At 72.9% G+C, this 103,968-nt stretch carries 89 protein-coding genes (1 of these 89 running past the window's edge); 45 read left to right on the plus strand and 44 right to left on the minus strand.

Translation table 11 applies throughout. The features are described from left to right. The 6 genes from ABZX67_RS11500 to ABZX67_RS11525 form a co-directional block, all read left to right on the plus strand. Positions 1–338, plus strand: partial view of a CoA transferase subunit B gene (locus ABZX67_RS11500; protein ID WP_355357415.1) — the 3' portion only. It extends 298 nt beyond the left edge of the window; 338 of the gene's 636 nt are visible here — the last part of the coding sequence; the start codon falls outside the window, past its left edge; it ends in the stop codon at positions 336–338. Between the two features lie 57 nt (positions 339–395). After that, entirely contained in the window at positions 396–1,169 is a 774-nt protein-coding gene (gene pcaH, locus ABZX67_RS11505) for a protocatechuate 3,4-dioxygenase subunit beta (RefSeq protein WP_355357418.1), read from the plus strand. Beyond that, entirely contained in the window at positions 1,166–1,807 is a 642-nt protein-coding gene (pcaG, locus tag ABZX67_RS11510) for a protocatechuate 3,4-dioxygenase subunit alpha (protein ID WP_355357421.1), read from the plus strand. Before pcaH ends, pcaG begins: the two co-directional genes overlap by 4 nt. Further along, the gene (gene pcaB / locus ABZX67_RS11515) at positions 1,804–3,078 is read left to right on the plus strand and encodes a 3-carboxy-cis,cis-muconate cycloisomerase (RefSeq protein WP_355357424.1); all 1,275 of its coding nucleotides are present in this window, start codon (positions 1,804–1,806) and stop codon (positions 3,076–3,078) included. Before pcaG ends, pcaB begins: the two co-directional genes overlap by 4 nt. Further along, positions 3,075–3,851: an alpha/beta fold hydrolase gene (locus ABZX67_RS11520; protein ID WP_355357427.1), complete on the plus strand. Its 777-nt coding sequence runs from the start codon at positions 3,075–3,077 to the stop codon at positions 3,849–3,851. The genes pcaB and ABZX67_RS11520 overlap by 4 nt, the downstream gene beginning before the upstream one ends. A gap of 99 nt (positions 3,852–3,950) precedes the next feature. Beyond that, a complete protein-coding gene (locus tag ABZX67_RS11525) occupies positions 3,951–4,412 on the plus strand; it encodes an SRPBCC family protein (RefSeq protein WP_355357430.1) in 462 nt (153 codons plus the stop codon). A gap of 270 nt (positions 4,413–4,682) precedes the next feature. Here the strand turns inward: ABZX67_RS11525 and ABZX67_RS11530 are convergent, their stop codons facing one another. Further along, entirely contained in the window at positions 4,683–5,882 is a 1,200-nt protein-coding gene (locus ABZX67_RS11530; RefSeq protein WP_355357433.1) for an ABC transporter substrate-binding protein, read from the minus strand. A 155-nt stretch (positions 5,883–6,037) separates the two neighbouring features. Here ABZX67_RS11530 and ABZX67_RS11535 point away from each other — a divergent pair, with 155 nt between their 5' ends. From ABZX67_RS11535 to ABZX67_RS11565, 7 genes are all read left to right on the plus strand, one after another. Further along, positions 6,038–7,054: a LacI family DNA-binding transcriptional regulator gene (locus ABZX67_RS11535; protein ID WP_355357672.1), complete on the plus strand. Its 1,017-nt coding sequence runs from the start codon at positions 6,038–6,040 to the stop codon at positions 7,052–7,054. Positions 7,055–7,240: 186 nt separating this feature from the next. After that, a complete protein-coding gene (locus ABZX67_RS11540) occupies positions 7,241–8,527 on the plus strand; it encodes an extracellular solute-binding protein (protein WP_355357436.1) in 1,287 nt (428 codons plus the stop codon). An 11-nt stretch (positions 8,528–8,538) separates the two neighbouring features. Next, entirely contained in the window at positions 8,539–9,531 is a 993-nt protein-coding gene (locus ABZX67_RS11545; RefSeq protein ID WP_355357439.1) for a sugar ABC transporter permease, read from the plus strand. Beyond that, entirely contained in the window at positions 9,528–10,385 is an 858-nt protein-coding gene (locus ABZX67_RS11550) for a carbohydrate ABC transporter permease (protein WP_355357442.1), read from the plus strand. Before ABZX67_RS11545 ends, ABZX67_RS11550 begins: the two co-directional genes overlap by 4 nt. A 3-nt stretch (positions 10,386–10,388) precedes the next feature. Then, positions 10,389–10,970: a hypothetical protein gene (locus ABZX67_RS11555; protein WP_355357445.1), complete on the plus strand. Its 582-nt coding sequence runs from the start codon at positions 10,389–10,391 to the stop codon at positions 10,968–10,970. Positions 10,971–10,991: 21 nt separating this feature from the next. Further along, positions 10,992–13,724 (plus strand): Tat pathway signal sequence domain protein, encoded by a 2,733-nt coding sequence (locus ABZX67_RS11560; protein ID WP_355357448.1) that lies wholly within the window; start codon positions 10,992–10,994, stop codon positions 13,722–13,724. A gap of 84 nt (positions 13,725–13,808) precedes the next feature. After that, the gene (locus ABZX67_RS11565; protein ID WP_355357451.1) at positions 13,809–14,093 is read left to right on the plus strand and encodes a hypothetical protein; all 285 of its coding nucleotides are present in this window, start codon (positions 13,809–13,811) and stop codon (positions 14,091–14,093) included. Between the two features lie 61 nt (positions 14,094–14,154). Here ABZX67_RS11565 and ABZX67_RS11570 read toward each other — a convergent pair whose 3' ends face one another. From ABZX67_RS11570 to mmuM, 3 genes are all read right to left on the minus strand, one after another. Further along, a complete protein-coding gene (locus tag ABZX67_RS11570) occupies positions 14,155–15,045 on the minus strand; it encodes a LysR family transcriptional regulator (protein ID WP_355357454.1) in 891 nt (296 codons plus the stop codon). Between the two features lie 26 nt (positions 15,046–15,071). Continuing rightward, on the minus strand, positions 15,072–17,009 hold the full coding sequence (locus ABZX67_RS11575) for a DUF2264 domain-containing protein (protein ID WP_355357457.1): 1,938 nt from the start codon (positions 17,007–17,009) through the stop codon (positions 15,072–15,074). A gap of 105 nt (positions 17,010–17,114) precedes the next feature. Then, entirely contained in the window at positions 17,115–18,041 is a 927-nt protein-coding gene (gene mmuM, locus ABZX67_RS11580) for a homocysteine S-methyltransferase (RefSeq protein ID WP_355357460.1), read from the minus strand. Positions 18,042–18,224: 183 nt separating this feature from the next. On the opposite strand from mmuM, the gene ABZX67_RS11585 reads away from it, so the two are divergent. Together ABZX67_RS11585 and ABZX67_RS11590 are read left to right on the plus strand one after the other, a co-directional pair. Further along, positions 18,225–19,325 carry a glycoside hydrolase family 43 protein gene (locus tag ABZX67_RS11585; protein WP_355357464.1) on the plus strand — a complete coding sequence of 367 codons (1,101 nt, stop codon included), beginning with the start codon at positions 18,225–18,227 and terminating at the stop codon, positions 19,323–19,325. A 59-nt stretch (positions 19,326–19,384) separates the two neighbouring features. Beyond that, positions 19,385–20,395 carry a rhamnogalacturonan acetylesterase gene (locus ABZX67_RS11590; RefSeq protein ID WP_355357675.1) on the plus strand — a complete coding sequence of 337 codons (1,011 nt, stop codon included), beginning with the start codon at positions 19,385–19,387 and terminating at the stop codon, positions 20,393–20,395. Positions 20,396–20,411: 16 nt separating this feature from the next. On the opposite strand, the gene ABZX67_RS11595 is transcribed toward ABZX67_RS11590, so the two are convergent. Beyond that, a complete protein-coding gene (locus ABZX67_RS11595; RefSeq protein WP_355357466.1) occupies positions 20,412–20,930 on the minus strand; it encodes a hypothetical protein in 519 nt (172 codons plus the stop codon). Positions 20,931–21,180: 250 nt separating this feature from the next. Here ABZX67_RS11595 and ABZX67_RS11600 point away from each other — a divergent pair, with 250 nt between their 5' ends. Further along, positions 21,181–21,384: a cold-shock protein gene (locus tag ABZX67_RS11600; RefSeq protein WP_190203608.1), complete on the plus strand. Its 204-nt coding sequence runs from the start codon at positions 21,181–21,183 to the stop codon at positions 21,382–21,384. A 121-nt stretch (positions 21,385–21,505) separates the two neighbouring features. On the opposite strand, the gene ABZX67_RS11605 is transcribed toward ABZX67_RS11600, so the two are convergent. Together ABZX67_RS11605 and ABZX67_RS11610 are read right to left on the minus strand one after the other, a co-directional pair. Then, positions 21,506–24,283 carry an AAA family ATPase gene (locus ABZX67_RS11605; RefSeq protein WP_355357678.1) on the minus strand — a complete coding sequence of 926 codons (2,778 nt, stop codon included), beginning with the start codon at positions 24,281–24,283 and terminating at the stop codon, positions 21,506–21,508. 272 nt (positions 24,284–24,555) lie between these two features. Further along, positions 24,556–26,361 (minus strand): S8 family serine peptidase, encoded by a 1,806-nt coding sequence (locus ABZX67_RS11610; RefSeq protein WP_355357471.1) that lies wholly within the window; start codon positions 26,359–26,361, stop codon positions 24,556–24,558. 525 nt (positions 26,362–26,886) lie between these two features. On the opposite strand from ABZX67_RS11610, the gene ABZX67_RS11615 reads away from it, so the two are divergent. Then, positions 26,887–27,264: a hypothetical protein gene (locus ABZX67_RS11615; protein WP_355357474.1), complete on the plus strand. Its 378-nt coding sequence runs from the start codon at positions 26,887–26,889 to the stop codon at positions 27,262–27,264. Between the two features lie 19 nt (positions 27,265–27,283). Here the strand turns inward: ABZX67_RS11615 and ABZX67_RS11620 are convergent, their stop codons facing one another. The 3 genes from ABZX67_RS11620 to ABZX67_RS11630 all read right to left on the minus strand — a co-directional run bounded on the left by ABZX67_RS11620 (position 27,284) and on the right by ABZX67_RS11630 (position 31,659). Next, positions 27,284–30,709, minus strand: coding sequence for a DUF4132 domain-containing protein (locus ABZX67_RS11620; protein WP_355357477.1), 3,426 nt, complete (start codon positions 30,707–30,709; stop codon positions 27,284–27,286). A 96-nt stretch (positions 30,710–30,805) separates the two neighbouring features. Then, on the minus strand, positions 30,806–31,219 hold the full coding sequence (locus ABZX67_RS11625; RefSeq protein ID WP_355357480.1) for a hypothetical protein: 414 nt from the start codon (positions 31,217–31,219) through the stop codon (positions 30,806–30,808). Positions 31,220–31,224: 5 nt separating this feature from the next. Continuing rightward, a complete protein-coding gene (locus tag ABZX67_RS11630; protein ID WP_355357681.1) occupies positions 31,225–31,659 on the minus strand; it encodes an ATP-binding protein in 435 nt (144 codons plus the stop codon). 346 nt (positions 31,660–32,005) lie between these two features. Here ABZX67_RS11630 and ABZX67_RS11635 point away from each other — a divergent pair, with 346 nt between their 5' ends. The 3 genes from ABZX67_RS11635 to ABZX67_RS11645 are packed head-to-tail and all read left to right on the plus strand — an operon-like array spanning position 32,006 to position 33,980. Further along, complete coding sequence (locus ABZX67_RS11635) at positions 32,006–32,869, plus strand: helix-turn-helix transcriptional regulator (RefSeq protein WP_355357483.1); 864 nt, start codon at positions 32,006–32,008, stop codon at positions 32,867–32,869. Further along, a complete protein-coding gene (locus ABZX67_RS11640; protein WP_355357486.1) occupies positions 32,870–33,112 on the plus strand; it encodes a DUF397 domain-containing protein in 243 nt (80 codons plus the stop codon). A gap of 40 nt (positions 33,113–33,152) precedes the next feature. Beyond that, positions 33,153–33,980: an SAM-dependent methyltransferase gene (locus tag ABZX67_RS11645; RefSeq protein ID WP_355357489.1), complete on the plus strand. Its 828-nt coding sequence runs from the start codon at positions 33,153–33,155 to the stop codon at positions 33,978–33,980. A 27-nt stretch (positions 33,981–34,007) separates the two neighbouring features. Here ABZX67_RS11645 and ABZX67_RS11650 read toward each other — a convergent pair whose 3' ends face one another. The 6 genes from ABZX67_RS11650 to ABZX67_RS11675 form a co-directional block, all read right to left on the minus strand. Next, positions 34,008–35,927 (minus strand): M64 family metallopeptidase, encoded by a 1,920-nt coding sequence (locus ABZX67_RS11650; RefSeq protein WP_355357492.1) that lies wholly within the window; start codon positions 35,925–35,927, stop codon positions 34,008–34,010. Positions 35,928–35,987: 60 nt separating this feature from the next. Then, on the minus strand, positions 35,988–37,316 hold the full coding sequence (locus tag ABZX67_RS11655; protein ID WP_355357495.1) for a 6-phospho-beta-glucosidase: 1,329 nt from the start codon (positions 37,314–37,316) through the stop codon (positions 35,988–35,990). 88 nt (positions 37,317–37,404) lie between these two features. Next, positions 37,405–38,979 carry a fatty acid--CoA ligase gene (locus ABZX67_RS11660; protein WP_355357498.1) on the minus strand — a complete coding sequence of 525 codons (1,575 nt, stop codon included), beginning with the start codon at positions 38,977–38,979 and terminating at the stop codon, positions 37,405–37,407. Between the two features lie 42 nt (positions 38,980–39,021). Then, entirely contained in the window at positions 39,022–40,863 is a 1,842-nt protein-coding gene (locus tag ABZX67_RS11665; protein ID WP_355357501.1) for a beta-ketoacyl synthase N-terminal-like domain-containing protein, read from the minus strand. Between the two features lie 31 nt (positions 40,864–40,894). After that, positions 40,895–47,350, minus strand: a complete 6,456-nt coding sequence (locus ABZX67_RS11670) for an SDR family NAD(P)-dependent oxidoreductase (RefSeq protein ID WP_355357504.1) — start codon at positions 47,348–47,350, stop codon at positions 40,895–40,897. Further along, complete coding sequence (locus ABZX67_RS11675) at positions 47,347–47,754, minus strand: acyl carrier protein (RefSeq protein ID WP_355357507.1); 408 nt, start codon at positions 47,752–47,754, stop codon at positions 47,347–47,349. The genes ABZX67_RS11670 and ABZX67_RS11675 overlap by 4 nt, the downstream gene beginning before the upstream one ends. Positions 47,755–47,862: 108 nt before the next feature. Between ABZX67_RS11675 and paaI the strand changes: the two genes are divergently transcribed. Next, positions 47,863–48,378 carry a hydroxyphenylacetyl-CoA thioesterase PaaI gene (gene paaI, locus ABZX67_RS11680; protein WP_355357510.1) on the plus strand — a complete coding sequence of 172 codons (516 nt, stop codon included), beginning with the start codon at positions 47,863–47,865 and terminating at the stop codon, positions 48,376–48,378. 5 nt (positions 48,379–48,383) lie between these two features. Here the strand turns inward: paaI and ABZX67_RS11685 are convergent, their stop codons facing one another. The 6 genes from ABZX67_RS11685 to ABZX67_RS11710 all read right to left on the minus strand — a co-directional run bounded on the left by ABZX67_RS11685 (position 48,384) and on the right by ABZX67_RS11710 (position 55,511). Next, the gene (locus ABZX67_RS11685; RefSeq protein WP_355357513.1) at positions 48,384–49,082 is read right to left on the minus strand and encodes a TIGR03086 family metal-binding protein; all 699 of its coding nucleotides are present in this window, start codon (positions 49,080–49,082) and stop codon (positions 48,384–48,386) included. Positions 49,083–49,084: 2 nt separating this feature from the next. Then, positions 49,085–50,416, minus strand: coding sequence for a lysine 2,3-aminomutase (locus tag ABZX67_RS11690; protein ID WP_355357684.1), 1,332 nt, complete (start codon positions 50,414–50,416; stop codon positions 49,085–49,087). A 174-nt stretch (positions 50,417–50,590) separates the two neighbouring features. Then, positions 50,591–52,315 carry a class I adenylate-forming enzyme family protein gene (locus tag ABZX67_RS11695; protein ID WP_355357516.1) on the minus strand — a complete coding sequence of 575 codons (1,725 nt, stop codon included), beginning with the start codon at positions 52,313–52,315 and terminating at the stop codon, positions 50,591–50,593. A gap of 51 nt (positions 52,316–52,366) precedes the next feature. Next, positions 52,367–53,689 (minus strand): flavin monoamine oxidase family protein, encoded by a 1,323-nt coding sequence (locus ABZX67_RS11700; RefSeq protein ID WP_355357519.1) that lies wholly within the window; start codon positions 53,687–53,689, stop codon positions 52,367–52,369. Further along, entirely contained in the window at positions 53,686–53,907 is a 222-nt protein-coding gene (locus tag ABZX67_RS11705; protein ID WP_355357522.1) for an acyl carrier protein, read from the minus strand. The genes ABZX67_RS11700 and ABZX67_RS11705 overlap by 4 nt, the downstream gene beginning before the upstream one ends. Next, positions 53,904–55,511 (minus strand): amino acid adenylation domain-containing protein, encoded by a 1,608-nt coding sequence (locus ABZX67_RS11710; RefSeq protein WP_355357525.1) that lies wholly within the window; start codon positions 55,509–55,511, stop codon positions 53,904–53,906. The genes ABZX67_RS11705 and ABZX67_RS11710 overlap by 4 nt, the downstream gene beginning before the upstream one ends. A 256-nt stretch (positions 55,512–55,767) precedes the next feature. On the opposite strand from ABZX67_RS11710, the gene ABZX67_RS11715 reads away from it, so the two are divergent. Beyond that, a complete protein-coding gene (locus tag ABZX67_RS11715) occupies positions 55,768–56,190 on the plus strand; it encodes an acyl-CoA thioesterase (RefSeq protein WP_355357528.1) in 423 nt (140 codons plus the stop codon). Positions 56,191–56,349: 159 nt separating this feature from the next. Here ABZX67_RS11715 and ABZX67_RS11720 read toward each other — a convergent pair whose 3' ends face one another. From ABZX67_RS11720 to tgmA, 3 genes are all read right to left on the minus strand, one after another. Next, a complete protein-coding gene (locus tag ABZX67_RS11720) occupies positions 56,350–58,149 on the minus strand; it encodes an FAD-dependent oxidoreductase (RefSeq protein WP_355357531.1) in 1,800 nt (599 codons plus the stop codon). A gap of 147 nt (positions 58,150–58,296) precedes the next feature. Then, a complete protein-coding gene (gene tgmB, locus ABZX67_RS11725; protein WP_355357534.1) occupies positions 58,297–59,238 on the minus strand; it encodes an ATP-grasp ribosomal peptide maturase in 942 nt (313 codons plus the stop codon). 18 nt (positions 59,239–59,256) lie between these two features. Further along, complete coding sequence (tgmA, locus tag ABZX67_RS11730) at positions 59,257–59,454, minus strand: putative ATP-grasp-modified RiPP (protein ID WP_355357538.1); 198 nt, start codon at positions 59,452–59,454, stop codon at positions 59,257–59,259. A 240-nt stretch (positions 59,455–59,694) separates the two neighbouring features. Between tgmA and ABZX67_RS11735 the strand changes: the two genes are divergently transcribed. Next, positions 59,695–60,162: a YchJ family protein gene (locus tag ABZX67_RS11735; protein ID WP_355357541.1), complete on the plus strand. Its 468-nt coding sequence runs from the start codon at positions 59,695–59,697 to the stop codon at positions 60,160–60,162. A gap of 24 nt (positions 60,163–60,186) precedes the next feature. Here ABZX67_RS11735 and ABZX67_RS11740 read toward each other — a convergent pair whose 3' ends face one another. The 3 genes from ABZX67_RS11740 to ABZX67_RS11750 form a co-directional block, all read right to left on the minus strand. After that, positions 60,187–62,265 (minus strand): MDR family MFS transporter, encoded by a 2,079-nt coding sequence (locus tag ABZX67_RS11740; protein WP_355357544.1) that lies wholly within the window; start codon positions 62,263–62,265, stop codon positions 60,187–60,189. Between the two features lie 76 nt (positions 62,266–62,341). Further along, complete coding sequence (locus tag ABZX67_RS11745) at positions 62,342–62,602, minus strand: hypothetical protein (RefSeq protein ID WP_355357547.1); 261 nt, start codon at positions 62,600–62,602, stop codon at positions 62,342–62,344. Between the two features lie 173 nt (positions 62,603–62,775). After that, positions 62,776–63,978, minus strand: coding sequence for a helix-turn-helix domain-containing protein (locus tag ABZX67_RS11750; protein ID WP_355357550.1), 1,203 nt, complete (start codon positions 63,976–63,978; stop codon positions 62,776–62,778). A 536-nt stretch (positions 63,979–64,514) separates the two neighbouring features. Between ABZX67_RS11750 and ABZX67_RS11755 the strand changes: the two genes are divergently transcribed. The 16 genes from ABZX67_RS11755 to ABZX67_RS11830 all read left to right on the plus strand — a co-directional run bounded on the left by ABZX67_RS11755 (position 64,515) and on the right by ABZX67_RS11830 (position 79,850). Beyond that, a complete protein-coding gene (locus tag ABZX67_RS11755) occupies positions 64,515–65,168 on the plus strand; it encodes a hypothetical protein (RefSeq protein ID WP_355357552.1) in 654 nt (217 codons plus the stop codon). 100 nt (positions 65,169–65,268) lie between these two features. Next, positions 65,269–66,783: a DUF6801 domain-containing protein gene (locus tag ABZX67_RS11760; protein ID WP_355357555.1), complete on the plus strand. Its 1,515-nt coding sequence runs from the start codon at positions 65,269–65,271 to the stop codon at positions 66,781–66,783. Between the two features lie 184 nt (positions 66,784–66,967). Continuing rightward, a complete protein-coding gene (locus ABZX67_RS11765; RefSeq protein WP_355357687.1) occupies positions 66,968–67,948 on the plus strand; it encodes an ATP-binding cassette domain-containing protein in 981 nt (326 codons plus the stop codon). Continuing rightward, positions 67,945–68,778 (plus strand): ABC transporter permease, encoded by an 834-nt coding sequence (locus ABZX67_RS11770; RefSeq protein WP_355357558.1) that lies wholly within the window; start codon positions 67,945–67,947, stop codon positions 68,776–68,778. Before ABZX67_RS11765 ends, ABZX67_RS11770 begins: the two co-directional genes overlap by 4 nt. Before the next feature lie 2 nt (positions 68,779–68,780). Continuing rightward, positions 68,781–69,587 carry an ABC transporter permease gene (locus ABZX67_RS11775; protein ID WP_355357561.1) on the plus strand — a complete coding sequence of 269 codons (807 nt, stop codon included), beginning with the start codon at positions 68,781–68,783 and terminating at the stop codon, positions 69,585–69,587. Next, entirely contained in the window at positions 69,584–70,855 is a 1,272-nt protein-coding gene (locus ABZX67_RS11780) for an MCE family protein (RefSeq protein ID WP_355357564.1), read from the plus strand. Before ABZX67_RS11775 ends, ABZX67_RS11780 begins: the two co-directional genes overlap by 4 nt. Next, a complete protein-coding gene (locus tag ABZX67_RS11785) occupies positions 70,852–71,883 on the plus strand; it encodes an MCE family protein (protein ID WP_355357567.1) in 1,032 nt (343 codons plus the stop codon). Before ABZX67_RS11780 ends, ABZX67_RS11785 begins: the two co-directional genes overlap by 4 nt. Further along, positions 71,880–72,923, plus strand: coding sequence for an MCE family protein (locus ABZX67_RS11790; protein WP_355357570.1), 1,044 nt, complete (start codon positions 71,880–71,882; stop codon positions 72,921–72,923). Before ABZX67_RS11785 ends, ABZX67_RS11790 begins: the two co-directional genes overlap by 4 nt. Continuing rightward, positions 72,920–74,020, plus strand: a complete 1,101-nt coding sequence (locus ABZX67_RS11795; protein WP_355357573.1) for an MCE family protein — start codon at positions 72,920–72,922, stop codon at positions 74,018–74,020. The genes ABZX67_RS11790 and ABZX67_RS11795 overlap by 4 nt, the downstream gene beginning before the upstream one ends. Next, positions 74,017–75,168 carry an MCE family protein gene (locus ABZX67_RS11800; RefSeq protein WP_355357576.1) on the plus strand — a complete coding sequence of 384 codons (1,152 nt, stop codon included), beginning with the start codon at positions 74,017–74,019 and terminating at the stop codon, positions 75,166–75,168. Before ABZX67_RS11795 ends, ABZX67_RS11800 begins: the two co-directional genes overlap by 4 nt. Then, a complete protein-coding gene (locus tag ABZX67_RS11805) occupies positions 75,168–76,286 on the plus strand; it encodes an MlaD family protein (RefSeq protein WP_355357579.1) in 1,119 nt (372 codons plus the stop codon). Before ABZX67_RS11800 ends, ABZX67_RS11805 begins: the two co-directional genes overlap by 1 nt. Next, complete coding sequence (locus ABZX67_RS11810) at positions 76,283–76,783, plus strand: hypothetical protein (protein WP_355357582.1); 501 nt, start codon at positions 76,283–76,285, stop codon at positions 76,781–76,783. Before ABZX67_RS11805 ends, ABZX67_RS11810 begins: the two co-directional genes overlap by 4 nt. After that, a complete protein-coding gene (locus ABZX67_RS11815; protein WP_355357585.1) occupies positions 76,780–77,307 on the plus strand; it encodes a hypothetical protein in 528 nt (175 codons plus the stop codon). The genes ABZX67_RS11810 and ABZX67_RS11815 overlap by 4 nt, the downstream gene beginning before the upstream one ends. Positions 77,308–77,323: 16 nt before the next feature. Further along, entirely contained in the window at positions 77,324–77,884 is a 561-nt protein-coding gene (locus ABZX67_RS11820) for a nuclear transport factor 2 family protein (protein WP_355357588.1), read from the plus strand. A gap of 11 nt (positions 77,885–77,895) precedes the next feature. Then, positions 77,896–78,555: a hypothetical protein gene (locus tag ABZX67_RS11825; RefSeq protein WP_355357591.1), complete on the plus strand. Its 660-nt coding sequence runs from the start codon at positions 77,896–77,898 to the stop codon at positions 78,553–78,555. 101 nt (positions 78,556–78,656) lie between these two features. Then, entirely contained in the window at positions 78,657–79,850 is a 1,194-nt protein-coding gene (locus ABZX67_RS11830) for a lytic transglycosylase domain-containing protein (RefSeq protein ID WP_355357690.1), read from the plus strand. Here the strand turns inward: ABZX67_RS11830 and ABZX67_RS11835 are convergent. Further along, the gene (locus ABZX67_RS11835) at positions 79,784–80,854 is read right to left on the minus strand and encodes an ATP-dependent DNA ligase (protein ID WP_355357594.1); all 1,071 of its coding nucleotides are present in this window, start codon (positions 80,852–80,854) and stop codon (positions 79,784–79,786) included. The genes ABZX67_RS11830 and ABZX67_RS11835 overlap by 67 nt on opposite strands. Before the next feature lie 83 nt (positions 80,855–80,937). Here ABZX67_RS11835 and ligD point away from each other — a divergent pair, with 83 nt between their 5' ends. Continuing rightward, complete coding sequence (gene ligD, locus ABZX67_RS11840; RefSeq protein ID WP_355357597.1) at positions 80,938–81,951, plus strand: non-homologous end-joining DNA ligase; 1,014 nt, start codon at positions 80,938–80,940, stop codon at positions 81,949–81,951. 13 nt (positions 81,952–81,964) lie between these two features. Here ligD and ABZX67_RS11845 read toward each other — a convergent pair whose 3' ends face one another. From ABZX67_RS11845 to ABZX67_RS11855, 3 genes are all read right to left on the minus strand, one after another. Then, positions 81,965–82,096 (minus strand): hypothetical protein, encoded by a 132-nt coding sequence (locus tag ABZX67_RS11845; protein ID WP_355357600.1) that lies wholly within the window; start codon positions 82,094–82,096, stop codon positions 81,965–81,967. Positions 82,097–82,275: 179 nt separating this feature from the next. After that, positions 82,276–84,444, minus strand: a complete 2,169-nt coding sequence (locus ABZX67_RS11850; protein ID WP_355357693.1) for a family 16 glycoside hydrolase — start codon at positions 84,442–84,444, stop codon at positions 82,276–82,278. A gap of 59 nt (positions 84,445–84,503) precedes the next feature. Beyond that, the gene (locus ABZX67_RS11855) at positions 84,504–86,987 is read right to left on the minus strand and encodes a ThuA domain-containing protein (protein WP_355357603.1); all 2,484 of its coding nucleotides are present in this window, start codon (positions 86,985–86,987) and stop codon (positions 84,504–84,506) included. 194 nt (positions 86,988–87,181) lie between these two features. Between ABZX67_RS11855 and ABZX67_RS11860 the strand changes: the two genes are divergently transcribed. Beyond that, on the plus strand, positions 87,182–88,165 hold the full coding sequence (locus ABZX67_RS11860) for a multicopper oxidase domain-containing protein (RefSeq protein ID WP_355357606.1): 984 nt from the start codon (positions 87,182–87,184) through the stop codon (positions 88,163–88,165). 369 nt (positions 88,166–88,534) lie between these two features. Further along, the gene (locus ABZX67_RS11865) at positions 88,535–88,795 is read left to right on the plus strand and encodes a WhiB family transcriptional regulator (RefSeq protein ID WP_355357609.1); all 261 of its coding nucleotides are present in this window, start codon (positions 88,535–88,537) and stop codon (positions 88,793–88,795) included. A 3-nt stretch (positions 88,796–88,798) separates the two neighbouring features. Here ABZX67_RS11865 and ABZX67_RS11870 read toward each other — a convergent pair whose 3' ends face one another. The 7 genes from ABZX67_RS11870 to ABZX67_RS11900 form a co-directional block, all read right to left on the minus strand. Further along, positions 88,799–89,284, minus strand: coding sequence for a hypothetical protein (locus ABZX67_RS11870; protein WP_355357612.1), 486 nt, complete (start codon positions 89,282–89,284; stop codon positions 88,799–88,801). A 107-nt stretch (positions 89,285–89,391) separates the two neighbouring features. Further along, positions 89,392–90,099: a hypothetical protein gene (locus ABZX67_RS11875; protein ID WP_355357615.1), complete on the minus strand. Its 708-nt coding sequence runs from the start codon at positions 90,097–90,099 to the stop codon at positions 89,392–89,394. After that, positions 90,096–91,325 (minus strand): putative T7SS-secreted protein, encoded by a 1,230-nt coding sequence (locus ABZX67_RS11880; RefSeq protein ID WP_355357618.1) that lies wholly within the window; start codon positions 91,323–91,325, stop codon positions 90,096–90,098. The genes ABZX67_RS11875 and ABZX67_RS11880 overlap by 4 nt, the downstream gene beginning before the upstream one ends. Beyond that, on the minus strand, positions 91,318–91,620 hold the full coding sequence (locus ABZX67_RS11885) for a hypothetical protein (protein ID WP_355357621.1): 303 nt from the start codon (positions 91,618–91,620) through the stop codon (positions 91,318–91,320). The genes ABZX67_RS11880 and ABZX67_RS11885 overlap by 8 nt, the downstream gene beginning before the upstream one ends. Positions 91,621–91,812: 192 nt before the next feature. Then, the gene (locus ABZX67_RS11890) at positions 91,813–92,787 is read right to left on the minus strand and encodes an acyl-ACP desaturase (protein WP_355357624.1); all 975 of its coding nucleotides are present in this window, start codon (positions 92,785–92,787) and stop codon (positions 91,813–91,815) included. 137 nt (positions 92,788–92,924) lie between these two features. Continuing rightward, complete coding sequence (locus tag ABZX67_RS11895) at positions 92,925–94,559, minus strand: ABC-F family ATP-binding cassette domain-containing protein (RefSeq protein WP_355357627.1); 1,635 nt, start codon at positions 94,557–94,559, stop codon at positions 92,925–92,927. Between the two features lie 301 nt (positions 94,560–94,860). Then, positions 94,861–95,277, minus strand: coding sequence for an SsgA family sporulation/cell division regulator (locus ABZX67_RS11900; protein ID WP_355357630.1), 417 nt, complete (start codon positions 95,275–95,277; stop codon positions 94,861–94,863). A gap of 187 nt (positions 95,278–95,464) precedes the next feature. Here ABZX67_RS11900 and ABZX67_RS11905 point away from each other — a divergent pair, with 187 nt between their 5' ends. Next, entirely contained in the window at positions 95,465–96,586 is a 1,122-nt protein-coding gene (locus ABZX67_RS11905; RefSeq protein ID WP_355357633.1) for an oxidoreductase, read from the plus strand. Between the two features lie 14 nt (positions 96,587–96,600). Here the strand turns inward: ABZX67_RS11905 and ABZX67_RS11910 are convergent, their stop codons facing one another. Beyond that, entirely contained in the window at positions 96,601–96,900 is a 300-nt protein-coding gene (locus tag ABZX67_RS11910) for a YciI family protein (RefSeq protein WP_355357636.1), read from the minus strand. Between the two features lie 138 nt (positions 96,901–97,038). Here ABZX67_RS11910 and ABZX67_RS11915 point away from each other — a divergent pair, with 138 nt between their 5' ends. Beyond that, positions 97,039–97,728 (plus strand): endonuclease V, encoded by a 690-nt coding sequence (locus tag ABZX67_RS11915; RefSeq protein ID WP_355357639.1) that lies wholly within the window; start codon positions 97,039–97,041, stop codon positions 97,726–97,728. Positions 97,729–97,760: 32 nt separating this feature from the next. Here ABZX67_RS11915 and ABZX67_RS11920 read toward each other — a convergent pair whose 3' ends face one another. The 4 genes from ABZX67_RS11920 to ABZX67_RS11935 form a co-directional block, all read right to left on the minus strand. Further along, positions 97,761–99,188 (minus strand): GH1 family beta-glucosidase, encoded by a 1,428-nt coding sequence (locus tag ABZX67_RS11920; protein WP_355357642.1) that lies wholly within the window; start codon positions 99,186–99,188, stop codon positions 97,761–97,763. Continuing rightward, a complete protein-coding gene (locus tag ABZX67_RS11925) occupies positions 99,185–100,090 on the minus strand; it encodes a carbohydrate ABC transporter permease (protein WP_355357645.1) in 906 nt (301 codons plus the stop codon). The genes ABZX67_RS11920 and ABZX67_RS11925 overlap by 4 nt, the downstream gene beginning before the upstream one ends. After that, on the minus strand, positions 100,087–101,139 hold the full coding sequence (locus ABZX67_RS11930) for a sugar ABC transporter permease (RefSeq protein ID WP_355357648.1): 1,053 nt from the start codon (positions 101,137–101,139) through the stop codon (positions 100,087–100,089). The genes ABZX67_RS11925 and ABZX67_RS11930 overlap by 4 nt, the downstream gene beginning before the upstream one ends. A gap of 135 nt (positions 101,140–101,274) precedes the next feature. Beyond that, positions 101,275–102,600: an extracellular solute-binding protein gene (locus ABZX67_RS11935; protein WP_355357651.1), complete on the minus strand. Its 1,326-nt coding sequence runs from the start codon at positions 102,598–102,600 to the stop codon at positions 101,275–101,277. Positions 102,601–102,847: 247 nt separating this feature from the next. Between ABZX67_RS11935 and ABZX67_RS11940 the strand changes: the two genes are divergently transcribed. Then, complete coding sequence (locus ABZX67_RS11940) at positions 102,848–103,864, plus strand: LacI family DNA-binding transcriptional regulator (RefSeq protein WP_355357654.1); 1,017 nt, start codon at positions 102,848–102,850, stop codon at positions 103,862–103,864. Positions 103,865–103,968 lie beyond the last annotated feature (104 nt).

Raw genomic sequence — 103,968 nt, forward strand, 5'->3', positions numbered from 1 at the left:
CCGTCCTCGGCGCCATGCAGGTCTCCGCCCGCGGCGACCTCGCCAACTGGGCCGTCCCCGGCAAGCTCGTCACCGGCATCGGCGGCGCCATGGACCTCGTCCACGGCGCCCGGCGGGTGCTCGTCACCATGACCCACACCGCCAAGGACGGCAGCCCGAAGATCGTCGAGGAGTGCACCCTTCCGCTGACCGGACGGGCCTGCGTCCACCGGATCATCACCGACCTCGGCGTCCTCGACGTCACCGACGACGGCCTGGTGCTCGTGGAGACCGCCCCCGGGGTCACCGCCCGGGACATCGCCGACCGCACCGCCGCCCCGGTCCGTACGGCCCGCTGAGCCCACTGAGCCCACGAGTCAGCAGAACTTCGCAGAACTTCACAGGAGTTCACCGCCATGGCACTCACCCAGCAGGACATCGACGTCGAGATCGTCCGGCAGCGCACCGCGTACGAGCAGTCCGTCGCCGAGGGCGCCCCGCGCGCCGACCACCCGCCGCGCGACTACCCGCCCTACCGCTCCAGCGCGTTGCGCCACCCGCGCCGGCCGCTCGTCGCCATCGCCGCCCAGCGCGATCCGGAAGCCGTCGAACTGGCCGCACCCGCCTTCGGCGAGACCGACGTCACCGAGCTCGACAACGACCTCACCCGCCAGCACCACGGCGAGCCGATCGGCGAGCGCATCACCGTCACCGGGCGCGTACTCGACCGCGCCGGACGTCCCGTACGGGGACAGCTCGTCGAGCTCTGGCAGGCCAACGCCGCCGGCCGCTACGCCCACCAGCGCGACCAGCACCCGGCCCCTCTCGACCCCCACTTCACCGGCGTCGGGCGGACCCTCACCGACGACGAGGGCGGCTACCGCTTCACCACGATCAAGCCGGGTGCCTACCCCTGGCGCAACCACACCAACGCGTGGCGGCCCGCCCACATCCACTTCTCGCTCTTCGGCTCCGCGTTCACCCAGCGGCTCGTCACCCAGATGTACTTCCCGAACGACCCGCTCTTCCCGTACGACCCCATCCTCCAGTCCGTCACGGACGAACGCGCGCGGCAGCGGCTGGTCGCCACCTACGACCACACCCTGTCCACCCCCGAATGGTCCCTCGGCTACCGCTGGGACATCGTCCTGGACGGCCCCGCCGCCACCTGGATGGAGGAAGGCCGATGAGCGCCCTCGACCCCACCCCCTCGCACACGGTCGGCCCCTTCTACGGGTACGCCCTCCCGTTCCCGGGCGGCGGCGAGATAGCACCCTTCGGGCATCCGGACACGATCACCCTCCACGGGTACGTCCTCGACGGCGAGGGCGCCCCCGTCCCGGACGCGCTCGTCGAGATCTGGGGGCCCGGACCCGACGGCGAACTGCCGCGCAGAGGCGGCTCGATGCGCCGCGACCCCGTCACGGGCGGCTTCCTCGGCCGCAACGGCGTCGACTTCACCGGCTTCGGCCGCGTACCGACCGACGCCGACGGCCACTGGACGGTACGCACCCTGCGCCCCGGCCGGCGGGGCGCCAGCGCCCCCTACCTGAGCCTGTGCGTCTTCGCCCGCGGGCTCACCCACCACCTCTTCACCCGCGCCTACCTCCCCGAGCCCGCCGAAGCCCGCGCCGCCGACCCCCTGCTCGCCTCGCTGCCGCCCGCACGCGCCGCGACACTGGTCGCCCACCCGGAACCGAACCACCCGGAACCGAACCACCCCGAACCGAACCGGACGTACCGGTTCGACATCCGGTTGCAGGGCGACGGATCGCAGGGTGCCGGGTCGCGGGGTGGGGACGAGACCGTCTTCCTGGAGTTCACATGACGGCGTACGACCCCGAGGACGCGGGCCTGCTCGCCCCCGGCAGCGCGGGCACCCCGGCCGAGGCCGCCACCTCCGACGCGGCCTTCCTGCGGGCGATGCTCGACGCGGAGACCGCCCTGGCCCGCGCCCAGGCGCCCCCGGAGGCCGCCGACGCCATCGCCGCCGCCTGCGCCCGCCCCTTCGACGCCTCGGACGTACGGGACCTGGCCCTGCGCGCCCGTACCGGCGGCAACCCCGTCATCCCGCTCGTCGCGGACCTGACCGCCGCCGTACCGGAACACGCGCGGGCGTACGTCCACCGGGGCGCCACCAGCCAGGACATCCTCGACACCGCGGCGATGCTCGTCGCCTCCCGCACCCTCGCGCTGGTCCTGGCGGACCTGGAGCGCGCCGCCGCCTCCCTGGCCGCCCTCGCGACCGCGCACCGCGACACGCCGATGCCCGGCCGCACCCTCACCCAGCACGCCGTCCCCACCACCTTCGGCCTGAAGGCGGCGGGCTGGCGCGCCCTGGTCCTGGACGCCCGCGACCGGCTGGCCGCCGTACGCGACCGGCTGCCGGCCCAACTCGGCGGCGCGGCGGGCACCTTGGCGGCCTTCGAGGCGTACGGCTCCGATCCGCTCGCCCTCGTCGGCGCGTACGCCCGCGAAGTGGGCCTCGCCGAACCGGCGCTGCCCTGGCACACCCTCCGTACCCCCGTGGCCGACCTCGCCGGCGCCCTCGCCTTCACGGCCGGGGCGCTCGGGAAGGCCGCCGCGGACGTCCTCGTCCTCTCCCGTACGGAGACGGGCGAAGTGACCGAGGGCAGCGGCGGCGGGTCGTCCGCCATGCCCCACAAGACCAACCCCGTACGCTCCACGCTGATCGCCGCGGCCGCCCGCCGCGCCCCCGCCCTCGCCGCCGTCCTGTACGGCTCCGTCGCCGCCGAGGACGAGCGGCCCCCCGGCGCCTGGCACGCCGAGTGGGAGCCGCTGCGCGACCTGCTGCGCCTCGTCGGCGGCGCCGCGCACCACGCCGCGCACCTCGCAGAGGGGCTGCGCGTCCACCCGGAGCGGATGCGTGCCCACCTGGACCTCACCAGCGGCCTGATCGTCTCCGAGCGGTTGCGGACCCGCTTCCCGAAGGACGTGCTCACGCGCGCGGCCGAGGAGGTCCGTACGACGGGGAAGCCGCTCGACGACGTCCTCGGCGTGCCCCCCGAGCTCACCGACCCCACCCACTACACCGGCGCGGCCGGAGCACTCACCGACCGCGCCCTGGAACGCCGATGAAGCCGATGAACCGCCCCGACCTTCTCCACCACGTCATCGAGGGCGCCGACCGCGCCCCCGTCCTGTTCCTGGGGCCCTCGCTGGGCACCTCCACCGCCCTGTGGGACCGCGTCGCACCCGGACTCACCGCCTTCCGCCGCGTCCGCTGGGACCTCCCCGGACACGGGCACAGCCCCGCCGGCCTCCTGCGGCCCGGAGCCACCGTCGCCGACCTCGCCGCGCACGTCCTGCGCCTCGCCGACTCCCTCGGCCTGGAGCGGTTCCACTACGCGGGCGTCTCCCTCGGCGGCGCCGTCGGGCTCTGGCTCGCCGCGTACCATCCCGACCGGCTGGACCGGCTCGCCGTCGTCTGCTCCTCGGCCCGCTTCGGCGAGCCCGGCCCATGGCGGGAGCGCGCCGCGCTCGTACGCCGCGAGGGCACGGCGCCGGTCGCGGCGACGGCGGCCTCGCGCTGGTTCACGCCCGCCTTCACCGGCGACGCCCTGGCCCGGCACCTCGTCGACGACCTGCGCCGGGCCGACCCGTCCGCGTACGCCGCCTGCTGCGACGCCCTGGCCGCCTACGACCTGCGCGCCGCCCTGCCGGACATCGCCACCCCCACGCTGGTGCTCGCCGGCACCGAGGACCCGGCCACCCCGCCGGCCCACGCCCACGAGCTCGCCGCCACCCTCCCGGACGCCACCCTCACCGAGCTCCCCGGCGCCTCCCACCTGGCCCCCGCCGAGCGCCCGGACGAGGTCCTGGCCGCCCTGCTTCTCCACTTCGCGGGGTGAAGACGCATAGCCGAGCGCAAGCGGGTTACCCGGATGACGTGCCGAGCGCGGCGGGAGCCCGCCGCGCGTCGCCGACAGCACGGAAGCGAGGAGTCACTGATGAGCACGGTGAAGGAAGCCGTAGAGGTCGAGGTTCCTGTCCACACCGCCTACAACCAGTGGACCCTGTTCGAGTCGTACCCGGAGTTCATGGAGGGCGTCGAGCAGGTCCGGCAGGTCGACGACCGCCACAACCACTGGGTCACCAAGATCGGCGGGGTGAAGCGCGAGTTCGACACCGAGATCATCGACCAGCTCCCCGACGAGCGGATCGCGTGGCGCACCATCAGCGGCGACACCAAGCAGAAGGGCATGGTCAGCTTCCAGCGCCTCGACGACACCCACACGCGCGTGGAACTGGTCATGGACGTCGAGCCGAGCGGTATGGCGGACAAGGCCGCCGACATGACCGGCATGATCGACCGCCGCGTCAAGGGCGACATGAAGCGGTTCAAGGAGTACATCGAAAAGCAGGGCACCGAGGACGGCGGCTGGCGCGGCCGCATCCGCCCGGGCGACTGACCCCGGCGGCCCGCAGCGGGGCCGCCGGCCCCGGTGAGTCGCATGAGCCTCCTGACCCCCGGGCCTTCGGGCCTGGGGGTCAGGCCTGCGACGGGCGGCCGTCGGCTCGCCGACCTGAGCCCGACCGTGGGCCGGGTCGGCCTCGGTGCGATCTGGAACGCGACCGGCCGTTGCTGCCACGGTCGTGCGGGGCCCGGCCGCCCGACGAGGCCCAAGGGGCCCGGCCGCCAACTCCGGCCCCGCCCCCGGCAAGCGCCCGCGCCCCCCGCCTCACCCCCCGCCCAGCCGCACCAGTTCCCCGCCCGCCCGGAGGCCCGGGACGTCCCGCGGGTCGACCACCACCAGTTCGTACGGGTGCGTGCGGCCGCGTTGCCATTGGCCGCCGGACAGGGGGACCGTGGCGACGTTCGGGACGGGGCCCGACGTCCAGTCCAGGGGGCCCGCCATCGTGTCCAGGTGGGTCGCGCCGAGGGCCGCGGCCACGGAAGGTGGGTCCGTCGGGTCGGTGGCGGTCGTCAGGGCGTGGGACGCCACCTCGAAGAGGGCGTACGCGAGGCCCAGCGGCTGGAGCCAGCGGTTGCCGGTGGCGTGCTCGTACGCCTCGGCGAGCTCCGCGGCGGTCATGCCGTCCAGGGACGAGCGGTAGGGGTGGTCCGGGGTCCAGTAGACGAGCGTCCCCACGTCGGCCTGCGCGCACTCCCCGGCGGCCGTCGCGGCGGGCGGGTACGCCAGCCACCGGGAGCAGGTGATCAACCGGGGTCGCAGGCCGTACGCCGCGGCCTGCCGACGGAAGAGCGCGAGGTCCGCCCCCGTCGCCGCGCTCGTGACGACGTCCACGCCCGCCTCCCGGAACGCCGCCAGCGCCCCGCCCTGGCCGTCGAAGCCCACGGACGGCTCCCGGTACCCCGCCGGATCCACCAGCCGGTACCCGCGCGCGCGTGCCGCCGGGAGGAAGCCGTGGGCGGTGTGGCGCGACCACGCCCCCTGCGGACCGTCGTTCCACAGGCACCCCACCGCGCGGTCCGGCCCCGCGCCCGCCGCCTCCCACAGGTCCGCGAAGGTCTCCGCGATGTCGTCCAGGCCCCAGCAGAAGTGGTACGTCCACCGGAACGGCCGCTCCTCCGTCGCGCCGCGCCCGTAGAAGTACACCTGCCAGGGGAACGTGCTGGACAGGCACGGCACACCGGCCTCCTCACAGCTGTCGGCGACCGTCGGCAGCACCTCCGTCCCGGCCAGCGTCACCACCATCCGCGCCCCTTCGTCCCGCACCAGCTCCCGGACCGCCCGCCGCGCCCCCTCGGCGGTGGAGCGGCTGTCGCGGCTCACCAGGCGCACCCGCCCGCGCAGTTTCGGCGCCACGAGCTCCATGACGTACGCCAGCGGATCCCCGAGCCGCGCCAGTCGGCCGGTGCGCGCGACGACCACGCCCACGGTCGGGATCCGTCCTTCTTCCCCGCTGTTCTGTTCCATGCCCCGGACAACGCCACCGCGGAGGGTGGCGTAACGAGGCGTAACGATCCGTCTCTCTCCGGGCCCGTACGATGAATCGATTCATGACAGGGGGCCTCCGAGCTCCTACGATGAAGCTCCGAGGCAGAGGACAGGGGGTGCGCGGCGTGGCGCGCATGGTGGGCATCAAGGACGTGGCGCAGCACGCGGGCGTCTCCGTCGGGACCGTCTCCAACGTCATCAACCGCCCCGGCACCGTCGCCGAGGCGACCCGCGAGCGCGTCCAGGCGGCGATCGAGGAACTCGGGTACGTCCGCAGCGAGTCCGCCCGACACCTGCGCGCGGGCCGCAGCCGCATCCTCGCGCTGCTGGTCCTCGACATGGCGAACCCCTTCTTCGTGGACCTCGCCACCGGCGCCGAGCGCGCCGCCCGTGCGGCCGGGCTCGGCGTGATGCTCTGCAACAGCGCCCAGGACCCGGCGGAGGAGGCCGAATACCTCGCGCTCTTCGCCGAGCAGCGCGTGCGCGGCGTGCTGGTGACGCCGGCCGATCCGGCGGGGCACACCCTCGCGGCGTTCGCCCGGCACGGCATCCCGTACGTCCTGGTCGACCGCACGGCGGCCGCCGCCGACGCCTGTTCCGTCTCGGTCGACGACGTCGAGGGCGGTGCGCTGGCGGCGCGGCACCTGCTGGACGGCGGCCACCGTTCGCTCGTGTACGTCGGCGGGCCCGCGCACCTTCCGCAGGTGCGGGACCGGTGCACCGGGGCGCTGGGCGCGCTCGCCGACGCCGGGCTGCCCGCCGAGGCCCTCGTGCGCGTCGAGACCGACCGGCTGGACGTGGCCTCGGGGCGGGACGCGGGGGCCAGGCTGCTGGGCATGTCCCCGCGCCCCACGGCGGTCTTCTGCGCCAACGACCTCCTGGCGCTCGGTGTGCTCCAGACGCTCTTCGCCGCGGGGGTGTCCGTCCCCGGGGACATCGCGCTCGTCGGGTACGACGACATCGAGTTCGCGGCGGCCGCGGCCGTCCCGCTCACCTCCGTACGCCAGCCGGCCCAGCGGATGGGCCGGCTCGCCGCCGACCTGCTGATCGAGGAGGCCGGCGACGCGGCGGCCCGCCACGAGCACCGGCGCATCGTGCTCCAGCCCGAACTGGTGGTCCGCGCCTCCAGCATGGCGCCTCGCGGACGCTGAGCCCTGAGACCCCGAGGCCGCGAGACCCCGGGGGCCCGAGGTCCCGGCGGCCCGTCGCCCCCGAGCCCCGCCAAGCTATTCCGTCCAAACCGTTGACGCGCCCGGCGGTGCTCCTTACGTTGTCTCGGCAAGCGCTTTCCTAAAACGATTCAATGAGCGAGACCGAACCGCGCTGGAGGACGAACTGTGCGTACCCGTGGGAGTGTTGACCGGCGCAGTCTGCTGAAGTTCGCGGGCGGCTCCCTGGCCGCCCTCGGCCTGACCGCGGCGGGCTGCGGGACCGGAAGCGGCTCGGGCGGCGGCGGGACCGTCACGATCCGGTACGCGTGGTGGGGCTCGGACGACCGGGCCAAGCGCATCAACAAGTGCGTCGCTCTCTTCGAGAAGAAGTTCCCGAAGATCAAGGTCAAGACCGACTTCCAGCCGTACCTCGACTTCTGGAAGAAGTTCAACACCCAGGCCTCCGGGGGCAACCCGCCGGACGTGTTCCAGAACGCGATCGGCTTCCTGCGCAAGTACGACGAGAAGAACGTGCTCCTCGACCTGCGCGAGCAGGTCAAGGCCGGGAACCTGTCCATGGACGGCTTCCGCGCCGGTCTCGCCACCTTCGGCGAGGTCGACGGCAAGCTGCTCGGCGTCCCCGTGGGTTCCAACTCCATGGCCCTCGTCATCGACGAGCCCGTCTTCCGGAAGGCCGGCATCACCCCCCGCCCCGGCTGGACCTGGGACGAGTTCCACGCCGCCCTCGCGAAGATCCGCGACACCCAGGGCCGCGCCGGCGACAGCGGCCTGTACGGCGTCATGTACCTGTACGACCTCTACCTGCGCCAGCACGGCAAGGCGTTCTTCACCAAGGACGGCCTCGGCTTCAGCGCAGCGGACCTCACCGACTGGTGGGCCAAGGGCCAGGCGGGCGTGAAGGCGGGCCTCCACTCCGACCCCAAGAAGGTCGCCCAGATCAAGCCGAAGTCGGCCGTGGCCGCCCAACTCGCCGCCTCCGAGTTCACCTGGGACAACTTCACCATCCGCTACACCTCCGAGGGCAAGAGCGAGTACGCCCTCGCACCCATCCCCACCACCGACGGCAGGAAGACCGGCCAGTACCTCGGCTCCCTCATGCTCAGCGCCTCCAAGCGCACCAAGCACCCGAAGGAAGTCGCCCAGTTCATCCACTTCATGGTCCACGACCCCGAGGTCGCCCGGATCATGGGCTACGACCGCGGCGTCCCGGCCACCACCGCGCAGTACGAGGCGTTCCGGCCGACGGACCCGGTGAACCAGCGGATCGCCGCGTACGAGAAGCAGCTCGTCGACTCCGGCGTCCTGGAGACCATCACCCCCCACCCGGCTGGGGCCGACGTCGCCGAGGCGGCCTTCCTGCGCATCGCCGAGGACATGGCCCTCGGCAAGCGGTCCGTCGCCGAGGCGGTCGAGCAGTTCTTCACCGAGTCGAAGACGGCTCTCCGCTCCTGATGGGCACCGCCATGACGCACCCCGAGACCGCCGCCGCGGCCCCTGACCTCCCGTACGAGGGCTCCGCTCAACACCCCGAGCCCGCCCCCGCCACAGGACGCCATCGCGGTCGCGGTCGCCGCGAGAACCTCGCCGGCTACCTCTTCATGTCCCCCTGGATCGCCGGGTTCCTGCTGCTCACCGCCGGCCCGATGGTCGCCTCCCTCTACTTCGCCTTCACCGACTACAACCTCTTCGACACCCCCCGGTGGGTCGGCCTCAAGAACTTCACCGACATGTTCGCCGACCCCCGCTGGCGCCACTCCGTCGACGTGACGCTCTGGTACGTGGTCATCGGCACGCCGCTGAAGCTCGCCGCCGCTCTCGGCGTGGCGCTGCTGCTCCACCAGAAGCGGCGCGGCCAGGCCTTCTACCGGGCCGCCTTCTACGCGCCCTCCCTGATCGGCGCCAGCGTCTCCATCGCGATCGTCTGGAAGGCGATCTTCTCCGACGACGCCCTCGTCGACCGCGCCCAACGGGCCCTGTTCGGCGTGGACGTCGGCGGCTGGACCGGCGATCCCGACTGGATCCTCTACAGCCTGGTGGCGCTGACCGTCTGGCAGTTCGGCGCCCCCATGGTGATCTTCCTGGCCGGCCTGAAGCAGGTGCCGCGCGAGCTGTACGAGGCGGCCGAGATGGACGGCGCGGGCACCTGGCGGCGGTTCTGGCACATCACCCTCCCCATGATCTCGCCCGTCCTCTTCTTCAACGTCCTGCTGGAGACCATCCACTCCTTCCAGATCTTCGGCTCGGCGTACATCCTCGGCGGCCAGGGCGGCACCTGCGGACCGGCCGACGCCACGCTCGTCTACACCTGCTACCTCTACGTCCAGGGCTTCGAGAACAGCCGCATGGGCTTCGCCTCCGCCATGGCGTGGATGCTGCTCCTCGCCGTCGGCCTCGTCACGGCGGTGCTGTTCTGGTCCCAGCGGCGCTGGGTGCACTACGAGGAGGCCGCCCGATGAGCGCGCTGACCACCTTCCGCCGGCGCGGCGCCGGCTCGCTCGCCTGGCACCTCGGCTCCCTCGCCGTGCTGGCCGTGGTGCTCTACCCGGTGGTGTGGGTGATCGGCGGTTCCCTCAAGCCGAACGACGAGATCGTCGGCAGCCTTGAGCTGTTCCCCACCGACCCCATCACCGACAACTACCGCCGCCTCGCCGACGGCATCGCCGACATCCCCATCACCACCTTCTTCGGCAACTCCCTCTTCCTCGCCGTCGGTTCGGTGATCGGCGTGCTGTTCTCCTGCTCCCTGGCCGCCTACGCCTTCGCCCGCGTCCGGTTCGCCGGCCGGGGCCTCCTCTTCGCGCTGATGATCGGCACGCTGCTGCTGCCGTACCACGTGCTGCTCATCCCGCAGTACGTCATGTTCCAGAAGCTGGAACTGATCAACACCTACACGCCGCTGCTGCTCGGCAAGTACCTCGCCACCGACGCCTTCTTCGTCTTCCTGATGATGCAGTTCATGCGCGGGCTGCCGAAGGAGCTCGACGAGGCCGCCCGGCTCGACGGCTGCGGGCACCTGCGGATCTACTGGTCGATCGTCCTGCCGCTGTGCCGGCCCGCCCTGATCACCAGCGCGATCTTCACCTTCATCAACGCCTGGAACGACTTCATGGGCCCGCTGATCTACCTCAACGAACCCGACAAGTACACCGTCTCGCTCGCCCTGAAGATGTTCGTCGACCAGGACGGCATCGCCAACTACGGCAGCATGATCGCCATGTCGCTGGTCGCGCTCCTGCCCGTCCTGCTCTTCTTCCTCGCCTTCCAGCGGTACCTCATCGACGGCATGGCCACCTCCGGCCTGAAGGGCTGAGCCGTGCGCGCCGCCGTCGCCGCCCGCTTCGGGCTCTTCGCCGAGTGCCTGCTCACCGGCGTGTGGATCACCCTCGCGTCCCTGCCGCTGGTCACCCTCCCCGCCGCACTCGCCGCCGGCTCCGCGCACCTGCGGCGCCACCTCGCCCACGAGCGCTCCACCTGGCGGGAGTACGCCGCCGACGTCCGCGCCGCCACCCGGCGCGGCGGCCTCCTCGCGGGCCTCGCCGGCTGGGCGGCGCTCGCCCTGGTCGGGGCGGACCTCGCGGTCGTACGCGCCGGAGGCCTGCCGGGCGCCCCGCTCGTCGGCGCCGTCGGCGTACTGGCCCTGCTCGCCCTGGCCGTCACGGGCCTGCGGGCTGCCACCGCCTGGCGCCCGGGCGCCTCCTGGCGCGCCCTGCTCTCCCCGGCCGCCCGCCGCACCGCCCGCGACCCGGCGGGCTCCCTGACCCTGGTGTGCGGCTTCGCCGTGATCGCCGCCTCGGCATGGTTCGCCGCCCCGCTGGCCGCCCCGGCCCTCGGGATGCTCACGGCGGCGGCCCTCGCCGTCGAACAGCGGGACATGTCCGGCCGCCCCGGCCGCTGATCCCCGGAAGGAAAGACACACATGTCTCCGATACCTCGCAGAACCCTGCTCAAGGCCGCCGCGGCCACGGGCGCCGCCGCCCCGTGGGGCTGGGCGCCCGGGCACGGCACCGCGCAGGCCGCCGCGCCCGGGGCCGCCGGGGCGGGCGACGCGCCCGTGACCGTGCGGTGGCTGGAGTCCGGCGGGCTCGGCGCCGCGCCGGGGTCGACCTTCGGCGTGCCGTGGCCCAAGGGCGCCCACGCGGACGGCACCTCCTTCGCCCTCGCCGCCGCCGACGGTACGGAGGTCCCCGTACAGACCTGGCCCACCGCGTACTGGCCCGACGGCTCCCTGAAGTGGACCGCCCACGCGGTCGGCCCCGAAGCGGCGGGCGGCGAGCGGTTCACGCTCACCGCCGGCACCCCGGCCGCCGCCTCCCGCCGGGTCACCGTCACCGAGACCGACCGCGGGATCACCGTCGACACCGGCACCATCACGGCCGTCGTCCCCAAGGATGGCGAGAAGCTCGTCGCGTCCGTCACCCGCGCCGGGACGAAGATCGCCACCGACGGCCGGCTCGTCCTCCTGCGCCAGGACGACCTCGACGACGGCGACCAGGGCAACGCCAAATGGGAGCGGTTCGACGGCACGATCTCCCGCGCCACCGTCGAACAGCGCGGCCCGGTACGGGCGGTGGTCCGCATCGACGGCAAGCACCGCAAGGGCAGCCGCAGCTGGCTGCCGTTCTGCGTACGGCTGTACTTCTACGCGGGTGCCGAGTCCTTCCGCATGGTCCACACGATCACCTACGACGGCGACGCGCGGAAGGACTTCATCCGGGGCCTCGGCGTCCGCTTCACCGTGCCGATGCGCGACGCCGCCTACGACCGCCACATCCGCATCGCGGGCGAGGGCAAGGGCTTCCTCACCGAGGCCGTCCAGGGCATCACCGGCCTGCGCCGCGACCCGGGCGCGGCCGTGCGTACCGCCCAGGTCAAGGGCGAGAAGCTGCCCGACCCGGCGACCTGGGACCAGCGTGTGACCAGCCGTCTGGCGTACGTCCCCACCTGGGGCGACTACACTCTCGCCCAGCTCTCCGCCGACGGCTTCACCCTGCGCAAGCGCACCAAGCCCGGCCACGCCTGGATCCCGGCCGGAGGCGGCGGCCGGGCGACCGGCTTCGGCTACGTCGGCGGGGTGAGCGGCGGACTTTCCTTCGGGCTGCGGGACTTCTGGCAGAAGCACCCCGCCCAGCTCGACGTCCGCGGCGCCGCGGGCGACGCCGCCGACGTCACGCTGTGGCTCTGGTCGCCCGAGGCGCAACCCATGGACCTGCGCTTCTACCACGACGGCCTGGGCCAGGACACGTACCCCGAGCAGCTCGAAGGGCTCAACATCACGTACGAGGACCACGAGCCGGGCTTCGGCACCCCGTACGGCATCGCCCGCACCAGCGAGCTGATGTTCTGGGCCAACGCCGCCACCCCCGGCGCGGACGCGCTCGTCGCCCAGGCCGCCGCCGTCCGCACCCCGCCGCAGCTCGCCGCGAGCCCGCACGACCTGGCCCGGGCAGGGGTCTTCGGCGGCCTGTTCTCACCCGTCGACCGCTCCACGCCCGCCAAGGCGAGGATCGAGGACCAGCTCGACTTCCTCTTCACGTACTACAAGGACCAGGTCGAGCAGCGCCGCTGGTACGGCTTCTGGGACTACGGCGACATCATGCACACCTACGACGAGGACCGGCACCAGTGGCGGTACGACGTCGGCGGCTACGCCTGGGACAACTCCGAGCTCTCGCCCGACCTGTGGCTCTGGTACGCCTACCTGCGCTCCGGCCGCGCCGACGTCTTCCGCTTCGCCGAGGCCATGACCCGCCACACCGGCGAGGTCGACGTCTACCACCTGGGGCAGTGGGCCGGGCTCGGCACCCGGCACGGCGTGCAGCACTTCGCCGACAGCGCCAAGCAGCAGCGCATCTCGACCGCCGTCTACCGCCGCCCCTACTACTTCCTCACCGCCGACGAGCGCGTCGGCGACCTCATGCGCGACCTCGTCGACTCCGACGAGACCTTCCTCGCCCTCGACCCCCTCCGCAAGATCCGCACCGAGCCCTACGTCCCCGACCGCCACGCCCTGTCCATCGGGTTCGGCACCGACTGGAGCGGCCTCGCCGCGGCCTGGCTCACCGAGTGGGAGCGCCGGGGCCCAAAGGCGGCCAAGGCGGAGGCCCGACTGCGCTCCACCATGGAGACCATCGCCGCCCAGCCCAACGGCTTCGTGCAGGGGACGGGCCTGTACGACCTCGACACCGGCCGGTTCGCGGTGGCGGACAAGCCCGTCGTGGGCGTCTCGCACCTCTCCGCCATGTTCGGGCTCGTCGAGATGTGCGCCGAGCTCATCGACCTCGTCGACATGCCCGCGTTCACGGAGGCGTGGCTCGACTACTGCCGCTACTTCAACGCCACCAAGGCCGAGCAGGCGGCGCGCTACGGCACGCACTTCGGCAACCTGCTGCTCTTCCAGGGGCACTCCCGCCAGGACGCGTACGCGGCCGCGCGGCTGAACGACGACCGGCTGGCGGCGCGCGCCTGGCAGAAGTTCTACCGCAGCGACGGGTACACCACGGCGATGACCTGGCAGAAGACACCGCTCGAAGGCCCGGACGTCCTCGAACCGGGCTACGAGCACCTGTGGATCAGCACCAACACGACGGCGCTGTTCGGGCTCGCGGCGATCCAGAACCTGGCCCTGGTCGGGGACAAGATGCCGGGCTGAGCAGTGTCGTCGGAGACCTGGGCTCGTTGCACGTATCTGTAGGAACCTTTCTCTTCTTCCGATCCGTACAGGAGCAGAGCAGATATGAGCATTCGTCCCGGTATCCGATTGATCACCGTGTGCGCCGGCGTGGCGGGCGCGAGCATGGCGGCGATCGTTCCGGCCGCCGCCGTCGCGACCGCCGTCGCCGAGCAGCCGCCGGCCTCGGTCGGTACGCCTATCTCCTCCAACCTCAACAGCACGGGCCTGCTGGCCTCGGACCCCCAGGCGCAGGGCAAGCCGGGCCAGGCCTCGCCGCTGCCGGTCGGCGGCGGCCCCGTCGCCGGCCTCCTCGGCGGCGTGCCCGCCGGTCTGCCGCTCGGGGGCTGACCGACGGGCGGCGCGCCGGTGCCCCGGCACCGCTGAACCGCCGTATCACCGCACCGCCGTATCACCGCGTTTCTGCGTCACGCCCCTGCTCTTCCAGCGTGCGCAGGAACGCCGTGGTCGCCGGGGTCGGGTTGAACGCGCTCCAGACCAGGTACTCGACCCGGCGCGGGCCCCGGGTGATCGGCACGGTCACCAGCCCGGGCAGGTCCGCCGCCACCGCGGACGGCAGCAGGGCGATGGCGAGCCCCTGCCGGACGAGGCGGACCATCAGATCCGGTGCCAGCACCTCGAACGCGACCTCACGCGTCAGCCGCGCGGCGCCGAACGCCTGGTCGCTCTGGGCCCGGCCGGGCGTGCCGGAAGGAAAGTCGACGAACGTCTCCTCGGCGAGGCGGGCCAGCCCCACCCGGGCCCTTCCGGCCAGCGGGTGACCCTCGGGCACGACCGCGACCAGCCGGTCGCGCGCCAGCAGCCGTGCGCGTACGCCCCGGGGCCGGTCGCCCTCCGGCAGGCCCAGGGCCGCGACATCGAGCTCCCCCGCCACCACCCGGGCCGTCAGTTCATCGCTGGCGGCCACGCGGAGGCTGATCCGCACCTCGGGGTGGCGCTCCCGGAACACCCGCAGCGCCGCCGGGATGTCGATCGCGGCGACCGTGGGGATCACGCCCACCGCCAGACGCCCCCGCACGACGCCCACCGCCGCGGCGGCCTCGGCGGCGGCCCGGTCGGCCGCCTCCAGTGACTGACGCGCCGCCGGCAGGAACGCCTCGCCGGCGGCGGTCAGCTCCACCCGCCGGCTCGTGCGGGCGAACAGCTTCACACCGAGCTCCCGCTCCAGCGCGGCGACGCGGTGGCTCAGGGCGGACTGGACGACGAAGCACCGCTCGGCGGCGCGCGTGAAGTTCCGCGTCTCGGCCACGGCGATCACGTAACGCATCTGCTGCAGATCCAACGGTCGCCTACTGACCGGAAGCGGGGCTACGGCGCGAGACGCGTCACCGCCACCGAGGGGGTGAAGGAGATCCGCGTCAGCGACCCGTCGTCCCTCCAGCGCACCTCCACCGTGTCGCCGTCGTCCGTGCCGTCCAGGACCGCCGCCTCCGCGAGCGGGGCGGGGTCCGGGACGGCGGTCAGGGAGGCGAGGGCCACCAGCAGCGCCGTACCCCCGTCGCTCGGGCCGGTGGCGAGGCGGGGGAGGGTGGCCCAGCGGGTGTACGCCGTCCCCTGCGGGGCGCGCAGCTCGGCGGCGTCCGGGTCCGCCCAGCCGTGCAGGCCGTACAGCTGCGAGGCGAGCGCCTCGTCCGGGCCCGTCGCCCACCCCGACAGATGGGCGCGCGCGCCGCGCGGCAGGCCCGTCACCCGGTGCACCCGCAGCTCGTACCGGCCGCGGACCACCGTCACGTGCTCCACCCGCAGCCCCGGCACCATCGGCGCGCCGGAGGGGAAGGCGGGCCGGTGCCAGGAGGCGGCCCAGCCCCAGCCGTCGCCGTGCCCGGCGCCCAGGGGCCTGACCCGGCACCGTACGGACGCGACGCCGTCCAGCTCGACGGAGAGGTGGTTGTCGGGCGCGTTGGCGGCCGACGTCGGTCCCGTGCGCGTCGAGTAGGCGAGTCGCCCGTACAGCACGTCGTGCCGGTTCGCCGACTCGCCCTCGAAGGGGCGCAGAGGGTCACTGCCGTGGTTGTGCAGCCGCGCGATCCCGTCGGCGGCCGTCGTCTGCACCAGCAGCCCCGGCGCGGGCAGCGCCCGCACCCGGTCGGCGCCGTCCTCGGCGGGCGCGGCCTCCTCCCGTACGGTCCACAGCGGGTCGTCCGCCGGGACGAGCAGCGCCACGAACGCCTTGGAGGCCCAGTACGGCGACGCCGGGCCCGAGTACGACTGGAGCGTCGGCTCGTGCGGGCCGTGCCAGCCCGGCGTCAGCAGCCCGTCGCGCGCGTCCACCGCGCCCCGGTCCAGGAAGTAGCGCAGGCAGCCGCTCAGCAGCCGCCGCGAGACTCCGGGCGCGAGCGGCGTGTGCCCGGTCAGCGCGCCGAGACCCACCGCCGCGCCCGCCGCGAAGCGGTACGCCAGCGACCGCCCGAAGTGCACCGGCGCGCCGTCCCCGCCGAACAGCAGCGAGAGGCCCTCCAGGTGCGCGCGCAGCCGCGGCCCGTACACGTCGTCCAACAGGCCGTTGTCACCCGCCAGATGGGCGTGCAGCACCGGATACAGGTGCAGGGCCCAGCCGTTGTAGTGGTCGAAGGCGCGGCCGTCGCCGTCCGCGTACCAGCCGTCGCCCCGGTACCAGGACTCCAGCAGCCCCAGGCCCCGCTCGACCGCCCGCGCGGTCTCCGCGTCGCCGCGGCCCACCGACTCCAGGAACCCGGCGACGGTGAGCGGGAAGAGGTACCAGTTGTTCGGCGCGGGTGTGTGCCGCAGCGCCCCGCGCAGCCACGCCTCGGCCCGGTCCCGTACGGCGTCGTCGAGGCGGTCCCACAGCCAGGGCCGGGTCAGCCGCAGTCCGAGCGCCACGGAGGCCGACTCCACCATCGGCTGGCCTTGGACGTGGTGGTCGAGGACGAGGGGCCACGACTCGGCGTCGTCGCGGCCGGGCGTGCGTGTCCCGGCCGCCAGGCCGTCGGCGTACCGGCCGAGCAGTCCGTACGGATCCTCGCCGCCGGCGCCCGCCACCCGGAAGGCGGCCGCGAGGAAGGTCCGGGCGTAGCCCTCCAGGCCGTCCGAACGGACCCCCGACACGGACGGGCGCCCCGGCAGGTCCAGCAGCGCGCCCCCGGGCGTCGCCCAGCGCCAGGCCGCCCGGACCAGGCCGTCGGTCACCGCTTCCCAGTGGGCGCGGGTGAAGCCGGTGTACGGGCTGGTCTCGCGGTCGTCGGGCGGCAGGTGCAGGCGTGGGGGTGGGGGAACGTGGGGCGGCATCGGGCACTCCCATGGTCGGAACACGGGAATGGTGATCGCTTGAAGGCAAGTCGGTCAAGAGATCGATCAGTTGGGCGGGAAGATCGCGGGCGATCGATCGAACGATCAGCGCAGCTGTGCGGCGATGTCCGCGATCGCCTCCGGCCCCACCCGGCAGCACCCGCCGATCAGCCGCGCCCCGGCCCGCCGCCAGCCCGCCACGCGGTCGGCGGAGAAGGTCGGACGCCCGTCCCACGCGTGCGCCCGTGCGTCCCAGCGCTCGCCGCTGTTCGGGTACACGACGACCGGCTTGCCGGTCACGCGGGCGGCGAGCGCGACCGCCCGGCCGGCGTCCTCGGGGGCGCAGCAGTTGACGCCGACGGCCACGATCTCCTCCGCGCCCGCCGCGAGGGCGAACGCCTCCTCCAGTGGCTGCCCGGCGCGCGTCCGCTCCCCGGCGATGGTGTACGACAGCCAGGCCGGTACGCCGAGTCCGCGCACCGCGCGGAGCAGCGCTTTCGCCTCGTCCGTGTCCGGCACGGTCTCCAGCGCCAGGACGTCCGGCCGGGCGGCGGCCAGCACCTCCAGGCGCGGGCGGTGGAAGCGCTCCAGCGCGTCGACGCCCAGCCCGTACCGCCCCCGGTACTCCGAGCCGTCGGCCAGCATCGCGCCGTACGGCCCGGCGGACGCGGCCACCCACAGCGCCCGGCCGGGGCTCCTGGCTTCCGCGCGGCGCGCGGCCTCCCGCCCCAGCTCCACGCTGAGCGCCAGGAGCTCGGCCGCCCGGTCGTGGCCGGTGCCGTGCCGCGCGAACCCCTCGAAGGTCGCCTGGTAGCTGGAGGAGATCACGACGCTCGCGCCCGCCGCGTAGTACGCCAGATGCGCCTCGACGATCGCCTCGGGCCGCTCGGCGAGCAACCGCGCCGACCACAGGTCGTCGGAGAGGTCGTACCCGGCGGCCTCCAGCTGGTTGGAGAGGCCGCCGTCCAGGACGAGGGCGGGGCCGCCGGTGAGGGCGTCGGTGAACGGGGGAGGGGCGACGGCGCTGCTCATGGGGCCGAAGCTAGCGGACCGCGCGCCGTGCGGCGTAGCGCGGGCCAAAGGCCGATCCCGGCCTGGCCGTTGACCTCGTCTGCTGCTGCCTCTACGGTTTCGCCGTTCGGTATCACAAATGATGTTCGATATATCGAATATTGAGCCGGTCATCCAGTCCGCATCCGAAGGGCGCCGTACCGCATGAGCCGCAGTGACGTACCCCTCCCCAGCCGCAGAACCGTCCTCATGAGCGCCACCCTCGCCACCGGCGCGCTCGCGGCCGTGCCCGGCGCCGCCCTGGCCGCCGTGCCGGGCCGCCCGACGGCGGCCGCCCCGTACACCAACCCCCTCGTCCGCAACCGCGCCGACCCGCACATCCACCGCCACACCGACGGCCGGTACTACTTCACCGCCACCGCACCCGAGTACGACCGGATCGTCCTGCGGCGCGCCCGCACCCTGCGCGGACTCGCCGGGGCCGAGGAGTCGGTGATCTGGAGGAGGCACACCAGCGGTGACATGGCCGCCCACATCTGGGCGCCGGAGATCCACCACATCGACGGACGCTGGTACGTCTACTTCGCCGCCGCGCCCGCCGACGACGTGTGGAAGATCCGCATGTGGGTGCTGGAGAACCCGAGCAAGGACCCCTTCCGGGGCACCTGGACCGAGAAGGGCCGGATCGTCACCGCCTGGGACACCTTCTCGCTCGACGCCACCACCTTCGTCCATCGGGGCAGCCGCTACCCCGCCTGGGCGCAGCACGAGCCCGGCACGGACAACAACACCGCGATCTTCCTGTCCCGGATGGCCGACCCGGTGACGCTGACCGGCCCTCAGGTGCGGCTGACGACACCCGAGTACGACTGGGAGTGCGTCGGCTTCAAGGTGAACGAAGGCGCCTCCGTCATCGAGCGCAACGGCCGCGTCTTCCTGACGTACTCCGCCAGCGCCACCGACAGCAACTACTGCCTGGGCCTGCTCACCGCCGACTCCCGCAGCGACCTGATGGACCCCGCGTCCTGGACCAAGTCGCCCCGGCCCGTCTTCACCAGCGACGACACCACCGGGCAGTACGGCCCCGGCCACAACTCCTTCACCGTCGCCGAGGACGGCCGCACCGACGTCCTCGTCTACCACGCCCGTCCGTACAAGGAGATCAGCGGCGACCCTCTGCACGACCCCAACCGCCACACGCGCATCCAGCGGCTCGGCTGGAAGCCCGACGGCACCCCGGACTTCGGCGTCCCGGTCGCGGACGGCCCCGCCCGCCCGGCCGCGCTGCCGAGGGAGGAAACCTGATGTTTCTTGGTGCCATGAAACGCGAGAGACGTTCCGCCCTGGTGGTCGCGGCGGCGGCCATGACCCTGCCCGTCCTCCCCGCCCTTCCCGCGCACGCGTCGGCGCCGTACGGGCAGGGCCTGGACCACTGCACCGGCACCGCGCCCGTCGTCTGCCACTTCGACGTCCCGCCCGGCACGTACGACGTCACCGTCACGCTCGGTGGGGAGACCGCCGGCGCCACCTCCGTCACCGCCGAGACGCGGCGCGCGATGCTCGCCGAGACCGCCACCGCGGCCGGTGAGCGGGTCCGCCGCACCTTCACCGTCGACGTACGCACCCCCGAGGGCGAGCCCACCGGGCCCGCCGGGACGCCGGGGCTGCAGCTGGCCTTCGGGGGCCCGGCGCCCGCCCTGTCCGCCGTCCGCGTCACCCCGGCGCCGTACGCGACCCGCCGGATCCTGCTCATCGGCGACTCGACGGTGTGCGACCAGCCCGGTGAGCCGTACGCGGGCTGGGGGCAGCGGCTGCCCGGCCTCCTCGGGCGCGGGCTCTCCGTCGCCAACCACGCCGACTCCGGCGAGAGCACCGTCACCTTCCTCGCCGACCCCGCCCTCTTCCCGGCCGCCCGACAGCGCATCCGCCCCGGAGACCTGGCGCTCATCCAGCTCGCCCACAACGACAAGCGGACCGACGCCCCGACCTACCGCGCGAACCTCACCGCGCTCGTCGACGGCGTACGCGCGCGGGGTGGGCTGCCGGTGCTCGTCACGCCCATCGTGCGCCGCTGGTTCAACGCCGACGGCACGCTCGACAACGACACGGCCCTGCTCGTCAACGGCCTCGGCGTCGATCACCCGGCGGAGATCCGCGCCCTGGCGGCCCGCCTCGGCACGCCGCTGATCGACCTGACAGCCCTCACCAAGGCGCGGGTGGAGGCGCTCGGTACGGAGGGGTCGAAGGCCCTGTACCTGACGAACGAGAAGCGCGACAACACCCACACCTCGGTGCGCGGCGCCACCGAGTACGCCGGGCTCGTCGCCGACGAGCTGGTGGCCCGGGGGCTGATCGGCTCCTGGCAGCGGCGGTGAGGCCGGTGACGCCCGCTCAGGCGCAGGCGCCGAGCGCCGCCAGGGCCGGCCACGCCGAGCCCGCGGCGAAGAGGCGGGGCCGCGCCGCCGCGCCGGGCGTCAGGAGGGCGTAGTGCAGCGGCGTGAGCGACAGGTCGCCCCACGGTTCGACGGTGTGCACGCGGGCCAGTACCTCGCCGCAGCGACCGCAGCCGATCCACGGCACGACGGCCTGGCCGGCGGCCGGGGCCGGCAGCGGCCGGGCGTCCGGGTGCTCGATCAGCCGGAGCGGCGCCTCCTCCGCGCCCGGCCGGACCGCGGCGCAGCGCAGGAGCCGGGGCGTGAGCGCCTCGCCCATGCCCCACTCCCGGGCCACCACCGCGATCTCGGCGACGGTGGCCTCGCTCACCACCACCCCGTGCGCCTGGAGACCGGCCACCAGCCGGTCGAGACCGGCCTCCTGTTCCCCGATGGCCCAGTAGTCCCTGACCTCGGTGGCCGCGGGCTCGGGCAGCAGGCCGGCGAACCGATACCAGCGAGTAACTTCATCGATCACCCGGAGAGGCTACCGGGAGGAAGGCGAAGGTGAACGGCCGAGGTCCGCCTTCTCGGCCGCTGCCCCCTGAATGGCGGGAAGTTGCTCTCTGGTGATGAGCCCCTTCACGGTGTAGCGTCGATGCCAGATGTCGTGGTTCGCAGTTCCTGCCCACGCGGAGGCGTGGGCTTCTTGCTGTGCAGTGCAGGACCAGGGCGATCACCTCCGGGTCCGCGCGGTGCGGGCCCGTCATCGACTGAGAGGCACCAGCATGGCCAGCGGAACCGTGAAGTGGTTCAACTCCGAAAAGGGCTTCGGCTTCATCGCGCAGGACGGCGGCGGTCCGGACGTCTTCGCGCACTACTCCAACATCAACGGCAACGGCTACCGTGAGCTCCAGGAAGGCCAGGCCGTCACCTTCGACATCACGCAGGGCCAGAAGGGCCCGCAGGCGGAGAACATCACCCCCGCCTGACCGCGCTGACGCGCGACGCGCGTCAAGGCCCCCGGAAGCCGGTGCTTCCGGGGGCCTTCGCGATCCCCTGACTGGGCCCCTAGGTCGTGTCGGGCAAGAGCGCCGCAGGACTCGGGATCCGTCAGGATCCGGCGCCGTGGTTCAACACCGTCGCCAGCTGCGCCCGCGAACGGACGTCGAGCTTCTGGTAGATGCGGGTCAGCCGCGCCTCGACGGTCTTCACGCTCAGATACAGCCGGGCCGCCGCCTCCTGGTTGCTCGCCCCCTCGCCGACGAGCCGCGCCAGGTTCAGCTCCGCCTCCGTGAGCCGGGACAGGGCCGCGTTCCCCGCCGGTGCCGTGCCGGGCGCCGGCTCGGCGTACGACGGGTTCTCGGCGGTCAGGCCCAGCCACGGCACCGCGCCCGCCCGCTCGAAGACGGCCGCCGCCGCGTGCAGCGCCTGCTGCGCGGCCGACCGCCTGCGCCGCCGGCGCTCCACCCGCGACAGCGCGATCAGGCAGCGCCCCTGCTCCAGGACCAGCCCGTGGGCGGCGAACCGGTCCGCCGTCTCCGCCAGCAGGGCCACCGCCTCGTCGGTCTTGCCGCCCGCCGCCAGGCACAGCGCGTACGCCCGGTCGAAGCCCAGCAACACCGTCGTACGGCCCAGACGTTCGGCGACCGGACCCACGTCGGCGAGGAGCGCCTCCGCCTCATCGCGGGCGTCGTTGGCGAGCAGCGCCTCGGCCAGCTCCTCGTGCCAGCGCAGCATCGACGGGTCCACGGCGCACTGGGCGTTCTCCGCCTCCTGCACGCGCCGCAGCGTCTCCAGGGCGCCCGCCACGTCCCCCGTGACCAGCTGGACGCGGCCGAGGGCGTACAGGCTGCGCGAGAGGAAGACGTGGTCGCCCTCCTCCTCCGACGCCCGCACGCTGCGCCGGGCGTATCCGGCGGCCCGGGCGAAGCTGCCGCCCGCCGTCTCCGCGAGGGCCAGGTGGTACCAGGCGGGCCCCGGCGACAGGCCCGCCTCCAGGGTCAGCGCGAGCGACCGGCCGGCGTGCGCGAGGGCCGCCGCGCACTGCCCGCGCCGGGCCTCCACCTGCGAGAGGGTGTTCAGCAGCTCGATGGCGTCCTCGACCGGGCCGCGCCGCTCGACCAGCGGGAGCAGGGCGTTGAGCTGGTCGCGGGCCTCGGTGAGCCGGTCGTCGAAGAGCGCGTGCCGGATCGTCAGGATCTGGGCGGCGTTGCGCACACCCAGCGGCCGGTCGGTCATCTCCAGGGCCCGCGCCTCGGCCAGGGTCCGCTCGGCGTCCGGCGAGCCGAGCGCCCGGTCCATCCGGGCCTGGACGGTCAGCGCCTTCGCGGCCGTGTGCCGGTCGTCCACCGACGCGGCGAGCGCGGCCGACTCGACGGCGGCCGCCCGCGAACGCACCGGATCGCCGTCCGCGAGCACGTACTTGACCGCCAGCCGCAGCAGCACACCCGCCCGGAGCCGCGGATCGCCGTCGGAGTCCTCCATCGCGTGCACGTACAGCTCGTCGAGGTCCGTCAGCCCCTGCCCGGCCGTGTCGAGTACGGCGAGCCGGGCGCGCACCCGGTCCGCGGGCGCCGCGTCGCGGGCCAGCAGGTCGGCGGCGGCGCGCATCGCGAGGTCGGCGCGGGCGGCGCGGGCGGCCTCCTCGGCGGCGTCCACCAGCCGGGCGATGCGCCGCTCCCCGAGGCGTACCGGTGTCGACTCGGCGGCGAGCAGCGCCAGTTCCGCGGCGAGCGCGCTGTTGCCGCGGCGGCGTGCCGTCTCCGCGGCGGCGGTCACCTCGGCGGCGAGGTCCTCGTCGGGCACGTCCGTGGCGAGCGCCCGGTGCCGTACCTCCTCGACAGGGTCGTCCACCACGCGCGCGAGCGCCGCGTGCCCGCTGCTGCGCTCGGTCCAGCAGGTGTCGTGGACCAGGGTGGAGGGCAGCAGGCCCGCCGTGAAGGCGACCGTCCCGTCCTCGGTCACCGATATCAGCCCGGCGCGCTCGGCCGCGGCCAGCTCCGCCTCGGCGGTGGGGCGGCCGGCGCGGCGGATCAGCGCCGCCGTCGGGCGCAGCGCGAGCGCGGCGAGCAGCAGGGTGGCGCGCACGTCGGGCGTGGCGGGGGCGAGCATGCGGCGCGCGAGGTCGCGGGCCCGGCCGGACAGCGGCAGCGCTTCGGCGTGGTGCACGGGTGTCCGCGCGTCGGCCAGCGACCGGCCGACGGCGAGCGCGAGACGCGGGTTGCCGCCGCTGGTGCGGTGGATGCGCCCGGCCATCCGGGACGGCAGCCGGTGGTGGACGAGGAGTTCGGCGATCTCGTCGGCCTGGAGCGGGGGCACGAGCAGGACGTCGGCCTCCGAGGGAACCCAGAGGGTGCAGGAGGCGCCGTCGGCGTACGGGTCCGGCGTCTCGACCGCGAGGACGCGCAGCGCGGGCGGGGCGAGGTGGAGGGCGAAGCGCAGCAGGTCGGCGCTCTCCGCGTCGATGCGCTGGACGTCGTCGACGACGAGGAGGACCGGTCCGCGCTCGGCCAGGGCGCGCAGGATCCGGGCGATGCCCAGGCGCAGCGCGACGGGGTCCCAACCGGTCTCGGGCGCCGTGGCCTCGCGGCACAGGACGGCGACGGCGGCGCGCTGCGGATCGGGCAGCCCGTCGAGTGCGGCCGCGGGCACGGAGGCGACGAGGGCGGCGGCCGCCGCGCCGGCCATGTCCCGGTCGGCGGGCTGCGGGGCGAGCCACAGGATCGTTTCACCACGGCAGCGGGCGGCCTGGTCGGCGGCCGCCTGGGCGACCTCGGTCTTGCCGATGCCGGCGGGGCCGGTGAGGAGCGCCCGGCCGCGGGTACGCAGGACCTGGTCCAGGCGGGTCAGCAGGTCCGCCCGGCCGACGGGCGCGGCGGACCCGGACACGGCGGACGCGCCCCGTGCGAGGGGGACGGCGGGCTCGCGCGGTGCCGTGCGCTCGCGCGACGTCGTCCGGTACGGCGTCGACCCCGCCTGCACCACGACCCTCACCGCCCCTCCGTCCCGCTTGGGAGCAGAGAATACGAACCCGGCCACCCACGTCCAGGTGTCGTGTCCGGCATGTGGACGGCGGAGCGGGGACGCGCGGTGGGGCGTGCCCGCGGCGAAGTGCCGCGAACACGCCCCTGACCAGCGGTGGAGCGGGTCATGCCGGTGGATCAGAAGGTGAGACCCCAGGAGTCGATGTAGCCGGTGTCACCCGAGGCCACGTCCTGGACGCGCAGTTTCCAGACACCGTTCGCGGCCTCGGACGAGGCGTCGACGGTGTACGACGCGAGGATGTTGTCCGCCGAGTCGTTGCTGCTGGAGTTCTTCAGGCGGTACGCGCTGCCGTCCGGGGCGACCAGGTCGATGACCAGGTCACCGCGCCAGGTGTGCTTGATGTCCACGTCCACCTTGAGGGCGGCGGGGGCGTTGCCGGTCAGGCCGGTGACGGAGATCGAGGACGTCACGGTCGCGTTGTCCGAGATCGTCACGTCGGTGGCGTTGGTGAAGTTCTTGCCGGTGCCGGGGGTGGTGCCCGTGCCGCCGGTCACGGCCTGGACGGTCTTCGCGGCGTCGGCGATGCCGGTGCCGCAGCCGCCGGAGCAGGTGCCGGGCAGCGGACGGGCGTTGCTCTTGATCGCGGTCTCGATCTCGGCCGGGGTCAGGGACGACTTGGCCGACTTGAGCAGCGCGGCGAGACCGGCGATGTGCGGGGCCGCCATCGACGTGCCCTGGTAGGGCTTGTAGTTCTCCAGCGACTGGGTCGTGGTGCCGGAGTTCAGCGTGGAGAGGATGCCGTTCTCGGGCGTGGTGATGGTGCCCGGCGTGTCGGTGGCGCGGCGGGTCTCGCCGCCCGGGGCCGACACGTCGACGGTGGTGCCGTAGTTCGAGTAGTACGAACGGTTGCCCTCGCGGCTGGTGGACGCCACGGTGATGACGTTCGCGCAGTTGGCGGGCGTGAAGCCGGACGTGTTGGCGTTGCTGTTGCCCGCCGCGACGACGACGGTCGCCCCCCGCGCGACCGCGCCGTCGATGGCGTTCTTGTAGACGGTCGGGCAGGTCGAGCTGGCGCCGCCGAGGCTCATGTTGATGACCTTGGCCGGGGTCGGGTTCACCGGGATACCCGGGACGGTGCCGCCGGAGGCCCAGGTGATCGCGTCGGCGATGTCCGAGGAGGAGCCGCCGCACTTGCCGAGCACGCGCACGTGCTGGACCTTCGCCCCGTACGCGATGCCCGCGACGCCCTTGGCGTTGTGGGTGGTCGCCGCGATGGTGCCCGCCACGTGGGTGCCGTGCCAGGAGGAGCTGCTCGCGCGGGAGCCGGTGCCGCACTCGCCGTCGGTCGCGTTCCAGTCGCCCTCGTCCTTGGCGTCGCTGTCGCGGCCGTTGCCGTCGCGGGCGTCGGCGGAGCTGGAGATGAAGTCGTAGCCGGCGACGGTGTTCGCGCTGAGGTCGCTGTGCGCGGCGTAGCCGGTGTCGATGACGGCGACGGTGACGCCGCTGCCGGTGGTGGTGTCCCAGGCGCCGGGTACGTTCATGCCGCCGGTGGGCTCGAAGAGGTCCCACTGCTTGGCGTACTCGGTGTCGTTGGGGGTGACCGCCATCGCGTAGGCGCGGATGTCGGGCTCGACGGACGCGACGGCCGGGTCGGCGCGGAAGGCGGCCATGACCTCGGAGACGTCCTGCTGCGACGCCGCCTCCTTGCCGAGGTCGACGAGCGCGGCGCCGCTCGCGAGGCGGCGCTCGAAGGAGAGGTCCTCGCCGGTCTTGGCCGCCTTCTCGGCGGCGTCGCCCTTGGCGGCGCTGTTGGACGTGGCCTCGGCGGTGCGGGACTTGTAGGTCACGATGACCTTCTCGACCGGCGCGCTGGGCAGCGTGACCCCGGCGGCGGGCCGGGGGGCGGGCTGGGGGGTGGCCTCTGCGGCGAGTGCCACCGACGAGGTGGCGGCCACGCCGATGATCGTGGCGCTCGCGGCCACGACGGATATGAGTCTCCGCCTGGAACCGTTCAAGGTGTTCCCTTTCAGGGCGGCCCCGGCGACTCCCGGAGCAGCTGACGGTGCAGAGCGCGCGGGCGGGCGGCGCTGCGGGTCCGCGGTGCACCATGGGGGCAGTGCTCCGTGGTCCCGGGCTGGGTGGGCCCATGCGCCGCCGCCGGCGCGACCGGTGGTGCTCAGGGGTTACATGCACCTGACATACGAGGTCAGGGAATGAGAACCGCCGGTGAGGCAGACAGTAGGGAAACCCGAGGTGAACCCGATATGGGGGAAACCCTTGTCCTCCCCGCCGGGGGTAGGGGGAGCCCTCACCGGGCCCCTCCCCGGGCCCCTCGCGCCGGGACTTTGGCCGCCACCGCTGCCCGCCCTCGGGCGACCGCGAGCGGCTTGCCCGCTCTGTCTGCCCCTGCCGTCCGGAAAACGGAGAATGCCTCCGGTAAGGTTCGTTGCATGCCCGTGACCGCTCCGCGCGGTCGGTTGCCGTTCACGAAGTTCAGGAGTGGTCCTATGCCGGTTGTCGCCACCTATGCCCGCGTGTACGTCGACGACCTGGACACGGCACTGCCGACCTTCCAGGCCCTGACCGGCACCGAGCCGGAGCTGCGCTTCGCGTACCGGGGCGTCGAGTTGGCGGCCGTCGGCGGCTACCTGCTCGTGGCGGGCACGGCGGAGGAGCTGGCTCCGTTCCGCGATGTGCAGGCCACCACCATCGTCGAGGACCTCGACGAGATCCTGGCGCTGGTCGCGGACGAAGGCAGCCGGATACTCGACGGGCCCAACGAGGTGCCGACCGGGCGGAACCTGACCGTGCTGCACCCCGGCGGCGCGGTGATCGAGTACGTCGCCTTCGACGCCGCCAAGGTCCCCGCACCGCCTGGGCGGTAGCGGTGGGCGGGCGGTCCGCTCAGGGCGTCGCCGCCCCTTCCACCAGCGCGGTCAGGTCGGCCAGCGCCTCGGAGGCGAGGACGGGGGAGAGGTCGCCCAGGCGCAGCCGACTGTCCCGCGGGGGCGAGAAGTCCCCGGGGCGGTCGTGCAGCCAGACGGCGTCGAGCGGCTGCTCGGGGAAGACGTCGACGGCGCCGACGGCTATCCCGTCGCGGGGGTTGACGACCAGATACCGGTCCGGGCCGACTCCCTTGGTCAGCCAGCACTCCACCCCGGCGTCCTGGGGCTCCCCGCGCCGCCAGCCGCGCCGCTCCAGGCCCAGCAGGCCTCCGGTGGGCACGGTGATGCCCTCGAAGCGGGGGAGCCGCCACCCCGCCGCCTCCTCCTCGGTGAACCGGTACACGGGCCGCTCCAGCTGCGGGAACGGCTGAACGGTCCCGTGCCCGGCGAACACCGCGCGCCACGCCGCCAGTTCACCCTCCACCTCCAGCGGATGGGCCGGCCGTACGGAGGCGCCCGCGGGCAGCTGGCGGCGCCGGCCGGTCACGTCCGTGCACGCCCGGTCCCCGTCCGCGGACACCCGGAACGACCACACCGCGTCCCCGTGCTCGGCAAGCCACACCAGGCCCCGCGCCAGGTGGCGGAGGAGCGGGTGACCGAGGATCAGGTCACGGAACTCCTCCGCCGACCAGGTCCGGCCCGCCACCATGGCCGCCTCCAGCCGCCGCACCTGGTCCGCGGCGACGGTCCGCACCTCCTTCTTCAGGGCCGTGAACCGCGCGCGCTCCACCGACGCCCGTTCCGGGTCGTCCTGCCGGCCCGGCTTCGGCAGGTTCTTCAGCCGCTTGCCGGTCCCGTCCAGAACGTACGGCCGCAACCGCTCGTCGAAGCCGACCGTGAAGCGCCGCGCGCCGTAGTCCACGACCGTGCCGCCCGTCGCGTCCAGCCCCGCGTCGGGCACCAGCCGGTCGCCCAGCTGCTCGGCGGTGAGCCCGAGCCCCCGTGCCACCGCCGCGATCCTCTCCTGCGCCCGCGCCTTCAGCGCCTTGAACCGCACGCGCTGCGCGATGCGGTGAAGCTGTGTCAGCGCCTCATCGGTACCGATCGCGGCCAGCACGTCGAGCCCTTCCACCGCACGGTGGTGCGCTCCCTCACCCGGCCAGGCCCGCACCACCGGAGCCAGCCGCCGTACGGTCTCGTCGTCCCCCAGCAGCCCCAGGGCGTGCAGCGCCCAACCGTCCTCGGCGGGCATCCCCGCCGACCGCCACCGCTCGAACAGCTCCCACCCGAAGGCGGCGAGCGAGCCGCGGTCGCACACCTCCCGCACCACCGGCACCCCCGGGTAGACCTCGCCCGGCCGGGACATCGCCAGCATGGTCAGCGCGTGCCGCACCGACTCGGCGGGCAGCGCGCTGCCTCCGCCGCGCAGCAGGACCTGCGGCAGCACGACGGGATCGGCCCACTCGGGGAGCACGGGCAGCGTGGCGGGCAGGGCGGCCCGCAGCGGATCGGCGACCGGCGCCAGCTCCGCCCGGACGACCTCGGCGACCTCCTCGCCGTACCGCTCGGCCGCCGCGCCGCACACCGGCTCGACCCCGTGCGCCGACCCGATGAGCCGCAGGGCGTACGCGGCATGGCGCCGCACGGGCCCCGGAGCTCCCACCGCGTCCGGCACCAGGAGGGCGACCGCCGCCAGGCCGTGCCGCGCGAACCACGCACGCGCCACCTCGCTCGCCTTCTTGAGCCGCACCGTCCACTCGGCCATCAGCCGGGCCGTCCCGGCGTCGCGGAACGGCAGCAGCAGCGCCCCCAGCGTGGCCGGGTGGCGCACGGCTGCCCGCGTCAGCACCGGCAGCGCGTCCGTCCCGTACCGCGCGGCGACCGGGCGCAGGGTGTTCTCGCCCTCCCAGTAGTCGTCCGGCGCCCACTCGGCGAGCAGCGGACGCATGACCTCATCCGAACCCCGGAGGAAGAGCTGCGCCGACGACAGGTCCTCCAGCCCGTAGCGGCGCAGCGCCTCCACGTCGACAGCCATCCCATCGGAGCCGGGGTCCGCGGGGTGGAGGTACGGCGACCGGGCGGCCGCCCACGCCTCCCGCTCACCCGGCAGCCACTCCACGACCGGTGCGGCGTCGGCGCTCAGCCCGGTGACGACCTTGTCCGCAGCCGCAGCCGCATCCGCAGCCGTGTCGGCCTCCGCGTCCGCCCCCGGCCGGGTCGGCCACGGCGGGCTCGTCAGCAGCGCGGGCAGCTCCTCGGCCGGTGCGTCGGGCACCTTCTCCGGCCGCTCCAGGAACGGCCGGACAGCCGCCGCGTCCGCCTCGTCGAACGTGGCCAGAGCAGCCTGCGCGAGCTCCCGATGGGCACCGATGTGCTCGCCCAGCAGCCGTCGCGCCTCCTCGGCGCCCCCGCCCGCGCCCCGCGATGCCTCGGCCAGTGCACGCAGCGTCGTCACCGGCCGGCGCTCCATCGCCCGCAGCAGCGAGGGCCGCACCCGCTTGTCGCTTGCCCGGGCCAGCAGCGCCCACAGCGCCGCGTCACCCGGCAGCTCGACCAGCGCGGCCGCCGCCGCCCGCACACTCGCGGCGGAGGCGTACGCACGGTCGAAGACCTCCGCCACCAGCGGGGCCGCGGCCGGGCCCAGACCCTCGGCCACGGTCGCGATCGTAGAGAGGGGCCAGTCGATGTCCGCCTTCCCGCCCAGCCGGTCGACCTGCTCCGGCGCGTGCAGCGAGCAGAAGAGCATCGACCGCAGGTACTGGTCGCGGAAGACGAGCGCACCGGGCTCGGCACAGCATGAGGCGACCCAGCCGGTTTCGGACGGCACGAGGTACGACACCGCGATCCGCCGCCGCTCACCGTCCCGCGCGTCCGCCAGGGCGGCCACCGCCGCCCGGTAGGTCTCCTCGTCGGCCGCCGCCAGCAGGATCCTGACGCGGTCGGCGAGCGGCCGGCGCTGCTCGGTGAGATAGGGGATGTGCGTCGCGGGATCCAGCGCGGTGACGGCCGGATCCGACCGCGTGCCGCCCGACTGCATCCACACCGCCTCGATGTCGAACAGCTCCACCGCGGCCCGGGCCGCGAACGGCAGCCCGTGCGCCGCGGCCCAGACGTCCGCCCACGCGGCGGCCGTCGGCGGCGGCACCGCGACCATCGCGCCGACGGCCGCCGCGCCGAGCGGCGAGGGCCCGCTGCCGTCCAGCTGCGCCCGCGCCGCCGCCACCAGCCGTGCGTCGCTGCCGGGGGCCGCGAGGAACTCCTCGATCCAGTCCTTGTCCTGCGCGAGGCGCGTCTCGAGCAGAGCCGCCGCTTCCTTGTCCGGCCTGCCCGGCGCTCTCCGTACGCCGCCACGCCTCGGATGCAGCTTGCGCCGCCACGCCGCGGGCAGGGCGAACGACTGCTCCGACTCCCCGGCCGCCAGGTCCGGCAACGCGTCACGGCGCACAGGCCCTCCCCGTTTCCCCTCCGCGGCTTTCCACCGCGTCGATCACTGGAAACGACCGTAGCGCGCACCACTGACAACGCCCCCGACCAGGCGTTTTCAGAGCCGGGACTCGACCCCCGGCCCAGCCCACGACGGCGCGATGCCGGTGAGCTGGCAGACCATCAGGTACAGCGGGATCGGCGGCGTGTACGGCGAGGTGCTGTCCGGCCGGTGGATCAGCCGGGGCCGGCGGTCCGGGACGCAGGCGTCGGCGGCGTAACAGGCGGGCAGCGGCCACCGCAGCTCCGCGTCCGAGCCGGCCGGGACGATCCACCACCACCAGTCGGTGTCCGCGAACACACAGCCGTTGCCGGGCAGCCGGGACAGCAGCCGGAACCCGTGCCGCGCCGGTACGCCCACCGCGTCGCAGCCCAGCGTGGCCGGCAGCGACGGCGGCAGGGTCAGCCGCACCTGGTCACGGGACGCGTCCGGCCGGCCGTGGCGGCCACGCGCGGCGAGCAGCGTGGCCATCGACCTCAGCATGGCCCCGCCATGCCGAAAGCCCCGGCTGCACCGAGAGCCTCGGCTGCACCGAGAGCCTCGGGGCGGGCGAGGGCCAGCTCCGCCCACACCACGCGCCCGGCGCCGTGCCGGGCGTCGTGCGCGCCCCACGCGCCGCACACCGCCTCCACGAGCAGCAGCCCCCGCCCCCGCTCCTCGGCGTCGACGTGCCGCAGCCGCGGCTCGGCGGCCGGACAGCCCTCGTCCTGAACCGCTATGCGCAACCGGTCGCGCCGGTCGCGCAGTTCGCACACGACCCGGCCGCTCGCCGTGTGCACCACGGCGTTGGTGAAGAGCTCCGAGACGACGAGCGCGACCGTGTCGCGCACCTCCCGCCCGACGAGCCACCGCTCGAGCCGGTCGTCGGCGAGACGTCTCGCCCTGGCCACCGACTCGGCGCGCGCGGGCAGTTCGAAGCTGAAGCGACGGACGTCGGAACCGGTATCGGAAGGGGAAGAGGAAGGGGAATCGGCAACGGGTCGCGGTCCGGCGGGCGCGGTCCACGGTCGCGGAGCGGCCATGACAGGGGGCATCGGCGCATTACCAGGGACCACGACCGCTTCCTCACGTGGGGCGGCAGTGCGCACGTTGCCTCTCCCGGAGCGGAGTGCGGGCTGCCGCGTGAACTGGTTCACCGGAATACTTTCCTCCCGACTCCGACACTTGGCAAGTGGCACTCTGAAAATTGCAGAGTGAGCTGTTCTGTCTGACCGTCACATGGCACACTCGTCGAAACAGCGCGTGGGGAGGTCTGAAGTGAGCGAGCCGCGGTCCGCCCCCACCGTGGGACAGGTCGTTCTCGGCAAGCGCCTGCAGGAACTGCGGGAGCGCGCGGGGCTGAAGCGCGAGGAAGCCGCCAAGGTGCTCCGCGTGGCCCCGGCGACGATCCGCCGCATGGAGACGGCGGAAGTCTCGCTGAAGATCCCGTACGTCCAGCTCCTGCTGCGGGAGTACGGAGTCCCCCACGACGAGGCCGACGGTTTCGTCCGGCTGGCCGAGGAGGCCAACAAGCCGGGCTGGTGGCAGCGTTTCCACGACGTCCTGCCCAGCTGGTTCAGCATGTACGTCAGCCTGGAGGGCGCCGCCAGCCTCATCCGGGCCTACGAACCGCAGTTCATCCCCGGTCTCCTCCAGACCGAGGACTACGCCCGGGCCATCCTGCGCGGCGGAGCCGTCGGACAGGTCAGGCCGGACGACATCGAACGCCATGTGGCCCTGCGCATGGCACGGCAGTCGCTGCTCACCCGGCAGGACGCGCCGAAGTTCTGGGTGATCATGGACGAGACGGTGCTGCGCCGGCCCGTCGGCGGCAGCCCCGCCCTCATGCGCGCGCAGATCGACCGCCTGCTGGAGGCCACCGCGCTCCCCAACGTCACCCTCCAGATCGCCGAGTTCGCCACCGGGCACCACCCGGGCACGTACGGACCGTTCGTCCTCTTCCGATTCGCCATGCCGGAACTGCCCGACATGGTCTACAGCGAGTACTTGACCGGCGCGGTCTACCTCGACGCGCGCACCGAGGTGGCCTCGCACCTGGAGGTCATGGACCGCATGGCGGCGCAAGCCGCCACCGCACAACGTACGAAGGAGATCCTCCGGGACCTCCGCAAGGAGCTGTGAATGGACCGCGACCGCATATACAACGGCATGCCCGCCGCCGAGCTCGGGGCCGAGGGGTGGCACAAGCCGTGGAGCGGCGGCAACGGCGGCAACTGCGTCGAGGCCATGAAACTGGCCGACGGCAGGGTCGCCGTACGCCAGTCCGCCGATCCGGACGGCCCCGCACTCATCTACACCCACGGCGAGATCGCCGCGTTCATCCAGGGAGCCAAGGCCGGACAGGCCGACTTCCTGCTCACCTGACCAGCACCCCATCAGAACCAGCCGACCACTGGAGCGCCAGATGACCGGGCAAGAACCCGCCGCCGTACCGCCTGCCGCCGCCGTGCGCATCGACACGAGCAAGCCCCACCCGGCCCGTATGTACGACTGGTTCCTGGGCGGCAAGGACAACTACCCGGTCGACGAGGAGATGGCCAAGCAGCTCCTCACCGTCGACGCGCGCGGCAGGGACATGGCCCGGGTCAACCGCGCCTACATGCACCGCGCCACCCGGTGGCTCGCCGCCCAGGGCGTACGCCAGTACCTGGACATCGGCACCGGCATCCCGACCGAGCCCAACCTCCACCAGATCGCCCAGGAGGCCGCTCCCGAGTCGCGGATCGTCTACTGCGACAACGACCCCATCGTTCTCGCGCACGCCGAGGCGCTGCTGCGCTCCACCCCCGAGGGCGCCACCGAGTACATTCAGGCGGACGCGCGCGAGCCCGAGGTGATCCTGGAGCGGGCGGGCAAGGTCCTCGACTTCGGCCGCCCCATCGCGCTGTCGATGCTGGCCCTGCTGCACTTCGTGGACGACGAGGACGGCGCGTACGAACTGGTGCACCGGCTCGTCGAGCAGCTCCCGTCCGGCAGCTACCTGGTCCTGTCCCACGTCACCAGCGAGTTCGACCCGGAGGGCGCCGCCAAGGCCCGCGCCCTGTACCAGGCGCGGGGCCTCACCCTCCGGCCGCGCACGCGCGAGGAGTTCGCGCGGTTCTTCGACGGGCTGGAGCTCGTCGAGCCCGGGGTCTCGCTCACGGCGGAGTGGCACCCGGAGCTCGGCGAAGCGATCCCGGTCGCCGGCGACGACCCGATCCCGGGCTACGCGGGCGTCGCCCGCAAGCCGTAGCCGTACGCGGCGCCGTGGCCGTAGCGGCTATCGGGAGGCCGCCGGGGGCACCAGCGTGACGAGGAACCTCTGCGCCGCGCCGGTGTTCCCGGCCGCGTCCACCGTCCGGTACTCCACGGTGTGCGTGCCGTACTCCGGCGTGGCGTCGTCCCACGGCACCACCCGCGCGCGCCCCAGCTTTCCGTACACCAGGCCGTCGATCTCGGTCCCGCCCGGCGTGAAGCGGAACGGTGCGTCCGCGTCCGTCGGCCACCCGTAGTAGGTGTACCAACCGTCGCCGTCCACCTGGAACTGGCGCACGACGTAGCCCTCCTGGTCGTCGCGCGCGGACAGCCGCATCGTGAACGGCCCGTCGTAGACGTACTCGACGGGCCGCCCCGGCCGGTGCACCGTACGCAGCGGCTCCGACAGCTCGTACGACGCCGTCGCGGGCGTGGCATCCACCGTCCAGCGCAGCTCGCCCTCCGGGCCCGAGGTGCCCGCGATCCGGGCCGTCAGCGTGTGCGTACCGGGCCGCAGCCGCAGCGCCGACAGGTCCAGGTCCCGGTCGTTGCCCGGGTTCGCCACGGGCCGGCCGTCCAGCGACCACCGGACCGCGAGCGTCCGGTCGTCGGGGTGGGTGGTGTCGGCGTACACCACCGACCAGGCGCCGACGGGCGCGTCGGTGGTCGTATGGCCGGTGAAACGCGGCGCCACCGCCTGCGGCCGCGTGACGACCGACGTGTCCACCGTCCACGTGACCGTACGGGTCAGGGCGGACGAACCCCGCACCGCGGGGTCCCGCACGAACGGCGTCGGGTCCGTCACCGTCGCCGTCAGCGTGTGGGTGCCGCGGGCCAGGCCCAGGCGTCGGAGATCGACCGTACGGACGCCCTCCAGGCCCCGCAGCAGGCGTCCGTCCAGCCGCCAGGCCACGTCCAGCTCGCCACCGTCCGGATGCAGCGTCTCGACCCAGACCGTCCGGTCCGCGCCGAGCGGTGCCGTGTTCGGCGTGTGCCCCTGCACCAGGTTCACCTTGGACGCGATGGCCTGGACCATCACCTCGCGGCCCACCTGGTCGAAGGCGTACCCCAGGGTCTTCATCATCGAGTGCGCGCTGGGCCGCCCCACCCCCCTGGTGCTGTACAGCCCGCCCTCATGGCGGCCGATGACACCGCCCGACTCGCTCTCCTCGCCCTGCCAGCGCCACCACTTGGCCCGGCGGTCCCTCATCTCCGCCTCGGTCAGCACCGTGTGGTGCGCGGACGCCGGCTCCCCGTCCCCGTACGCACCGCCGGGGACGCCCCGCGCGTAGTAGTCGTACTCGTCCTGGAGCCTGCCTAGCGAGTGGCCGATCTCGTGCGGGGTGATCAGGGCGGACAGGGCGTTGCCGCCGGACGCGGTGGCGTACGTGCCGCCCGCGCCGCCGTAGGTGTCGCTGTTGGCGAGGGCCACGATCTGCCGGTTGGCGGCGGTCGTCCCGGGGACGAGGCCGGCGAGGGCGTTCGCCGCTTCGCCGTCCACGGTGAGCAGCCGCTGCACGCCGTTCGCGTCGCAGCCGCCCCAGAAGCCCATTCCCAGCGGCGTGTCGCGGCGCGGCGCGTCCAGCCCCGGATCGCAGTCCACGCCGGACTCGCGCGAGGGGACCTCCACCGCCCACACGTTGACGTACGAGCGGTACGACGCGAAGGGCTCGATGCTCCACAGCACCTTCAGGTGCTCGTCGACGTCCGCCCGGAACTCGGGCAGCTGCTCGGCGGTGTAGCCGTCGCCGAGCAGGACCAGGTTGAACCGCTTGTCGGCCGGACCCGTGGTCTGTACGGGCACGACGGTGGCGGATTCGGCGACGGGCGGGCTGACGGGCGGGCGCTCTCCGGCGGTGGCCGGTCCGGCGCCCACCAGCGCGGTGGCGAGAAGGGCGGCCGCGCCGGTCAGCGCGGCGGCCCGTCCGAGGCGTGGGGAAACCATGGGCACGGAGCGTACGGTGTGCCCAACCCTCCGTAAAGACAGCCCCGTTGCGCCGGAGGCCTAGGATCCGGCCAGATACGCCAGGCCCGCGTGCTCCGCCGCGTACGCGTCGAGCAGCCGCCGCGCCACCGCCACCGAGTCGACCAGCGGGTGCAGGGCGAACGCCTTCACCGCCGCCTCCCGCGACCCGCTCTCCGCCGCCGCCATCACCTCGCGCTCCACCGCCTTCACCGCGGTCACCAGGCCGACGGCGTGGTAGGGAAGCGGCGACACCGCCACCGGATGGGCGCCGTTCGCGTCGACGAGACAGGGCACCTCCACCACGGCGTCCGCGTCGAGCACCGACAGCGTCGTACGGTTGCGGACGTTCAGGATGAGGGTGGCGCGCTCGTCCCGCGCGATGGCCCGCATCAGCGCCAGCGCCACCTGCTCGTAGCCGCCCGGCTCCAGGTCCTCCGCGGCCCGCTCCCCGGCGCCCGCGGCGGCCCGGTTGGCCGCCATGTACGTCGCCTCCCGCTCGGCGAGGGTCGCGTGCCAGGCGCCCAGGGAGGGGGAGGCGTAGAACCCCGCCTGCTGCTCGCTCAGGTACGCGCCCCGGGTCCGCCCGGCGTCCCGGTAGGCCCCGACCGCCTCCCGGTTGAAGTAGTAGTAGTGCAGGTACTCGTTCGGGATCGCGCCCAGCGAGCGCAGCCACTCGGCGCCGAAGAGCCGGCCCTCCTCGAAGGAGCCCAGCGCCTCCGCGTCCGCCAGCAGCCGCGGCAGCTCGTCCCGGCCGCCGACGCGCACGCCGCGCAGCCAGCCCAGGTGGTTGAGGCCCACGTAGTCGAACCACGCCTCCGCCGGGTCGGCGCCCAGCAGCCGCGCCACGCGGCGCCCCAGGCCCACGGGCGAGTCGCAGATGCCGATCACCCGGTCGCCGAGCACCCGCGCCATGGCCTCCGTCACGAGCCCCGCCGGGTTGGTGAAGTTGATGACCCACGCGTCCGGGGCGACCGCCGCGACGCGCCGTGCGATCGCCGTCGCGACCGGCACCGTGCGCAGCCCGTACGCGATGCCGCCCGCGCCCACCGTCTCCTGGCCCAGTACGCCCTCGGCCAGGGCCACCCGCTCGTCGGCCGCCCGGCCCGCGAGGCCGCCCACGCGGATCGCCGAGAACACGAAGTCGGCGCCGCGCAGGGCCTCGTCGAGATCCGTGGTGGCGCTCACCACGGGCGCGTCCGGTGCTCCCGCCGCCTGCTCGGCCAGCACCCCGCCGATCGCCGCGAGCCGGCCCGCGTCCACGTCGTACAGCGTGACGCGCGTGACCCGCCCCGGCCCGTGGTCGCCGAGAAGCGCCCGGTACACCAGGGGCACCCGGAAACCGCCACCGCCCAGAATCGTCAGCTTCATGACCGTCACGCTACTCGGAGCGGTGGTTCGCCCCGCGCCGGCGCATGAGCGGGCGGGCCGCGCGCAGGAGAGTCAGGGCGGGAGCCGGTCAGTTCACCTGCCGGTCGTGACCGGCCCAGAAGCGCTCGCGGAGCTCCCGGCGGAGGATCTTGCCGCTGGGGTTGCGCGGCACGTGGTCGATGAACTCGTATCCGCTCGGGGACTTGTAATCGGCGATCAGCCCCTGGAGGTGGAGTTTCAGCTCCCGGGGCTTCACCGCCCTTCCCGGACGCAGCACGACGAAGGCGCGGACGGCCTCGCCCCAGCGCTCGTCCGGGACGCCGATGACGGCCGCCTCGGCCACCGCCGGGTGCGTGCAGAGCGCGTTCTCCACCTCCGCCGGGTAGACGTTCTCCCCGGCGACGATGACGGTGTCCTTGATGCGGTCGCAGACGTAGACGTACCCGTCCTCGTCGACGTAACCGGCGTCACCGGTGTGCAGCCAGCCGTCGGCGAGGGTCTCGTCGGTCGCCTCCTTCATGCCCCAGTACCCGACCATCACGGCGGGCGTCCTCAGGCATATCTCGCCGATCTCGCCCGGCCCCAGCGCGGCCCCGCCCTCGCCGGCGATCATCACCTCGACACCGGGGTACGGGCGCCCGGCCGAGCGCAGCCGGGTGCTGCCGGGCACATGGTCGGCCGGCGGCAGGCACAGGGCGGTGTTGCCGCTCTCGGTGAGCCCGTACAGCTGGCCCACCTCGCAGCGGAAGACCTCGACGCACTGGAGCATCAGCGTCTCGGAGATCGGCGAGCCGCCGTAGGTGACCTTGCGCAGCGAGGCGAAGTCGGCGGGTCCCACGCCCGCTTCGGACAGCATCATCTGGAGCATGGCGGGGACGGCGCAGGTGGTGGTGACGCCGTGCTCGCGGATCAGGCGTACGGCGTCGTGCGCGGCGAACATCCGCATGGCCACGCTCGTCACGCCGGCGTTGAAGGCCTGCATGGCCCACCAGATGCCGGCGACGTGGAAGCCGGGGATGCTGATCAGGCTGACGTCGTCGGGCCGCCAGTCGATCCAGTCGAGACCGTGCTCGGCGAGCAGGTCGCGGATGGCGAAGAAGCTGCGGTGGGCGAGAACGACGCCCTTCGGCAGCCCGGTGGTGCCGCTGGTGTAGATCTGCGCGATCGGGTCGTCCGGGGTGGCGGTGTGCGTGTCCAGGTCGTCCTCCGGCTGACCGGCCTTCCAGGCGCGGAAGCCGGCGCCGCGCTCCTCGGGGCCGTCGAGGGCCACCAGGGTGGGGCGGGCGGGCAGTTCGCCGCTGATCCGGTCGGCCGCGTCCGCGTACTCGCGCTCCACGAAGAGCAGTCCGGCGCCCGAGTCGCGCAGGATGTGCTCGACCTCGGGGGCGGTGAGTCGCCAGTTGATCGGGACGAGCACGGCGCCCGTCTTGGCGCAGGCGAAGAAGACCTCGTAGTAGTCCTCGGACTCCTTGCCGAGGTAGGCGACGCGCGAGCCCGGGCCGGCGCCGGCGTCGAGCAGCGCGCGGGCCGACCGGTTGCTCTCGCGGTGCAGCCGTTCGTACGTGACCTCCCGCCCCTCGCAGATCAGGGCGACGCGCTCCGGATGGCGGGCGGCGTGGAACGCCACCGTGTCGGCGGCGGTCCTGAGGTGCGGATAGTGCATGCGCGTGTCCAATCCTTGGGGGCCTTAGGGAGCCTTAGGGGGTCAGTCCCAGGCGTGGTGGTCGGGCCAGTGGCGACGGCCGGTCAGGTACGGGCCGGGCAACCGGAGCAGCGGCGGGCGCGGCGCGTCCGGCGGCCACAGCGCGGCGAGGTCGGGCGCCTCACCGGCGAGGTACCGCGCGGCGGCAGCGGCGAGCCCACAGGGGCCGCGGGCCGGTGCGGCGGCTTCGCCGTCGGCCGCCCGGGCCAGGGCGGCGAGCAGTCCGGCGCGGTCGTGGACCACGGAGGCGTACCGGACCGCGCGGTGGTCGCGCCCCTCGGCGAGGGTGCGGCAGACGGCGGCCGGGGTCCACTCCGCGGTGTCCCGCAGGCGCCGGTGGAGGCGGGCGGCCGTGCCGGCGAGGGCCGCCGGGTTGTGCGCGGACACCAGGAGCAGCCAGGGGCCGGGGCCCTCCGCCGGACCGTCGCCCCGGCCGTGCTCAGGGTGCGCGGCGGGCCGCTCCGGGACGCTCTCCAGGATCACGTGCGCGTTGGTCCCGGAGAACCCGAAGCCGCTGACGCCCGCCCGCCGCCGGCCCACCGCGGGCCAGGGCAGCGGCTTGGCGGCGAGCCTCAGGGCGGTGCGCCCCCACGGGATCTCCGGGTCGGCCTCGTCCTCGCCCGGCTGCGGCGGGATCTCCGCGTGGGCGAGCGCGAGCACCGTCTTCATCAGGCCCGGTGCGCCGGACGCGGTCTCCAGGTAGCCGATGTTGGCCTTGCACGAACCGATGTGAAGCGGCGGCGCGTCGGGGGAGTCGCGCCGGTACGCCTCGGCCAGCGACTCCGCCTCGATCTGGCCGCCCAGCCGGGAGCCGTTGGCCTGGGCCTCCACGTACTGGACGTCGGCCGGATCCACGTCCGCGTCGCGCAGCGCCCGTTCGACGACCGCCTTCTGGCCGCGCGCGGAGGCCACCGACAGGCCGGGCCGGTCCCCCTGCGCGTGGACGGCGCTGCCGCGGACCAGCGCGTACGGCAGGTCGCCCGCCGCGACCGCGTCCGCGTACCGCTCCAGCACCACCACTCCGCAGCCCTCGCCGCGCACGTGCCCGTCGGCCCGCGCGGTGAAGGGGCGGCTGCGGCCCGTCGGGGAGAGCATCCCGGCCCGGTCGAGGATGCCGGAACTGAACGGCGACAGCAGCACGTTGCAGGTGCCGACGAGCGCGACGTCGCACTCGCGCGCTCGCAGCGCCCGCACCGCCAGGTGCAGCGCGGTCAGCATCGAGGAGGACGCGGTGTCGACGGTGATCGCGGGCCCGTTCAGCCCGAGGGACAGGGCGATCCGCCCGGAGAACGCGCTCGGCGAACTGCCGGTGCTCATGTGCGCCGACAGGCCCGTCTCCGGCACCCCGCCGCGCAGCCAGGCGTACGGGTACTCGACGGGACCGCCGACCGCGAAGACGCCGACGTCGCGCCCGCGCAGCCGCTCCCGGGACAGGTTGGCGTCGGCGAGGGCCTGCGCCGCGACCTCCAGGAGGAGCCGCTGCTGCGGGTCCATGTGCCGGGCCTCCTGCTCGGGGATGCCGAAGTACTCGGCGTCGAACAGGTCCACGTCCGCCAGGTACGCGCCCTGGCACAACCGGTCGGCCAGCGGCGCCAGGTCGGGGGCGGCGACGTTCCAGCGGGGCCGCCCGAGGCTGTCGACGGGTATGCCGGCGTCCTCGGTGGCGAGGACCCGCCCCTCACGGAGCGCGGTCCACAGGGCGTGCGGGTCGTCGAGACCGCCGGGCAGCCGGCAGCCCATGCCGACCACGGCGATGGGCTGGGTCCGCTCGTGGTGCCGGCGTGCCAGCATCACCATGAGCTGCTTCTTCGACAGCGCTTCCAACTGGTCGATGTAGCTCGTCATCCTGTGCCCCCGTCCACTCGTGCGCCCCCGTTCATCCGAGCAGCTCGCGCAGTGCCGCGAGTTCCTCGTCGGCCTCGTCGTCGCTGAGCTCGCCGACGCCGTCGCCGGTGGTCCGGGCGGCGGTGGCGGCCGGAAGACCGGTGTCCGCACCCTGGTCCGGGACGAGCTGCTCGTCGATGAACGCGGCCAGGGACCGGACGTCGGGGTGGTCGAAGAGCGTGGAGGCCGGCAGCGGGATGCCGAGCGCCGCCTCCAGGGCGTTCTTGAGCTCCACCGAGCCGAGCGAGTCGAGCCCGAGGTCGACGAACCGGGCGTCGAGGTCGACGTCCTCGGGGGTGTCGTACCGCAGCACGTCGGCGATCCGGGCGCGCAGCAGCTCGCGCAGCGCGGCCTCCCGGTCGGCCTTGGGCCGGGCGAGGAGCGCGTCCAGATCGAGTGCGGTCGGCGCGGGCTGCGTACCGTCACCCGAACGCACCTCCTTGAAGAGGGCGTGGGCGAAGGGCTGGGCGGCGGTGTAGGCGTCCCAGTCGAACGCGCCGACGACGGTCTGGGCGTACGGCCGGGCGAGCACGGTGAACAGCGCGCGCAGCGCGGCGCCGGGCTTGACGAACTTCAGGCCCTTGGCCTCGATGCCGTCGATCTGCCGCTCCGTGAGGGAGGCGGCCATGCCGATCTCGGCCCACGGACCCCAGTTGACGCTGAGGCCGGGCAGCCCGGCCGCCGCCCGCCACTGCATGAGGACGTCCATGTAGGCGTTCGCGGCGGCGTAGTTGGCCTGTCCGGCGGCCCCGAGGACGGAGGCGATCGACGAGTAGCCGACGAAGAAGCGGACGCCGGGGAGGTTCGCGACGGCCCGGTGCAGCAGGTACGTGCCGTGGACCTTCGCCCGCAGCACGGCGTCCATGCTCTCCCACGTCTGGGCCGCGATCGGCGCGTCGGCGAGGACGCCCGCCGCGTGCAGCACGCCCCCCAGCGGGGCGTCGCCCGCGGCGAGCGCGCCCACGATCCGCCCGACGTCGGCGGCGTCGGCGATGTCGCCCTGGTGGACGGTCACCTCCACGCCCTCGCCGAGCCACGCGGCGAGCTCGGCGGTCTCCGCCGGATCGACGGCCCGGCGGCTGACGAGCGCGATGTGCCGGGCGCCCTGCTGGACCAGCTTGCGGGCGGAGGCCCGGCCCAGCGCGCCGAGGCCGCCGGTGATCAGGTACGTCTCGCCCGCGTCGAGCCGGACCGGCTGCGCGGGCCGGTCGAGCGGATCGCGGAACTCGATGACGATCTTGCCGATGTTGGCGCCCCGGCTGAGGACGCCGAAGGCCTCCTCGACCTCGTCGAGCGCGTAGCCGACGGTCGGCAGGGCGGTGAGCCGGCCGGCCTCGATGTGCTCGGCGACCTCGCGCAGGATGGCGTGGTTGAGGCGGTCGAGCGCGTCGGCGGGCAGTTCGCCGAGGTCGAAGTTGTGGTACGCCACGTCGGGCCGCTCGGCCCGCATCTCCTCGGGCGTCCAGACGCCGATCTTGCCGAGCTCGACGAAGCGCCCGCCCGGGGCGAGGCAGCGCAGCCCGGCCGGGATGTAGTCCTTGTTGAGGCTGTTGAGGACGATGTCGACGCCCCGGCCGCCGGTGGCGGCGAGCACCTCGTCCGCGAAGTCCAGCGTGCGGGAGTTCATCACGTGCTCGACGCCCTGGGCACGCAGCAGCGGCCACTTGCGGGGGCTGGCGGTGGCGTACACCTCGGCCCCGGCGAGCCGGGCGAGTCGGACGGCCGCCTGCCCGACGCCGCCCGCGGCGGCGTGGATCAGGACCCGGTCGCCGGGCTTCATCCCGGCGAGGCCGTGCAGGGCGTGGTGGGCGGTGACGTACGCGGCGGGCAGGCCCGCCGCCTCGGTGAAGCCCAGGCCGGCGGGCTTGCGCACGACGACCGTGGAGGGGACGGTGACCCGGCGGCGCATGCAGCCGATCCGGCTGAGCACCACCTCGTCGCCGGGCGCGAAGGCGGCCTCGGGCCCGGCCGCGACGACGGTGCCGGAGGCCTCGAAGCCGAGCGGCAGCGGCTCGTACGGAACGCCCTGGTCGAGGGCGTGCCGGCGGAGCATGCCCAGCGCGTTCAGGACGTCCTTGAAGTTGAGCCCGGCGGCGTGGACCTGGACGGTGACCTCGTCGCCGGTGGGCGCGCGGTCCTCGACGGGTACCGGCCGCACGGCGGAGAACCGGCCGTACTCGGTGACCGTCAGCTCGGCGTTCGCGTCGTCGGCTGGGCCCGCGGGCGGGGAGAGCCGCTTCACGTGGCGGATGCCGGAGCGGTAGGCGATCTGGTGCTCGCCGCCCGCCGTGTCACCGGCGAGCCACTCGTTGACGAGGGGCTGGAGCCCGGACCCGTCGAGGTCGATCAGAACGGTCCGCAGCGCGGGGTACTCGTTCAGCAGTACGGCGCCGAAGCCCCACAGCGAGGCGGCGCCGAGGGCGTCCGGGCGCAGGGTGCCGGCCACGTCGCCGGGCAGCCACTGCGCCCGCTCGGTGACCAGCTGGATCCGCAGGTCCCGGCCGGTGCCGTGCTCCTCGACGGCGGCCACCAGGGCGAGCAGGTCCCGGTAGTTGCGCTCCGTCTCGGCGCGCAGCCGGCCGTCGCCGTCGAGCCCCGGCTCCGGGGTCCAGAACCAGCACAGGTCCGTGACGGCGGGATCGCCGGCGAGCAGCCGGGCCGCCGCCGCGGCGTCCGGCGCGTGCAGGGCCTCGCTCCCGGTCCCCGCGAGCAGCTCCGGCAGCTCGGCGGGCAGGGCCGCGCCGGCCCGGACGACGAGCACCCGGCGGCCCTCGCCGCCGGTCCGGGCGGCGGGCAGCGAGCGCTTGACCCAGCGCGGCCGCAGGAGCATCCGCTCGGCCGGGTCGGCGGGTGCGTCCGCGACCCGCTTGAGCCGCACGCCCTGCACGACGAAGACCGGACGGGCGCCCTCCAGGGCGACGATGTCGGCGGCGAGTTCCCCGGCCCGCGCGTCCAGGTCGACGCGGATGAGGATCCGGAGGTCGCCCTTGGGGCGCTTGAGCAGCTCCACGCGGTCGAACCCGACAGGCAGGTAGGTGCCGTCCAGGTCGACGGCGGCGCCGAGCGTCTGCATCGCGCAGTCGAGCAGCGAGGCACGCAGGTGCTCGACGGCCGGGGTGTCGAGGCCGCGCAGCTCACCGGTGGCGAGGCCGCCGGCGTACCGCTCGACGCCGAGGACGCGGCGGAACTCGGGGCCGTACGGCAGGCCGAGGTCGGCGTAGCGCTCGTACAGGTCCTCGCCGCGGTGCCGGGCCTCGGGGGCGCCGGGGTCGGCGGTCGCCTCGCGCAGCCGGTCGACGACCTCGGCGAGGGCGGCGGGTCCGGCGGGTGCGGCGCCGAGGGTCGCGGTGGCGTGGACGCGTTCGATGGCGCCGTCGCGGCCCTCGACCCGGCTGGCGATCTCGACGGCGGCGGGCCCCTCGGGGCCGGCCTCGGCGCGCAGCCGGACGCGGACCTCGACCGGTTCGCCGTCGCGCAGGAACAGCGGTTCGTGGATGCGCAGGTCCTCCACCAGCCGGGCGGTCTCCCCGTGCACCGCGTCCTGGAGGGCGAGGACCATCTCGACGTAACCCGCGCCGGGGAAGACGGGCCGGCCCATGACGACGTGGTCGGCGAGGTAGGCCGGGGCGTCGGGGGCGAGCAGCGTGCCGAACTCCCGGACCCCCGCCGCGCGCCGCGCCTCGTCGGTGATCTCCCGGCCCAGCAGCGGATGGTGCGCCGGTCCGCCGGTGCGGCCGGCGAGGGGCGCGCGGGCGACCCGGGCCGAGGGCAGCGGGTAGCGCTTCTTCGCGAAGACGTAGCCCGGCAGCGGGACGTGCCGCCCGCCGCGGCCCGCGTGGTAACCGGTCCAGGAGACGGCGAGCCCGGCCTCGTACACCCGGGCCAGCGCGGTGTGGATCGTGGTGGCGTCGGCATCGGACCGGGACATGCTGGAGACCCACACGTGGGCGCCCGGGTCGCCGGTCTGCCGGCCCATGTTGGTGAGTGCGGCGGACGGGCCGACCTCGACGAAGACCTGCGGTCCGCGGGCCTGGACGCGCCGCATGCCGGCGGCGAAGTCGACCGGCTCGGCGATGTGCCGGACCCAGTAGTCGGGCGTGCCCACCTCGGCGAGGGTCGCGACCTCGCCGGTCAGGTTCGACACGAAGCTGATGCGCGGCTCGTGGAAGGCGATGTCCGCCACGGCCTCCCGGAAGGCGTCGAACACCTCCGCCATCAGCGGCGAGTGGAAGGCGTGCGACACGGGCAGCTCCCGCGTCCGCACCCCCCGCTCCCGGAGTGTGGCGACGAGCTCGGCGAGCGAGTCCCGCCCGCCGGAGACCACGCACTGGAGCGGGGAGTTCAGCGCGCCGAGCCCGACGTCGGCGTACCCCTCCAGGAGCGGGGCGACCTCCTCGGCCGGGGCGAAGACGGCGGCCATGCCGCCGGGCGCCGTGACCGACTGCATGAGCCGGGCGCGTACGGACACCAGGCGGACCGCGTCCTCCAGCGAGAACAGGCCGGCGACGGCGGCCGCGGCGATCTCGCCCACGCTGTGCCCGAGCAGCACGCCGGGCCGGACGCCCCAGGACATCCACAGCCGCGCGGTGGCGTATTCCAGGGAGAACAGCGCGGGCTGCGTGTAGAGGGTGCGGCCCAGGTCCTGCTCGCTGCCGGGCGCCTCGCCGAACATGATCTCCTTGACGGAGCGGCCGAGATGCTCGGCGAACAGCCGGTCGCACGCGTCGAGGCGGCGGCGGAACTCGGGGTGGCGCTCGTACAGGTCGCGGCCCATCCCGACGTACTGGGCACCCTGCCCGGAGAAGAGGAACGCGGCGTCGGTGTACCGGCGTTCGGCCGCGTCCTGCGTCGCGGAGCCCGCGAGGTGCCGGTCGAGCAGCCGCTCCAGGTCCGCGCGGCCGGCGACCGGTCCGGCGAGGCGGGCCGGCAGGTGGGAGCGACCGGTGTTGGAGGTGAAGCACAGGTCGGCGACGGCGACGCCGGGGTGCGCGTCCAGGAAGCGGCGATACGCCTCGGCCTGGGCCCGCAGCCCGGCACGGTCCTTGGCGGAGAGGGTGAAGACGGCGGTGCCGTCGTCGGGCGCGGCCGGCCGCTCCGGCACCGGCGGCGCCTGCTCCAGTACGACGGAGGCGATGGTGCCGGCGAAGCCGAAGGAGTTGACCAGGGCGCGCCGGGGCCCGGCGGCCGGCCAGGCGCGCAGCTCGGTGGGGACGGCCACCCGGTAGCGGTCCCAGGGGATGTGGCGGGACGGCGTCTGCAGGTTGATGTGCGGGTAGACCACGCCCTCCTGGAGCTGGCGGATCACCTTGGCGACGCCACCGACGCCGGCCGCGGCCTCCATGTGGCCGATGTTGGTCTTGACCGAGCCGACGAGGAGGGGGTCCTCGCCGGTGCGGGAGCCGGCGAAGACGCTGTTGATGGACCCCATCTCGATGGGGTCGCCCAGCGAGGTGCCGGTGCCGTGCGCCTCGACGTACTGGATGTCGCCGGGCTCCAGGTTGGCGGCCGCGAGCGCGTCGCGCATCAGGGCGATCTGGGCGGTGCCGTTCGGCACGGTCAGGCCGCCGCTCTCACCGTCCTGGCGCACGGAGGAGCCCCGGATCAGCGCGAGGACGGTGTCGCCGTCGCGGCGGGCGTCGGAGAGCCGCTTGAGCACGAGCATGCCGGCGCCCTCGCTGCGGCTGTAGCCGTCGGCGGAGTCGTCGAAGGTCTTGCAGCGGCCGTCGGGCGACAGCATGCCGGCGCGCGAGTAGACGATGTGGTTGCGCGGGTGGTGGTTGACGTTCACCCCGCCGGCCAGGGCGATGTCGCACTCGCGGCGGCGCAGGCCCTGGGCCGCGAGGTGCAGGGCGACGAGCGAGGCGGAGCAGGCCGTGTCGACGCTCAGGCAGGGGCCGCGCCATCCGAGGAAGTACGACAGGCGCCCGGCCGCGGCGCTGTGCGCCGTACCGGCGGCGACGTGGGCGTCGAGGTCCGCGGTGTCCAGCGCCTCGACGTCGAGGGCGAAGTCCATCTGCCCGACGCCCAGGTAGACGCCGCCGTTTCCGCCGCGGAGCGCCGCCGGGTCGATGTGCGCGGATTCCAGCGCGCGCCAGGCGGATTCCAGTGCCCAGCGGTGCTGGGGGTCGATGAATTCGGCTTCCTTCGGGGAGATGTTGAAGAATTTCGGGTCGAATTCGTCCATGCCGGAGACGAATCCGCCGCCGGCCGAGAGGGGGCGCCGGCCGGCTTCCCTCTCCACGGCCTGGAGCGCTTCCATGTCCCAGCGGTCCGGCGGTACGGGTCCGGTGCCGCGGCGGCCTTCCCGGAGGAACGCGGAGAAGTCCTCGGGCGTCTCGTTGCCCCCGGGGAAGCGGATGCCCATGCCGACGACGGCGATCGGCTCGTACTTCTCCAGCAGCAGTTCGCGGACCAGGGCGTCCGTGCGGGACGAGGCCGTGTCGGTCACCGGTAGAGCTCCTTGAGTACGTCGTCGACCAGGTCCTTCGTGGCATCCGTCGCAGGGGCCTGCCGCGCCGGGTCGTCCGCGGTGCGGCCGGCGGGCGGGGCGAACAGCTCCGGGATCACCTCGGTGGTCAGGAAGTCGACGAGGTGCCCGACCGTCGGGTGGTTGAACAGGAACGCCGCGTCGAGCGGGCGTCCGAGTTCCCGCTCGAGCCGCTGCCGGGTGTCGGTGGCGCCGAGCGAGGTCAGCCCGAGTTCGAAGTAGCTGACATGTGGGGGCAGCACATCCGTCTCGTCCATCAGCAGTTCGCGCTTGAACTCCGCGACGACGAACGATTCGAGCCGGGCCCGGCGCTCGGACAGGGGAGTATCGGACAATTCCTGAAGCCAGGGTGTGGACGACGTCATGCTGCTCCTTGGTGCGGGATTTCCGTTGCCTGTTGACCGCCGGTCTTTTCGGGCGGAAGGATCAGGGCACCGAATGCCCGGAAGACAAAAGGGAATGGGGGCCTGCCCATGACGCAGAGGGAGACGGAGACGGTCGAGGACCGCGACCCGGAGCTCGCGGCCCGGCAGCGCGCCGAGGAGCTGTACGCGAAGGACCGCACCTGCGAGCTCCTCGGCATCGCGCTGAAGGACGCCGGTCCCGGCCGGGCCACCGTGTGGATGCGGGTCGCGGAGACCATGGTGAACGGCCACGGCACGGCACACGGCGGCTTCCTCTTCCTGCTGGCCGACGCGGCCTTCGCGTTCGCCTGCAACACGCACGGTCCGGCGACCGTGGCGCAGGGCGCGCAGGTCACCTTTCTGCGCCCGGCGGCGGTCGGCGACGAGCTGATCGCGGAGGCGGCGGAGCGGGCCCGGTTCGGCCGGGGCGGGGTGTACGACGTGACGGTGCGCCGCTCGGACGGCGCGGTGATCGCCGAGTTCCGCGGGCAGAGCCACACGCTCGGCGGCCGCCCGGCGCGGCCGGCCGCCGACACCGCCGTCGAGACGACCGCCGATACGGCCACCGAGACGCGCGCGGGGTGAGTCCGTCACTTCGGTGACCAGCGGGGATCGCGGCCGAGGAAGGCGAGCAGCCGCTCCTCGGCACCGGCCGGACCGGTCAGCTCCACCGGCGGCCGGAACGCCGCGGCGGGGCGCTCGCGCGACGGCCCGACCGGTACCTCCCGCACGGCGACCTCGGTGGCGGCGGCCACCAACTCGTCGTCGTAGCCCGCCGGGATGCCGAGGGCCGCGGCGACGTCCCAGCCGTGGACCACGTAGTCGACGAAGTGGAAGCCGATCGCGCGCGCCGCAGGGAACCGGTACGTGGGGTGGATCTCGGGCAGCACGAACTGCCGCTCCAGCACACCGTCGGCGCCGAACGCGCCGAGGACGCGCTCGACGGAGGCGGCGTAGGCGCGGCCGGGGTCCGCGGCCGATTCCAGGGGCTCCTCCCGCCACACCCCGGCGTCGGCCGGGCCGCCGTCGGCGGCCGCCGCGAAGCCGAGGTGCTGGGCGGTCATGTGCGCGAGGAGGCGGCGCAGCGTCCAGCCCCCGCAGGGAGTCGGGGCGTCCCACTGGTCCTCGCGCACCCGCGCGACGATCTCCGCGCTGCGCAGCACGGCCCGGCGGTCGAGCTCCCGCAGGACGGCGCCGGAGGCGCTCCCCGCGGCGCTTCCCGCCGTGTCCCGCGCGGTGTTCCCCGAGGTGCTCTCCGCGGCGCTCTGCGTTGTGTTCCTGGCGGGCATGGTCATTCCTTCGTGTGTCCGTTCTCCCGCCACCAGCGCCGGCCGGGCTCCTCCAGCGTGGAGACGGGGTCGTAGAAGAGGTAGCGCCGCGTGAGCGCGTCCGGATCGTCGAGCTCGATGCCGGTGCGGTAGTTCTTCGTCCACTCGGAGATGCCCAGCTCCCGGTCGTACGCGGCGACCTGGTGCACCCAGCGCTTGCCGACGTACGGGACGTCGCACACGATGCGCGGTGTCGCGTAGCCGGGCAGGTAGCCCATGACGGCGTGCTGGAGCTCCTGTGCCTCCCACAGGGCGACGCGCCAGTGCTCCGCGTGCGGGATCATGTCGCACATGTAGAAGTAGTACGGCAGGATGTTCGCCTCGCCCTGGAGGACCATGCACAGGTCGAGGAGCGCCTTCGGCGTGGTGTTGACGCCGCGCATGAGGACACCCTGGTTGCGGACGTCCCGCACCCCTGCCTCCAGCGCCGCGCGCGCCGCCTCGGCGACCAGCGGCGTCACCGACTGCACGTGGTTGACGTGGGTGTGCACGGCGAGGTTGACCGACCGGCGCGCGGCGGTGCGCGCGACCCGCTCCAGCCCTTCGCGCACGTCCGGCTGCAGCCAGTGCTGCGGCAGCCCGGCGAGCGCCTTGGTGGCGAGGCGGATGTCGCGGACGCTCTCCAGGTCCAGCAGCCGCATCAGGAACGACTCCAGGCGCGGCCACGGCACATTGGCGACGTCGCCGCCCGAGACCACCACGTCACGGACCCCGGGGGTCCGCTTGAGGTAGTCGATCATCAGGTCCTGGCGGTCGGTCGGCTTGAGCGTCAGCCGCGCCTTCTCCACCTGGGGGGTGGAGCCGCCGACCAGGTCCATGCGCGTGCAGTGCCCGCAGTACTGGGGGCAGGTGGACACCAGCTCGGCGAGGACCTTGGTGGGGTAGCGGTGGGTGAGCCCCTCCACCACCCACATCTCCGCCTCGTGCAGGGAGTCCCGCTCCGCGTAGGGGTGACTGGGCCACTCCGGGTCGCGGTCGGAGGCGACGGGCAGCATGTACCGGCGGACCGGGTCGGCCAGGAACGCCTCGGTGAAGGCCGCCGGCCCGGTGGGCGCCGCCGGGGCCATGGTGTTGAGCATCTGCGGGGTCAGCAGCATCGACATGGTGGCGAAGCGCCTGCGGTCGGCCTCCAGGTCCGCGAAGAAGCGGTCCTGGAGCAGCGGCCCGGCCACGGCCTTGAGCTGCCTGGGGGTCTTCACGCAGTGGGCGCGCTGCCACTGGGCGTCGCGCCACTGGGCGGCCGTGACGTCGCGCCAGCCGGGCAGGCGGCGCCAGTCCGGTTCCACCGGGGTCATGCGCTCGTACGCGTAGGGCTGCGGGGAGGGCAGGGCGGGCGGTCCCGTCGAGTTCGCGGCTTCCATCGGATTCCTAGCTGATCGGCGAGGGGGTCGGGTACGGCGCCGCCGGTCCGCGGCACCGTGCCCGGTGCGGCGGGGCCGCGGCACCGGCCCCCGGGCTGACGGCGGCGGTCAGGTCCGGTCGGCGCCGGTGAGGAGGGTGGCCCAGCGGGTGCGCAGCTCTCGCTTGAGGACCTTGCCCGTGACGCCGGTCGGGAAGTCCGCGGCGTCACGCGCGACGATCACGGCGGCCAGCGGGGCCAGTCCGGCGGCGGTCAGCTCCTTGTTGGCCTGCTCGCGCAGTGCGTCGGTGGACGGCTCGGCGACGCCCGGCTGGATCCGGACGACGGCGATCGGCCGCTGTCCGTCCCCCTCGGCGGCCGGGACGCCGACCACGCCGCAGTCCTGGACGACGTCGCCGCAGTCGGCGAGGAGCACCTCCTCGATCGGCAGGCTGTAGACCGGGCCGTCGGCGGTGTCGATGACGTCCACGGTGCGGTCGAGATGGTAGAAGTTCCCCTCCTCGTCCCTGCGCGCCACGTCACCGGTGAGCCAGTAGCCGTCCAGCTCGAAGCTGCGCGTCAGCTCCGGGTCGTTCCAGTAACCGGGCGTGCGCGACGGCGTCTTGACGGCGAGCAGGCCGACCGTGCCGACCGGGACCTCCCGGCCGTCGGTCCCGAGGACGGCCGCGGCGGTCACGACCTCCGTGGGCTTGCCGACGCAGCGGTCGTCGCGCTCCGACTCGGGGGTGGTGACCTGGCCGAAGAGGGCCATGCCCATCTCCGAGGAGCCGAGCCCGTCGATGAACTGCGAACCGGGCAGGGGCGCGTCGGCGTCCTGGCCGCGCGGGAGCAGCCAGGGCTTGATGAGCCCGGCGGGGCGTTCGCCGAGCCGGACCAGGCGGCGGATGTGGCCGTAGTGGGCGCCGTCGCCTGTGTTGAACCAGCTGTGCACCTTCGCGGCCCCCTTCGTCGGCGGCTCACCGGTGGCGAGCTCCACGAACGTGCGCGGGAAGGAGGCGACCATCGTCGGCTGGAAGGCCTCCATGACCGGCTCGACGACCGCGCGCCGCCAGTCCGCCATGACGACGGTGGGCAGACCGAGGAGCGTCGCGGTGAGGAAGTAGCTCAGGCCCCCGGCGTGGGTGTGCGGCATCAGCGACATGAGCCGGTCGTCGGGCGAGGCGGGGAACCGCTCCATCCGGGGCTCCTTGCCCGCCCAGAACTGCCGGTGCGCGAGCATCGTCGACTTCGGGGTGCCGGTGGTCCCGGAGGAGTGGATGAGCGCGACGATCTCGTCGGCGGCGTGTGCGTACGGGTACGCCGCCGGCAGCGCGCCGCTCGCGTCGCCTTCCGGGTCGTACGCCTTGATCTCGGCGGCCGGGACGACGAACCGGGGGCGGCGGCGGTTGCCGTCGGCGCGGTACGCGGCGACCAGCCGGGTCGGGTCGTCGGCGACCAGGCCGGCCGCGCCGACGTGGTCGATGTAGCGGATGGCGGTGCGCTCCGGCATGGCGTTGTTGATGAGCGCCGGGATCGCGCCGAGGGCGGTGAGCGCGAGGAAGTGCAGCAGCGGCTGGAGCCCCTCGCCGACGAAGACGGCGACCGGCTCGCCCGGCCGTACCCCGTTGGCGTGGTACCAGCGGGCGTAGCGGTCCCGCAGGGCGGCGAGGTCACGCAGGCTGTGGCCGCGCAGCACGACCTCCCCGCGGTGGTCGAGGCTGTGCGTGAAGGCGTACGGGACGTCGCTGTTCGGGTTGGACTCCAGGGCTTTCTGGAGGAAGTTGCCCGCGCCGAGGGTGGGGTCGGTCATGAACTCGCGCCGGACGGCGAGTGGAGCGATGGGGCTGGTCGTCACAGTGCTCTCCTGAGGACGTCGTGAGGTGGTGCACGTGGGGCCGGGCCCCGCTCAGAGGCGGGCGGCGGTCTCCTCGGCGGCCCGGCGGCCGGAGCGGATGGCGCCTTCCATGAGGCCGAAGAACTCGGTGCTGGTCTCGGTGCCGGCCCAGTGGACGCGGCCGTGCGGACGGGTCAGCCCGGGACCGAGCGCGAGCCAGTCGCCGGGGCCGAACAGGGCCGCGTAACACCCCTTGCTGTACGGGTCGTTCACCCAGTCCGTGACGTGGAAGCCGATCGGTTCGGGCAGGTCCGGGAAGAGCCGGGCGGCCTGGCCGACGGCGGCGGCGCGCTGCTCGGCCGGGCTCAGGGCGGCGAAGCGGCGGGCCTCCTCGCCGGTGACGAAACCGGTGAGGACGCCCGCACCGCCCTCCTCGGGCGAGTCGTCGACGGTGGAGAGCAGCGGGCCGTCGGAACTCACCGACCAGCCGGAAAGGCCCTGTTCGCGCCAGAGCGGGGACGGGTGGACCAAGTGCACCTTGACCGCGCAGCCGGGCGCGGTCCGCGCACCGGAACGGGGGGCGGGCAGGCCCGGCGTGTAGGCGATCCGGTCGGCGAGGACCGGCGGCAGCGCGACGATCACGGCGTCCGCGCGGGTGGTGTCGCCCGCGGAGCGTACGGTGGCCCCGTCGTCGTCCTGTTCCACGGCGGTGACCGGCTCGGACAGCCGCACCCGGTCGCCGAGCCCGGCGGCCAGCGCCTCGCACAGGCGGTGTGCGCCGCCGTCGATCCGCCACTCCTGGGCACCGCCGGCGAAGGCGTTGAGGTAGCGCAGGCCGCCGCCGGAGCGGAGGTAGAAGGCCATGTGGAGGACGGAGACGTCGGCGGGCGCGGCGGCCATCATCTCGCCGAGGAACAGCGGGAAGAAGAGCCGGCTGTCGGGGTGCCGCAGGTGGGTCTCCGCCCATGCGGCGGCCGTCGTGGCGTCGAGGCGCGCGGCGTCCGGGGTGAGCCAGGGCGCGTCGACGCGTACCGACCGGGTGACCTCGTCGAGCAGGTCGAACATCTCGCCGAGCGCGACGCCGCTGAGCGGAGGGAAGCGGCCCGGGACGCTGTCGGGGGACCCGGCGCCGATGGCGAAGCGGCTGGCGCCGTCCATGGTGGTGGGGGCGGTCTTGAGGCCGGACTCGGCCATCAGGGCGAGCAGTCGGGTGTGCCGCTCGCCCAGGTAGGCGGCGCCGGCGTCGGCCCAGCTGCCGGGGGCGACCTCGATGCCGTGCATCCGTCCGCCGACCCGGTCCCGGGCCTCCAGGACCTGGACGTCGACGCCGCGCCGGGCGAGTGCGTCGGCGGCGGTCAGCCCGGCGAGGCCGGCGCCCACGACGACGACGTTCATCGGGCCACGCTCGCGACACGCCGGGCGAGGGCGGCCGGTGTCGGCGCCTCCAGGATGTCGTCGAAGGTGAGTTCGACACCGTGGGTGCGGGCGACGGCGCTCAGGACGCGGGTGCCGAGGAGCGAGTCCCCGCCGAGGTCGAAGAAGTCGGAGTCCGCGGAGACGCTCTCGGTCTCCAGCACACGACGGAAGATGTCGACGATGTCGTCGGGGTTCATCGGGAGTCCTGTTCTGTCTGGCCGGTGGAGGGCGCGGCGGAGGCGGGCGCGGCCGAGGTGGGCGGCGGGGACGGCGGTGCGCCGGCGGCGGCCGTGTGGCGCCGGTGGGTTCCGAGCCGGTCGATCTTGCCGCCCGCGGTGTGGACGAGCCCGGGGACGACGGTGATCCGGTGCGGGACCAGATGGCCGGGCACGGTGTCGCGCAGGTGGCGCAGCACCTCGCGGGCGAGGCCGTCCGTGTCGGCGCCGGCGTGCTGGGGCACCACGTACGCGGTCACGGTGGTCCGGTCCGCGGTGCGGGCGCCGACGACGGCGGCGGCCCCGACCCGCGGGTGGGCGGTGAGGTGGGCCTCGATCTCGCCGGGGTCGACGCGGATGCCCCGCACCTTGATCTCGGCGTCGAGGCGGCCCTCGTGGACGAGGTGGCCCTGCGGGTCGCGCGACACCCGGTCGCCGGTGCGGAACCAGCGGACGGCCCCCTGGCCGGTGGGTCCCTCGCGCGTCACGAAGCGTTCGGCGGTGATGTCCGGCAGGCCCCGGTAGCCGAGTGCCAACGCGGGTCCGGACACCAGCAGTTCGCCGTCCTCGCCGACGGCGTCGGCGACGTGCGGCAGCGGCAGGCCGATCGGGACGCGGTCGTGCTCGCCCCACCACGCGCCGGGACCGGGGGCCCGGGGGCCGTGCAGGTCGACGGCGTGCGTGATCAGGGTGGTCTCGGTGCAGCCGTAGGTGTTGATCAGCCGGATGTGGCCGGTGCCGAGGGCCCGCCACTCGGCGAGCCGGGCGGGGCTGACGGCCTCGCCGCCGATCACCACGGTGGCGACGTCGCCGGGCAGTGGCTCGCCGCTCTCGGCGAGGTGCCGGACGAGCTCGTGCCAGAAGGCGGTCGGCAGGTCGAGCAGGGTGACGCGGGCGGCGGCGACGGCGCGGAGCATGCGGGGCAGCGAGCCGGTGTACGCGTCGTCCGCGAAGACGAGGGTCGCGCCGGCGGTGAGCGCGGGGAGGATCTCCTCGAAGCAGGTGTCCCAGTTGAGCGAGGCGAACTGCAGGACGCGGTCCGAGGGGGTAAGGCCGAAGAGTTCGCGCAGCGAGGCGACGGAGGCGGCGATGGCGCGCCGGGGGGTGAGGACCGGCTTGGGTGTGCCGGTGGACCCGGAGGTGAAGAGCGTGTACGCGGGCAGGTCGGGCGCCGCGCCGCGCGTCCCGGGTAAGTCCGGTGCCGGGTTCCGGGGCTCCGTCTCCGCGTCGGGGAGAAGGAGGGCGTCCGCTCCCTCGGGGACCGGGGTCCCGGGGCGGGTGACGATCACTTGGGTGCAGCCGGCGGCCACCAGAAGGGCCTTCTGCCGCGCGGCGGGGAAGGCCGGGTCGACGGGGCAGTACGTTCCGCCGGCGGCCAGGACGCCCAGGAGGGCGACGACGGTGGCCGGGGAGCGGTCGGTGAGGACTCCCACCGGCCCCGGCTCGGGGCCCAGCCGCTCGGCCGTCGCCCGGACCCGGCGTAAGAGCTCCGCGTAGGTCGTCTCGCGGTCACCGTGGGCGAGTGCGATGTGGTGCGGGAACCGGTGGCCGGCTGCCATCAGATCGGCGACGACATCCGCCGTCACCGTTTTATCTCATTCAATGAGACGGCGGGACGGGGTAAGTGGTGGGGTAAGAGCTGCGAGCGAATGAATTCGAAAGCGATCACCCAGCAAGGCATGGCCAGACGTTAACACTCTGGCAGATCGACGAGTCAAGGGAAGCCGCGATGTGATCCAGATCACGCGGAATTCATCATTCCTGGTCGGGGTTGCCCGTGCCTACTCGATGGGGTAGGAATTTCGTGGATCTACGGGGATCCATAAAGGAGGCCGACTGAACATGACGCAGCCGTTTCAGTTACGGATCGTTGTACGGGGCTACGAGCTCGACACGCAAGGCCACCTCAACCAGGCGGTTTACCTGCAGTACTGCGAGCATCTGCGGTGGGAGAGTCTGCGGGCGGCCGGTATTTCCCAGGATCGCCTGCTGGAGACGCGGATCGGCCCGGCCGTCCTGGAGAACACCATGCGGTTCCGTCATGAGCTGCGCGGCGGAGATGAAGTCGACGTGACGTGCCGGTGGGTTTGGGGTGACGGCAGGACATTCCGGGTGGAGCAAGAGATCCGGCGTGCCGATGGTGTACTCGCCTGTGAATTGACCAGCGTCGCCGGCCTCATCGACCTGGATCAGCGAAAGCTCATCGCGAATCCCGCCGCCCATTTCGCCAAATTGGCCGAGCACCCGGAAATCATGGGTCTCTGAGCGGTACGGGCCCTGCCGCACCCGCCGAGCGTATCGGGCCGGCCGCGCCCGGCGCAGCGTTATGCGGGGATCGGCTCCGGGGCCGGCTCCGGGAGCGGGTCCGGGAGTGGGCCCTAGCGGGCCCGGCGGCACGGCTCGGGCCCGCCCCCGGACGCCGGGTCACCCCAGGTCGAGGGCGTTGCGCAGACCCAGGCGGTAGCGGGTGCGGTCGTGGCGCTTGAGGAGCTCGATCTCCGGGGCGCGGAACAGCGGCTTGACCGTGCAGCGCGGCGCCGTCGAACCCGCGCGGTCCAGCAGGGCGTTGACCGCCTGGCGGGCCGAGGCGTTGGCACCCTCCATCGTCGCCAGGTCGATGTCGACGGAGACGTAGTCGCCCGCCAGGTAGAAGTTCGGGATCGCCGTGGCGGCCGACGGCCGGTGATGGAAGGTGCCGACCGGGTGGACGAGGAGCTCGTCCTCGTTGGTCGGATGCGGGGTGCCGAGGCCGTCCACGCCCGGGTCCAGGTACCAGGAGTGCAGCGCGCCGTCCTTGAGCGCCGTACGGCCGGTGTCGTTGAGCGCCGCCTTCAGCTGCGCCCACACCTCGCGGGCCACCTGCTCGCGCGTGCACTGCTTGGCCGTCTTCCCGTACAGGATCCCCGGCTTGTCCCACTCGGAGATGTCGACGGACAGGCAGTCCACGGCCACGCCGTCGCCGTAGTCGGCGGGGAAGTCGCGGTGCGGCCAGTGCTCGGCCTGGGCGATGGCGGTGAGCGACCAGGGCGAGTCGATGCAGTTGAGGTGGCCGTGGACGAGCGGCGGGCGCTCGGTCAGATAAAACTGGATGCCCGTCATCCAGTCCGTCTGGAGCTTGTCGCACCGCGCCAGCTGCGGGTCCGCCGCGCGCAGGGCCGCGCCCCACGTGCGGCGGGCGTGCTCGACCGGCAGCGCGCAGACGTAGTGGTCGGCGGTGACGTTTCCGCGCACCCCGCCCGGGTCCTCGACCAGCGCGCCGCCGACCCGCCCGTCCGCGTACAGCACCTCGCGCAGCGTCCAGCCGACCTTGAACTCGACGCCCAGGGAGCGCAGGTGGGCCTCCCAGGGGTCGATCCAGGCCTCGTTGGTGGGGGCGTTGAGGATCCGGTCCGGGGGGCCGTCCGCGCCGCGGCCGAGCGCGTTGAAGACGAACGCCTCGCCGAGCGTGCCGACGGTGCGGGTGCTGGCCTCCTCGGCCTTCGTCGCCACGATGTTGCGGGTGACGCCGATGGCGAGGATCCGCTGGTACGTCTCCGACATCCGCGCGGCCCGGGTGAAGTCCCACCACGGCGTGCGCTCCCACAGCTCGTCGCGCCGCTCGTCGCAGCTGGTGAGGAAGACGAGCGCGCGGTTCACGAAGTACGCGGTCTCGTGCGCCGGGAGCCCGGCGGCCGTCTCGACGAGCGCGGTCAGCGCGCGGCGGATCTCGTCCAGCGTGAGCGCGGCCGGCTTGTGCCCGGGCCAGGGGATGGACATCCGCAGGTCCTCGCGGCCGGTGCGGGCGAACATCATCTCGGGCGGCGCGACCAGGTTGTCGAAGACGCCGCGCGCGTTGCCCGGGTACGGGATGCGCCGCATCGTGTCCGGCAGGTTGTGGTAGATGCCCGGGATGAACCGGAACCCATGCTCGGCGGGGAGCGGTCTGCGCCCGCCCTTCGCGCTGCCCGGTACGTCGAAGCTGCGCGCCTTGCCGCCGAGCGCGCGCCGTTCGTAGACGGTCACCCGGTAGCCGCGCTCCGCGAGTTCGTGCGCGGCGGTGAGCCCGGCGACGCCGCCGCCGAACACGGCGACGGAGCGGCCGGAGAGGCCACCGGCCCCGTCCCCCGCCGACACCGCTGCCGCCGCCGCGGGACCGGCCGACGGGAGGCCCGCCCCCACGGCCCCGGCCACCACGGCGGCACCCGCCACGAAGCCCCGTCGTGTCGTCGTACGCGTACGATCCATGCCCCACCCACCCCTTACCTGCGGTAACGGTCACGTTGGTCGCAGGAGCATAGGGCTGCCCCGCGCGGCCCGGAACCGATCAGGAGTGCCCCGTGCGCACATTGGCCGGTTTCCGCCACGCGGGGCCTCCGGTCGGTGACCCGTCGATCATGTGCGCTCCGACGGGTGACGCGGCGCCAGCCAGGAGGCGACCGCCTCGGCGATCGGCTGGCCCGTCTCCGCCTCCACGAAGCCGAACTGCCCGCCCTGGTTGCACTCCAGGAACCACCACAGCCCCTCCGGGTCCTCGGCGAAGTCGAAGGCGGCGTACGCCAGTCCGGCCAGGTCCGTGTAGTCGCGCACGCCCCGCACGATGCGGTCCGGCACCTCGGCCGGCTTCCAGGGCTCCCCGGTGTCGCCGTAGCGCCCGTCGACCTGGCCGGGCGCGGACGCCTTCCGGGCGGCGAAGATCCGTCCGCCCACATAGGTGAGCCGGAGGTCGGCCCGCTTGGGCACGTACTGCTGGAGCAGGGTGGGGCCGGCCGCGACACCGGCGAAGTCCGTACCGGGGCCGAGCAGTGTGGTGGGCAGCTCGACCGGCGGACCGCCGCGCGGCGGCCCCGACAGGGACTTGACCACGACCGGCCCGTGCCGCGCCGCGAACTCCTCGGCCACCCGGGGAAAGGTCGTGATCACGGTGGGCGGCACGGCGAAACCGCTGTGGTGCGCGAGCCGCAGCTGCCACGGCTTGTGGCGGGCCTGCGCCGCCTGCCGGGGGTGGTTCATCCAGCGCGCCGTGGTGGAGTACAGCATTCCGTACAGCGCCTGCGCGGTCTCGGCGCCGAGCCAGTCCGAGCGCTCGGGCGCGTGCGCGGCCGGCTCGCCGGGCCTGCGCATCCATATGGAGCGCAGGGCCCGGGAGCTGACCATGCGGCCCTGCGCCGACAGATAGCCGTGGAAGTCGCCGCGTACGTACTCGGCCGACAGGTCCACCTCACCCGGGAGGTCGGCGGGGTCCAGGCGTACCAGGGGAACGCCCCGGGCCTGCAGCTTGTCCACCACCATGTCGGCCGTGACGTCCTGAGGGCTGGTCAGGATCAGTACGGTCATCAGCGCGCCGCCGGCCGCTCAGTCGTCGAAGTGCGTCTGGGAACCGGCCTTGGACGTGGTGGTGCCGGCGGCCAGCAGGATCGCGGGCTCGGCGATGGCGGGGCGGCCGTCCGGCAGTACGTTGAGCTGGCGTGCCGCGTCGTAGGTGTACAGCTCCGTGGCGTCGTCCGCGACGCTCTCCTGCGGACGGGCGTAGGCGTAAGCGAAAGGGTGCATGGTTCTCCCTCGTCTCGTCATCTCGTTCATCGTCGTGCTCATCGTCGTGCCGACTCTCGATCCTTATGACAGTACGCAGTCAACCTGTAGGGTTCTCGTCACGCTGTGCAACAGCGGCGCGTGTGCGGTCCCCGTACGTTTTCCCCGTCGGCTCATGAACTCTCCCCACGCGTCGGCCGGTTCCCGGCGGCGCGCGACCCGGCGGAGCCGGCTCCGGCGCGTCGGGGCAGAATGGGGCGTATGGCCCGACGCACCCCCCGACGTACCACCCCACCACGCCCCGCACCGGCGGCACCGGCCCCCGCGGCCGCCTCCGCCGTACGGGCCGAGGCGCCCTGCCCCTGCGGGCGCGGCGATGCGTACGGGGCCTGCTGCGGACGGTTCCACGCGGGGGAGGCCCACGCCCCGACCGCCGAGTCGCTGATGCGCTCGCGCTACAGCGCCTTCGTCGTACGCGACGAGCCGTACCTGCTGCGCACTTGGGCCGCGCGGACCCGGCCCCCGCGCGTGGAGTTCGATCCGGAGACGCGCTGGACGGGGCTGGAGGTCACCGGGAGCACGGACGGCACCCTGTTCCACACGACCGGCACCGTCACCTTCGTCGCCCGCTACACCCACGGGGGCGAGCCCGGCGCGCTCCACGAGCGCAGCCGGTTCGAGAAGGAGGACGGGGCCTGGGTCTACGTGGACGGCACGTTCATCGACTGATCGTCCGCTGAGCCGCTGGTCCGCTCATCCGCTGATCCGTGCGGGGGCGGCCGACGCCAGGTCCTCCGCCAGCATGCGCTTGGCGATCGCGTCCGTCGCCGCCCGCAGCTCCGGGCCGCTCGGGCGGTCGCTGTCCCGTTCGAGCCGGTGCGTCAGCCAGCGCGCCCACGCCTCGCTGATCACCGCCGCCTCCCGCGCCCCCGCCGGGGTGAGCGAGAAGAGGTGCCCGGCCCGGGTCAGGTACCCCTCCTCGACCATCCGGTCGAAGGCCGGAACCAGCACCTCCGGCGGCACCCGCCGCCGCGCCGCGATCAGCCCCAGGCTCGCGTGCCCCACCAGGCGGGTGAACAGCTCCACCTGCATCACCGCCCACGCGCCCGCCACGTCCAGCCGCGTGTCGGAGTCCTCGATCACCCGACGCACCGTCGTGAGGTCCACCCGGCGCAGCAGCCTGCCCACCGACAGCTCCAGCAGCCGCGCCGAGTCCGCCGTCGCCACCGGCGACGAGAAGCCCTCGCCCATGTCCGACGCCGTGACGCGCGCCGCGTCCCGCAGCCGCACCTGCCGCAGGAACAGCGACACCGCGAAGCCGACCACGGCCACCGGCACCGTCCACAGGAACACGGTGTGCAGCGTGTCCGCGTACGCCTCGATCAGTGGCGCCGCCTGCTCGGCCGGCAGCCCGTGCACGCCCTGCGGGCTGAGCGCCGCACGCCCCAGCGCCGCCGCGTCCGCCGCCTCCGCCGGGTCCGGCACGTCCGCCGCCACCGCCGCCGCCTCGCCGACGCCCTGCCGCAGGTTCGGGCCCAGGGCGTTGGCGTAGATCGTCCCGAAGACCGCCGTGCCGAAGGACATGCCGAGCGTGCGGAAGAAGGTCACGCCCGAGGTGGCCGTGCCGAGGTCCGCGTACTCCACGGTGTTCTGCACGGCGATCGTCAGCACCTGCATGCACAGGCCGATCCCGACACCGAGCACGAACATGTAGAGCGACTCCAGCCAGGTGTCCGTCCCCCGCCCCATCAGGGAGAGGAGGTAGAGCCCGACCGCCATCACCAGCGAGCCGACGATGGGGAAGATCCGGTACCGGCCCGTCTTGCTGGTCACGTTGCCGCTGTAGACGGAGGCGATGAGCAGACCGATGACCATGGGGAGCGTACGGACGCCGGAGACGGTGGCCGAGTCGCCGTCGACGTACTGGAGGTACGACGGAAGGAAGATCATCGCGCCGAGCATGGCGAAGCCCACGATGAAACTGAGCACCGAGCACACGGTGAAGACCGGATTGCCGAACAGCCGCATCGGCAGCATCGGGTCCACGGCCCGCGTCTCGGCCACGCAGAACAGCGCGAGCGCGACGATCCCGCCCACGAACAGGCCGACGATGACCGGCGAGCCCCACGCGTACTCGTTGCCGCCCCAACTGGTGGCCAGGATCAGCGCGCTCGCACCGGCCGCGACGAGGGCGATGCCGGGGTAGTCGATGACCGGCGGGGACGCCGACCTGACGGACGGGATGGTGCGGGCCGCCGCGAGCACCACGACGACGGCGATGGGAACGTTGACGTAGAACGCCCACCGCCAGGACAGGTGGTCGGTGAACAGCCCGCCGAGCAGCGGGCCGATCACCGTGGACACCCCGAAGACCGCACCGATCGCGCCCTGGTACTTCCCGCGCTCGCGCAGCGGGATGACATCCGCGATCAGCGCCATGGCGGTGACCATCAGCCCGCCCGCGCCGACGCCCTGCACCCCGCGCCACAGGATCAGCAGCGTCATGTTGGCGGCCAGGCCGCACAGGAACGATCCGGCGACGAAGACGACGGCCGAGACCTGGAAGACGAGCTTGCGCCCGAAGAGGTCGCCGAACTTGCCGACCAGGACGGTCGCGACCGTCTCCGCCAGCAGGTAGGCGGTGACGACCCACGACATGTGCGCGGCGCCGCCCAGGTCCGCGACGATCGTGGGCAGCGCCGTACCGACGATCGTCTGGTCGAGCGCGGCCAGCAGCACCCCGAGCATGATCGTCACGAAGACGATGTTCCGCTGCCGGGCGTCGAGCACCGGCGGCGTGGCCACCGGCGCCTGCTGCGTGGTCGTCGTCACGCTTGCACCCTCACACCGGCGGACCACCCCCGCATGCGGGCGCGGTCCGGACCGGTGACACCCCTGGGGAGTGACCTCAGCAGGCGGCCCCGCCCGGCCGCAGGAGCAGGCCCGGGTTGTACGCGCCGAGCACCTTGTTGGCCCTGGCCAGCAGCGCCAGCGCGTGCTCGCGGTCCGCCTGGTCCTCCTGGCACATCGGGAAGCGGAAGCGGCGGACCTCGCGGGCCGCGCACTCGGCGTCGATCTCGGCCTGCAGGATGCCGATCGGCATGCACGACCCGATGAGGGCGGCGACGCGGTCGGGGATCGGGACGGGCACGAGGGGCGAGGCGGTCACGTCAGGTCCTTTGCTGCTTGCTGCGCGCTTGCCCGGAGGGCAGCGGTCCGATGCGGTGCTCCCTCCATGAGTACAGGACGCGTATCCCGGTTTTCCCGCGGGTTTGTATCTGTGCTGCAACCGTTTCCCACGTTTCCCACCCCGGCGCGCCCGGGTTCACCCGGAGGCAGCAGTCACCGGCGCCCGCCCCGCAGGTGCAGCGCCCGCAGCACCGCCTCCAGCGCGAACCTGGCCTCCGGGTCGGTGAGCCGGCCGCCGAACCGGTGCTCCAGGCTCCGCATCCGGTAGCGCACCGTCTGCGGGTGCACCTCCAGCAACCGGCCCATCTGGGCCGCCGTTCCGCGGGTTTCCAGCCAGACGCGCAACGTGTCGACGAGCCGGGAGCGGCGCGTGGGGGTGAGCTCGGCGAGCGGCGCCAGTTCGCGCTCGGCGATCTGCTCGGTGAGCGCGGGATCGGCGAGCAGCCACAGCGTGACCAGGTGGTCCGCGCAGAAGGCCAGCGCCCGGTCCTCGATGGCCTCCGCGTCGATGAGCTCCAGCACCCGCCGCGCCCAGCGCAGCGAGTCGGCGGCCGAGGCGGTCGGTACGGTGAGGCCGACCGCGGCGCGTACGGCCGGCAGGGCCGCCTCCAGCATGCGGCGGCGGGCGCCGTCCACGGCGCCGGGAACGAGCAGCAGCGGCTGCGGGTCGGCCGCGTCCAGCAGGACATCGTTGTCCAGCACCGACGGGGAGAGGGCGGCGGGGGAGCGCAGCGCCACCGGTGTGACCAACTCGGGCAGCGTCCAGCCGGTCTGCTCGCACAGCTCGGTGATGGCGGTACGCGGCAGCGGCGGCCCCGACAGGACGAGGTGCAGCAGCCGCCTGCGTAACAGCTCCGACCGCGCGTCGGCCTGCGCCCGCACCTCCAGGTAGCCCTCGCGGGAGAGCGCTTCGAGCTCGTCGACGTACGCGAAGAGGGCGTCGGCGAAGCTCAGCAGCAGCGACGGGGAGAGGTTGTAGCGCCGGCCGACCTTCTTGGCGCGCCGCAGCGCGACGCGGGCGCCGAGGCGGTACGCGCCCTGGAGGGTCTCCAGGCTCCGGCCCTCGTACGCCTCGAACCGGCCGAACCTGCGGCACACTTCGTCGCGCAGCGTCGTGGGGGCGGAAGGGGAGGCCACGCGTTCGGCGAAGGCGGCGATGTTCTGCTCGACGCCGTACTGGAGCGCCTGCCGGTACGGTCCGTTGAGCAGGCGTGCGTACTCGGGGTAGGCCCGGGTGACCTCGATGCCGATCTCCTTGACGAGGCTCGGCAGTTCGGGCCTGATCATGGCGGCGAACTCCTGGGGGAGCTGCCCCAGCGGCTCGCCCGCGTCCGACGGCTGGGTGGTTCTGGGCATGCGGCGGTCCCCTCGTTCTCCGGACGTCCGGTGGGGGTGGGAGCGAGCGTGGGGGGTGAGAGCGCTCCCGCGGATCGACGGTGTGAGCACTGCGCGTGGCACTTCGTGGGGGCCCGAACATAGTCCAGGACGACTCGCTCGCGCAGCAGTTCGGACCGTGGTCGGGGGTCTTCGGCGGCGATATGGCCGAAGCCGGACGGTGGCCGGACCCGGCCCGGGAGGGGGCGGGGCGGGCAGGGGCGGGGCTGCTCACTTCTCGACAAGAAATCGCGGCGATCTGCTCCGGCGGCGATAAGAAAATACCGGCGAGTAAGTGCCCTGCGGAAAACCGTCGGCCGAGTATTGCGCGGTTGGTTACCCGCTCGTAGCGTCACTGGCGCAAGGTTCTTACTCCCGGCGGCCGATGGAGCGGAACACATCGGCGCCGGTTCTGTGAAGTGAGCCGCTCACGCTTTCCGTACCTCCCACCCGAAAGAGCCGCGCGGGGACGGAAAGCGGTCCATCGGGTACGCCCGAATCCCCAGGAGGGAACACCCATGCGACGCATGACAAAACTGTCCGCCATCGCAGCCGCCGCGCTTCTCGGCGCGGCCGGAGTCACCGCCACGAACGCCTCGGCGGCGGCGCAGGCCTCGTGGACCGTCACCAACCCCGCCGCCGACGACAAGTTCACCGCCGTGAACGTCGCCGGCACGACGGCGGTGCTCACCAACAAGTCCACCGGCGCGCAGGTCACCTGCCGGACCATCGCCGCCTCCGGCACCGCCGTGGACGGCGTCGACTCCGACGGCATCGGCCTGGCCATCATCCAGACCGCCACCTTCGGCAGCTCGGCCTCCAAGTGCACCGGCCCGCTCGGCTCCACCTGGATCGCCACGAGCAACGCCCCGATGTCGCTCAACGGCAGCTCGTACAGCGCGGGTGTGACCAAGGGCAACATCACCGGCATCGACGTCAAGCTGACCGGCACCAGCATCGCCGGCACCTGCTCCGCCCGCATCAGGGGAACGGCCAACACCGGTACGTACACCAACTCCACCGGTGTCCTGAGCATCGCGGACGACGCGACGCCCGCCCTCACCATCTCCGAGGTCACCGGCGCGTGCGCCGGCCTGCTGAACAACGGCAACGTGGCGACGTTCCGCGCCCAGTACAAGGTCACGCCCATCCTCACGGTCACCAGCCCGTAAGGCCCTTCCAGGGGCCCGGGACGGCGGCCGACCGCTTCCCCGCCGCGCGGACGGCTCCCGCCGGCCGCGCGGTCGGGACTTCGAGAGAGGGCGCGACGGTATGAGCGAGGCATGGCACGGGCGACGGGGCCTGCGCCGTACGGTGGCGATGGGCGCCGTCGTACTGGTCGCGGGGCTCGTTCCCGGTACGGGTGTCGGTACGGGAGCCGCCGCCGACGAGGGCGAGCAGGTCGTGGACCGGACGCTCGCCTACCGCTGCGTCCTGCCGGGCGGCGGCGGGGAGCGGGCGGCGACGGTACGGGTTTCGGCGGCCCTGCCCCGGCAGGTGCGGGCGGGACGGCCCGTCCGCGCGGAGTCCGTCGTCGTGGGCGTCCGGCTGTCGCCGGAGGCGGTCGCCGATCTCGCCGCAGTGGGGGCGGCGAAGACCGGCGGTGTCGTCCGTCTCACGACGGCCGTCACCCAGAGCTCCGGGACCGTGGAGGCACCGTGGTCGCAACTGTCGGCCCCGGAGACGGCGGTGCCCGCGCAGGGTGAGTACGCGATCGAGGCGCGGGGCGCCGTGCCGGTGGTCACCCCCCGTTCCGGGGGTGAACTCGCCTTCTCAGCCGGGGCCGTCGCGCTCGATCTGCTCGCCCGGACGGCGGACGACCGGCCCGCCGCACCGCCGAACCTGTCCATCGCGTGCACGCCCGAGCAGGGCGAGGAGACGGAGTTCGCACGGGTCACCGTGGCGGCGCGGCCCACGCAGGCGCCCCCGACCCCGACCCCGCCCTCGACCGCGCCCCCGGCCTCGACCGCGCCCCCGGCCTCGACCGCGCCCCCGGCCTCGACCCCGCCCGGGCCCGGCTCCAAGGTGCGGTGCGTCGAAGAACCCCCCTTCCCGCTGGAACCGACACCGGCGCACGGCTACATCGCCGGCTACTCGAATGTCCGGAAGCTCGGTGGCGCGATTTTCCTGAAAGAGCCGGGCATGCTGCGCGTGAACATGCTGAAGGCCTATCAGCTGCTCACCTGCAGCCCTCCCGAAGGGCCGTATTTCGCCCTCTACAGCGATGTCCGCTTCGACCATCGCGGTAAGCCGCAACTCCCGCCCGCCACCTCGACATTCCTCACCTTCGGCTTCATGCCCACCACCGCCACCGTGGAACTGACCGCGGTCGGCCCGATGGAGATCGTCACCCACGGCTACCCCCTGGACGAGCAGGGGCGGCAGCCGGAGGTGTCCACGGTCACCGGCAAGGTGTGGATCCGGCTGTACGACGTCAAGGTCAACGGCACCCCTCTGGACGTCGGCCCCCGCTGCCGCTCGGCCCGCCCCATGGACCTGGTGCTGACCGGGCGCGGATACAACGACGTCGACGGCCTGCCCCACGGGTACACCGTCGCCGGCGGCGGCCCGCTGACGGCCACGGCCGCCCTCCCCGAGTTCCGTGGCTGCCGGGCCGGGACGGGTGCCGGGTCCGGCGGCGGAGCCGGGGCGGGTGAGGATCTGGACCGGCTCTTCACGGCGTCGCTCTCCGGCGCGGGCAACTACATGAAGATGACGCAGGGCCCGCTCTGCGCGCCCGGCAGCCCGCACTGCCCGGACCCGCCGAGGCCGCGGCCCGAGCGCTGAGCCGTCGCTGCGCACCCGGCGACAAAACCGCCCAGCGGAATTGTCACCCGATGACAAACGCGCCGGGCGATCGGAGAACCCTCGTCGCAACGCTTGTCCACGCCTTCACCGTGACCGTAACGTGCGCTTCCCCGGTGCACTTTTGTCACTTCCTCAGCACGAGCGGCATCTGTCTGGAGTTGTGGTGGGAACAGAAGTGGTCGTCGAAGGGCTCACGAAATCCTTCGGAAAGCAGAACATCTGGCAGGACGTGACCCTCACCCTGCCCGCCGGCGAGGTAAGCGTCATGCTCGGGCCGTCCGGCACCGGGAAGACCGTCTTCCTGAAATCCCTCATCGGGCTCGTCAAACCCGAACGCGGCCGAGTGCTCATCAACGGCGTCGACATGGTCGGCAGCCCGGAGCGGGACATCTACGAAACGCGCAAGCTTTTCGGCCTGATGTTCCAGGACGGCGCCCTCTTCGGATCGATGACGCTCTTCGACAACGTCGCCTTCCCGCTCCGCGAACACACCCGCAAAAAGGAGTCCGAAATCCGCCGCATCGTCATGGAGCGGATGGAGATGGTCGGCCTCATCGGCGCCGAGGAGAAGCTCCCCGGCGAGATATCCGGCGGAATGCGCAAACGCGCGGGCCTGGCCCGGGCGCTCGTTCTCGATCCGCACATCATCCTGTGCGACGAGCCCGACTCCGGGCTCGACCCCGTGCGCACCGCGTACCTCTCGCAACTGCTCATCGACCTGAACGCGCAGATCGACGCCACGATGCTCATCGTCACGCACAATCTCGACATCGCGGCGACCGTTCCCGACAACATGGGGATGCTCTTCCGGCGGCGGCTCGTCACCTTCGGGCCGCGCGAGGTGCTGCTCACCAGCGACGAGCCGGTCGTGGCTCAATTCCTCGCCGGACGGCGCGAGGGGCCGATCGGCATGTCGGAGGAGAAGGACGCCGCGACCCTCGCGCGCGAGCAGCGCACCTCCGCCCTCCACCCGCACCCGCCGCGCCCCGTGGCCCGCCAGCTGGAGCCTTCACCCGGCATGCCCGCCCGCGCCGCCGTACTGCGCCGACGCGAGAGGGTCCTCGGGATGCTGCCCGATCTTCCGCCGGCCGCCAGGTCGGCCATCCTGCACAGCTACGCCCCGACGGGCGGTCCCGTCTCATGACCCTCGAGCTGCCCCCGCGCACCCCACCGCCCGAGGCCGCACCGCCCCAGGCCCCGGCGCCCTCGCGGCTGCTCGCGCCCCTCCGCGAGAGCGGCAAGCTCTTCGCGCTCGCCGCCACCGTGACCCGCGACATCTTCCGACGGCCGTTCCAGTTCCGGGAGTTCGTCGAGCAGTTCTGGTTCGTCGCGAGCGTCACCATCCTGCCCGCCGCCCTGGTGTCGATCCCGTTCGGCGCGGTCATCGCGCTCCAGGTCGGCTCGCTCACCCAGCAGCTCGGCGCCCAGTCGTTCACCGGCGGCGCCAGCGTCCTCGCCGTCATCCAGCAGGCCAGCCCCCTGATCGTGGCCCTGCTCATCGCCGGTGCCGGAGGCTCCGCCATCTGCGCCGACCTCGGCTCGCGGAAGATCCGCGAGGAGCTCGACGCCATGGAGGTCATGGGCGTCTCACCCGTCCAGCGGCTCGTCGTCCCGCGCGTGCTCGCGACCATGCTGGTCGCGGTGCTCCTCAACGGCATGGTCTCCGTCGTCGGCACCCTCGGCGGCTACTTCTTCAACGTCGTCATGCAGGGCGGCACCCCCGGCGCGTACCTCTCCGGCTTCTCCGCCCTGGCCCAGCTCCCCGACCTGTGGATCAGCGAGATCAAGGCGCTGATCTTCGGCTTCCTCGCCGGCATCGTCGCCGCCCACCGCGGCCTCAACCCCCGCGGCGGCCCCAAGGGCGTCGGCGACGCCGTCAACCAGTCCGTCGTCATCACCTTCCTCCTCCTCTTCTTCGTCAACATGGTCCTCACCGCGATCTACCTCCAGATCGTCCCGGCGAAGGGGGCCTGACCATGGCCTCGCCCCTCGCGTGGCTCGACCGCTCCGGCGACCAGCTCCTCTTCTACGCCAAGGCACTGCTCTGGATCCCGCGCACCCTGCGCCGCTACCTGAAGGAGGTCCAACGCCTCCTCGCCGAGGTCGCCTTCGGCAGCGGCGGCCTCGGCGTCATCGGCGGCACCATCGGCGTGATGGTCGCCATGACGCTGTTCACCGGCACCGTCGTCGGCCTCCAGGGGCACGCCGCGCTGAACCAGATCGGCACCTCCGCCTTTACCGGCTTCGTCTCCGCCTACTTCAACACCCGCGAGATCGCCCCGCTCGTCGCCGGGCTCGCGCTCTCCGCCACCGTCGGCGCCGGCTTCACCGCGCAGCTCGGCGCGATGCGCATCAACGAGGAGGTCGACGCCCTCGAAGCGATGGGCCTGCGCTCGATGCCGTACCTCGTCACCACCCGCATCATCGCGGGCGTCGTCGCGATCATCCCGCTGTACGCGATCGGCCTGCTCTCCTCGTACGCCGCCTCCCGCGCCGTCACCGTCCTCTTCAACGGCCAGTCGACGGGCACGTACGACCACTACTTCAACCTCTTCCTCTCCCCAGACGACGTGCTGCTCTCCATCCTCAAGGTGCTGATCTTCAGCGTGATGGTGATCCTCGCCCACTGCTACTACGGCTTCCACGCCCACGGCGGCCCGGCGGGGGTCGGGGTCGCCGTCGGCCGCTCCGTACGCAACGCCATCGTGCTGATCAGCGTCACCGACTTCTTCCTCTCGCTCGCCATCTGGGGCGCGACCACGACCGTGAAGGTGGCCGGATGAACGCGCGAACCGTACGCAGACGCCTCGCCGGGGCCGTCTTCCTCCTCGTCCCCGTCCTCCTCATCCGGCTGGCGGTCGCCGTGTACGACAAGGAGTTCAGCCGCGACGCCACCGTCACCGTCCTCACCACCAGCGCCGGCAACGAGATGCACCGAGGAGCCGAGGTGAAGCTGCGCGGAGTCGTCGTCGGCGAGGTGCGCGACATCAGCGCCGACGGCACCGGCGCCCGCCTCACCCTCGCCATCCGCCCCGGTCAGCTCGACCGCATCCCGGCGGACGTCACCGCGCAGATGCTGCCCACCACCCTCTTCGGCGAACGGTTCGTCGCCCTCGTACCACCGGCCACCGCCCCCACACCCCGTACGCTCGCGGCGGGCGCCACCATCCCGCAGGACCGTTCCGCCAACGCCGTCGAACTCGAACAGGTCCTGGACCAGGTACTGCCCCTGCTCACCGCCGTGAAGCCGGAGAAGCTCTCCGCCACCCTCACGGCCGTCGCCCAGGCGCTCGAAGGCCGCGGCGAGCAGCTCGGCCGCACCCTCGTCACGCTCGACGCACACCTGAAGAAGCTCAACCCGCACCTGCCCGCCCTCAACCGGGACATCACGCACCTCGTGGAGGTCAGCCGGGTGTACGGGGACGCCGCGCCCGACATCCTCGATGCGCTCACCGACTTCACCACGACCAGCGGCACCCTCGCCGAGCAGCAGGCCCAGCTCTCCCGGCTGTACGGCTCCACGACGGCGACCGCCCACGATCTGACCGCCTTCCTGCGCGAGAACCGGCACAACCTCATCCGCCTCTCCGCCGCCTCCCGCCCCACCCTGGAGCTGCTCGGCCGCTACGCCTCCTCCTTCCCCTGCACCCTGCGCACGCTCGCGGGCTTCGTCCCCGCGATGGACAGGGCGCTCGGCAAGGGCACCGACGAGCCCGGGCTCCACGTCACCGTACGGACCGTCCCCTCCCGTGGCGCGTACGTACCCGGCAAGGACCGGCCCGTGTACGAGGCGACCGGCGGACCGCACTGCTACTCCGTCCCGTACACCGGCAAACCGGTCGCGGGGCAGTCGGCCACCGGGAAGCCTGCCGGTGCCGCCGGGGCGGGCGGCCGCGCCGAGGGCCTCGGCCTGCCCAACTCCCCGCAGGAGAACCAGCTCGTCAACGAACTCATCGCCCCGGGCCTGCGGACCTCGCCCCAGTCGCTGCCCGACTGGTCCACCGTCCTGACCGGCCCCCTCTTCCGCGGAGCGGAGGTGACCCTCCAGTGACACGCCGCTCCCTCGCCGGGCCGCTCACCAAGTCGCTCGCCTTCATCGTGGTGACCGTGTGCGCCACCACCGTCCTGGCGCTGTCCATCGCCAACACCGGAGTCGGCGACACCAGCACGTACCGTGCCCGCTTCTCCGACGTCACCGGCCTCGTCGAAGGCGACAGCGTCCGCATCGCGGGGGTGAAGGTCGGCCAGGTCTCGTCGATCCGCGTCGTCGACCGGCGCGTCGCCGAGGTCGGCTTCACCGTCCAGAAAGGCCGGGCGCTGCCCGCGTCGGCGACCGCGTCGATCAAGTACCTGAACATGGTCGGCCAGCGTTACGTCGACCTCGACCGGGGCACCGGCCCGGTCGGGCGCACCCTGCCGCCCGGCGCCGTCATCCCGCTGGAGCGCACGACTCCCGCCCTCGACCTCACCCAGCTCTTCAACGGGTTCCGGCCGCTCTTCGAAGGACTCTCACCGACCGAGGTCAACGGCCTCGCCGGCTCCATCGTCCAGGTCCTCCAGGGAGAGGGCGGCACCGTCGACTCGCTCCTGCGCCACGTGGGCTCGCTGACCGGCACCGTCGCGGCCAAGGACAAGGTCATCGGCGAGGTGATCCGGAACCTCACCACGGTGCTGCGGACGGTCAACGACCGCGAGGAGGGCTTCAACGACCTCGTCGTCACCCTCCAGCAGCTCGTCAGCGGCTTCGCCGGCGACCGCGAACCGCTCGGGGAGGCCGTCACCGCCATGGGATCGCTGACGACCGTCACGGCCGGCCTCCTCCAGGACGGCCGCGCCCCGCTCAAGGAGGACATCCGCCAACTGGGCCGCCTCTCCGGCCAACTGGAGCGGAGCACCCCGCAGATCGAGGACTTCCTCCGCAAGAGCCCCGCCAAGATGGAGGCCATCGGGCGGCTCGCCTCGTACGGATCGTGGCTCAACCTCTACCTCTGCGAGGCCACCGTCGCGGGCGTCACCACCTCCGACGGCTCCAAGCCGCCCACCGGCATCCCCCTCACGGAAGCGAGGTGCCGCGCATGAGACGCCTCCTCCCGCCGTTCCGCTTCCGCCTGAAGCCCGTACGGGAACGCAACCCCGTCCTCACCGGCCTCGTCGGGCTCCTGGTCCTCGCCCTCATCGGCATCGGCGCGTACAAGGTCGACGCGCTCGTCGCCCGCACCGCCTACACCGCCGACTTCACCGAGGCCGCCGGCCTGGACGAGGGAGACGAGGTACGCGTCGCCGGCGTCAAGGTCGGGGAGGTGACCGGTGTCGCCCTCGACGGCGCCAGGGTCAAGGTCACCTTCGAGGTCGACGACGGCACCTGGATCGGTGACGCCAGCACCGCCGCCATCGCCATCAAGACGCTCCTCGGCGAGAAGTACCTCGCCGTCGACCCGCTCGGCACCCGCCGCCAGAACCCCGCCAGCCGCATCCCCGCGTCCCGCACCACCTCCCCGTACGACGTCACCCAGGCGCTGGGCGGCCTCGGCGACACCATCGACGCCCTCGACACGCGGCAGCTCGCGGCGAGCTTCGACGCCCTCTCCGCCACCTTCAAGAACGCGCCGCCCGACGTGCGCAGCGCGGCCGAGGGCCTGTCGGCGCTGTCGCGGACCGTCTCCTCACGCGACGCGCAGCTCGCGGAACTCCTCAAGGGCAGCAAGCAGCTGGCCAAGACCCTGGCCACCAAGAAGAGCAGCTTCGAGACCCTCCTGGAGGACGGCGGCCTGCTGCTCGGCGAGATCCAGGCCCGGCGCGACGCCATCCACCGGCTCCTCACCGGCGCCCGGAACCTCGGGACCCAGCTCACCGGGCTCGTCCAGGACAACAACAAGCAACTCGGGCCCACCCTGGAGTCGCTGAGCCGGGTCACCGGAGTCCTGCTGAAGAACCGGCAGAGCCTCGACCGGACCCTGGCCCTGGCGGGCCCGTACTACCGGCTCGTCGGCAACGCCCTCGGCAACGGCCGCTGGCTCGACACGTACGTCTGCGGCCTCGTCCCCAAGGACTACCTCCCGCCCGGCACGCCCCCGGCCACCGGATGCATGCCGCCCAAACCCACAGGGGGTGCCAGGTGAACCTCAGACGCGCCATCGGCATCGGCGCCGGCCTCGCCGTCGTCGCGGTCGCGGCGACCTCCGGCCTCCAGGCCCTCGACGAGGCGCGCACCACCCGCGTCACCGCGTACTTCGACCGGGCCACCGGCGTGTACGAAGGCTCCGACCTGCGCGTCCTCGGCGTCAAGGTCGGCACCGTCGGAGCGGTCCGCCCCCAGGGCAAGGAGGTCGAGGTCACGCTCCTGCTCGACGAGGGCGTCCGCGTCCCGGCCGACGCCCACGCGGTGCTCGTCGCCCCCAGCATCGTCGCCGACCGGTACATCCAGCTCGCCCCCGCCTACACGGGCGGCCCCCAGCTGCGCGACGGCGATGTCCTGCCCGCCGCCCGCAACGCCACGCCCCTCGAAATCGACCAGCTGTACGCGTCGATCAACCGGCTCAGCGAGGCCCTCGGACCCGAGGGAGCCAACGCCCAGGGCGCCCTGGCGGACCTGCTCGACACCGGCGCCGCGAACCTCCGGGGCAACGGCAAGGCGATAGGCGACTCCATCGAGCAGTTCGGCAAGGCCGCCAAGACCCTCGACTCCAGCAGCGACGACCTCTTCGACACCCTCGCCTCCCTCCAGTCCTTCACCACCATGCTGAAGGACAACGACGGCGAGGTGCGCACGGCCGAGCGGCAGCTCGCCACGGTCACCGGCTTCCTCGCCGAGGACAAGGAGAACCTCGCCGCCGCTCTCAAGGAGCTCTCCACCGCCCTCGCCCAGGTGAAGACCTTCGTCGAGAAGAACCGCGGCAGCCTGAAGCAGAACGTCGACATCCTGCTGCCGATCACCCGGACGCTCGCCGACCAGCGCGCCTCGCTCGCGGAAGCACTCGACACCGCGCCGCTCGCCGCGGGCAACGCCCTCAAGGCGTACGACCCGCTCCACCGCACCCTCAACGGACGCGCCGACATCAACGAGCTCAGCATGGGATCCGGCGGATCCGGTACATCGGGGCTGGTCCCTGTCGAACCGGCCCGCCGCAAGGACCTGCCGGCCCTCCCGTTCCCCGTCGTCGGCCAGGTCTACGGCACCGCCGAGAACGGCACCGCCGAGAGGGGGGCGGCGCGGTGAACCGGCCGGCCCGTACTGGCCCTGTCGGTCTGGCCGCCGCCCTCGCCCTCGCCGTCGGCTTCTCGGCGACCGCGGTGAGCTGCGACGCACCGGACGGCCTGGAGCTCTCCGGCATCGAGCAGCTGCCCCTGCCCGGCGGCGCCGACCTCGGCGACCATCCGTACGAGGTCACCGCGGAGTTCGCGGACGTCCTCAGCCTCGTACCGAACTCCGCGGTCAAGGTCAACGACGTCGCCGTCGGACGCGTGACGAGGATCGCCCTGACCGGCGGGCCCGGCGGGTCCGGCGGCGAGGACAGCTGGTCGGCCCAGGTCACCCTGCGCGTCAACGGCGACGTACGGCTGCCCGCCAACGCCTACGCGCACCTCGAACAGTCCAGCCTGCTCGGCGAGAAGTACGTCCAGCTCTCCGCGCCCGCGAAGGCGGCCGAGGGCAAGCTCCGGCACGGCGACCGCATCCCGCTGAGCCGCACCAACCGCAACCCCGAGGTCGAGGAGGTCTTCGGCGCCCTGTCGATGCTCCTCAACGGCGGCGGCATCCAGCAGATCAGGACCATCACCACCGAGCTCGGCAAGGCGCTGCGCGGCAACGAGACCGAAGTCCGGTCCCTCCTCACGCGCATCGACACCCTCGTCACGAGCCTCGACGCCAACAAGGCGAACATCACCGCCGCCCTCGACGGCGTGAACCGGCTCTCCGCCACCCTCGCCACCCGGAAGCAGGACGTCGGCAAGGTCCTCACCGGACTCAGCCCCGGCCTGAAGGTGCTGGAGCGGCAACGCGCCTCGCTGCTCACCATGCTCGCCGCCCTCGACACGCTCTCCACCGTCGCCGTCGACACCGTCAACCGCAGCAAGGCCGACCTGATCGCCGACCTCAAGGCGCTCGGCCCGACCCTGCGCGCGCTGGCGGACTCCGGGAAGGCGCTGCCCGACTCGCTCCAGGTGCTGCTCACCTACCCGTTCACGGACGAGGTGCTGCGCGGCGTCAAGGGCGACTACCTCAACGTCTACCTCGACGTCGCCGCCGTACCCGGCACCCAGCTCGTACCGCCGCTGGTCCCGCCGAAAGAACCGCCGGGCGCCACGCCGAACGACCCGTCGACCGCCGGGCTTCCCTTACCGCTGCCGCCGACCGGGAGGAACTGATGCCGACCCTCGCCATCCGGCTCAAGAACCTCGCCTTCCTCCTCATCGCCGTCGTCGTCCTCGGCTACGTCGGCGTGCGGTACGCCGACCTCGGGCGGTACGCCGGACTCCGCGACTACTACACCGTGCGCGTCCAACTCGACTCGACCGGCGGCCTGTTCACCCATTCCAACGTCACCTACCGGGGCGTCTCCGTGGGACGCGTCGGACCCATCGAGCTCACCGGCGACGGAGTGGAGGCCGAGCTGCGCATCGACGACTCGGCGCCCCCCATTCCGGCGGACCTGGAAGCCGTCGTCGCCGGCCTGTCGGCCGTCGGCGAGCAGTACGTCGACCTGCGGCCGGCCGGCTCCGGCGGCCCGTACTTGCGCGACGGAGCGGTCATCCCGCGCTCCGACACCCGCACGCCCCCACCCGTCACCACCGTCCTGACCGGGATCGGCGACCTCGCCGCCTCCGTCGACCTGGAGTCGCTGCGCACGGTCGTCGACGAACTCGGTACGGCGCTGAACGGCCGCGGCGACGACCTCCAGGCGCTGCTGGACGGCGGTGACGCCTTCGTACGCGCCGCCGACAAGGCGCTGCCCGCCAACACCCGGCTGGTGATCGACGCCGAGACGGTCCTGCGCACCCAGGCCGAGGAGGGCGAGGCCCTCACCTCCTTCGCCTCCGGCGCCCGGCAGCTCGCCGCCACGCTCCAGGGCTCGGACGCCGACCTGCGCAGGCTCATCGCCGCCGCGCCCGGAGCGGCCGGCCAGGTCAGCGCCCTGCTGAAGGACCTCGACCCGGCCTTCGGGGCCGTCCTCGCCAACCTCCTCACCGTCTCCGAGGTGGCCGTGACCCGCCAGCGCGGCATGGAGGAGTTCCTCGTCACGATGCCCGCGCTCACCGCCGCCGGGGCGACGGCCGTCACCCCGCAGGGCGCCAACTTCGGCATGTCGGTGACGTTCTTCCAGCCGCTGCCCTGCACCGCCGGCTACGGCGGCACGCCCTACCGCAACGGCCTCGACCTGTCGGCCCCGCCCGCCCTCAACACCAAGGCCCGCTGCACGGCCGCCCCCTCCAGCGGCGTCAACGTCCGCGGCTCCGCGAACGCGCCCCGGGGCGAGCGCCCATGAGGAGGCGGACGGGGGCGATCCCGTACGGATGGTGGGCGGCCGTCCTCGTCGCGGCGCTGCTGTGCGGCGGCGCCGGGTGGTCGTACGCGCGTACCGCCGGCGACGAGGACCGCTCTTACGCCGAGGCCCGCGACACCGCCCTTGCGACCGGGCGGCGGCACCTCGCCGTGCTCAACAGCCTGGACCCGACACGGGCCGAGGCGGGCCGGGGCGCATGGCTGGAGGTGTCGGCGGGGGAGTTGCGGGAGGAGCTGAGGAAGGACCGGTCGTCCCCCGACGTGTCGGTGCGCGCGACCGTCACCGACGCCGCGCTCACCGCCTTCGACCACCGCGCAGGAACCGCCCGGCTCATCGCGACCGTACGGGTGGAGACCACCGCGTCCGCCAGTGACCGTAAACGGCTGGAGGCCGAACTCCTCCGTACGTCCGACGGCTGGAAGGTCACGGCGCTGACCACCGTCCCCGCCGCCGGGGTCCGAGAGGAAGGGGAGAGGTGACCACGAGAGACGAGGTCCAGGTCCGGAGCCTCCGGTACCGCCGCGCGGCCGCCCTGCTCACCACCCTCCTGCTGCTGGTCGGCGGCTGGCTGCTCTGGCGTACCGAGGAACTGGCCGACTCCCCGGCCCTGGACAACCGCGCGCTCGCCGACACCCGGGCCACCGAGCGGGTCGTCGGCGAGGTCGGCGGCGCGCTCGGGCGCGTCTTCTCGTACGCCCCGCAGGACACCGCCGCGACCCGGCAGGCGGCGCGGCAGCTCCTCGCGGGCAAGGCGGCACGGCAGTACGAGACGCTCTTCACCGAGGTCGAGCAGCGGGCCGCGCGGCAGAAGCTGACGCTCACCACCCATGTCGTACGCGCCGGGGTCACGCGGCTCACCGGCCGCGACGCGCACCTCCTGGTCTTCCTGGACCAGGTCGCCCAGCGCGCCGGGAAACCCGCCACCACGGTCGCCGCCCAGCTGTCCGTCACCGCCGAACTGCGGGGCGGCCACTGGCGGATCGTCGACATCACCGCACGCTAGAGAGGCCGTCACGCCGATGGAACGTACGCGCAACGCCACGCCGCGCAGGAACCCGCTCCTGGCGCCGGTCGTCGCCCTGGCCCTCCTCGCGGCCGGCGGCGCCGGCTGGGCGGGCTGGGCCGGCTGGTCCTGGTACGCGGCCGCGCACGACGACTCCGCCGCGTACGCGAAGACGCGGGACGAGGTCCTCGCCGCCGGGGAGCAGGCCGTGCAGAACATGAACACCCTCGACCACCGCGACCTGCGCCGCGGTCTCGACACCTGGCAGGACTCGGCCACCGGCGAACTGCGCGCCCAACTGACGGAGGGCCGCGCGCGGTTCGAGCAGCAGATCCGCGAGGCCAAGACCGTGACCAGCGCGAAGGTGCTGTCCGGCGCGGTGACGGAGCTGGACACGCGCGCGGGCCGGGCCCGCGTGATGGTCGCCCTGCGGATCACGGTGACCCCCTCCGAGGGCAAGCCGACGGCGAAGCAGAGCCGTCTGCTCGGCGAGCTCACCCGCACCCCCGAGGGGTGGAAGCTCAGCGCGCTCGGCCAGGCACCGGTCGGCAGCACCGCCGCGGAGCGAGTGGACTGAGAGGAGCTCCCATGTCGTCGACGACCCGACACCTCATCAACCGGCAGCGCCGCCTGGCCGCCACGCACACAACCCGGGCCTCGCCCGGTTCCGCACCGGCGCCCAGGTCCCCCGCACCGCCGCAGACACCGCCGCCACCCCGCCGCCGCAGGCCGCCCGTGCTGCTCGGCGCGCTCGCCGTGCTCACCGTGCTGCTGGGCGGCGTCGCCGCCTGGGCCGGCGGCGAGGCGGCGGCCCTCCGCGACGATCCGGCCGTGCGCAACACCGCCCTGACGGACGCGGCCCGCACCAGCGAGGTCAAGGGCCAGCTGACCAAGGCGGTGGGCGAACTCTTCTCGTACAACTACGCCAGCCCCGCCGAAGCCGACCGTGCCGCCAAGACCCACCTCACCGGCCGGGCGGTCGAGCAGCACCGCGCGATGCTGGCGCCCGTACGCGAACAGGCCGCGCGGCACAAACTCGTCCTCACCACCACCGTCACGGAGAGCGGTGTGGAGCGCATCAACGGTGACCGGGCCCGGGTGCTCGTCTACGCCGACCAGACCAACACCCGCACCGCCGCCAAGAAGGACGCCACGACGTACGGCGCCGCCATGTTCGCGGTGGAGGCGGTACGCGTCGGCGGCGCCTGGCGGGTCAACGCCATCGACACCCTGGGGGCGGCCTCATGAGGGCCTGGGCCGGTCGCGGGCTCGGGCGGGAGCGCGGGCGGAAGCTCGGGCGTGTGCGGGTGCGGCGGGCGGTGACCGGGACCGCCGCGGCCGTCGCCGCGATGGCCGCCCTCACCGCCTCCCAGGCCCCCGGCTTCGTACCGTCCCAGGCGCCCCGCCCCGACGAATCCGCGGCGCGGCACGACACCACCCAGGCCCCGCCGTCCGACGACACCTACCACACCGAACTGCCGCCGCTGGTCACCCCTGTGGTCCCTGGAGCCGCTCGGCCTCCGGGGGCGATCGGGGCCGGGGCCGGGCAGTCGGTGAGCCTCGGACCGGTCCAAGCGGGCATTCCGGCGACCGTGCTGGCCGCGTACCGGCGCGCCGAGGCCGCCGTGGCCCGGACCGACCCGGGCTGCCGGCTGCCGTGGGAACTGCTCGCCGCGATCGGCAAGGTGGAGTCGGGCCAGGCGCGCGGCGGCCGCGTCGACGCGTACGGCACCACGCTCTCGCCCATCCTGGGCCCGGTGCTCGACGGCGTCGGCTTCGCCCGGATCACGGACACCGACGACGGCGTGTACGACGGGGACCGGACGTTCGACCGGGCGGTCGGCCCGATGCAGTTCATCCCCTCGACGTGGGCCCGCTGGGGTACGGACGGCAACGGGGACGGGCGCGCCGACCCGGACAACATCCACGACGCGGCGCTGGCCGCCGGGCACTACCTGTGCGCGGGCGACCGGACGCTGACCGTCCGGGCCGACCTCGACCGGGCGATCCTCGGCTACAACCACTCGTCCGCCTACCTGCGCACCGTGCTGTCGTGGCTCGCCTTCTATCAGCGGGGCGCGCACCCGGTGCCGGACGGGACGGGAGTGCTGCCGGTGAGCCCGGGTGCGGGCGCGGGCGCGCAGCCGACGCCCGCGACGCCCAGGCCCGCGCCGAGCCCGCGCCCGGGCGGCGGCATCGTGGTGGGCCCGCAGCCCTCGCCCCGCCCGACCTTCACGCCACGGCCGCCCGGCACCCCGTCGCCGAGCCGGCCTCCGCTCCCGTCCCCGTCCTCCTCTCCGGGTTCGCCGTCCCCGACGCCCACGCCCACACCGACGCCCTCACCATCGCCCACGCCGACCCCGACGCCCACGGACCCGACTCCGTCGCCGTCCCCGACGCCCACCGACCCCACATGCCCGTCGCCCACGCCCACGCCATCGCCCACACCGACCGAGTCCCCCTCGCCCGGCGGGGTTCAGCCGCCCGACCCCGACAGCACCGCGCCCAGGTCGTACGAGACCGGCTCCTCCAACTGCCCGTAGCCGCAGCTCTCCGGCGTACGGTCAGGCCGCCAGCGGCGGAACTGCGCCGTGTGCCGGAAGCGGTTGCCCTCCATGTGGTCGTAGCCGACCTCGCACACCCGCTCCGGCCGCAGCGGCACCCAGGACAGGTCCTTCTTGCCCGACCAGCGGCTCGGCGCCCCGGGCAGCCGCGCGGTCTCGTGGGCGGCCTCGTCCGCCCAGGCGGCCCAGGGATGGCCGTCGGGCGTGTCCATGCGCAGCGGCTCCAGCTCCTCCACGAGCTCCGCGCGCCGCTTGTCGGAGAACGCGGCGCACACCCCGACGTGCTGCAGCGCGCCCTTGTCGTCGTACAGGCCGAGGAGCAGCGAGCCGACGACGTTCCCGGTCTTGTGGAAGCGGTAGCCGGCCACGACGACATCGGCGGTGCGCTCGTGCTTGATCTTGTACATGAGCCGGGCGTCCGGGCGGTAGGGCAGGTCCAGCGGCTTGGCGATCACCCCGTCGAGCCCGGCGCCCTCGTACTGTTCGAACCAGTGCCGGGCCACGTCGATGTCGGTGGTGGACGGCGCCAGATGGACCGGGGCGTCGACGCCCTCCAGCGCCTCGGTGAGCAGCGCCCGGCGTTCGGTCAGGGGCGCGTCCAGCAGGGACGCGTCGCCGAGGGCGAGCAGGTCGAAGGCGATGAACCGGGCGGGCGCGCGCTCGGCGAGCATCTTCACGCGGGAGGCGGCCGGGTGGATGCGCTCGGTGAGCTTGTCGAAGTCGAGCCGCCCTTCGTGGGCGATCACGATCTCGCCGTCGACGACACACCGCTCGGGGAGCCGCTCCGGGAGAGCCGCGACCAGCTCGGGGAAGTACCGGGTCAGCGGCTTGCCGGTACGGCTGCCGATCACCAGCTCGTCGCCGTCCCGGTGCACGATCGCACGGAAGCCGTCCCACTTGGCCTCGTAGTGCATGCCGGGCGGGATCTTCTTGACGGACTTGGCCAGCATCGGCTTGACGGGTGGCATCACCGGCAGATCCATGGCCCGATTCTGCCCCTCTTTGCTGGAAGGTGCCTGTCTACGCCGATATGCGAGGTATAAGCCTGCCGCCTACTGTGGCGCGTATGGGAAACGCGGTGGAGCTGGAAGCCGGCGGGCGTACCGTGCGCCTGTCCAACCCGGACAAGATCTACTTCCCGGAGCGCGGCTTCACGAAGCTGGACGTGGCGCGCTACTTCCTCGCCGTGCGCGAGGGCATCGTCCGCGCCCTGCGCGACCGGCCCACCACCCTGGAGCGCTTCGTCGACGGCGTCGAGGGCGAGTCCTTCTTCCAGAAGCGCGCCCCCAAGAACCTCCCCGAGTGGATCCCCACGGCCCACATCACCTTTCCCAGCGGCCGCTACGCCGACGAGATCCGCCCCACCGAGATCGCCACCGTGATCTGGGCGGCCAACCTCGGCACGCTCACCTTCCACCCCTGGCCGGTGCGGGGCGACCGTACCGACCACCCCGACGAGCTGCGCATCGACCTGGACCCGCAGCCCGGAACCGGCTTCCCGGAGGCGGTGGCCGCCGCGCACGAGCTGCGCGCCCTGCTGGAGGAGTACGGCCTGCGCGGCTGGCTCAAGACGTCCGGCGGACGCGGCCTCCACGTCTTCGTGCCGATCGAACCGCGATGGGAGTTCACCGGCGTGCGGCGCGCCGCCATCGCGCTCGGCCGGGCCCTGGAGCGGCGCATGCCGGGCCGGGTCACCACCGCCTGGTGGAAGGAGGAAAGGGGCGAAAAGATCTTCTTCGACTACAACCAGACCGCACGCGACCGCACCATCGCCTCCGCCTACTCCATCCGCCCCAGGCCGCACGCCCCGGTCTCCGCCCCGCTGCGCTGGGAGGAGCTCGACGACGTCGACCCGCGCGACTTCGACCTGGCGACCATGCCCGTGCGGTACGCCGACCACGGCGACGTCCACGCGGACATGGACGACCACGCCTTCACCCTGGACAGCCTGCTGGAGCTGGCCGACCGGGACGAGCGCGACCACGGCCTGGCCGACATGCCGTACCCGCCGGACTACCCGAAGATGCCGGGCGAGCCCAAGCGGGTGCAGCCGAGCCGCGCCAAGAAGGCGGCGGACTAGGGGTGTCGATCGGTCAGTGGTGTCGGCGAAAGACGATCACGGCCGCTGTCCGCCGACCCAGCCGCGGCCGGGCCGCGACGGCGAGGGCCACGGCGTCGTCGGCCGCCACGTCGCGTACGGGGTAGGCGTGTGCCCCCGCGGCCACGGCGGCCGTGAGCGTGACGAGGCCGGCGCGACGGCCGAACGGCGAGGACGAGACTGGGAATCCTGGAGGAGTTCTCGAACCCGGACCGGACCCTCGCTGAGCTCGGCCGCTCCTCCTGAGCCCGCGTCCGGTGCTGCGCCCGGGGCGAGCGGCCCGGGCGCAGCGGCATGACGGGCCGGTCAGAGCTCCTTGATCCGGATGTCGCGGTACGAGATGACGTCGGTCGTGCCGTGGACCTGGAGCCCGATGTAGCCGGTGGCGTACCGCCGGCCGTCCGTGCCCGGGTCGTCGGCGCGCGGCGGGGAGAACTCCTGGCCGCCGGTGTTGTCGAACTCGTTGATCAGGACGCCGTTGCGGAAGACCGAGTAGTGCTGGCCCTCCACGCGGATCTCGTAGTCGTTCCAGCTGCCCTTCGGGGTGACGCCCGCGCCGCCGAGCCCGACCCGGTCGAAGCCGTAGACCGAGCCGGTCTTGTACATGTCGCCGTCCGGCCGGTCCAGGACCTGTATCTCGTGCCCGAACTTGATGGCGACCCACTCCGGCCGCGGCTCCTCCGGGTGCTCGTGGACGTACGGGAAGCGGACGAAGACACCGGAGTTGGCGTTCCCCGTGCCCGGAGCGTCGTCCCGCCACTGGAGCTTGAGCGAGAAGTCCCCGTACTGCCGCTGCGGGAACCACAGCATGCCCATGCCCGGGACCGTCGTACTGCTCGTCATCGAGCCGTCGCCGTTCAGGCCGAACCGGCCGCCGCCCACGTGCTGCCACCGGGCGAACGTCTCCGCCGAGCCGTCGAACAGCGTCCGGTACCCGCTGGTCTGTCCGGGCTTGCCGATGCCGGACTCCTTGGCCGCCCGGTAGATCGTGCGGTGCTCGCGGGCGTCGATGACCCCCTCGGTGAGCAGCCGGTCGAGGACCGCGTCCACGTGCTTGAGGAACAGCGCGTGCGACGACCAGTCCTTCTCGTCCTCGATCAGCTCGTTGATGGTGCAACGGCCGCGCGTCATCCGGTTCGGCACGCCCGTGTCCACCGTGCCCACGATGACCGTGAGCCTCTCGTCGTACTCGGGGCACTGGGGCGCCGGGACGCCGCCGCCCTCCGCGACGTTGAAGCCGACCTGCCGGGCGGCCGAGGTGTTGCCCGCCTTGTCCGTGGCCCGGTGCAGCACGGTGTGGTAGCCCACCCGGTCCACGACCACCGGCGCCGTGTACGCCAGGTACGGGCCGCCGTCCAGCGAGTACTCGGTCTTCTCCACCCCGGATCCCGCGTCGGTCGCGGTGACCGTCACGGTGGCCCGGCCGATGTACGCGCCGTCCGCGTTCTTCTCGCCCGTCACCGAGGCCGACGTCTCGGGCGGCGTCTTGTCGTCCGTCGGCGGGGCGACCACGGTGAAGTCGACCGCCTTCTCGGCGGCCGTGTTCCCCGCCCGGTCCGTGGCCCGGTACCGCACGGTGTGCGTGCCGGTCTCGTGGACCATCACGGGGGCGGTGTACGTCTGCCAGGCGCCGGCGGCGCCGACCGCGTACTCGATGGTGTTGACGCCGGACCCCGCGTCGGAGGCGGTGACGGTGACCGTCGCCATCCCCAGGTACCGGCCCTCGCCGTCCTTCTCGCCGCTGACCGTCGCCGACGTCTCGGGTGGCGCCTTGTCGTCCGTCGGCGGGGCGACCACGGTGAAGTCGACCGCCTTCTCGGCGGCCGTGTTGCCCGCCTTGTCGGTGGCGCGGTAGCGGACCTTGTGGGTGCCGACTTCATGGACCATCACGGGGGCGGTGTACGCCTGCCAGGCGCCGGTGGCGCCCACCGCGTACTCGATCCGGTCCACGCCCGACCCGGCGTCGGTCGCCGACACGGTGACGTTGGCGTGGCCGATGTACGCGCCGTCGGCGTTCCGCTCGCCCTCCACCTTCGCCGAGGTCTCGGGCGCGGTGGTGTCCTCGCCGCCGCCCGCCTCCGTCACGGTGAGGATGCCCTGCATCGCGCCGTGGCCGGGGATGGTGCAGTAGAAGCGGTACCGTCCGGGCGTCAGCGTGATCTGGGCGGTGTGCTTGCCGCCCTGGTCGTCACTGGGGTTGGCCAGGATGTTCAGCCGGACGTCGTTGTTGTACTCCGGGTCGGAGACGTCGAACGTCAGGGTGTGCGGCATGCCCGTGGTGTTGCCGGTGGCCGCGCTGTTCTCGAAGACGATCGTCGCCGGGCCGGCCACCGCGGTGGCCGGGAAGGACAGGTAGCGGTCGATGGGGTCACCGGCGGTCCAGGTCAGCACCTGCTCCGCCGAGGCCGCGGTCACGGCGTCCGCACGGTTGTCCGGGCGCCCGTACGCGGCGTTCGAGGTCAGCCCCAGCACCATCAGCACGGAGGCGAGCAGCGCCGTCCACACGGTCCTCGGCGTCCTCGGGTAGCGATGTCTCACTGCGCTGCCGCCTTCCTCGCCAGGTCCTCGGCGGCGGGCGTCGGCTCGCCGCCCCGGTATGTCACGCGCCACAGCGCGGACTTGGAGTCGGAGGTGAAGAAGCCGCGGCCGTAGTCGAGGACGTACAGGGAGCCGTCGGGCGCGAACTTCCAGTCCATGAGGTTGCGGATGCCGTCCGCGCCCACCGGGATGATCTTCTTCAGGGACTCCGCGTGGACGGGCAGTCCGCCCTTGCCGACCGTCCTCGGGTCCATCAGCACGGCGTGGCGCGGCTGGTCCCCGTCGTAGAAGTCGCCCACGAACCACTTGCCGTCCCAGTACGCCGGCCACGCGGCGGTGCCGGCGCTCGTCGTGTCGTACCGGTACACCGGCCCGTTCATGGTCGCCTGGCCGCCGCCCTTGAGCCACGGCAGCAGCAGCTTCTGCTCCTCCGTCCGGTAACTGGGCACACCGCTCGCGTCCCTCGGGAAGTCGGGGCCGCCGCCCTGCGGCGAGTACCAGATGGAGTTGGGCGTGACGGGCGGCAGGTTCACCAGGCCGTCGTTGTGGGGCGACTCGTTCTTCGGCGCGGAGCAGTCGTACCAGCCGAGCGGCTTGCTCGGATCGGGCAGATTCCGGTCCCGGTAGGGCTGGTTGTTGCCCATGCAGTACGGCCAGCCGTGGTTGCCCGCTTTGGTGATGGCGGTGAAGGTGTCGTACTTGGCGGGGCCCCACGTGGTCGACGGCGTACCGGCGTCGGGGCCGACCCACCCGGCGTACAGGACGTCCGTCGTCTTGTCGACGAAGATGCGCGCCGGGTTGCGCACACCCATCACATAGATCTCGCCGCGCGTCTTGCCGCCGCCCTCGTCCGGCTCCTTGCCCGTGAAGAGGTTGCCCTCCGGGATCGTGTACGTGCCGTCGTCCTCGGGGTGGATGCGCAGGATCTTGCCGTTGAGGTTGTTGGTGTTGCCGGAGGTGCGGCGGGCGTCGGCGAAGGAGACCCCCTTGAAGACGGGCTCCGGGTTGTTGCCGGAGTAGCCGCCGCTGAAGCCGCTGGAGTTGTTGTCGCCGGTGGCGATGTACAGGTTCTCCTTGGAGTCCCACGCCATGCCGCCGCCCGCGTGGCAGCAACTGTGGATCTGCACAGGCCACTTCAGCAGCACCTTTTCACTGCTGAGGTCCAGCTTGTTCGTCGCGAGGTCGAGGGTGAAGCGGGAGACGTACCGCTCCGCCATGTGGGTGTCGCGGTTGATCCGGGAGTGGGGCGTGTAGTGCAGATACACCCAGCCGTTCGACAGGAAGCCGGGGTCGAGCTCGATCCCGAGGAGCCCCTCCTCGTTCTTCGTCAGCTCATCCCCGCCGCCCTTGTTGCCGAAGACCGTGAGCGCGCCCGCGAGCTGCACCTTCCTGGTCCTCGGGTCGTAGACGTGGACCTCGCCGCTTCCCTTGCCGATGTCAGGGTCGTTCCAGTCGGTGACCACGGGCCGGGAGGAGTCGCCGCCGCCGCGCCCGATGTAGAGGACGCGGCCGTCCGGGGCGACCACCAGGCCGTGCGGCTCGCCGATCTGGTCGTTCGTGCCCGGCTGGTTGGGCCGGGTCAGGCGCTCGCTCCGGTAGTTCGCGTCGATGGTGGCCTTGCAGTCGGCGCGGACCAGCCGGGTGGTCCACAGCAGGGCGCCGCGCAGATGCTCGCGGAAGTCGGTCTCGGCGAACGACTCCGCCGTACCGCCCATGCCCGTGTAGAAGGAGCGGCCGCCGTCGTAGTCGCGGCACCAGGAGACGGGGTGATCCCAGCCGTTGGCCCCCGGCCCCGGCCGGTAGGTGCTCTCGCGCACCCGCGCCACCGTGTGCACGCTGCCGGAGGGGTTGACCGCCCAGTTGAACCACTTGTCGGGGCGCTTCCAGGTCAGGGGGAGCTGCCGCGTGGCGGGGTGCTGCCGGTCACCGACCTCGACGCTCGCGCGCTGCACGGCGGTGGGACCGCCGGCGGCGGGCCGGGCGCCGACGAGACCGGTGAACCAGTCGGAGTACGGCTCCGTGCGCGCCGCCTCGTGGATGCCGAGGAAGCCGCCGCCCGCCTCCATATACGCCTCCAGGCCCGCCTCCTGCTCCGGGTCGAGCACATCACCGCCGCCCGTCAGGAACACGACCGCGTTGTACCGGCCGAGCCTGGCGGCGTCGGTGAAGACGGAGGCGTCGTCCGTCGCCTCGGTACGGAAGCGCTGCGCGGTCGGCCCGGACTGGCCGATCGCCTCTATCGCGGCGATACCGGCGTTGACGGCCGGGGACTCGGCGGTGGCGGAGGCGTGGAAGACCAGCACGCGGACGTTGGCGCCGCCGGGCGGCGACGGGAGGGACAACGTTGTCCGCGAATCCTCCGGGTGCGGCTGGGCGGTGGCGGCCGTACCGCTGAGCAGCGCGGCCGCCAGGCCGGCGACCGCCAGGGCCGCGACCGCGCCGCGGCGTGTTCTTGACCGGTGATGTGGTGCACGGTGCATGTGTTCACCCACCCCTCTGTGGTCACAGCAAACGACGACGAAGCTAGACCTCTTTCCGTGACACGCCAATAGCTTGGCACCGATCGCGCGAACTTTGTCCTGCCTGTGGAAAAACGAATCGCCCACGGCTACGGTGTGGCCGTCCCGGGGTACTCAGCCCCCGTCAGTCTCGGCACCGTACTGGGGAGTTCGGCATGGACAGACGGAGCTTCAACCGGCGTCTCCTGGCATCGAGCGCGGCTGCCGCGACCGGCGTGACATCGTTGTCCGCAGCCGCCGCGCCGGGCGCGGCCCCGGAAGCGATGCCCCTGAGGACCACTGCGCCGGCGGGCGGCCGGGTGCGCCACCTCAAGCTCTACGCCGAGAGACTGCCGGATGGTCAGATGGGGTACGGCCTGGAGAAGGGCAAGGCCACGATTCCGGGGCCGCTCATCGAACTCGACGAAGGCGACACCCTCCACATCGAGTTCGAGAACACCATGGACGTCCCCGCGAGCCTCCACGTCCACGGCGTCGACTACGACACCGCCAGCGACGGCACCAAACTGAACCGCAGTCACGTCGAACCCGGCGGGACCCGCACGTACACATGGCGCACCCACGCCCCCGGCCGCCGCAAAGACGGCACCTGGCGCGCCGGCAGCGCCGGTTACTGGCACTACCACGACCACGTCGTCGGCACGGACCACGGCACCGGCGGCATTCGCAAGGGGTTGTACGGGCCGGTCGTGGTGCGGCGTCAGGGCGACGTCCTCCCCGACAAGCAGTTCACGATCGTCTTCAACGACATGACGATCAACAACCGGCCAGGCCACCAGAGCCCCAACTTCCAGGCCACCGTGGGGGAGCGGGTCGAGATCATCATGATCACCCACGGCGAGTACTACCACACCTTCCACATGCACGGTCACCGCTGGGCGGACAACCGCACCGGCATGCTCACCGGCCCCGACGACCCGAGCCCCGTCATCGACAACAAGATCACCGGCCCGGCCGACTCCTTCGGCTTCCAGATCATCGCGGGCGAGGGCGTGGGCGCCGGGGCCTGGATGTACCACTGCCACGTCCAGAGTCACTCCGACATGGGCATGGCCGGGCTGTTCCTGGTGGCGAAACCGGACGGCACGATCCCCGGTTACGAACCGCACCACCCGGCGGGAGGCCACACGGCCCACTGACGGGCCATCAGCCGGCGAGGCCGAGGCCCTCCCAGTCGAGGGACGACTCGTGCCGCGGTACCGCGCGACGTCCCGGCCCGGCCGTCGGGCCGTCCGAGCCGGCGCTCCACAACCGGCTCGACGGAGGTGTCCGTGAGCCGCCTGTATGTGAGCCGCCGGTGGGTGAGCAGCCCGGCCGGCTTGCCGCCGCCGCTCAGGGGTGCCTACGCGGCAGGAGCCTTTTCTGATCGTCATGATCCGATCATCCGTGCGGGCGTGGCGCTCTTGCCGATCACCGGCCGGAAGCCCATGCTTACGAGGAGCGATCCGCGTGCGCGTGTTGATCATTCGTTGAGGCGCCGTTTATCCCGCCGGGGCAGCGTGTTCGCCATGCCGATCCACACCAATGCCCCCACCGCGATCGACCACGAGCTCTCCTGGCAGGAGACCGCCCTCTGCGCCCAGACGGGCCCGGAACTCTTCTTCCCGGACCCCGGCTCCTCCACCCGCGACGCCAAGCGCCTGTGCGCGGCGTGCGAGGGCCGGGAGGCCTGCTTGGAGTACGCGCTCACACACGACGAGAGGTTCGGCGTCTGGGGCGGCCTCTCGGAGAAGGAACGTCACGCGCTCAGGCGGAACGGCCGCCGCTGAGCCTCAACTCTGCCGAGCCTTTCCACCCTTGACGAGCCCGGCCCGCTCCGCGAGCACATCCTCCTCGGGTGCGCCGCCCGGCACCCCGTCCCCCATGTCTTCGGGCACGACGCGCACGGGGTAGTGCCCACCGACGGGCGAGACGACGCCGCCGTAGCGGGGGTCCCCGGCGAACCAGATCATGTCGGGCTGGGGGTTCTGCTTGCGGTCCAGTTCCACCGAGAAGGGCGTGATCCGGAGGGTGGGCGCGTACTGCTCGCTGAACCTGATGCGGATCACGACTGGCTGCTCCAGCGCCCGCGGAGGGTACGAACACGGATACGCCCGCCAAGGGTATGTGCTCAGGATGTTCTTGACGCGCTGTGTCCGCCACACTGCCACGAACGTCAGGGTCAGCATGAACGGGTAGAAGAACACGCACAGGACGGTGAGCCCGATGGACTTCCATGCGATGCATGCGTAGAAGGAGGCCACCGCCAGGACGGTCATGAAGGCGAGCCAGGCCCAGCGTTTGATCACTAGGCGAGCGTGGCCTCGAATCGTCGGCGCGTGATCAATGGCCCTCTTCAGCAGAGGTGTCGATGTCGGTGATGGTGTCACGTGAGAAGCTCCAGAATGCGTGAAGTCGGCGTCTTGCTCGCGGATTCGGAACTTCGATCCGGATGGGAAAACGAGAACGTGTGAGCGATTCCTTCGAGGATGTCGGTGTAGGAATCTGCGTGACGCGTGGCCGCGCTCACCAAGTCCGCGATCAGAACGTAAGAGCCCCGCGGGTGCGGAACGGCGATGCGGGCTTGGAACACCTCAGTCGTCGACGGTGAGACTTTTGCACGCTGGGCTTGGAGCATCGGCGGTGTAAGAATCCCGGCGACCATTGCTCCTGGGACTCCGGTGGGCAGATCCAGAAGTCTGCAACTCCGCGTTTGCCACGCGGCAGAGTCGGCCAGCGTGATTCCCGCACGTGCCGCAGCCACGTATGGTGACGGGGCCACTGTGCTGATCATGGACAGCGAGAAGAGCGACATGGAGGCTCCGTGCGAGCCATCCGGATGCAGGCCGAAGGCCAGATAGGCGGATCCCTTTTCGGCAAGTTCATCAATGAGCTCCGTCAGAACGCATGCTTCCTGCACAACTCGGTTGGCGGTCGGCTCCTGCTCCAGCAGCGGCAGAACGACTGTGGTGACAGCCCGCGTGAGCGATTCCGGCGTGACGCTTTCGAGGGAGTGAAAACCGGGGGGCAATCGGAACCAGACCGATGGGTTGTTGTCTTCCAGGCCCATGAGAACCGCCTTGTAGGTCGTCATCCTGAGAGGGAGGCCCACACATGCGCGAGCCTAGCTGCCGATGTCGGGGCGTCTTCGATGGCGGCTCTCGTGCCGTCGACTGCGGTAGCCGAGTTCGAGACCGTCTCGTTGTCGTCGAGGGGTGAGTAATGGCTGGCGGCAGTCACTGCGCCTGTCGCCGGCACGCCGTACTTCACGCCGTTTCTCACCGTGGGGTGTGCTTCTCGGAGCGCCCACTCCGTAAGCGGGTTTTCGATATGTCGCAGCTCATCGATCGAGCTCTTCGAAGCGTCGGCGAACTCGCGTGCTCCTGCGCCGAGATCAGCCAGAGTTCCAGATCCGGTCAGGGAAGAACTGGCACGAAGTGCCTTGGTTCCCTCCGCCAAGGCCGCTACCCCTGGGATGGACCCCAGCGCGTCGCCGGTGAGAGTGACGGCGTTGTCCCAGAAGTCGGCATCGAACTCACCCTTGGTGAAGCCATCCCGCAATGAGGCGCGCACCTGGTCGTCCGACAGATGCAGCCCCAGGGCGCCCATACTCGCTCCAGTGGCGACGATCATCAGACCGAGGCCAAGTGGGGGAAAGGCAGCACCGAGAACCAGGCCGGCAAATCCCATGACAGCGGATACGTCGGACAGCACATCGCCGAGGTCCTCACTGACCCAGTCAATAGCCCTGCTCAACACCCCCGGCTCCTCCGGAGCCAACCGGTCCGTCGCCTCGTCCAGGCACTTCGCCACGCGAGCCGCCTCCGCCCTGTGGGTTTCCTCCAGCTCGCGGGCGAGGCGGCGGACGTGCTGCAGGGCCTCCCGGGCCTCCGTGAGGGCCGTTGTCGCGGCGTGGAGGTCGGAGGGCGAGGCGTCCGCGCGGGAGGTGGTCGCGGCGTGGGTGGACTCCGCGGAGCGCAGGGACTTCGCGTGGAGGGCCGCCTGGGTCTCGTAGCGGCGGGCCGTCGCCTGGTAGGAGACCAGGGAGTCGTACCAGGTGCCCAGGCGGCTCGCCGCCTTCGTCAGGGAGCGGTGGGCGTTGCCCAGGTAGCGGGGGAGCTCGCCGTCCAGGGCCTCGCGGAAGGCGTCTGCGGCCTCGCCCTTCCAGTAGGAGCTCTCACCCAGGAGCTGCTGCACCAGGCGGTGCGCCGTACCCAGGGCGGTCGCCGAGGACGTCAGCTTCGACCGGAGCGCGGCGATCTCCGCCGGGGTCCCCGGCGCCGGGTCCCAGCCCAAGTGGGGGAAGGCGGCGTCAGTCACGGCGGCCCACCGCCCGGAACGCCGACGCGATCGCGTGCTCGAGCTGCACGTACCCCTTGTGGCTCAGCCGCACCCCCTCGTGCACTGCCTTGATCCGGATGCCCAGCTGCTCCGCGCCGTACTTCCAGCGCTCCTGGAAGCCGTCGCAGGCCTCGTCGAGTTCGCGAGTGCCGAGCTGGTCGGCCCGTACGTGTTCCAGTGCGCGTCTGGCCTCCGCGAGAGAGGTCAGCGATTCGCCCAGCGCGTGGGAGAAGCGACCCAACTGGTCGCGGTCGACACGGAGATGGGAGTCCATGGCGGACCAGCCTGGCAGATCAGCAGCAATGTGCTGAAACGCCGTAACCCTCCCGGGTGGTGTTGGTGGATCAGCGGCCCATACGGAACGTTTCTCCGTACATCGGCCGCGTTTCGCCACTCAGCCATCGTCGCCTCCGTCGAAAGACGACGGAGGCGACGATGGCTGACAAGGCGGCGATCGGGAAAGCCGTCAGCCGCCCGCGCGTGCCGCCAGGCGCGCCTTGCGGGCCGCGAGCTTCTCGTCGAACTTCCGCGCCTCCGCGTCCAGGCCGCCCATGTACAGCCCCAGCTCCTCCTGCGCCTTCAGGCCCTCCGGGCCCAGCCCGTCGATCTCCAGGACCTTCAGGAAGCGCAGCACCGGCTGAAGCACGTCGTCGTGGTGAATGCGCATGTTGTAGATCTCGCCGATGGCCATCTGCGCGGCCGCCCGCTCGAAGCCCGGCATGCCGTGCCCCGGCATCCGGAAGTTGACCACCACGTCCCGCACCGCCTGCATGGTCAGGTCCGGCGCGAGCTCGAAGGCGGCGCCCAGCAGGTTCCGGTAGAAGACCATGTGGAGGTTCTCGTCGGTCGCGATGCGCGCCAGCATCCGGTCGCAGACCGGGTCCCCGGACTGGTGGCCGGTGTTGCGGTGCGAGATGCGGGTGGCGAGCTCCTGGAAGGCGACGTACGCGACCGAGTGCAGCATCGAGTGCCGGTTGTCCGACTCGAAGCCCTCGCTCATGTGCGCCATCCGGAACTGCTCCAGCTTGTCCGGGTCGACCGCGCGCGAGGCGAGCAGGTAGTCGCGCATGACGATGCCGTGCCTGCCCTCCTCCGCGGTCCAGCGGTGCACCCAGGTGCCCCAGGCGCCGTCGCGCCCGAAGAGGGTGGCGATCTCGTGGTGGTAGCTCGGGAGGTTGTCCTCGGTGAGCAGGTTGACGACCAGCGCGATCTTGCCGATGTCGGTCACCTTGGACTGCTCGGGCTCCCAGGCCTCGCCGTCCTCGAAGAGGCCGGGGAAGTTGCGGCCGTCCGACCACGGCACGTACTCGTGCGGCATCCAGTCCTTGACGACCTTCAGGTGGCGGTTGAGCTCCTTCTCGACCACCTCTTCCAGGGCGTACAGCAGTCGGGCGTCGGTCCACGCTTCCGAGCTGCCGAGGTGGGGAGAGGTGAGGGTCATGCGGATACTCCTGGGGACGTGACATACCTACGGCTTCGTAGGTTACGAAACCGTAGGTTAAGCGCGCCGTAAGCACCAGCCAAGCCCGCGTCTGGGCATGGCTCGTCACATTCCGCTATGAGCCCTGGTCAGATGCGTCAATCGAGTGACGGAGCCGCGGATTCCGGTGTCGTCGGACGCAGCTCGCCGTCCATCTCCAGCCACCGCGTGATGCCGATCGACTCCAGGAACGGCACATCGTGGCTCGCCACGATCAGCGCCCCCTCGTACGCGTCGAGCGCCGCCGTCAGCTTCCGTACGCTCGCCATGTCGAGATTGTTCGTCGGCTCGTCCAGGAGCAGCAGCTGCGGCGCCGGCTCGGCCAGCAGCAGCGCGGCGAGCGAGGCCCGGAAGCGCTCCCCGCCCGACAGCGTCCCGGCGGGCTGGTCGGCCCGCGCGCCACGGAACAGGAAGCGCGCCAGCCGGGCCCGGATCCGGTTGGCCGTGGCCTCGGGCGCGAAGCGGGCGACGTTCTCCACCACGCTGAGCCCGTCGTCCAGCACGTCGAGCCGCTGGGGCAGGAAGCGCAGCGGAACGCGCGCCACCGCCTCGCCCGACACCGGCTCGAGCTCCCCGGCGATCGTGCGCAGCAGTGTGGTCTTGCCCGCGCCGTTGCGCCCGACGAGCGCGATGCGCTCCGGGCCGCGCAGTTCCCACTCGCCGCCGACGCGGGCGCCGTACCGCAGCTCCAGGTCGCGCAGGAGCAGCACGCTGCGGCCCGGCGGGACCGTGGTGTACGGCAGCTCCACGCGGATCTCGTCGTCGTCCCGCACCGCCTCCACCGCTTCGTCGAGCCGCTCCTTCGCCTCGGCGAGCCTCTGGGTGTGCAGGATGCGGTGCTTTCCGGCCGATTCCTGGGCGGCCCGCTTGCGCGCGTTCATCACGATCTTCGGCTCGCGCTTGCTGTCGAACATCTTCTGCCCGTACCGCTTGCGACGCGCCAATTTCATGTGCGCCTCCGACAGTTCCCGCTTCTGCCGCTGTACGTCGGCCTCGGCGGCCCGCACCATGCGCTCGGCCGCCTCCTGTTCGGCGGCGACGGCCTCCTCGTACGCGGAGTACGGTCCGCCGTACCAGGCCACCTCGCCGTCGCGCAGGTCGGCGATGCGGTCCACCAGCTCCAGCAGTTCGCGGTCGTGGCTGACCACGACCAGGACGCCCGACCAGGACCGGACCGCTGCGTACAGGCGGCGGCGCGCGTACAGGTCGAGGTTGTTCGTCGGCTCGTCCAGCAGCAGTACGTCGGGCCTGGCCAGCAGCAGGGCCGCCAGCCGCAGCAGGACGCACTCGCCGCCCGAGACCTCGCCGATGGTGCGGTCCAGGCCGATGTGGCCGAGGCCGAGCTGGTCGAGCAGGGCGCGGGCGCGCTCCTCGACGTCCCAGTCGTCGCCGACCGCCGTGAAGTGCTCCTCGCTCGCGTCCCCCGCCTCGATGGCGTGCAGGGCGGCGCGCGTGGCGGCGATGCCGAGGGCCTGGTCGACGCGGAGGGCGGTGTCGAGGGTGGCGTTCTGCGGCAGGTAGCCGACCTCGCCGGCCACGCGGACGGTGCCGTCGGACGGGGCCAGGTCTCCGGCGATCAGCTTGAGCAGGGTCGACTTGCCGGAGCCGTTGACGCCGATCAGGCCGGTCCTGCCTGGTCCGACCGCCAGTTGGAGGCCGTCGAGGACCTCGGTGCCGTCCGGCCACGAGAAGGACAGGTCGGTGCAGGTGATGAAGGTGGGAAAGGTAGACATACGGGTCTCCCGGTTGCGTGAGAAAAGGGCTGGGGCAACGGGTGAGACACCGCGGGCGGTGGCGGTCGCTGTCGCGGGACGGCTCGTGCGGCTCGTACGGCTTGCGCGGCTCGTACGGCTCTCTGCCGAGGTCGCACACATCAGTGCGCACACCGCCGGAAGCGCGGGGTGCGGCACGGTGTCTCGAGACCTCAGACGAGCAACGTCCTACTCCGATCGACGACGACAAGGGCCGGGAAGGACGGTACGCCCGGACGGCTCCGGGCGGCAACGGAATTACGGGGGGGGGGGGGTGAGCCTGTCAGCGGGCGTCGCGCAGCAGCGCGTTCAGGTCCTCGTCGAGGTCGAGGAAGTGGTGCTCGCAGCCGGTGGGTACGAGGTGCTGGGCCCGCTCGAGGAAGCGGCGCACCTCCGAGGTGCGTACGTGCACCATCGCGACGCCCTCCGGCGCGTGGAACTCCACGACCGTACGGTCGAAGCCGTAGGGGCGTACGCGGACGTCGCCGACGCCGGCCGGCCGGTCGACGCCCGTGGCCAGCAGCTCCCGGGAGAAGGCCCAGGCCACCTCCGTGCCCTCCAGGGTGGCGGGGGCGGGGAACGCCATCTGTACGGCGAACGGGTCCTTCCGGTCGTAGCGGAGCGTGGCCGGAACGGTCTCCATACAGGGCGCGGATGCGACCAGGCGGGCCTGCACGGCCTGCTCGATGACGGTGGACAAGGCCTGCTCCCTCACACGTGGCTTGGGTACGTCTCTTTACACGGGGGAGGACGATGTTTTTGGCCAAGGCGTGCATTGACGAGTGGCGTGACCTGTGTCACCGTCCCGCGCCATGATGTCCATGGGGAAGACGAGACGAACGGTGAGGCCGGGACGGAGTGGAGGGGCATCGGCGGCTGCCCTCGCCGTGGCGTTGACCGCAGCTCTGACGGCGGCGCTGACCGCCGCGCCGCCCACCGCCCGGGCACAGCCCGCCCCGGCCGAAGCCGCTCCGGCAGCCGAAGCCGTACCGGCCCGGGAGGCCCTCCAGGAGGCCGCCCAGGAGGCTCCGGTCTGGTCCCCGCGCCCGACCGGTACGGACGTACGGTTCCGGGGCCTCGCGGCCGTCAGCCGGACCGGCGCGTGGGTGGCCGGCTCCAAGGGCACGGTGCTGCGCACGGCGGACGGCGGCCGGAGTTGGCGGAACGTGTCGCCGCCGGGCGCGGAGACGCTGGAGTTCCGCGACATCGAGGCGTTCGACCAGCGCCGCGCGGTGGTGCTGGCGATCGGCGAGGGCGAGGCGTCCAGGATCCTGCGCACCGACGACGGAGGCGCGACCTGGACCGAGGCCTTCCGCAACACCGACCCGCGCGCCTTCTACGACTGCGTCACCTTCCTCGACCGCCGGCACGGGCTCGCCGTGAGCGACCCGGTGGACGGCCGGTACCGCATCCTGGCGACCCGGGACGGGGGCCGGTCCTGGGGCGTCCTGCCGACCGCGGGGATGCCCGCCGCGCTGCCCGGCGAGGCGGCCTTCGCCGCGAGCGGCCAGTGCCTCGTGAGCGCGGGCCCGCGAGACGTCTGGCTGGCCACCGGAGGCGGCGCCACCGCACGCGTCCTGCACTCGTCGGACCGTGGCCTGAACTGGACCGTCGCCGACTCCACCCTCCCGGCCGGCGACCCGGCGCGCGGCGTGTTCGCCCTCGCCTTCCGCGACCGCACGCACGGCCTGGCGGTGGGCGGCGACTACCGGGCCGGGCAGCCGTCCCCGCAGGCCGCCGCGGTCAGCCGGGACGGCGGCCGGTCCTGGCGGCAGGCGCACACCCCGCCGCCCGCCTACCGCTCCGGCGTGGCCTGGCTGCCGCACAGCCGGTCCGCCGCGCTCGCCGTCGGCCCGACGGGCACGGACCTCACCACGGACGGCGGCCGCACCTGGCGCACCGTCGACCCCGGCTCGTACGACACCGTCGACTGCGCCGCCGACGGAGCGTGCTGGGCGTCAGGCGAGAAGGGCCGGGTGGCGCGCCTGGAGCGGCCGAACCACCGCTAGAACACGACCTGGCGTCAGGACGGCAGCTGCTGGCGGTACGCGGCGAGCTCGGGCGCGGTCTTGGTCGCGATGAACTCGGTGATGCGGTACGCGCACACCCCGCCCGTGACGAAGGGGTCGGCCGCCGTGATCTTCTCGATCTGCGCGCGGTCGTCCCCGACGGCGAGGATGACACCGCCGTCGCGGGGGTTCTTGCGACCGGAGGCGATGAACACTCCCGACGCGTAGTGCTCGTCGAGCCAGGCGACGTGGGGCTCCAGCAGCGCGTCGGCGCGCTCGACCGGTGCGGTGTAGGTCAATTCCAGTACGAACATGTGCGCCAGGCTACCCGCCCCCGCCGACGCCCTCCGGAGGCTGTGGACAACCCGTCCGCGACCGGGAAACCGCCCTCCACCACGTCGCCCTCCACCGCCTCGCCCCCGGCGCGCGGACGGCCTAAGGTGACCGTCATCATGATGATCATCCCCGTGCCCGCCGACTGGCCTGCCCACGAAACCGAAGCCCTGGCCGTCCAGGACGAGCTGCGCGGCCGCGTCGTCCTCGACGAGCCGGGTCCGCCCCCGGGCACCGGCCACGTCACCGGTGTCGACGTGGCCTACGACGACGAACGCGACCTCGTCGCCGCGGCGGCCGTCGTCCTCGACGCCCGCACCCTCGACGTCGTCGAGGAGGCCACCGCGGTCGGCAGGGTCTCCTTCCCGTACGTCCCCGGCCTGCTGGCCTTCCGCGAGCTGCCCGCGGTCCTGGCCGCCCTGGACGCCCTCGCCACCGACCCGGGCACCGTGGTCTGCGACGGGTACGGCCAAGCCCACCCGCGGCGCTTCGGACTCGCCAGCCACCTCGGCGTCCTCACCGGCCGGCCGGTCATCGGCGTCGCCAAGAACCCCTTCACCTTCACGTACGAGCAACCGGCGTCGCAGCGCGGCGCGTCCAGCCCCCTGCTCGCGGACGGCGAGGAGGTCGGCCGGGCGCTGCGTACGCAGGACGCGGTCAAGCCGGTCTTCGTCTCGGCCGGACACCGCGTCACCCTGGACAACGCCTGCGCGCACACCCTCCACCTGACGCCCCGCTACCGCATCCCCGAGACCACCCGCCGCGCCGACGCCCTGTGCCGCCGCGCCCTGAAGGAGGCGGCGGCCTGAGCCCCGGCACGGTGTGCACGGCGGGTCCCCGGTCACCGGCCCCTCAGCGTGCCCGTGCGGGCCACGTCGGCGTACCAGTGCGCACTCGCCTTGGGGATGCGGCGGCCGGTGGGGTAGTCCACGTAGACCGCGCCGAAGCGCTTGCTGTAGCCGTACCCCCACTCGAAGTTGTCGAGCAGGGACCACAGGAAGTAGCCCCGGACGTCGACGCCCGCCTCGATCGCGCGGTGCACGGCCGTGAGGTGGCCGTGGAGGTAGGCGATCCGGTCGGGGTCGCGGACCTCGCCGTTCGGATCGACGTAGTCGTCGAACGCCGCGCCGTTCTCGGTGATCACGAGCGGGAGGTCCGGGAAGTCCCGCTTCAGCCGCAGCAGCAGGTCGTACATGCCGCTGGGGTCGACGGCCCAGCCCATCGCGGTCGTACTGCCGGGCGGGCGGTGGAAGACCACGTCGTCGGCTCCGGGCCACGGGCTGTGCGGGCTGTTGCCGTGGCCGTCGGAGGAGTGGTCCGCCGGGGTCCCGTCGGCGACCGACACCAGGGTGGGTGTGTAGTAGTTGACGCCGAGGAAGTCGATCGGCTGCCGGATCACGGCGGTGTCCGCGTCCCGTACGAAGGACCAGTCCGTCAGCCGGGCGGTGTCCTCCAGCAGGTCCGAGGGGTACGCGCCTTCCAGTACGGGCCCGGTGAACACCCGGTTGGCGAGGGCGTCGACACGGCGTACGGCGTCCGCGTCCCCGGGGCCGTCGCCGAGGGCGCGCACATGGTGGATGTTGAGGGTGAGGGAGACGGCGCCCTCGGCCGGCAGGGCCGCGCGCAGCGCCTGAACCGCCTTGCCGTGCCCCAGGTTGAGGTGGTGGGCGGCGCGCAACGCGGCGACGGGGTCGGTGCGTCCGGGCGCGTGGACCCCCGAGGCGTAACCGAGGAAGGCGCTGCACCAGGGCTCGTTGAGGGTGATCCAGGTGCGTACGCGGTCGCCGAGCGCCTCGGCGGCGAGCTCCGCGTACGCGGCGAACCGGTCGGCGGTGGACCGCTCGGGCCAGCCGCCCGCGTCCTCCAGCTCCTGCGGCAGGTCCCAGTGGTAGAGGGTGACGACCGGCTGGATGCCCTTCTCCAGCAGCTCGTCGGTCAGCCGCCGGTAGAAGTCCAGCCCCTTCTGCGCGGCGGGGCCGCGCCCGGTCGGCTGGACGCGGGGCCAGGACAGGGAGAACCGGTAGGCGCCCACACCGAGGTCGGCCATGAGGGCGACGTCCTCGCGCCAGCGATGGTAGTGGCCGGTGGCGATGTCCCCGGTGTCGCCGTTGCGCACCTTGCCCGGCGTGCGCGCGTAGGTGTCCCAGATGGACGGGGTCCGCCCGTCCAGGTCCGCCGCGCCCTCGATCTGGTACGCGGCGGTGGCCGTGCCCCAGGTGAATCCCGGAGGGAAGGTGAGACCGGCGGGGAAAGGAGGGCGCGCGCTCATCCCTTGACCGCCCCCTGCATGATGCCGCCGACGATCTGGCGGCCGAAGACGACGAACATCGCGAGCAGCGGCAGCGTTCCGAGCAGAGCGCCCGCCATGATGAGCGACTGGTCGCGGACGTACCCGGCGCTGAGCTGCGTCAGCGCGACCGGCACGGTCGGATTGGTCATGTCCAGCGCGATGAACGGCCAGAAGAAGTCGTTCCACGCGTGCACGAAGGTGATCATGAACAGCACCGCCATCGCCGGCCTGGCCACCGGCAGGACGATGCTCCAGAAGATCCGCAGCGAGTGGGCACCGTCGATCCGCCCCGCCTCCACCAGCTCGTCGGGCAGCGCCTCCGCCAGGTACTGCCGCATGAAGAAGACGCCGACGGCGCTCACCAGGGTGGGGAAGATGACGGCGGGCAGCTTCTGCCCCCAGCCCAGCTCGCTCATCATCATGAACAGCGGTACGACGCCGAGCTGCGGCGGAACCAGCATCGTCCCGATGACGAGCGTGAGCAGCGCGTTGCGCCCCGAGAAGCGCAGCTTGGCGAAGGCGAAGCCCGCCAGGGTGGCGAACAGCACGGTCGACAGGGCGATCACACCGGCCACGATGAGGCTGTTGGCCATGGCCCTCCCCAGGGCCGCTTCGGTCCACGCCTTGGCGAGGTTGTCGAAGAGGTGCGGGCCCGGCAGGAAGGGCGGCGGCGTCTGCGTCACCCGGGTGTCGTCGCTGGAAGCCGCCACCATCGTCCAGTAGAGGGGGAAGAGCGACGCGATCGCGGCGACGGTGAGCAGCAGGTAGGTGACCGGGCCCGCGTGGTGCTGGCGCCCGGCCCCGGGGCGCAGCGAGAGCCGACGCCCCTGTGGTGCCCCGCGACGCCCGGCAGGGGACGGGAGGCTGTCGATGGTGGTCATGGCCGGCGGCTCCTGATCAGTGCAGTGCGTGAGGTGAGGCGCGTGGCGACGCGCTGCAGGACGAAGACGAGGATCAGCAGCAGGAACATCGCCCAGGCGACGGTGGCCGCCCGCCCCATCTGGTAGTTCTTCCAGCCCTCCTCGTACAGCAGCAGCCCGAGGGTCTGGTACTGGTTGTCGGCTCCTCCGGTGACGCCGTTGGGGCCCTGGCCGAAGATCAGCGGTTCACCGAAGAGCTGGGTGGCGCCGATCGTGGAGAGCACGATCGTGAAGACGACGGTGGGGCGGATGCCGGGCACGGTGACCGTACGGAACTGCTGCCAGCGTGAGGCGCCGTCGATGGCGGCGGCCTCGTACCGGTCGCGCGGGATGGCCTGCATCGCCGCCAGGTAGAGCAGGGCGTTGTAGCCGGTCCAGCGCCAGATGACGATCGTCGAGATGGCGATCTGGGCGGCCCACTTGTCGTTCTCCCAGTCGAGGGCGTCGAAGCCGACCAGACCCAGCGCCCAGTTGATCATGCCGAAGTCCCGCTCGAACAGCATCGTGAAGACCAGGGCCGCTGCGCCCACGGACGTCGCGTACGGCGTGAGGGCGGCCACCCGGAAGAAGGCCGAGCCGCGCAGGCGGTAGTTCAGCAGGTGGGCGAGGCCCAGGGCCATCAGCAGCTGGGGGACCGTCGAGAGGACCCCGATGGTGAAGGTGTTGGCCAACGCGTTCCAGAAGTGTGCGTCGCTCCAGAGCTCCGTGTAGTTGTCGAACGCCACCCACTCCCTCAGGTCCATGGTCGCCAGCTCCACGCGGTGCAGCGATATCCAGGAGGTGTGGACGAGCGGGTAGAAGCCGAAGGCGGCGAAGACGACGAAGAACGGGGCGACGAAGGCGTACGGCGCGCCCCTGACGTCCAGCCGGTGCAGCAGCGTACGGCGCCGGGGGCGCGCCGCCTCACCGCGCCGGTGGTGCTTGTGGGCCTTGTGGTGCCGCGCGGGGGCAGGGGCGGGCGAGCCGTCCGCGGGCGCGCCCGTACGGGGTGTCGGAGGGGAAGCGGCCACCGGGAGAGATCCTTCGTGAGACGTGTGCGAGGCGGGCTGTCGGCGGGCTGCCGCGGGCTGCAGGCCGGCCCGGCGGCCCGCCCCGGTGGCCGTCCCTCTTCGGCGGTCACCGGGGCGGGCGCGTGCCGGACCGTCTCAGCCGGCGGCCTTCTCGACGCGGCCTACCGTGGTCCGCCACGCCTCGTCGGGGCTCTTGTCCTGCGACTCGATCAGCGTCAGACCCTGCGAGAAGAGGTCCTTGATCGTGCCGTCCTTGCGTCCGAGGACCTGCTCGTCGGGGATCTCCTGCGCCGCGGCGCCGAAGATCCGGCCGATGGGCGCGCCGCTGAAGTACTCCGACGTGGCGTCCGCCACGCCGGGTGCCTTCAGGGCCTGCTGCGAGGAGGGGAAGTTGCCGAGCTTCTGGAAGAGGTACTCCTGCTGTTCCGGCGCGGTGAGCCAGGCGACCAGCTTCTTGGCCTCCTCCTTGACCGGGCTCCGCTCCACGACGCCGAGGAAGGAACCGCCCCAGTTCGCGCCCTTGGGGGCCTTGGCCACGTCCCACTTGCCTTTGTTCCCGGGACCCGCCTTCTCGCTGATGTGGGCCAGCATCCAGGCGGGGCACACGGTGGTCGCGAAGGTGCTGTTGGCCAGTCCGGGATCCCAGCCGGGCTGGAACTGGCGGAGCTTGGCGGTCAGTCCGGATTCGGCGGCCCTCGCGGCGAGCGTCCAGGCCTCCTTGACCACCGGATTGTCCTGGTGGACCAGGTTGCCCTGCTTGTCGTAGAACTGTTCGGAGCTGCCGTAGATCATCGCGTTGAACAGGCCGCTGGCGCTGTCCATGAAGGCGACGCCGTCACCCTTGAATCCCGCCTTGAACCGGTCGCCCGCGGCCGCGAACTTCGACCAGTCGCCCTCCCAGAGGCGGGCCACCTCCTCGCGGTCGGTCGGCAGGCCGGCCTGCTGGAAGAGGTCCTTGCGGTAGCAGACGGCCATGGGGCCGATGTCGGTGCCGAGCCCGATGACCTTGCCGTCCTTGGTGGAGACCTGGTTGAGCTTCCACGGCAGGAAGTGGTCCTTGCCCGGGGTGCCGGACAGGTCGGCGAACTTGTCGGCCTGCGTGTCGACGAGCTCCTTCGCCCGTCCGATCTCTATGCCCTGGATGTCCTTCAGGCCGCTGCCCGCCGCCAGGTGGGTCTGCAGGGCGGTGTAGTAGGTCTGCTCGTCACCGGCGACCTCCGCCTTGATGCGGACGTTCGGGTTCTCCTTCATGTAGCGCTCCAGGAGATCGGTCTCCTTGAAGCCCATGACGCCGAACAGGCCCATGGTGATGGTGACCTTGCCGTTCTCGACACCCCCGCCGGTGCCGCCACCGCCACCGCTGTCGCCGCACCCGGCGATCAGGGCGAGCGCGGCAGCGGTGGAGACGGCCACAAGTCTTGTACGCAGTCCTGTACGCGGCACTCTGGAAACCCTCGTCATCTGGACCCTCCCGGCGGGGCGGCACGCCGGCCCCTGTGGGCCCGGTGGTGCGCTCAACGGCTCTGTCGCAGGACATGGGTACGTTCCCAACATGCGATGGGAGCGTTCCCATGAAGATGGTTCGAAGACTGTCCGCCCGCTGTGCTCCTGTCAAGAAGTTGAACGCGCCGGATCCTGTCAACGGCCCTGGCACAATGCGCTGGTGAACGGCGCGCGGTCCGTGTGCCGGGGCGGGGGAGGGAAGGGCATGGGGCGCGGACGGCGACCGACCATCAAGACCGTGGCGGCGCGTGCCGGTGTCGGGCGCACCACCGTGTCACGGGTCATCAACGGCTCGGAGCTCGTCAGCGACCGGACCAGAGAGGCCGTCCTGGCGGCCATCGCCGAGCTCGACTACGTGCCGAACTCCGTCGCCCGCGGCCTGGTCACCAGCAGGACCAACTCCATCGCGCTGGTGATCCCGGAACCGGAGGCCCGGCTCGGATCGGAGCCGTACTTCTCGGCCGTCATCCGCGGAGTCAGCGGCGGGCTCGCCGACACCGGTACGCAGTTGCAGCTGATCCTCGTACGCGACAAGGGCGAACGCGACCGGCTCACCGACTCCGTCGCGGAGCGGCGGGTGGACGGCGTGCTCCTCGTCTCCGTGCACGAGCACGATCCCCTGCCGGCGCTGCTGGAGGACATGGGACTGCCGACGGTGCTCGCCGGACGCCGCTCGGCCCGGGAGCCGCTCAGCCATGTGCACTCCGACAACGTGGGCGGAGCGAGCGCGGCCGTCCGCCACCTGCTGGAGCGGGGCCGTACGACGATCGCCACGATCGCGGGGCCGCAGGACATGGAGGTCGGCCGCGGCAGGCTCCAGGGCTGGTGGGAGGCGTTGTACGCGGCCGGGCGGCCGACGGACGAACGGCTGGTGGCCGTCGCCGACTTCACCGAGGAGGGCGGGCGCGAGGCGGTGCGTTCGCTTCTCGAACGCGTCCCGGAGCTGGACGCCCTCTTCGTGGCCTCCGACGTCATGGCGGCGGGCGCTCTGATGGAACTGCGCCGGCACGGGCGCCGCGTTCCGGACGACGTGGCCGTGGTCGGCTTCGACGACTCGCTCCTCGCCCGGCACACCAACCCGCCGCTGACGACGGTACGCCAGCCCGTCGAGGAGATCGGCACGAGGATCGCCCGGATCCTGCTGCAGGAGATCGCCGACCCGGACGCGCCCCGGCAGCGCCTCACCCTTCCCACGGAACTGGTGGTACGCGAGTCGTCGTAGCGCCCGGGTGGGCCGGCCCGACGCGCGCCCGGGGCGGGCCGCCCCCCCCCCGCGCGCGCCGCGGGGGGCGCGGGGCCCGGGGCGGGGCCCCCCCCCGCGCCGGG

Source organism: Streptomyces sp. NPDC003036, assembly GCF_040611175.1.
In the GTDB taxonomy this organism is placed as follows: Bacteria; Actinomycetota; Actinomycetes; order Streptomycetales; family Streptomycetaceae; genus Streptomyces.

Excerpts from the sequence above, each read along its gene's own strand:
- pcaH (WP_355357418.1), top strand. The coding sequence starts at position 396 with ATGGCACTCACCCAGCAGGACATCGACGTCGAGATCGTCCGGCAGCGC.
- pcaG (WP_355357421.1), top strand. The coding sequence starts at position 1,166 with ATGAGCGCCCTCGACCCCACCCCCTCGCACACGGTCGGCCCCTTCTAC.
- pcaB (WP_355357424.1), top strand. The coding sequence starts at position 1,804 with ATGACGGCGTACGACCCCGAGGACGCGGGCCTGCTCGCCCCCGGCAGC.
- ABZX67_RS11520 (WP_355357427.1), top strand. The coding sequence starts at position 3,075 with ATGAAGCCGATGAACCGCCCCGACCTTCTCCACCACGTCATCGAGGGC.
- ABZX67_RS11525 (WP_355357430.1), top strand. The coding sequence starts at position 3,951 with ATGAGCACGGTGAAGGAAGCCGTAGAGGTCGAGGTTCCTGTCCACACC.
- ABZX67_RS11530 (WP_355357433.1), bottom strand. The coding sequence starts at position 5,882 with ATGGAACAGAACAGCGGGGAAGAAGGACGGATCCCGACCGTGGGCGTG.
- ABZX67_RS11535 (WP_355357672.1), top strand. The coding sequence starts at position 6,038 with ATGGTGGGCATCAAGGACGTGGCGCAGCACGCGGGCGTCTCCGTCGGG.
- ABZX67_RS11545 (WP_355357439.1), top strand. The coding sequence starts at position 8,539 with ATGACGCACCCCGAGACCGCCGCCGCGGCCCCTGACCTCCCGTACGAG.
- ABZX67_RS11550 (WP_355357442.1), top strand. The coding sequence starts at position 9,528 with ATGAGCGCGCTGACCACCTTCCGCCGGCGCGGCGCCGGCTCGCTCGCC.
- ABZX67_RS11560 (WP_355357448.1), top strand. The coding sequence starts at position 10,992 with ATGTCTCCGATACCTCGCAGAACCCTGCTCAAGGCCGCCGCGGCCACG.
- ABZX67_RS11565 (WP_355357451.1), top strand. The coding sequence starts at position 13,809 with ATGAGCATTCGTCCCGGTATCCGATTGATCACCGTGTGCGCCGGCGTG.
- ABZX67_RS11575 (WP_355357457.1), bottom strand. The coding sequence starts at position 17,009 with ATGCCGCCCCACGTTCCCCCACCCCCACGCCTGCACCTGCCGCCCGAC.
- mmuM (WP_355357460.1), bottom strand. The coding sequence starts at position 18,041 with ATGAGCAGCGCCGTCGCCCCTCCCCCGTTCACCGACGCCCTCACCGGC.
- ABZX67_RS11585 (WP_355357464.1), top strand. The coding sequence starts at position 18,225 with ATGAGCCGCAGTGACGTACCCCTCCCCAGCCGCAGAACCGTCCTCATG.
- ABZX67_RS11590 (WP_355357675.1), top strand. The coding sequence starts at position 19,385 with ATGACCCTGCCCGTCCTCCCCGCCCTTCCCGCGCACGCGTCGGCGCCG.
- ABZX67_RS11600 (WP_190203608.1), top strand. The coding sequence starts at position 21,181 with ATGGCCAGCGGAACCGTGAAGTGGTTCAACTCCGAAAAGGGCTTCGGC.
- ABZX67_RS11615 (WP_355357474.1), top strand. The coding sequence starts at position 26,887 with ATGCCGGTTGTCGCCACCTATGCCCGCGTGTACGTCGACGACCTGGAC.
- ABZX67_RS11625 (WP_355357480.1), bottom strand. The coding sequence starts at position 31,219 with ATGGCCACGCTGCTCGCCGCGCGTGGCCGCCACGGCCGGCCGGACGCG.
- ABZX67_RS11640 (WP_355357486.1), top strand. The coding sequence starts at position 32,870 with ATGGACCGCGACCGCATATACAACGGCATGCCCGCCGCCGAGCTCGGG.
- ABZX67_RS11645 (WP_355357489.1), top strand. The coding sequence starts at position 33,153 with ATGACCGGGCAAGAACCCGCCGCCGTACCGCCTGCCGCCGCCGTGCGC.
- ABZX67_RS11650 (WP_355357492.1), bottom strand. The coding sequence starts at position 35,927 with ATGGTTTCCCCACGCCTCGGACGGGCCGCCGCGCTGACCGGCGCGGCC.
- ABZX67_RS11655 (WP_355357495.1), bottom strand. The coding sequence starts at position 37,316 with ATGAAGCTGACGATTCTGGGCGGTGGCGGTTTCCGGGTGCCCCTGGTG.
- ABZX67_RS11660 (WP_355357498.1), bottom strand. The coding sequence starts at position 38,979 with ATGCACTATCCGCACCTCAGGACCGCCGCCGACACGGTGGCGTTCCAC.
- ABZX67_RS11665 (WP_355357501.1), bottom strand. The coding sequence starts at position 40,863 with ATGACGAGCTACATCGACCAGTTGGAAGCGCTGTCGAAGAAGCAGCTC.
- ABZX67_RS11675 (WP_355357507.1), bottom strand. The coding sequence starts at position 47,754 with ATGACGTCGTCCACACCCTGGCTTCAGGAATTGTCCGATACTCCCCTG.
- paaI (WP_355357510.1), top strand. The coding sequence starts at position 47,863 with ATGACGCAGAGGGAGACGGAGACGGTCGAGGACCGCGACCCGGAGCTC.
- ABZX67_RS11685 (WP_355357513.1), bottom strand. The coding sequence starts at position 49,082 with ATGCCCGCCAGGAACACAACGCAGAGCGCCGCGGAGAGCACCTCGGGG.
- ABZX67_RS11690 (WP_355357684.1), bottom strand. The coding sequence starts at position 50,416 with ATGACCCCGGTGGAACCGGACTGGCGCCGCCTGCCCGGCTGGCGCGAC.
- ABZX67_RS11700 (WP_355357519.1), bottom strand. The coding sequence starts at position 53,689 with ATGAACGTCGTCGTCGTGGGCGCCGGCCTCGCCGGGCTGACCGCCGCC.
- ABZX67_RS11705 (WP_355357522.1), bottom strand. The coding sequence starts at position 53,907 with ATGAACCCCGACGACATCGTCGACATCTTCCGTCGTGTGCTGGAGACC.
- ABZX67_RS11715 (WP_355357528.1), top strand. The coding sequence starts at position 55,768 with ATGACGCAGCCGTTTCAGTTACGGATCGTTGTACGGGGCTACGAGCTC.
- ABZX67_RS11720 (WP_355357531.1), bottom strand. The coding sequence starts at position 58,149 with ATGGATCGTACGCGTACGACGACACGACGGGGCTTCGTGGCGGGTGCC.
- tgmB (WP_355357534.1), bottom strand. The coding sequence starts at position 59,238 with ATGACCGTACTGATCCTGACCAGCCCTCAGGACGTCACGGCCGACATG.
- tgmA (WP_355357538.1), bottom strand. The coding sequence starts at position 59,454 with ATGCACCCTTTCGCTTACGCCTACGCCCGTCCGCAGGAGAGCGTCGCG.
- ABZX67_RS11735 (WP_355357541.1), top strand. The coding sequence starts at position 59,695 with ATGGCCCGACGCACCCCCCGACGTACCACCCCACCACGCCCCGCACCG.
- ABZX67_RS11750 (WP_355357550.1), bottom strand. The coding sequence starts at position 63,978 with ATGCCCAGAACCACCCAGCCGTCGGACGCGGGCGAGCCGCTGGGGCAG.
- ABZX67_RS11755 (WP_355357552.1), top strand. The coding sequence starts at position 64,515 with ATGCGACGCATGACAAAACTGTCCGCCATCGCAGCCGCCGCGCTTCTC.
- ABZX67_RS11760 (WP_355357555.1), top strand. The coding sequence starts at position 65,269 with ATGAGCGAGGCATGGCACGGGCGACGGGGCCTGCGCCGTACGGTGGCG.
- ABZX67_RS11770 (WP_355357558.1), top strand. The coding sequence starts at position 67,945 with ATGACCCTCGAGCTGCCCCCGCGCACCCCACCGCCCGAGGCCGCACCG.
- ABZX67_RS11775 (WP_355357561.1), top strand. The coding sequence starts at position 68,781 with ATGGCCTCGCCCCTCGCGTGGCTCGACCGCTCCGGCGACCAGCTCCTC.
- ABZX67_RS11780 (WP_355357564.1), top strand. The coding sequence starts at position 69,584 with ATGAACGCGCGAACCGTACGCAGACGCCTCGCCGGGGCCGTCTTCCTC.
- ABZX67_RS11790 (WP_355357570.1), top strand. The coding sequence starts at position 71,880 with ATGAGACGCCTCCTCCCGCCGTTCCGCTTCCGCCTGAAGCCCGTACGG.
- ABZX67_RS11805 (WP_355357579.1), top strand. The coding sequence starts at position 75,168 with ATGCCGACCCTCGCCATCCGGCTCAAGAACCTCGCCTTCCTCCTCATC.
- ABZX67_RS11810 (WP_355357582.1), top strand. The coding sequence starts at position 76,283 with ATGAGGAGGCGGACGGGGGCGATCCCGTACGGATGGTGGGCGGCCGTC.
- ABZX67_RS11820 (WP_355357588.1), top strand. The coding sequence starts at position 77,324 with ATGGAACGTACGCGCAACGCCACGCCGCGCAGGAACCCGCTCCTGGCG.
- ABZX67_RS11825 (WP_355357591.1), top strand. The coding sequence starts at position 77,896 with ATGTCGTCGACGACCCGACACCTCATCAACCGGCAGCGCCGCCTGGCC.
- ABZX67_RS11830 (WP_355357690.1), top strand. The coding sequence starts at position 78,657 with ATGGCCGCCCTCACCGCCTCCCAGGCCCCCGGCTTCGTACCGTCCCAG.
- ABZX67_RS11835 (WP_355357594.1), bottom strand. The coding sequence starts at position 80,854 with ATGGATCTGCCGGTGATGCCACCCGTCAAGCCGATGCTGGCCAAGTCC.
- ligD (WP_355357597.1), top strand. The coding sequence starts at position 80,938 with ATGGGAAACGCGGTGGAGCTGGAAGCCGGCGGGCGTACCGTGCGCCTG.
- ABZX67_RS11850 (WP_355357693.1), bottom strand. The coding sequence starts at position 84,444 with ATGGTGCTGGGGCTGACCTCGAACGCCGCGTACGGGCGCCCGGACAAC.
- ABZX67_RS11855 (WP_355357603.1), bottom strand. The coding sequence starts at position 86,987 with ATGCACCGTGCACCACATCACCGGTCAAGAACACGCCGCGGCGCGGTC.
- ABZX67_RS11860 (WP_355357606.1), top strand. The coding sequence starts at position 87,182 with ATGGACAGACGGAGCTTCAACCGGCGTCTCCTGGCATCGAGCGCGGCT.
- ABZX67_RS11865 (WP_355357609.1), top strand. The coding sequence starts at position 88,535 with ATGCCGATCCACACCAATGCCCCCACCGCGATCGACCACGAGCTCTCC.
- ABZX67_RS11870 (WP_355357612.1), bottom strand. The coding sequence starts at position 89,284 with ATGACCGTCCTGGCGGTGGCCTCCTTCTACGCATGCATCGCATGGAAG.
- ABZX67_RS11875 (WP_355357615.1), bottom strand. The coding sequence starts at position 90,099 with ATGACGACCTACAAGGCGGTTCTCATGGGCCTGGAAGACAACAACCCA.
- ABZX67_RS11885 (WP_355357621.1), bottom strand. The coding sequence starts at position 91,620 with ATGGACTCCCATCTCCGTGTCGACCGCGACCAGTTGGGTCGCTTCTCC.
- ABZX67_RS11890 (WP_355357624.1), bottom strand. The coding sequence starts at position 92,787 with ATGACCCTCACCTCTCCCCACCTCGGCAGCTCGGAAGCGTGGACCGAC.
- ABZX67_RS11895 (WP_355357627.1), bottom strand. The coding sequence starts at position 94,559 with ATGTCTACCTTTCCCACCTTCATCACCTGCACCGACCTGTCCTTCTCG.
- ABZX67_RS11910 (WP_355357636.1), bottom strand. The coding sequence starts at position 96,900 with ATGTTCGTACTGGAATTGACCTACACCGCACCGGTCGAGCGCGCCGAC.
- ABZX67_RS11915 (WP_355357639.1), top strand. The coding sequence starts at position 97,039 with ATGATGATCATCCCCGTGCCCGCCGACTGGCCTGCCCACGAAACCGAA.
- ABZX67_RS11920 (WP_355357642.1), bottom strand. The coding sequence starts at position 99,188 with ATGAGCGCGCGCCCTCCTTTCCCCGCCGGTCTCACCTTCCCTCCGGGA.
- ABZX67_RS11925 (WP_355357645.1), bottom strand. The coding sequence starts at position 100,090 with ATGACCACCATCGACAGCCTCCCGTCCCCTGCCGGGCGTCGCGGGGCA.
- ABZX67_RS11935 (WP_355357651.1), bottom strand. The coding sequence starts at position 102,600 with ATGACGAGGGTTTCCAGAGTGCCGCGTACAGGACTGCGTACAAGACTT.
- ABZX67_RS11940 (WP_355357654.1), top strand. The coding sequence starts at position 102,848 with ATGGGGCGCGGACGGCGACCGACCATCAAGACCGTGGCGGCGCGTGCC.